The 114,190-nt window shown below is 65.7% G+C and carries 98 protein-coding genes (2 of these 98 only partly in view); 27 read left to right on the forward strand and 71 right to left on the reverse strand.

The features are described 5' to 3' along the window. From asnB to IAE24_RS05410, 14 genes are all read right to left on the reverse strand, one after another. Positions 1-1,207, reverse strand: partial view of an asparagine synthase (glutamine-hydrolyzing) gene (gene asnB, locus IAE24_RS05345; RefSeq protein WP_199959280.1) — the 5' portion only. It extends 716 nt beyond the left edge of the window; only the first 1,207 of its 1,923 coding nucleotides appear in the window; its start codon is at positions 1,205-1,207; its stop codon lies beyond the left edge, outside the window. 93 nt (positions 1,208-1,300) lie between these two features. Continuing rightward, complete coding sequence (locus tag IAE24_RS05350; RefSeq protein ID WP_199959279.1) at positions 1,301-2,467, reverse strand: transglutaminase-like domain-containing protein; 1,167 nt, start codon at positions 2,465-2,467, stop codon at positions 1,301-1,303. Then, on the reverse strand, positions 2,467-5,634 hold the full coding sequence (locus IAE24_RS05355; protein WP_199959277.1) for a D-glucuronyl C5-epimerase family protein: 3,168 nt from the start codon (positions 5,632-5,634) through the stop codon (positions 2,467-2,469). The genes IAE24_RS05350 and IAE24_RS05355 overlap by 1 nt, the downstream gene beginning before the upstream one ends. Further along, positions 5,634-6,992, reverse strand: a complete 1,359-nt coding sequence (locus IAE24_RS05360) for a glycosyltransferase (RefSeq protein ID WP_199959276.1) — start codon at positions 6,990-6,992, stop codon at positions 5,634-5,636. The genes IAE24_RS05355 and IAE24_RS05360 overlap by 1 nt, the downstream gene beginning before the upstream one ends. Before the next feature lie 55 nt (positions 6,993-7,047). Further along, positions 7,048-8,430 carry a class I SAM-dependent methyltransferase gene (locus IAE24_RS05365; protein ID WP_199959274.1) on the reverse strand — a complete coding sequence of 461 codons (1,383 nt, stop codon included), beginning with the start codon at positions 8,428-8,430 and terminating at the stop codon, positions 7,048-7,050. Further along, a complete protein-coding gene (locus IAE24_RS05370) occupies positions 8,430-10,187 on the reverse strand; it encodes an ABC transporter ATP-binding protein (protein ID WP_200016358.1) in 1,758 nt (585 codons plus the stop codon). The genes IAE24_RS05365 and IAE24_RS05370 overlap by 1 nt, the downstream gene beginning before the upstream one ends. 1 nt (position 10,188) lies before the next feature. Then, positions 10,189-10,971, reverse strand: a complete 783-nt coding sequence (locus IAE24_RS05375; protein ID WP_047217139.1) for an ABC transporter permease — start codon at positions 10,969-10,971, stop codon at positions 10,189-10,191. Continuing rightward, complete coding sequence (gene wecB, locus IAE24_RS05380) at positions 10,971-12,059, reverse strand: non-hydrolyzing UDP-N-acetylglucosamine 2-epimerase (RefSeq protein ID WP_047217140.1); 1,089 nt, start codon at positions 12,057-12,059, stop codon at positions 10,971-10,973. The genes IAE24_RS05375 and wecB overlap by 1 nt, the downstream gene beginning before the upstream one ends. Continuing rightward, the gene (locus IAE24_RS05385; protein ID WP_047217181.1) at positions 12,056-13,153 is read right to left on the reverse strand and encodes a DegT/DnrJ/EryC1/StrS family aminotransferase; all 1,098 of its coding nucleotides are present in this window, start codon (positions 13,151-13,153) and stop codon (positions 12,056-12,058) included. Before IAE24_RS05385 ends, wecB begins: the two co-directional genes overlap by 4 nt. Positions 13,154-13,169: 16 nt before the next feature. Continuing rightward, the gene (locus IAE24_RS05390; RefSeq protein WP_082138037.1) at positions 13,170-13,754 is read right to left on the reverse strand and encodes an acyltransferase; all 585 of its coding nucleotides are present in this window, start codon (positions 13,752-13,754) and stop codon (positions 13,170-13,172) included. A gap of 54 nt (positions 13,755-13,808) precedes the next feature. Further along, positions 13,809-14,765, reverse strand: coding sequence for a Gfo/Idh/MocA family oxidoreductase (locus IAE24_RS05395; RefSeq protein WP_199959270.1), 957 nt, complete (start codon positions 14,763-14,765; stop codon positions 13,809-13,811). Between the two features lie 8 nt (positions 14,766-14,773). Further along, positions 14,774-16,069: a nucleotide sugar dehydrogenase gene (locus tag IAE24_RS05400; RefSeq protein ID WP_199959268.1), complete on the reverse strand. Its 1,296-nt coding sequence runs from the start codon at positions 16,067-16,069 to the stop codon at positions 14,774-14,776. A 24-nt stretch (positions 16,070-16,093) separates the two neighbouring features. Next, positions 16,094-17,599, reverse strand: coding sequence for a mannose-1-phosphate guanylyltransferase/mannose-6-phosphate isomerase (locus IAE24_RS05405; protein ID WP_199959261.1), 1,506 nt, complete (start codon positions 17,597-17,599; stop codon positions 16,094-16,096). Further along, a complete protein-coding gene (locus tag IAE24_RS05410) occupies positions 17,583-17,975 on the reverse strand; it encodes a DUF2304 domain-containing protein (RefSeq protein ID WP_199959260.1) in 393 nt (130 codons plus the stop codon). Before IAE24_RS05410 ends, IAE24_RS05405 begins: the two co-directional genes overlap by 17 nt. Positions 17,976-18,273: 298 nt before the next feature. On the opposite strand from IAE24_RS05410, the gene IAE24_RS05415 reads away from it, so the two are divergent. The 5 genes from IAE24_RS05415 (at position 18,274) to IAE24_RS05435 (ending at position 23,819) form a co-directional block, all read left to right on the forward strand. Further along, the gene (locus IAE24_RS05415; protein ID WP_199959259.1) at positions 18,274-19,104 is read left to right on the forward strand and encodes a cysteine hydrolase; all 831 of its coding nucleotides are present in this window, start codon (positions 18,274-18,276) and stop codon (positions 19,102-19,104) included. A 56-nt stretch (positions 19,105-19,160) separates the two neighbouring features. Then, positions 19,161-20,360 carry a nicotinate phosphoribosyltransferase gene (pncB, locus tag IAE24_RS05420; RefSeq protein WP_017407514.1) on the forward strand — a complete coding sequence of 400 codons (1,200 nt, stop codon included), beginning with the start codon at positions 19,161-19,163 and terminating at the stop codon, positions 20,358-20,360. 29 nt (positions 20,361-20,389) lie between these two features. After that, entirely contained in the window at positions 20,390-22,090 is a 1,701-nt protein-coding gene (locus IAE24_RS05425; RefSeq protein WP_197944212.1) for an NAD+ synthase, read from the forward strand. Positions 22,091-22,136: 46 nt separating this feature from the next. After that, a complete protein-coding gene (locus IAE24_RS05430) occupies positions 22,137-23,255 on the forward strand; it encodes a bifunctional nicotinamide-nucleotide adenylyltransferase/Nudix hydroxylase (RefSeq protein ID WP_097204976.1) in 1,119 nt (372 codons plus the stop codon). A 72-nt stretch (positions 23,256-23,327) separates the two neighbouring features. Beyond that, on the forward strand, positions 23,328-23,819 hold the full coding sequence (locus IAE24_RS05435) for a GNAT family N-acetyltransferase (protein WP_183019493.1): 492 nt from the start codon (positions 23,328-23,330) through the stop codon (positions 23,817-23,819). A gap of 20 nt (positions 23,820-23,839) precedes the next feature. On the opposite strand, the gene IAE24_RS05440 is transcribed toward IAE24_RS05435, so the two are convergent. The 7 genes from IAE24_RS05440 to IAE24_RS05470 form a co-directional block, all read right to left on the reverse strand. Beyond that, positions 23,840-24,778, reverse strand: a complete 939-nt coding sequence (locus tag IAE24_RS05440; RefSeq protein WP_013800726.1) for a CysB family HTH-type transcriptional regulator — start codon at positions 24,776-24,778, stop codon at positions 23,840-23,842. Between the two features lie 87 nt (positions 24,779-24,865). Then, the gene (locus IAE24_RS05445) at positions 24,866-25,354 is read right to left on the reverse strand and encodes a VOC family protein (RefSeq protein WP_199959258.1); all 489 of its coding nucleotides are present in this window, start codon (positions 25,352-25,354) and stop codon (positions 24,866-24,868) included. Between the two features lie 111 nt (positions 25,355-25,465). Beyond that, positions 25,466-26,131 (reverse strand): methionine ABC transporter permease, encoded by a 666-nt coding sequence (locus tag IAE24_RS05450; RefSeq protein ID WP_013800725.1) that lies wholly within the window; start codon positions 26,129-26,131, stop codon positions 25,466-25,468. After that, positions 26,109-27,263: a methionine ABC transporter ATP-binding protein gene (locus IAE24_RS05455; RefSeq protein ID WP_199959251.1), complete on the reverse strand. Its 1,155-nt coding sequence runs from the start codon at positions 27,261-27,263 to the stop codon at positions 26,109-26,111. Before IAE24_RS05455 ends, IAE24_RS05450 begins: the two co-directional genes overlap by 23 nt. Before the next feature lie 13 nt (positions 27,264-27,276). Further along, positions 27,277-28,089: a MetQ/NlpA family ABC transporter substrate-binding protein gene (locus IAE24_RS05460; RefSeq protein WP_199959240.1), complete on the reverse strand. Its 813-nt coding sequence runs from the start codon at positions 28,087-28,089 to the stop codon at positions 27,277-27,279. A 61-nt stretch (positions 28,090-28,150) separates the two neighbouring features. Beyond that, the gene (locus IAE24_RS05465; RefSeq protein WP_047326487.1) at positions 28,151-29,254 is read right to left on the reverse strand and encodes an isopenicillin N synthase family dioxygenase; all 1,104 of its coding nucleotides are present in this window, start codon (positions 29,252-29,254) and stop codon (positions 28,151-28,153) included. Positions 29,255-29,289: 35 nt separating this feature from the next. Next, positions 29,290-30,705: an O-acetylhomoserine aminocarboxypropyltransferase/cysteine synthase family protein gene (locus IAE24_RS05470; protein ID WP_199959238.1), complete on the reverse strand. Its 1,416-nt coding sequence runs from the start codon at positions 30,703-30,705 to the stop codon at positions 29,290-29,292. Between the two features lie 218 nt (positions 30,706-30,923). Between IAE24_RS05470 and IAE24_RS05475 the strand changes: the two genes are divergently transcribed. The 4 genes from IAE24_RS05475 to IAE24_RS05490 are packed head-to-tail and all read left to right on the forward strand — an operon-like array spanning position 30,924 to position 35,145. Beyond that, positions 30,924-32,030 carry an ABC transporter substrate-binding protein gene (locus IAE24_RS05475; protein ID WP_013800720.1) on the forward strand — a complete coding sequence of 369 codons (1,107 nt, stop codon included), beginning with the start codon at positions 30,924-30,926 and terminating at the stop codon, positions 32,028-32,030. Beyond that, positions 32,027-33,082, forward strand: coding sequence for an ABC transporter permease (locus IAE24_RS05480; RefSeq protein ID WP_074921504.1), 1,056 nt, complete (start codon positions 32,027-32,029; stop codon positions 33,080-33,082). The genes IAE24_RS05475 and IAE24_RS05480 overlap by 4 nt, the downstream gene beginning before the upstream one ends. Continuing rightward, the gene (locus IAE24_RS05485; protein WP_016450923.1) at positions 33,076-33,897 is read left to right on the forward strand and encodes an ABC transporter ATP-binding protein; all 822 of its coding nucleotides are present in this window, start codon (positions 33,076-33,078) and stop codon (positions 33,895-33,897) included. Before IAE24_RS05480 ends, IAE24_RS05485 begins: the two co-directional genes overlap by 7 nt. Positions 33,898-33,909: 12 nt before the next feature. Then, on the forward strand, positions 33,910-35,145 hold the full coding sequence (locus tag IAE24_RS05490; RefSeq protein WP_199959236.1) for a c-type cytochrome: 1,236 nt from the start codon (positions 33,910-33,912) through the stop codon (positions 35,143-35,145). A gap of 4 nt (positions 35,146-35,149) precedes the next feature. On the opposite strand, the gene IAE24_RS05495 is transcribed toward IAE24_RS05490, so the two are convergent. The 9 genes from IAE24_RS05495 to IAE24_RS05535 all read right to left on the reverse strand — a co-directional run bounded on the left by IAE24_RS05495 (position 35,150) and on the right by IAE24_RS05535 (position 45,606). Next, complete coding sequence (locus IAE24_RS05495; protein ID WP_043822155.1) at positions 35,150-36,871, reverse strand: ABC transporter ATP-binding protein; 1,722 nt, start codon at positions 36,869-36,871, stop codon at positions 35,150-35,152. Then, positions 36,868-38,610 (reverse strand): ABC transporter ATP-binding protein, encoded by a 1,743-nt coding sequence (locus tag IAE24_RS05500; protein WP_043822153.1) that lies wholly within the window; start codon positions 38,608-38,610, stop codon positions 36,868-36,870. Before IAE24_RS05500 ends, IAE24_RS05495 begins: the two co-directional genes overlap by 4 nt. Next, positions 38,607-39,434, reverse strand: a complete 828-nt coding sequence (locus tag IAE24_RS05505) for an ABC transporter ATP-binding protein (protein WP_043822151.1) — start codon at positions 39,432-39,434, stop codon at positions 38,607-38,609. Before IAE24_RS05505 ends, IAE24_RS05500 begins: the two co-directional genes overlap by 4 nt. A 2-nt stretch (positions 39,435-39,436) precedes the next feature. Then, positions 39,437-40,528, reverse strand: coding sequence for a FecCD family ABC transporter permease (locus tag IAE24_RS05510; RefSeq protein WP_081816194.1), 1,092 nt, complete (start codon positions 40,526-40,528; stop codon positions 39,437-39,439). Further along, positions 40,525-41,667 carry an ABC transporter substrate-binding protein gene (locus IAE24_RS05515; protein ID WP_199959234.1) on the reverse strand — a complete coding sequence of 381 codons (1,143 nt, stop codon included), beginning with the start codon at positions 41,665-41,667 and terminating at the stop codon, positions 40,525-40,527. Before IAE24_RS05515 ends, IAE24_RS05510 begins: the two co-directional genes overlap by 4 nt. Positions 41,668-41,817: 150 nt before the next feature. Next, complete coding sequence (locus IAE24_RS05520; protein ID WP_043822147.1) at positions 41,818-44,019, reverse strand: TonB-dependent siderophore receptor; 2,202 nt, start codon at positions 44,017-44,019, stop codon at positions 41,818-41,820. Positions 44,020-44,125: 106 nt separating this feature from the next. Further along, positions 44,126-44,974, reverse strand: coding sequence for a helix-turn-helix transcriptional regulator (locus IAE24_RS30665; protein WP_052155328.1), 849 nt, complete (start codon positions 44,972-44,974; stop codon positions 44,126-44,128). A 69-nt stretch (positions 44,975-45,043) separates the two neighbouring features. Beyond that, on the reverse strand, positions 45,044-45,328 hold the full coding sequence (locus IAE24_RS05530) for a type II toxin-antitoxin system RelE/ParE family toxin (protein WP_043822145.1): 285 nt from the start codon (positions 45,326-45,328) through the stop codon (positions 45,044-45,046). Further along, the gene (locus tag IAE24_RS05535; RefSeq protein WP_043822143.1) at positions 45,325-45,606 is read right to left on the reverse strand and encodes a CopG family ribbon-helix-helix protein; all 282 of its coding nucleotides are present in this window, start codon (positions 45,604-45,606) and stop codon (positions 45,325-45,327) included. The genes IAE24_RS05530 and IAE24_RS05535 overlap by 4 nt, the downstream gene beginning before the upstream one ends. A gap of 252 nt (positions 45,607-45,858) precedes the next feature. On the opposite strand from IAE24_RS05535, the gene IAE24_RS05540 reads away from it, so the two are divergent. Together IAE24_RS05540 and IAE24_RS05545 are read left to right on the forward strand one after the other, a co-directional pair. Further along, positions 45,859-46,332, forward strand: coding sequence for a (2Fe-2S)-binding protein (locus IAE24_RS05540; RefSeq protein WP_043822142.1), 474 nt, complete (start codon positions 45,859-45,861; stop codon positions 46,330-46,332). A 14-nt stretch (positions 46,333-46,346) separates the two neighbouring features. Next, positions 46,347-48,614, forward strand: a complete 2,268-nt coding sequence (locus IAE24_RS05545; RefSeq protein WP_043822140.1) for a xanthine dehydrogenase family protein molybdopterin-binding subunit — start codon at positions 46,347-46,349, stop codon at positions 48,612-48,614. A 62-nt stretch (positions 48,615-48,676) separates the two neighbouring features. On the opposite strand, the gene IAE24_RS05550 is transcribed toward IAE24_RS05545, so the two are convergent. From IAE24_RS05550 to IAE24_RS05600, 11 genes are all read right to left on the reverse strand, one after another. Beyond that, positions 48,677-49,648, reverse strand: coding sequence for a LysR family transcriptional regulator (locus IAE24_RS05550; RefSeq protein WP_012207421.1), 972 nt, complete (start codon positions 49,646-49,648; stop codon positions 48,677-48,679). An 84-nt stretch (positions 49,649-49,732) separates the two neighbouring features. After that, complete coding sequence (locus tag IAE24_RS05555; protein ID WP_199959232.1) at positions 49,733-50,623, reverse strand: DMT family transporter; 891 nt, start codon at positions 50,621-50,623, stop codon at positions 49,733-49,735. Then, positions 50,620-51,615 (reverse strand): LysR family transcriptional regulator, encoded by a 996-nt coding sequence (locus IAE24_RS05560; RefSeq protein WP_199959230.1) that lies wholly within the window; start codon positions 51,613-51,615, stop codon positions 50,620-50,622. The genes IAE24_RS05555 and IAE24_RS05560 overlap by 4 nt, the downstream gene beginning before the upstream one ends. After that, on the reverse strand, positions 51,612-52,592 hold the full coding sequence (locus IAE24_RS05565; protein ID WP_199959228.1) for a quinone oxidoreductase family protein: 981 nt from the start codon (positions 52,590-52,592) through the stop codon (positions 51,612-51,614). Before IAE24_RS05565 ends, IAE24_RS05560 begins: the two co-directional genes overlap by 4 nt. Before the next feature lie 131 nt (positions 52,593-52,723). Then, the gene (locus tag IAE24_RS05570) at positions 52,724-53,842 is read right to left on the reverse strand and encodes a porin (protein ID WP_199959227.1); all 1,119 of its coding nucleotides are present in this window, start codon (positions 53,840-53,842) and stop codon (positions 52,724-52,726) included. Positions 53,843-53,925: 83 nt separating this feature from the next. Beyond that, on the reverse strand, positions 53,926-54,924 hold the full coding sequence (locus IAE24_RS05575) for a Bug family tripartite tricarboxylate transporter substrate binding protein (RefSeq protein WP_199959225.1): 999 nt from the start codon (positions 54,922-54,924) through the stop codon (positions 53,926-53,928). Positions 54,925-54,970: 46 nt separating this feature from the next. Beyond that, on the reverse strand, positions 54,971-56,044 hold the full coding sequence (locus tag IAE24_RS05580; RefSeq protein ID WP_199959223.1) for a CobW family GTP-binding protein: 1,074 nt from the start codon (positions 56,042-56,044) through the stop codon (positions 54,971-54,973). Further along, entirely contained in the window at positions 56,041-56,406 is a 366-nt protein-coding gene (locus tag IAE24_RS05585) for a hypothetical protein (RefSeq protein WP_199959221.1), read from the reverse strand. Before IAE24_RS05585 ends, IAE24_RS05580 begins: the two co-directional genes overlap by 4 nt. An 8-nt stretch (positions 56,407-56,414) precedes the next feature. Next, a complete protein-coding gene (locus tag IAE24_RS05590; protein WP_199959219.1) occupies positions 56,415-58,211 on the reverse strand; it encodes a hydantoinase B/oxoprolinase family protein in 1,797 nt (598 codons plus the stop codon). Next, complete coding sequence (locus IAE24_RS05595; protein WP_016450909.1) at positions 58,208-60,304, reverse strand: hydantoinase/oxoprolinase family protein; 2,097 nt, start codon at positions 60,302-60,304, stop codon at positions 58,208-58,210. Before IAE24_RS05595 ends, IAE24_RS05590 begins: the two co-directional genes overlap by 4 nt. Before the next feature lie 14 nt (positions 60,305-60,318). Next, positions 60,319-61,179: a fumarylacetoacetate hydrolase family protein gene (locus IAE24_RS05600; RefSeq protein WP_199959217.1), complete on the reverse strand. Its 861-nt coding sequence runs from the start codon at positions 61,177-61,179 to the stop codon at positions 60,319-60,321. A gap of 154 nt (positions 61,180-61,333) precedes the next feature. On the opposite strand from IAE24_RS05600, the gene IAE24_RS05605 reads away from it, so the two are divergent. Further along, a complete protein-coding gene (locus tag IAE24_RS05605; protein ID WP_013800697.1) occupies positions 61,334-62,278 on the forward strand; it encodes a LysR family transcriptional regulator in 945 nt (314 codons plus the stop codon). Between the two features lie 86 nt (positions 62,279-62,364). Here IAE24_RS05605 and IAE24_RS05610 read toward each other — a convergent pair whose 3' ends face one another. Continuing rightward, positions 62,365-62,760, reverse strand: a complete 396-nt coding sequence (locus IAE24_RS05610; RefSeq protein ID WP_016445482.1) for a RidA family protein — start codon at positions 62,758-62,760, stop codon at positions 62,365-62,367. A gap of 156 nt (positions 62,761-62,916) precedes the next feature. On the opposite strand from IAE24_RS05610, the gene IAE24_RS05615 reads away from it, so the two are divergent. Further along, positions 62,917-63,807, forward strand: a complete 891-nt coding sequence (locus tag IAE24_RS05615; protein WP_199959215.1) for a LysR substrate-binding domain-containing protein — start codon at positions 62,917-62,919, stop codon at positions 63,805-63,807. A gap of 17 nt (positions 63,808-63,824) precedes the next feature. Here the strand turns inward: IAE24_RS05615 and IAE24_RS05620 are convergent, their stop codons facing one another. Together IAE24_RS05620 and IAE24_RS05625 are read right to left on the reverse strand one after the other, a co-directional pair. After that, complete coding sequence (locus IAE24_RS05620; protein WP_199959206.1) at positions 63,825-64,787, reverse strand: 2-hydroxyacid dehydrogenase; 963 nt, start codon at positions 64,785-64,787, stop codon at positions 63,825-63,827. Next, complete coding sequence (locus IAE24_RS05625) at positions 64,784-65,197, reverse strand: VOC family protein (protein ID WP_012207434.1); 414 nt, start codon at positions 65,195-65,197, stop codon at positions 64,784-64,786. The genes IAE24_RS05620 and IAE24_RS05625 overlap by 4 nt, the downstream gene beginning before the upstream one ends. Positions 65,198-65,328: 131 nt before the next feature. Here IAE24_RS05625 and IAE24_RS05630 point away from each other — a divergent pair, with 131 nt between their 5' ends. Continuing rightward, a complete protein-coding gene (locus IAE24_RS05630) occupies positions 65,329-66,183 on the forward strand; it encodes a LysR substrate-binding domain-containing protein (RefSeq protein WP_199959204.1) in 855 nt (284 codons plus the stop codon). A gap of 16 nt (positions 66,184-66,199) precedes the next feature. Here IAE24_RS05630 and IAE24_RS05635 read toward each other — a convergent pair whose 3' ends face one another. Both IAE24_RS05635 and IAE24_RS05640 read right to left on the reverse strand, forming a co-directional pair. After that, on the reverse strand, positions 66,200-67,204 hold the full coding sequence (locus IAE24_RS05635; protein WP_043822121.1) for a tripartite tricarboxylate transporter substrate binding protein: 1,005 nt from the start codon (positions 67,202-67,204) through the stop codon (positions 66,200-66,202). A gap of 51 nt (positions 67,205-67,255) precedes the next feature. Continuing rightward, the gene (locus tag IAE24_RS05640; protein WP_199959202.1) at positions 67,256-68,443 is read right to left on the reverse strand and encodes a M20 family metallopeptidase; all 1,188 of its coding nucleotides are present in this window, start codon (positions 68,441-68,443) and stop codon (positions 67,256-67,258) included. A gap of 70 nt (positions 68,444-68,513) precedes the next feature. On the opposite strand from IAE24_RS05640, the gene IAE24_RS05645 reads away from it, so the two are divergent. Together IAE24_RS05645 and IAE24_RS05650 are read left to right on the forward strand one after the other, a co-directional pair. After that, positions 68,514-69,278 (forward strand): IclR family transcriptional regulator, encoded by a 765-nt coding sequence (locus IAE24_RS05645; protein ID WP_043822117.1) that lies wholly within the window; start codon positions 68,514-68,516, stop codon positions 69,276-69,278. Between the two features lie 163 nt (positions 69,279-69,441). Then, positions 69,442-70,860 carry an RtcB family protein gene (locus IAE24_RS05650; RefSeq protein ID WP_199959200.1) on the forward strand — a complete coding sequence of 473 codons (1,419 nt, stop codon included), beginning with the start codon at positions 69,442-69,444 and terminating at the stop codon, positions 70,858-70,860. Positions 70,861-70,875: 15 nt separating this feature from the next. Here the strand turns inward: IAE24_RS05650 and IAE24_RS05655 are convergent, their stop codons facing one another. Then, positions 70,876-72,837: a sigma-54-dependent Fis family transcriptional regulator gene (locus IAE24_RS05655; RefSeq protein ID WP_199959198.1), complete on the reverse strand. Its 1,962-nt coding sequence runs from the start codon at positions 72,835-72,837 to the stop codon at positions 70,876-70,878. 322 nt (positions 72,838-73,159) lie between these two features. Between IAE24_RS05655 and exaC the strand changes: the two genes are divergently transcribed. Together exaC and IAE24_RS05665 are read left to right on the forward strand one after the other, a co-directional pair. Next, positions 73,160-74,683 (forward strand): acetaldehyde dehydrogenase ExaC, encoded by a 1,524-nt coding sequence (gene exaC, locus IAE24_RS05660; protein WP_012207447.1) that lies wholly within the window; start codon positions 73,160-73,162, stop codon positions 74,681-74,683. Positions 74,684-74,750: 67 nt separating this feature from the next. After that, positions 74,751-75,125 (forward strand): DUF779 domain-containing protein, encoded by a 375-nt coding sequence (locus IAE24_RS05665; RefSeq protein WP_034398973.1) that lies wholly within the window; start codon positions 74,751-74,753, stop codon positions 75,123-75,125. 18 nt (positions 75,126-75,143) lie between these two features. Here IAE24_RS05665 and IAE24_RS05670 read toward each other — a convergent pair whose 3' ends face one another. Beyond that, complete coding sequence (locus tag IAE24_RS05670) at positions 75,144-75,731, reverse strand: peroxiredoxin (RefSeq protein ID WP_199959196.1); 588 nt, start codon at positions 75,729-75,731, stop codon at positions 75,144-75,146. A gap of 123 nt (positions 75,732-75,854) precedes the next feature. Further along, positions 75,855-76,322: a nuclear transport factor 2 family protein gene (locus IAE24_RS05675; RefSeq protein WP_012207455.1), complete on the reverse strand. Its 468-nt coding sequence runs from the start codon at positions 76,320-76,322 to the stop codon at positions 75,855-75,857. An 85-nt stretch (positions 76,323-76,407) separates the two neighbouring features. Here IAE24_RS05675 and IAE24_RS05680 point away from each other — a divergent pair, with 85 nt between their 5' ends. Continuing rightward, complete coding sequence (locus tag IAE24_RS05680) at positions 76,408-76,986, forward strand: TetR/AcrR family transcriptional regulator (protein ID WP_199959194.1); 579 nt, start codon at positions 76,408-76,410, stop codon at positions 76,984-76,986. Positions 76,987-77,029: 43 nt separating this feature from the next. Here IAE24_RS05680 and IAE24_RS05685 read toward each other — a convergent pair whose 3' ends face one another. The 5 genes from IAE24_RS05685 to IAE24_RS05705 all read right to left on the reverse strand — a co-directional run bounded on the left by IAE24_RS05685 (position 77,030) and on the right by IAE24_RS05705 (position 84,877). After that, the gene (locus IAE24_RS05685; protein ID WP_325100509.1) at positions 77,030-79,069 is read right to left on the reverse strand and encodes an ABC transporter permease; all 2,040 of its coding nucleotides are present in this window, start codon (positions 79,067-79,069) and stop codon (positions 77,030-77,032) included. Beyond that, on the reverse strand, positions 79,066-80,283 hold the full coding sequence (locus IAE24_RS05690) for an efflux RND transporter periplasmic adaptor subunit (protein WP_199959193.1): 1,218 nt from the start codon (positions 80,281-80,283) through the stop codon (positions 79,066-79,068). Before IAE24_RS05690 ends, IAE24_RS05685 begins: the two co-directional genes overlap by 4 nt. A 66-nt stretch (positions 80,284-80,349) precedes the next feature. Continuing rightward, entirely contained in the window at positions 80,350-82,755 is a 2,406-nt protein-coding gene (locus IAE24_RS05695; protein ID WP_325100510.1) for a TonB-dependent siderophore receptor, read from the reverse strand. 374 nt (positions 82,756-83,129) lie between these two features. Continuing rightward, positions 83,130-84,236 (reverse strand): FecR family protein, encoded by a 1,107-nt coding sequence (locus IAE24_RS05700; RefSeq protein WP_233630761.1) that lies wholly within the window; start codon positions 84,234-84,236, stop codon positions 83,130-83,132. Beyond that, a complete protein-coding gene (locus IAE24_RS05705; protein ID WP_199959188.1) occupies positions 84,200-84,877 on the reverse strand; it encodes an RNA polymerase sigma factor in 678 nt (225 codons plus the stop codon). Before IAE24_RS05705 ends, IAE24_RS05700 begins: the two co-directional genes overlap by 37 nt. A gap of 552 nt (positions 84,878-85,429) precedes the next feature. Here IAE24_RS05705 and IAE24_RS05710 point away from each other — a divergent pair. Then, positions 85,430-85,720 (forward strand): co-chaperone GroES, encoded by a 291-nt coding sequence (locus IAE24_RS05710; protein ID WP_012207457.1) that lies wholly within the window; start codon positions 85,430-85,432, stop codon positions 85,718-85,720. 46 nt (positions 85,721-85,766) lie between these two features. After that, positions 85,767-87,410, forward strand: coding sequence for a chaperonin GroEL (gene groL, locus IAE24_RS05715; protein ID WP_013800679.1), 1,644 nt, complete (start codon positions 85,767-85,769; stop codon positions 87,408-87,410). 109 nt (positions 87,411-87,519) lie between these two features. On the opposite strand, the gene IAE24_RS05720 is transcribed toward groL, so the two are convergent. Then, complete coding sequence (locus IAE24_RS05720; RefSeq protein ID WP_199959186.1) at positions 87,520-88,797, reverse strand: aminotransferase-like domain-containing protein; 1,278 nt, start codon at positions 88,795-88,797, stop codon at positions 87,520-87,522. Between the two features lie 111 nt (positions 88,798-88,908). Further along, a complete protein-coding gene (gene hglS, locus IAE24_RS05725; protein ID WP_097201377.1) occupies positions 88,909-90,324 on the reverse strand; it encodes a 2-oxoadipate dioxygenase/decarboxylase HglS in 1,416 nt (471 codons plus the stop codon). Positions 90,325-90,490: 166 nt separating this feature from the next. On the opposite strand from hglS, the gene IAE24_RS05730 reads away from it, so the two are divergent. Next, a complete protein-coding gene (locus IAE24_RS05730; protein ID WP_012207461.1) occupies positions 90,491-91,411 on the forward strand; it encodes a LysR family transcriptional regulator in 921 nt (306 codons plus the stop codon). On the opposite strand, the gene IAE24_RS05735 is transcribed toward IAE24_RS05730, so the two are convergent. The 7 genes from IAE24_RS05735 to IAE24_RS05765 are packed head-to-tail and all read right to left on the reverse strand — an operon-like array spanning position 91,386 to position 99,584. Then, on the reverse strand, positions 91,386-92,348 hold the full coding sequence (locus IAE24_RS05735) for a CobW family GTP-binding protein (protein ID WP_199959185.1): 963 nt from the start codon (positions 92,346-92,348) through the stop codon (positions 91,386-91,388). The genes IAE24_RS05730 and IAE24_RS05735 overlap by 26 nt on opposite strands. Before the next feature lies 1 nt (position 92,349). Continuing rightward, positions 92,350-94,014, reverse strand: a complete 1,665-nt coding sequence (locus IAE24_RS05740; RefSeq protein WP_199959183.1) for an amidohydrolase — start codon at positions 94,012-94,014, stop codon at positions 92,350-92,352. 19 nt (positions 94,015-94,033) lie between these two features. Beyond that, positions 94,034-95,056, reverse strand: coding sequence for an ABC transporter ATP-binding protein (locus tag IAE24_RS05745; protein ID WP_063328338.1), 1,023 nt, complete (start codon positions 95,054-95,056; stop codon positions 94,034-94,036). Beyond that, positions 95,053-96,081, reverse strand: coding sequence for an ABC transporter ATP-binding protein (locus tag IAE24_RS05750; protein ID WP_199959181.1), 1,029 nt, complete (start codon positions 96,079-96,081; stop codon positions 95,053-95,055). The genes IAE24_RS05745 and IAE24_RS05750 overlap by 4 nt, the downstream gene beginning before the upstream one ends. Continuing rightward, positions 96,081-96,989 carry an ABC transporter permease gene (locus tag IAE24_RS05755; protein WP_043790046.1) on the reverse strand — a complete coding sequence of 303 codons (909 nt, stop codon included), beginning with the start codon at positions 96,987-96,989 and terminating at the stop codon, positions 96,081-96,083. Before IAE24_RS05755 ends, IAE24_RS05750 begins: the two co-directional genes overlap by 1 nt. A 4-nt stretch (positions 96,990-96,993) precedes the next feature. Beyond that, a complete protein-coding gene (locus IAE24_RS05760) occupies positions 96,994-97,971 on the reverse strand; it encodes an ABC transporter permease (RefSeq protein ID WP_199959180.1) in 978 nt (325 codons plus the stop codon). Positions 97,972-97,988: 17 nt separating this feature from the next. After that, positions 97,989-99,584 carry an ABC transporter substrate-binding protein gene (locus IAE24_RS05765; protein ID WP_199959178.1) on the reverse strand — a complete coding sequence of 532 codons (1,596 nt, stop codon included), beginning with the start codon at positions 99,582-99,584 and terminating at the stop codon, positions 97,989-97,991. Positions 99,585-99,826: 242 nt separating this feature from the next. Between IAE24_RS05765 and pdxR the strand changes: the two genes are divergently transcribed. Continuing rightward, positions 99,827-101,353 (forward strand): MocR-like pyridoxine biosynthesis transcription factor PdxR, encoded by a 1,527-nt coding sequence (gene pdxR, locus IAE24_RS05770; RefSeq protein ID WP_199959176.1) that lies wholly within the window; start codon positions 99,827-99,829, stop codon positions 101,351-101,353. Here pdxR and IAE24_RS05775 read toward each other — a convergent pair. The 3 genes from IAE24_RS05775 to tal all read right to left on the reverse strand — a co-directional run bounded on the left by IAE24_RS05775 (position 101,338) and on the right by tal (position 105,049). Continuing rightward, positions 101,338-102,237, reverse strand: a complete 900-nt coding sequence (locus IAE24_RS05775) for a transporter substrate-binding domain-containing protein (RefSeq protein WP_199959174.1) — start codon at positions 102,235-102,237, stop codon at positions 101,338-101,340. The two genes, pdxR and IAE24_RS05775, sit on opposite strands and share 16 nt — an antisense overlap. A 231-nt stretch (positions 102,238-102,468) precedes the next feature. After that, the gene (gene pgi / locus IAE24_RS05780) at positions 102,469-104,091 is read right to left on the reverse strand and encodes a glucose-6-phosphate isomerase (RefSeq protein WP_199959173.1); all 1,623 of its coding nucleotides are present in this window, start codon (positions 104,089-104,091) and stop codon (positions 102,469-102,471) included. A 4-nt stretch (positions 104,092-104,095) separates the two neighbouring features. Further along, positions 104,096-105,049: a transaldolase gene (gene tal, locus IAE24_RS05785; protein WP_012207472.1), complete on the reverse strand. Its 954-nt coding sequence runs from the start codon at positions 105,047-105,049 to the stop codon at positions 104,096-104,098. Between the two features lie 208 nt (positions 105,050-105,257). On the opposite strand from tal, the gene IAE24_RS05790 reads away from it, so the two are divergent. After that, positions 105,258-106,103: a MurR/RpiR family transcriptional regulator gene (locus IAE24_RS05790; RefSeq protein WP_016448717.1), complete on the forward strand. Its 846-nt coding sequence runs from the start codon at positions 105,258-105,260 to the stop codon at positions 106,101-106,103. Positions 106,104-106,131: 28 nt separating this feature from the next. Here IAE24_RS05790 and fabF read toward each other — a convergent pair whose 3' ends face one another. Next, positions 106,132-107,457: a beta-ketoacyl-ACP synthase II gene (gene fabF / locus IAE24_RS05795; protein ID WP_199959170.1), complete on the reverse strand. Its 1,326-nt coding sequence runs from the start codon at positions 107,455-107,457 to the stop codon at positions 106,132-106,134. Between the two features lie 206 nt (positions 107,458-107,663). On the opposite strand from fabF, the gene IAE24_RS05800 reads away from it, so the two are divergent. After that, positions 107,664-108,266: a TetR/AcrR family transcriptional regulator gene (locus tag IAE24_RS05800; RefSeq protein ID WP_088163682.1), complete on the forward strand. Its 603-nt coding sequence runs from the start codon at positions 107,664-107,666 to the stop codon at positions 108,264-108,266. Between the two features lie 15 nt (positions 108,267-108,281). Here IAE24_RS05800 and IAE24_RS05805 read toward each other — a convergent pair whose 3' ends face one another. The 3 genes from IAE24_RS05805 to IAE24_RS05815 all read right to left on the reverse strand — a co-directional run bounded on the left by IAE24_RS05805 (position 108,282) and on the right by IAE24_RS05815 (position 112,044). Then, positions 108,282-109,508, reverse strand: coding sequence for a M20 aminoacylase family protein (locus tag IAE24_RS05805; protein WP_012207476.1), 1,227 nt, complete (start codon positions 109,506-109,508; stop codon positions 108,282-108,284). A gap of 134 nt (positions 109,509-109,642) precedes the next feature. Then, on the reverse strand, positions 109,643-110,791 hold the full coding sequence (locus IAE24_RS05810) for a porin (RefSeq protein ID WP_013800664.1): 1,149 nt from the start codon (positions 110,789-110,791) through the stop codon (positions 109,643-109,645). 182 nt (positions 110,792-110,973) lie between these two features. Further along, positions 110,974-112,044 carry a porin gene (locus IAE24_RS05815; RefSeq protein ID WP_199959163.1) on the reverse strand — a complete coding sequence of 357 codons (1,071 nt, stop codon included), beginning with the start codon at positions 112,042-112,044 and terminating at the stop codon, positions 110,974-110,976. Between the two features lie 331 nt (positions 112,045-112,375). Here IAE24_RS05815 and coq7 point away from each other — a divergent pair, with 331 nt between their 5' ends. Further along, positions 112,376-112,993, forward strand: a complete 618-nt coding sequence (gene coq7 / locus IAE24_RS05820) for a 2-polyprenyl-3-methyl-6-methoxy-1,4-benzoquinone monooxygenase (protein ID WP_012207480.1) — start codon at positions 112,376-112,378, stop codon at positions 112,991-112,993. A 106-nt stretch (positions 112,994-113,099) separates the two neighbouring features. Here the strand turns inward: coq7 and IAE24_RS05825 are convergent, their stop codons facing one another. Beyond that, positions 113,100-113,552 carry an OsmC family protein gene (locus IAE24_RS05825; protein ID WP_012207481.1) on the reverse strand — a complete coding sequence of 151 codons (453 nt, stop codon included), beginning with the start codon at positions 113,550-113,552 and terminating at the stop codon, positions 113,100-113,102. A 366-nt stretch (positions 113,553-113,918) separates the two neighbouring features. Between IAE24_RS05825 and ilvA the strand changes: the two genes are divergently transcribed. Then, positions 113,919-114,190: the 5' end (the start) of a threonine ammonia-lyase, biosynthetic gene (ilvA, locus tag IAE24_RS05830; RefSeq protein ID WP_013800662.1), read on the forward strand. 1,282 nt of this gene lie beyond the right edge of the window; 272 of the gene's 1,554 nt are visible here — the first part of the coding sequence; it begins with the start codon at positions 113,919-113,921; its stop codon lies beyond the right edge, outside the window.

Consider the following 114,190-nt stretch of genomic DNA (forward strand, 5'->3'; position numbering starts at 1 on the left):
GATTTTCATTGGCGGTCTGATAAATCGCACCGGACAGACATTTCTCCAAATACGCGGCCATGTATCTAGCATAGCCAATAAATAGTTCGTCGCCTCCCTGCCCTCCCATGACAACCTTGACATGTTCACTTGCCAGTCGAGATACGTAGTACTGCGGAATCACGCCCGGCCCTGCCAGAGGCTCATCCATGTAGTACATGAGACGCGGCAATACATCCTCCAACTCGCGTCCTGCGGGGATATAGATTTCGTTATATCTTGCACCAGAGAAGGCAGCGACCTCCTTGGCGTACTTCGTCTCATCAAACTGAGGCCCTTCGCTGAACGCACCGGTAAAAGTGTTCATCGACTCTCCACCAATCATTCTGGAAGCCAGGCATACAACTGCGCTGGAATCGAGTCCACCGGACAGATGTGCACCCAAGGGCACATCGGAACGCATGTGAAGACGGATTGAATCATCAATCAATCCAGCCAATGTATCAACGAAATAACGCTCGTCATGCGTCTCATCAATATGATAATTAAGATCCCAATATTGTCGGGTCTGCACTTTGAGAGATTTGCCATCGTACCAAGCGGATAGACAATGCCCAGGCTCCAGCTTGTCAATGCCTTTAAACATCGTCTTCTGATCCAGACAGAACTGGAAAGTCAGATAGTCTTGCAGACCTTGGGGATTTGCTTCCGCGCGTACGGAATCATCCGCGAGTATGGCTTTTATCTCAGAAGCAAAAAGCAGGCGATTTCTATCAAATTTATAGTAAAAGGGCTTGATACCTATCCTGTCTCTGGCGCAGAACATCCTCTGCTCCTGCCGATCCCAGATGGCAAAGGCAAACATGCCTACCAAACGGTCAACCAGCGCCTCACCCCAGTGGCAGTATGCATAGAGCAGCACCTCGGTGTCAGAGTAGCTATGGATAGGATAGCCTTTGCCAAGCAGCTCACGCCTCAACTCAAGATAGTTGTATATAGCACCGTTGAAAGATATGATGAAGCGACCGCTCTCCGTGACCATGGGTTGTTTCCCATGCTCAGGATCAATGATCGCCAAGCGGACGTGCCCCAACCCGACGGGCAGTCGATCATCCAACCATAGCCCATCACCGTCAGGTCCTCGATGCCGCATGGCATGCATCATGTTTTTCAGGCCGACAGCTATATCAGTATTAGCAAAAGATACTATTCCAGCTATTCCACACATAGACTCTGCTTAACTATATTAAATATATAACCACAACAAGGTATTGGCGTATAAACACACGACACTCAAAATCAAAAAATTCAAAATTCTCTCTCAAGAATCTCCGGCGAGCAACTTGTATTCCGAAACAATCAAGTAGCGAAACTGAGGACCACGATAAGGATGTTTTATATTTAGTACGACATTCTCCTGTTGGGCCATAAACTTCAGCTCAAATGGAGACACATCGTCATTCTTAAAGTCGAAATAAGATTTCGGACTATTCAAATCAATTGCCGATTTTAATTCATAAGAGAAATCGAATAAATAATCATCAGCATTAATATAGCCACCAAGCCAGTCAGCGATGATACAGAATTTATATTCTCGACCGATCTCCAAGCCGGACAGATCCCAGGATTGCTCGATATTGACACCTGCTGCGCCCAAATATTCGGCCCCCTGGTTGAAGAGCGGGAAATCGCTAGAGCCTATGATAGGCTTGTCCTGGGCATGCAGTCTCAGAGGGAAGGCCAGGGGATGATCCGGACCGATTACGCCCTGAGGACTCGCATTGGTGTATAGATTCACGCCGGAAAATTCATTCAACCCATCTCTGGTGTTTTGTCCAACTCTGACGACGGGTAGATTGGTTCTATATCGATGCAGGATTTCTTCATAGGACAGAGGATAGTCACCCGCACGCCCCGCCTCTGAGTAATAAAGATGATAAGTAGGGTCGAAAAGCATCCAACGACCGTTAATAAACAACTCAGCAACTGTATGTCCGTTATTCACAGGCCAATTATAAAAATTGACATATCTCCCGGGAATACCAATGCACCGTGTCAACGCCAATAAAACGCCCGTATAGGTGCCACATGCCCCGATTCTCTCCAAAACGGTAGCATCAGGATCTGGAGATGACGCGTTTCCAACGTCAAATCCATCTATATAGGAAATGAAACGATCTATCTTCTCAAAAACAGAAACTGCACCTTTACCCAGATCTTCCGCCAAGACTTGAATTCTCCTAGTGATGGGGGTCAAGAAAATATGGAGAGGATTGCTGGGATCATCCCCCGTCAGAAAAATGGCATCGCCCTCTGGAGAAGGCACTAGTTCTGGGAGATTACCCGAGGATCCTGGGGGCTCATCTTGACTATTGCCACCGCCACCGCAACCTACGAGAAAACCAGCAGTACTCCAGCCCAAGGAAAGCAGGAATTTCCGGCGCTTAGCTTGCACGAGGTTTGCCGCCAGATAAAAAGCGTCTTTCATCAGTGAAATTCCATTTCTCTCAACAAAACTCTAGATTGACCGTAGAAACCGGAAAACTCCACGCGGATATAATCAATCTTATCCTGAGGCTCCAGCTTAATTATTGAAACTATTCCCGATGCATTATTCGTCTCACCAATTATTTTTGGTTCTTCTCCAGCATCACGCCATGCATACACCTTTACGTGGCGCGAATAATTACTCCCACTTTCCCACAAAATCCTGAGCTCTCGGGGTTGGGCACTTTCCTCCAGCTTCAGGTCCACATAGGCCAACCTCTCATTCTCTAGTCCCGCAACATAATTATTGTCAGGATTTCCGTCAATTGAATTATCGAAGCCAAATCCGGGATAAGTCTTGGAGGAATTAACCACAGAGAGCTTAATTTCTTTGACCTGATCCAAAGAGACAGGTTCAAAAATTACCGTTTTCCCATTCTCCTTCATGTTCAGAAAATACTTCTGACGTTGGGCATACTGACTGAAAAACCAATCTCCAGTGAGCTTGGCGATCAGTTCCAGCTGAGTCGTCTCATAAGACTGGTAGTCTTTCCCTTTAAACCACCCCATATCCTGAGGCCGAACCTCGACAACCGCGCTCTTCCATTTCTGATCACCAATTGTTGTAAGCAAGGCATTCCGCAAAGGAACAAAATCAAGAAAATTTCCTTCATTCACAGCTTGCAGTTTGATCAAGAACTGGCCAGGCGCCACATCTTTATATCGTATGACCAATCGATGTGACTTTACTTCAAAATAATCAACAAAATCCGCAATTGGCAATTGCATGAACGCATAAACGTTATGCCTGGTACCCCCTTTGACTGCATCGCGTCGCAATGCATATCCATTGCTGAATGAACGACCCAGATTTCCATCCACGGATTGGACCGGAGACCATTCAAGCCCGGCAATTCTCGATTCACCATCAAAAGCCTTGTCACCCCCCATTAATAACTTGACCTTTTTGGAGAACTGGGGAGCCTCCAGACTGATGGATTCGACAAGAGGGGATTTTTCCCCATTTACCCAGTCAATCTGAAATAGCAAATTCTTTCTAGGATTCAGATCATAACGCAACCAGTATCCACTATCAAATAGATAAAGTTCATTTCTTATTGCATCTACACCTTGATTAGCAAGCTCCCTGACAGTAGCGTCATTCAAATGATTAGCAGTATCAGATAGCGCATTGATACTCGCGATGTGCGCGTTCAACACATGCGTTGAATTTGGTACTTCTTCAAAAAATCGAAAGCCATTTTTGTTGAGTGCCGAAATTCCACCTTTATCTACTGACACGAAATACGCCAAAGCGGCAGATTTGCTTATTTTCCTCAATTGCTCAGAATCACCCAAATTTCTGCGGGCATAATCAAAAGCCTTGAGAATATACGCCTGACTGAAAGCGGATGGCCAGGGCGCTTTCGTTTCCACATCATTATAGACATTGACAAATGGAAACGCGTATAGAACAGCATCTCCATTCCATTGCTGATTTTTTTTGTTGGTCAGCCAATTCAGCGCCGGCAACCGCCTTATCTTCACATTCTTCTGAATCAACGCGCTCGCCCAAGCCGGATTGTTACCATCAACCACTTGCGTCGCAATGATATAAGGAGAATAGACAGGAGATCCTTTGTCTGAAGAAAAATCGTAAATACCTGTCTGATCAAACTTTGATTCAGTAGATGGCAAATGCTGCATCAAAACACCATCCTTATCAAAGGATAATAATGGCAGCATAGGTGTTTGCCTTGGCAACACCTTCTTTTTCGGGTTTACAGTGTTGTAGTCAGCTCCATCGCGAATATTTTCCAGATAAAATTTCGCAGAATTCTCCCACGGTAAAAAACGGCGATCCATCTTGGACAGAGTGGAAAGATAGTCGAAATGCTTTTTCGCGTAGAGCTCTCCTACCCAGTACCCGAGATCCCTGGGATTTATTTCCACATTCCATTTTCGCCACTCTTTCCCCCCTGATATCAGCAAATCACCATCTCGTAGCGGCTTGAAGTTATCTCCACCCGATGAAATCGCGCGAGTTTGCACCTCTAGATTGGCAGGAGCTTCATCAAAGTATTCAATAGAAAGCTCAAAGCGCTTTGATCGAAGATTGTCTTTCCACTCTCCTGGCAAGGACAAATAAAAATACGAATGAGGAGCAAGCATTCCCCCACCCCTGCCAGTCATATCACGTGCAACCTGAACAGGCTTTAATCGTCGCACAGAGCGACCGTCAATGGACTCCCGTGCCCCCCAATCGTTTCCAGCTATACGCAAAGGACCTTCCGCGTCGTTTTCAGACCCTACATCCAATACAGACTCCATACCCGAAAGTGGATCACGCAAAACAATACGATCAATCGCCAAAGCAGGATTGGCAAAACCGTACGGATTTGCGAATCTGTACAAGAGCTCGTTCTTTCTAGGGTTCAGATCGTAGCGAAACCAATATCCAGTATCAAACAAGGGAAGCCATTTCAGCAAAGATTCGGCCCCTTTTTCAAACCAGCGCTTGTATTTTTCCTCACCAGTTACTGCACCCAACTCTCCCAGCGCAAGGAGCGCCCGCATATGCCCATTAAGAATATGCGAGGGATTATCCGAGGGCGATGGTATTTCTTCGAACCATACATCTTTTCCACTGGAAAACAGAAAACCACCTTTTTCTGGAGGAACAAAAAGAGATTCTGCAGCTTTTTCTGCCAAAGCGAGACTCTGCTTGTCTCCATCCTGCTTCCAGCTCGCCAGCAAAGCCTGAATGCCTACGGCCTGAGCAAATGCACTACTCCAAGGAGCCTTTATGTTGACATCGTTGTAGGTGTTGTCAAAATGATAGATCCAGACCCATTGTCCTTGCTTGTTGATTACGAGGTTATTCTTCAACCACTCGATGGAAGCCGTAAATTTTGCCTCATCCTTTTTAAGACCAAGCATGGGCTCATAAAATTCCACACCAGCATAAGCCAATGCGTAGAGTGCAGTCCACGCCGGATGATTCACTACCCCAACTCCACCGATATTCAACAAAGGAATACCTTTTACATCAACCTGATGCTTTGCCTGGGCAACATTTGTTTGTAATTCATTTATTTTTTCAACGACATCGGATTGCGCGACACCGAGAACAAAAAATAAATAAAGAGCAACGCATTTTTTCAACATTAAAAATCTTTTCCCAAATCTGAAATATTCGAAAATTTAAGGGTATCGAATATTTTTGCCATCTCGAAGGAGTAGATATTATCCTGCAACTTCCAGGCGAGATCGTTTCTTTTTCTTTTGATATTCTCACGCCATTCAACGCCGTTATTCATTCTGAATGCCATGTCAATGGCTTTAGCGATATCCAACGCACTATCCATTTTTGCAGAATACCCAAATCCATTCAATTTAACGAAACGATTCAACTCAGGAGAGTCGTTGGCAAGTATGGGAAGTCCAGCTTGAATAAACTCGAAAAGCTTATTAGGAGTGCAATAGTAGGAGTTCAGATCGATATGAGGATAAGGAATAATTCCTATATCAGCGGAAGCACTGTGCTGCAATAACTCCCCCTGGGAAACTGCAGGAAGAAAATAAATTCGGCTACCGAGCAAGCGCAGCTTTATTGCTTTTTTCTTCAAAAATTCCCCAAAATCACCAAAGCCCATCATCACCAGAACGACATCGGGATGGCTTACATAAGTCATCGCCTTTATCAACACCTCCAGATTGCGATGTGGTGCAAATCCCCCTTGGAACAGCAATATCTTTTTTTCTGCAGGAATTCCCAGCTTCTCTCTAAAAAAGTCGTAGCGTATGGCAGGATCAAACTCAACAGGAGGATCAATAGCATTCAACAGCGTAATCGGCTTTGAAATGCTGTATCTTTTGGCCATCTCCTCGCCAATGGATTCATTCACCGCAAATACCAGGCTGGCCTTCTTGATATACAGTGCCTCCGCCTCGGAACATATGCGGCGCTGAACGGTAGAGAAAGACTTCTGCTCAGGATACAACTCATGAGCATCATAGACTAGGGGCACCTTCCAGCGCTCAGCCAGTTCCGAGCCCGCGGCCAGCGCCGGAAGATCATGAACCTGTACCAGGTCGGCCTGGTATTTCTCAGCATGGGAGACAAAGGCTGACCTGAAAGGCAAAGGATCATGCATCGCCCTATTTCGATAGCGGAGATTCATTGTCCATCGGTATACCTGCCAATGAAGTTTTGAACCGATGCTGAAAGCTCTTCTATGGAACCAGACCCCGCGAGGAAATTCATTGCATTGCCTGTTCAACCATTGATTCAATGCCTGCTGCCTGGAAATATACTTCTTATACGTTATGTTTTCAGGAACAATATACACTAGTCCAATTCTTACGAGATCAATACCATTGCCAATTTTCTCCTCCACGGTTTCGCTCTCCAATGCAAGTGCCAGCAGCCTCACGCTATGCCCTTTGGCGATTAGGCTCTCAGCCTGAGCCAGCACGCGCCTGTCTAAAATCTGATCATGACAAAGCATCAGTATATTAGCCATTACCTCTCCCTAAATTCTAATAAGTAATTACTTCAAATTTGACTTAATGGTTAATCTATCCTGTTCTATATTTTCTTGCTTGCATATCAGCCAGCACAATACCAGGAGACTCCACTGGTCTAGCCTCTTCCTTGATTGCACTGATGTCAACAGAGATATTATTTATAACTTGCACATAAACAGTGCAATCACTTCTTTCAAGCTTGAAGTATGTGCATGGAGAATTTTTCTTAAGCGAGTACAATCGTGTCATTTCAGGAGCCCATCCCAGGCTCACTATCTGGAACGGTTCCTCGGCGGAGCATGTCGCCAGCACGCCATAGTATCCAGGCTGAACTTTTCTGGGAAGAGCCAGTTCGACCTCATCCTCAGATCCGGAAAGCACTTCTCCATTCAGTAGAATCCCATCGACGTCTTCCAAACGCAGATGCAAAGGTTCTTTTGATCCTGGAATTCTTCTGATATACAGCTTTGGCTGCTCCTCATACACAGGGAATTGGAGACGCAGGCCACCTTCAACAGCTTTCACGGCCCTCGCCGTCTGTGGATAGGGATTCAATGAAGACTCTATGAAGTTCCCACTAAAAATCAACGAACTTGCCGGCGCAGAACTGGAGTTTGCAAATCGAATTCTCTCTACTGGTCGGTCATCTTTCGCCTTGGCGAAAAGTACCAGAATCTCACTATGGCTTCGAAAGAACCGCTGCTTTCTCAGCGACTTGTATATATACGATCCGAGGCCAGATTCCGTTTCCTTATCCAATACTGAAGCAGGCGTCATGCGGTTTTCGCCCTTGGCTCCGCAGGAGGGGCAGAATGACGCATCCCAGCCAGACCACTCATCAAGCATCAATCTCCGAAAATGAGTTTCGAAGGGGATCATGGGGCTCCAGCTCTCACCCGACAAAACTACAGATTTAACTCTCCAGTCAGGCGGAGCTCTTTTGCATAGATCATGTATATCGTAGGCACGATGGTGCCAATTGACATGATAGTGATTTCCACACTGCTGGCACCTGGCCATAGCATCCAGAAGCTCCTCTCTGAATGGAACAGCAACCATAAGATATTTCCCCGCAACCCGAAAGAGCTCGCGCCAAGCCGAGTCTTCCTCAGATTCGGACATATGTTCTAATGCATCCGTACTGAGAACCAAGTCAAACGAAGAATTGGGAAATGGCATGGCGGCGGCGTTTCCACGAACCCCGGGTACAGAAAGACGGGAAAGTGCCTCCTGACTTCCATCCAAGCCAACGACCTGCCGGCCTCCACTGCGCAGATGTCTGGTTATCTTCCCATCGCCGCAGCCAACGTCGAGCAAGCTGCAAACAGATTCTGGGAGAAAATCATATATGGCTTGCAGCAGATTGCGTTGCCCTTCTTGCAGCGGCTGATCCCAAACCTGGGATAGATCATACAAGGTCTCATTTTGGATCATTACAGCAGTTCCCATTGACTAGGCTGATTAACCGTACCAATTTCAACATGTATGCCTGGTGGTGGCAATATCTTTATGGCATAACATCGATCATGCAGATCATAGGCAGCAGGCTCAATAGCAGATGCAAGATTAATTTCTTTGAACAGCGCAACGGATACCAAATACTCGCCCGGTCCAAGCAACAGCGGAGAGAAATTTACACGAATACCGCCTTTGCCTTCAAGCCTATGGAATCTTTTACCCGCCAAGCTTGATATTACCTGCATTGCACAGGTTCCATCGGGTCGATAGATTGCAATTACGGCCACCGCTTCGGCAACGATATTATCCGCTTGGTATGCCATGACAGCATATGCATTTTCTCCGGAAATTAATGTATGACGACGCTCTCCGCCTTCGTCGAAGAAACCAAAGCCTATAATACTGATTTCGCCGTCGCCATAGCGATCATCAGCTCCAAGCTCTTGAAGATCACCAAGTACCTCGAGTTCCGGACTCTTCTCGCCCTTCAGCGGGCCCGCCAAAAGAGGAATTCTTAGGCTAGACCAACCATCATTTTCCGTAGATACCAAATTTGCCAACGTCCGATAACTTTCGCTTTCCGCATCATATTGCTCCAAAACTAATGGCGTACTGGTTTGCAAACAATATTCGATCTGAACCCAAGCTAGAGATGGCTGCTTTCTCGGCCAAACTACTTGAAAAGGTGCATGTTTATACTTGGCACCGAAGCTTCCGAAGGCCCATGTACTTTGATCAGAGCGATCGAGCTTCCTCCAATTCATAAACTGGGGATCCACAATCAGACAAGAGCCTTCGGTGGCTTTGCCGGAAGAGTCAATTATTCCCATACCACGGTTCTCAGCACCATATTCCACGGAACGAAGCAGCATCTGTCCCTGGGCCGGAGGCTCACCATCACACCCCAGAAAACGCAAAAGCGTCGTGTGACGCTCCTCGTTGAGAAGCGCAGCAACCTGTCCTTTCGTCAAGGACATGCTCTTCGATCTGAGCCTGTACTCCTCTTCCTGCCGGATGCTTGCAAGATAGGCCTTGCTGACGGGAAGCAAAGGACCATCCTGACGGACATGTCCTTTATCCAACCAGACACCACGGTCGCACAGCATCTGAACCGAGCTTATGTCATGCGAGACAAAGAGAATTGTCGCCCCTTGCCCGGTCAATGCTTTCATTCGCTGAATGCACTTCCCCAGAAAATATGCATCCCCTGCTCCCAGAATTTCATCAATGATCAACACTTCCGGGGTGATGGATGTTGCAACTGCAAACGCCAATCGCGCATACATACCGGCGGAATACTCTTTCACGGGGCGCTGCAGGAAAGAGTCTAGTTCTGTAAAGTCCGATATTTCCTCAATACACTCATCCAGTCGGGATGATGAAACCCCCTGGAATGCAAGTGCAGAACGTATGTTCTCCAAGCCGGTAAACTCAGGATGAAACCCCGTTCCTAGGGTCATCAACGCCTGAACCCTGCCATGGACACGGATTTCACCCGTGTCAGGCCGCATCTGCCCGGATATCAACCGCAATAGCGTACTTTTTCCAGCACCGTTGCGACCAATCAACGCAACGCGCTCACCTTTCTCTATCCTCAGATCCACGTCCGAGACCGCCCGAAAAACGTCGTAGCGACCGGTGGAGATGGGAAATCCCAGAGCATCGAGCGCCCGCCAGCCAGGATGGCTGAATCTCCTGAAACTCTTGCTTACCCCTTGAATCGATATTGCCATTTCAGACATAATCAGAGAACAGCGGTTTCAGGCGCCTGATAAATGCACCTCCCAGGGTGAAGGAAGCTATGGAAGATACGGCCACTATTGCCAAATCCTTGAAAGGAAAAACACCATCCAGTAAACAAGCGCGATACAGCTCAATGAACCAAGCCAAAGGATTAGCCCACAAGAAGCCTTTCAGATTTTCCGGAACCATTTCAGCACTATAGCCAATAGGCGAAACCATCATCAAAAAAAGCACGACGATTGGAACGGCTTGCTGAATATCTCGAAAAAACACCGTCAATGTAGCGACCAGCCACACGACACCCAGGATCATGATGATTTGAAGAATATAAATCAACGGAATCAACAGGAATGCCCAGTGAATTCCGTGAAAATATGCCGCGCCTGCAAGAAGAAGAAGCATTCCCACACCCATTGTTATGTGACCAACCAACACATCACGGGCTACGACAAGTTCGATGGGGAAGAGAGTGTTCATGACCAGATCGCGGTTGGCTACAATGCTGGTAGCTCCTGCGCCAAAAGCTTCCGCGAAGGCCAGAAAAGGGACTAACCCCGAAAATATCATCAACACATAGCTGACTGGGCTACTCCCCGGCACTTTTACTTGGAGAATATGAACAAATACGATACTATACATTCCAAGAAAAAGCACTGGATACAAAACCAGCCAGAATAAACCCAGTGCGTTACCACTGGTTTTCTTTAATACTCCCTGCACAACGGAGGAGTATAGAATGCTCCGGTGGCTGAAGAGATCGGCTAATATCTGCATTAATAACCCTTTGCCAACATGGAGGCAATCGTCATGCCAGCTTCACCATTGCCAAAAGGTTCATACTCCTCGCCAGGCTCCATAATTTCCAAAGATTCGAAGGCGGACAGAATCTTTTCCCTGGACGCACCCACAAGCTGATTCCATCCAGAATCCAGGGTTTCAATCCATTCTGTCTCGTCGCGCATGGTGATACATGGCACCTTGTAGAAGAAGGCTTCTTTTTGAACCCCGCCAGAGTCCGTAAGGATTATTTTCGCAGCCTGCTCCAGAGCAACCATGTCCAAGAATGGAAGTGGCTCCTCAATCATCATGCGTGACAACATGTGCTCATATCCATAGTCGGCGATGAGCTTGCGTGTCCGGGGATGCAATGGCAAGACGATCTTGAGCTTCTTGGATATCTCGCTCAGAGCCTCCAATATTTGTTTCAATCTCGCAGGATCATCTGTATTTTCCGCGCGATGGCAAGTTACAAGAGCATACCTACGCTCAGACAAGCCCAGCTTCCGCAGCGCCTGGCTTTCCTTTTTTGCCCGATCTTTATAGTAAAGAGCAACGTCATACATTACATCCCCCACGTTATGGACGCCTTGCACAATCCCCTCATTGGCAAGATTCCTTACGGCAGTTCCCGTAGGACACAGAAGCAGCTTAGAGACCCTGTCAGAGAGAACGCGATTGATCTCTTCAGGCATTCGCATATTAAAAGAGCGCAGCCCAGCTTCTACGTGCGCAATAGGAATATGCATTTTCGCAGCAGCCAATGCACCAGCCAGCGTGGAATTTGTATCGCCGTATATCATTACCCAATCTGGCTTCTGATCCTGCAATATCCTCTCGATCCCCTCCATCATGCGCCCCGTCATGACTCCATGAGAACCTCCGGATATCTCAAGATTGAACTTCGGCACAGGAATTTGTAATTCATCGAAGAAAATCTGAGACATATTTGCATCGTAATGCTGGCCCGTGTGAACGATAGCCTCCGAGACGCAGTCCCCGTAGCTCGCCCTGATTGCCCGAGAGACAGCAGCAGCTTTGATGAATTGAGGACGTGCACCAACAATGGTGATGACTTTTTTCATTTCTGAAGCACTGATTGAAGAGCATCGACCACGGCTTGTTGATCTTCTGGAGCAAGATCGGCGCTCATGGGAAGGCTCATGATTCTGGTTGCCGCCTCACGGCTGATAGGGGTTTCTCCTCGACCAAGCTTCTGGTAGGCAGGCTGCTGGTTCAAAGGCACGGGATAGTGAATCGCTGTAGGAATCCCTTTTTCCTTCAGGGCTTGAGCAACATGATCCCTATCCGCCACCGATATGCTGTATTGAGCATAAACACTGGTGTTATGCGCCTCAATCCATGGCGTAACGACTTCAGGACAATTGCTTTTCAATAGCTCCGTGTACCTGGCCCCGATCTTCCTTCTTTGTTCCACTTCCCACTGAAAGCGTGGGAGTTTTGCCAACAAAATCGCGGCCTGCAATGTATCAAGCCGCCCATTGATGCCCAATCGGGGATGATGATAGCGCCTGTCTTGGCCATGGACACGGATTTCCCGCATTGCCGTAGCTAGCGCATCGTCATTAGTGAAGAGCGCTCCTCCATCGCCATAGCATCCCAGAGGTTTACTGGGAAAGAAACTTGTCGATCCAATAGTCGATAGACCACAGGACTTGCGCTCCTTGTAGATTGCACCAAAAGACTGCGCTGCATCTTCGATAACGGCCAGCCCGTGCTTGTCGGCAATTTCGTTGATCCTGCCCATGTCCGCGCATTGCCCGTACAGACTCACGGGCATAACCGCCTTTGTCCTTTTGGTGATGGCGGACTCGATGGTTTCCGGATCTATATTATAGGTGCGCGGATCGATATCCACGAAGACAGGCACCGCACCTAGCAAGGCGATCATTTCACCCGTAGCCACAAAGGTGAATGGTGTAGTGATCACCTCATCTCCAGGCTCGATACCCAGCGCCATCATCGCGATCATCAGAGTATCCGTCCCGTTACTGGCGGATATGCAGTGCTTCACACCAACGTATTCGGCAAGCCTCTCCTCCAACTCACCCACTTCCGGCCCCATGATGTATTTTCCATGCTCTAGCACATTTTGAATTCTCGCATTGATATCCTCTTTCAATGCTTGGTACTGCGCCTTGAGATTGATGAATTCCATAAATTGCCTCTTTAATTCATATACGATGAACTTGACCGGAACGTAATTCATAACGCACACCGGTTTCCGGGCATGTCGCGCTATCCTCTCCCGTCAAGGCCAGTTCCAGACGAGTCCCACTTTCACTCATCCACCCAATGTGGCGAGCCGGCACACCCGCCATCAATGCATAGGGCTTGACATCCTTGTTTATCACTGCACCTGCTGCAATGAAGGCATACGCACCTACAGTCACGCCGCAAATGATGGTGCAATTTGCGCCAAGTGTCGCCCCTCGCTTGACCAATGTCCTTCTATATTCGTTCTTGCGTACCACGGCGCTTCTAGGGTTATAGACATTGGTGAACACCGCGCTAGGGCCGCAGAAAACATCATCTTCGAGCATTACCGCATCATAAACGCTCACGTTATTCTGAACCTTGACATTGTTTCCAATAGTCACATCATTCCCAACGAATACATTCTGACCGAATGAACAGTTTTCACCAATACGTGCCTGCGCACAAATATGCACCCAATGCCATATTCTGGTGCCGGCACCAATTTCCGCACCCTCATCTACGATGGCTGTAGGATGAACCTGGTATTCTTTTCCATTCATAGCTAGCTGAACTTCATCAAGGTCAATGCAAATTATTGGAATCGGATAAAAATATCAGAAACTCAGCCGACTTTGGCGAACGAAAGGGTGCATGCGGCCATCGCTGTCTGAAACTATCGATGCATCTCGTATGAAATTAACTGCTTCAATGCAGTGTCTTGCATCTTCAATTCCATAGCCACGCCCTTCAACGATCTCTTGATAGCTGATCGTATGGAGATCCGTAAAACCTTCCGAGAACTCCAATTTCTCACCGCTGATATCGATGTTCCGAAATGTAGTCCTCTTTCCCTGGACCTCAGCAGGCAGATCATTGGAATCAATAGAAAGAAACCAGCGCACGCGCGCACGTTCGTATTCGAGATAACCAGCAGCCTTGGTCTGCTCGCTGAGATGAATTCGGTTTTCCTGCAGATTGCCGAAGATGAAGTGCAGCATGTCAAAGAAATGCACGCCGATGTTGGTTGCCACTCCGAAGGATTTGCGCGGATCACCCTTCCAGCTTTCTTGGTACCATTTCCCGCGCGACGTGATGTAGGTCAGCTCGACATCAAACTTGGTGTCCTTGGGCGCGTTTGCCACTTTTTCACGCAGACGCAAAATGGCATCATGGTGGCGCAACTGCAGGATATTGAAGACCCGCCGGCCTGTTTCCGCCTCTATACGCGCCAACTCGTCAAGTACCGCAGGCGTGGGCACCAGAGGTTTTTCGCAGATCACATCGCAGCCCAGGCGCAGGCCGGCCGCGATATGGGCATGGTGCAAGTGATTAGGAGAGCACACGGAGACGTAGTCCAGAGCGGATGCTGGATCACGCTTGAGGCGCTGGGCATGTTCAAGAAAGCGTTCGAACTCAGTGAAGAAGTCGCTTTGCGGTGAAATGCTGTCAATGATCCCCACTGAATCATTGATGTCATAGGCGGCGGACAGATTATTTCCAGTGTCCTTGATGGCGCGCATGTGCCGGGGCGCAATGTATCCGGCGGCACCGATCAGAGCAAAATTTTTCATGACGGAACTCAGAGACGAAATACGGTAAAGCCGGCCTCGGCGGCCTGCTGTCTGGAGAAAAGGCTTTTCACGTCGGCGAGGACAGGACGGTCGCCGCGGCACAGACTGCGCAGTTGCTGTAAAGAAGCCTGACGAAACTCGTTGTGCCCAACGGCAACGACCAAGGCGTCGACGGGATGCTTCGCGTCGATCTGGCTTAGATTCAGCTCGTACTCGTGAGCCACCTCCTCGGTGTTGGCCCAGGGATCTGCAATAACGACATTGGCGCCCCATGTCTCGAACTCACGAATCATGTCCACAACTTTGCTATTGCGGATATCCGGGCAATTTTCCTTAAAGGTGATGCCCAGCACGCCAATGCGGCAGCGGGGCACATCCATGCCGTTCCTGAGCATCAGCCGGATTGTGTTGCGTGCCACATAGCGCCCCATGTTGTCGTTGATGCGGCGACCGGCCAGAATGACCTGGGGGTGGTAGCCCACTTCCTCCGCCTTGTGCGTTAGGTAGTACGGATCAACGCCTATGCAATGACCGCCCACCAGACCCGGCCGGAAGGGCAGAAAGTTCCATTTGCTGCCGGCGGCCTCAAGGACGTCCAGGGTATCGATGCCGATGCGCTCGAAGATCACAGACAGTTCGTTGACCAGCGCGATGTTGAGATCTCGCTGAGTGTTCTCTATGACCTTGGCCGCCTCCGCAACTTTCAGGCTGGTGGCCTTGTGGGTGCCTGCAGTAATGATGCTGGCGTACAGGGCGTCCACCGCGTCAGCAGCTTCGGGTGTGCTACCGCTTGTGATCTTCTTGATTTTGGTGAGCGTGTTGACCTTGTCCCCCGGATTGATGCGCTCGGGACTGTAGCCGCAGAAGAAATCGCGGTTGAAAGTCTTGCCGCTGAAACGCTCCAGAACAGGCACGCATACTTCTTCGGTTGCTCCGGGATAGACGGTGGATTCATAAATCACAAGAGCGCCCGGCGGCATTGCACGCCCAACCGTTTCGCTGGCCTTGACCAGGGGTGTCATGTCAGGCCTGTTGGCCTTGTCCACGGGCGTGGGGACGGTCACGATGAAGACTTGGCAATCCGCCAATTCTCGCGGATCCGAGCTGAAGTGCAGCAGCGCGGCAGCCTTCAGCTCATCGGCACTGACCTCCAAGGTGCCATCCGTGCCCCCCTGTAGTTCGGCGATACGCGCCGCATTGATGTCAAAACCCAGAACCTCGCGGTGCTTGCCAAACTCCACGGCCAGTGGCAACCCCACATAGCCCAACCCCACCACGGCAATCTTTGCTTTATCTGTTTGCATGTTTCAAGCGAAGGAAAAAATGATTCAACCGTTATTGATATCTGATCCATTGGTCGGAGCACGCCGTCCGTAAACGTCCTCAAGGCGTACGATATCGTCTTCGCCCAGATAGGCCCCAGACTGGACTTCAATGATCTCAAGCGGGCATTCGCCAGGATTCGCCAGCCTGTGCACGCTCCCCACCGGTATGTAGGTCGACTGGTCCGGTCCCAGCAAGTAGGTTTTCTCGCCATTTGTTACCTCGGCGGTCCCTTTCACAACAACCCAATGCTCCGCACGGTGCCTGTGCATCTGCAGACTCAGGCTGGCGCCCGGCTTCACCACAATGCGCTTTACCTGAAAGCGTTCGCCGGCATCGAGGCAGTCATACCAACCCCAGGGCCTATAGACCTTTCTATGTGCCTGCGCCAAGGCATGGCCTGAGTTACGCAGCTTCCCCACCATCTGCTTCACGTCCTGCGTGCGCCGCTTGTCCGCGATCAGTACAGCGTCAGGTGTTTCCACGACCACGATCTGCTCCAATCCCACCCCTGCAACCAACCTGCTGCTGGAAACAAACAAGGAATCAGCACAATCCTGGAGCAGCACATCGCCCATCGACGCATTGCCTTGGGCATCGTGCTCCTGAAGATCCCACACTGCATTCCACGCGCCGAGATCCGACCAGCCAGTGCTCAGCGGCACGACGCAGCAGTCAACGCCTACTGCAGCATGGCCAGGAAGACGCTCCATCACGGCATAGTCAATGGAGTCACTTGGACATGCCTCAAAGCAGGCAACTCCAGGGCGTATGAAATCTAGATCGCGCCTAGCCTCGCGCATCGAAGCTTGGCAGGCCGCAAGAATATCTGCACGGAAATGTCCCAGTGCATGCAACCACACGCTGGCACGAACCATGAACAACCCGCTGTTCCATAAGTGGTCTCCGGTAGAGAGGTATTGAAGCGCGCGCTTCCTGTCCGGCTTCTCGGCAAATCCTTTGATATGAAATACCGCTGGATTCCCATGCCAGCATTCACCTTTTTGGATGTAGCCGTAGCCGGTCTCAGGCCGATCGGCCAATACACCGAAGGTGACCATGGCGCCCTGTTCGCCCATCGGAAAGGCCTGCTCCACGGCTGAGATGAAGGCGTTCACATCGGCTATCGCGTGGTCTGCCGGCATGGCAAGCATCACAGGGTCTTCCCCAGTACATATTGCCTGCAGCGCGGCCAGTGTCAGTGCTGGCGCAGTATTGCGGCCCTCAGGCTCCAACAGAATGCATGCGCTTTCAACCCCGATCTCCTGAAGCTGGCTGGCAGCAAGAAAGCGGTGCTCGGCATTGCAAACCAGCATGGGCGGCCTGATTATGGGCAACTGTGAGGGTGAGCCCCACAATCGAAGTACCGTTTCCTGCAGCATCGAGCGCTCGCCCAGCAATGCCAGGAACTGCTTAGGGGAGGTCTCACGAGACAGCGGCCACAGGCGCGAGCCAGCGCCCCCGCACAGAATCACGGGCAATAGTGCCGTCTCCTTACCTTTGGTCGTCATGTCGGCCCCCTGCTTCACTAGACGGCGATCCGACACTTCGCAGGTGCTCGGCATCGGCCTCCAACATGGCCAACCGCTGAGTCAGGCGGCGTACGTCCCTTTCGATTCGGGTGTTGACCATATCGGCATGCAAGGATTTGATCAAAAGCACCATGCTGGCAAACAACAACAGCATTGCAGGTGGATAACTGATACCCAGCAGCCCAGCCACCCGGTTGATCATCCCTGGCCAGACACCCAACACAACGGCAGCTGCAGCCACGACCACCCAGAACAGGCCGTGCATGAGATAAAGATGGCCACGCCGGATCAGGTACAGGATTAGCGTTGCCAACCCTACCCCCATGAAAGTCGTTGTTACCTGAAGGGATGCCATATGGATAATGAAAAACTACCGAATAACATCACTCGATTGATACAAGGCAGCAAAATTACTGGATAAAACGGCTGGATCTGTCCAAGGAATACGTAAAACCTCCCATTGTAGATTCCATATCACGGTGCGCAGGACTTTCTACCCTGGGGGTCCCCTGCTCTTGACAGAGTACCCGGATTCTTTTGCTTGCAGCGTCGCATCCTGGCCAAGCGGTGGGTGACAAGCCCGGTTGCTGCGGCACTACACTGAGGCACCCCTTGCCGCCCCAGTCCAAAGCGTTGCTTCTGCGCACTTACCTATGCCCCCCACCACCCAGCTCCTGGTCATAGACCCCCAGAACGACTTCTGCGATCTGCCTGACGACTGGTGCCCCGGCGGGCAACGTCCCAGCCTTCCCGTGGCGGGCGCACATGCCGACATGCAGCGGCTGGGCGGATGGATACGGCGCGAGGGGGCGAAGGTGGACGCCATCACGGTGACGCTGGACTCGCACCAGCGCTACGACATCGCCCATCCGGCTTTCTGGCAACAGGGCGATGGCGACGATGGCGGCGATGTGGCGCCGTTCACCGCGATCACGGCGGCACAGGTGCGGGCGGGGGTGTTTCGGCCGCGCAACGCCGAGGCGCTGCAGCGCAGCCTGGAATATCTGGATGCACTCGAAGCCAACAGCCGCTACACGCTGATGGTCTGGCCCGTGCACTGCGAGGTGGGCAGTTGGGGCCACGGTATCCATGCCGATGTGCTGGCGGCCTGCGGCGACTGGCAGCAGCAGCGCCAGCGCGCCGTGTACAACGTTTTCAAGGGGCTCAATCCCTGGACCGAGCATTACAGCGCGCTGCTGGCCGAGGTGCCAGACCCTGCCGATCCGGCGACCTTGCTGAATACGGCCTTGCTGGAGCGGCTGGGCCAGGCAGACATGCTGGTGGTCGCGGGCGAGGCGAGCAGCCACTGCGTTCGCTCCACGGTCGAGCATCTGGTCGAGCACCTTCCCCATCCTGAGCGCATCGTGCTGATGCACGACGCCATGAGCCCGGTGCCGGGCTTCGAGTCTGCGCACCATGATTTCCTGGCAGCCATGCAGGCCTGCGGATTGCGGCTGGCCTCCAGCCAAGAACTCCACCTGTAGGGGCCAGGCCTCCTTCCTGCGCGCAGCCCCCTTTCCTGTTTCCCCAGCATCGCACCATGGCTCCCATCATCACCAGCCTGCTCGACACCGATCTCTACAAATTCACGATGTGGCAGGCCATGCTGCACCGCAATCCCCAGACCGAGGCCGAGTACGAATTCGTCTGCCGCACGAAGACGGCCTTCCCGCTGGCCGAGCTGCTGCCCGAGGTGGAGCGCGAGCTGGACGCCCTGTGCGCGCTGCGCTTCACGCCCGAAGACCTGGCCTACCTGGGCGGGCTGCGCTTCATGAAGAGCGACTTCATCGACTTTCTGCGCATCTTCCAGTTCCAGCGCGCCTTCATCCGTGCCTGGGCCGATGGCGACACTCTGCACATTGAGGCCAAGGGCCCCCAGGTCCATGTGATGGGCTTCGAGATCTATGTGCTGGCCATCGTCAACGAGCTGTATTTCCGGCGTTTCGACGCCGAGGCGGCGCTGGCCGAAGGCCGCAGGCGCCTGGCCGGCAAGATCGAGCGCCTGCGCCACCTGGCCTGCGAGGCCAGGCTGCGCAATCCCTTCGAGCTGTTCGACTTCGGCGTGCGCCGGCGCTTCTCGGGCGCCTGGCAGCGCGAGGTGGTCCAGGCCTTTGCCACGCAGACGGCGCAGTGGTTCAAGGGAACGTCCAACGTGCTGCTGGCGCGCGACTTCGGCATCGTGCCCATCGGCACCATGGCCCATGAGTACCTGCAGAGCTACCAGGCCCAGGGCGTGCGCCTGCGCGACTTCCAGATCGCCGCGCTGGAGGACTGGGTGCAGGAGTACCGGGGCGACCTGGGCGTGGCCCTGACCGACACCGTGGGCATGGATGCCTTCCTGGCCGATTTCGACATGTACTTCGCCAAGCTCTTCGACGGGCTGCGCCACGACTCGGGCGACCCGTATGTCTGGGGCGAGAAGGCCATCGCCCACTACCAGAAGCTGCGCATAGACCCGCAGGCCAAGCGCCTGGTGTTCTCCGACGGGCTGGACCTGGACACGGCCCTGGCCCTGTACCAGCGCTTTGCCGACCGCATACAGCTGGGCTTCGGCATCGGCACGCGGCTGACCAACGACATGGGGCTGGAGACCATCAACATCGTGATGAAGCTCACCCACGCCAACGGCCAGCCCGTGGCCAAGATCTCGGACTCGCCGGGCAAGACGCTGTGCAACGACGAAACCTATCTGGCCTATCTGCGCCAGGTCTTCGGCCTGGCCCAGCCTGTCGCCGTCTGACACCGCCTGACACCGCCAAGGCTCCATTCATGCTGCGCATCACCATTGCCCAACTCAACCCCACCGTCGGCGACATCGCCGGTAACGTGGCCCGCATGGCCGAGGCCGCTGCCCGCGCCGCGCACGCGCAGGCCGACCTGCTGGTCTTTCCCGAGCTGTCGCTGTGCGGCTACTACCCTGGCGACCTGCTGGACGAGCCCGCCTTTCGCGAGCGCCTGGAGCAAGGCTTGCAGCAGCTGCTGCAGGCCACGCGCCAGTGGCCACAATTGCACTGGGTCATCGGCGCGCCCACGCGCGCCAGCGGGCCCGGCAAGCCGCTGCACAACAGCCTGCTGGTGCTCAAGGACGGCGCCGTGCGCCTGCGCTATGACAAGCAGCTGCTGCCCACCTACAACATCTTCGACGAGCGCCGCCACTTCGAGCCCGGCCCCGACGCGGCCAAGGTGCTGCGCATAGGCCAGGCCCAGGTGGGCTTTCTGGTGTGCGAGGACGGCTGGAACGACGCCGGTGCCGACTACGCCACCAACCCCTTCGCGCGCATGGCCGACGCCGCGCCCGACCTGGTGGTCAGCATCAACGCCAGCCCCAGCCACCTGGGCAAGCGCGAGCAGCGCCACGAGATCTTCGGCCAGGCGGCCACGCGCCACGGCCTGCCCATCCTCTACGTGAACCAGATCGGCGGCCAGGACCAGATCGTGTTCGACGGCGCCTCGTTCGCGGTGGAGCCCGGGCGCGGCGTGGTCTTCGAGGCCGAGCGCTTTGTCGAAGACCTGCGCACGCTGCAGTTCGACGACGGACGCTTCCTCGACGCAGCCGGCCAGCCCTGCATGAGCGTGCCGGCCGAAGGCCTGCCCACCATGGAGTTCTACCGCCGCCAGATCGTGCTGGGCCTGCGCGACTATGCGCGCCGCTGCGGCTTCACGCGCGCCGTCGTCGGCAGCTCGGGCGGCATCGACAGCGCGCTGACCCTGGCCCTGGCGGCCGAGGCCCTGGGCGCGGACAACGTGGTGGCCGTCACCATGCCCTCGCGCTTTTCGTCGAGCGGCTCGGTCGATGACTCGGTGATCCTGTGCCGCAACCTGGGCATCACGCTGCACGAGCACCCGATCCGCGAGCTGGTCGACGGCTATGCGCGCCAGTTCGAGGCCAGCTTCGGCCAGCCGCTGCAGGGTCTGCCGCTGGAGAACCTGCAGGCACGCATCCGCGGCACCACGCTGATGGAGTACTCCAACGCCTTCGGCCACCTGCTGCTGACCACGGGCAACAAGTCCGAGATCTCGGTGGGCTACTGCACGCTGTATGGCGACACCAACGGCGGCCTGGGCCTGCTGGGCGATCTGTACAAGACCGAGGTTTTCGAGCTGTCGCGCCACATCAACCGCAGTGCCGGCCGCGAGCTGATTCCCCAGGCCATCATCGACAAGCCGCCCTCGGCCGAGCTGGCGCCCGACCAGAAGGACGAGGACAGCCTGCCGCCCTATGCGGTGCTGGACGAAATCCTCAAATACGCCATCGAGGGCCGGCACCTGTCCACCGCCGAATACGGCACGGCCGAGCGTTTTGTGACCCAGTTGCTGGGCCAGCCCGGCGGTGCCGAGCTGGTTGACCGCGTCAAGCGCATGATCTTCCGCAGCGAGTACAAGCGCCGCCAGGCCCCGCCCATACTGCGCGTGCGCCCGCGCGCCTTCGGCACGGGCCGCCAGATGCCCATTGCCGCCCACTACGAATGAAGCCAGAGTGAAGCCACCGAGCCTGTTTATGCAAGAGACTGCCGCCATGGACGCCCCCACCGAAACCCCGGCCACCAGCGAGCGCGTGCACACCGCCGTGCTGATCGGGCGCTTCCAGCCGCTGCACAACGGCCACATGGCACTGCTGCGTGCGGCGCTGGAGCGTGCCGAGCAGATCGTCGTCGTGCTGGGCAGCGCCTGGCAGGCGCCCAATCCCAAGAACCCCTTCAGCTGGCAGGAACGCGCGCAGATGCTGCGCGAGGCGCTGCCGCCGGCCGACGCGGCCCGCCTGCACTGCGTGCCCGTGCGCGACTACTACAACGAGCCGCTGTGGGTACAGGCCGTGCAGCAGGCCGTGCAGTCCTGCGTGCCCGAAGGCGCCAGCGTGGCCCTGGTCGGCCATTTCAAGGATGCGACCAGCGGCTACCTGGCGCGCTTTCCGCGCTGGCAGCTGATCAGCCTGCCACGCCTGGGCCAATTTGACGCCACGCCGCTGCGCGACATCTACTTCGGCGAATCCGGCGTGGACTTCGAAGCCCTGGCCGCCCAGGTGCCGCCCGCCACCCTGCAGTTCCTGCGCCAATGGGCCACCACGCCCGTCCATGCGCAGATGTGCGAGGAATGGCGCATGCTGGCCCGGTACCGCCAGGCCTGGGCCGCGGCGCCCTACCCGCCCGTCTTCGTGACCGTGGACGCACTGCTGCGCTGCCGTGTGCCGCACGAAGACGCGCAACAGGACCACATCCTGCTGATACGCCGCGGCCATGCCCCGGGCCTGGGCCTGTGGGCGCTGCCGGGCGGCTTTCTGGAGCCGCGCGACACGCTGTGGCAGTCCTGCCTGCGCGAGCTGCGCGAGGAGACCTGCTCCACGCTCAGCGAGGCCGACCTGCAGGCGGCCCTGCAGTCCGTGCAGGTCTTCGACCATCCCGACCGCAGCCTGCGCGGGCGCACCATCACCCATGTGCATTACCTGGACCTGGGCGTGCTGCCCTCGCTGCCGCCCGTGCAGGGCGGCGACGATGCGGCACTGGCGCGCTGGGTGGCCGTCTGCGACCTGCCCGCCATGGAAAGCGCGTTCTTCGAGGACCATTTCCAGATCCTGCGCCAGTTCCTGCCCCTTCCGGTGCAACAGCCCCTGGCGGACACGGGCGCGAAAATCGGCTAAAACCGGAGATTGCGGCGCCATCTTGCGCCGCAATACCGTTTTTCCGGGCTCCCCGTGTCCCCCCGCGTTTGAATGACTACCACCCTACAGATCCGACCCGCCACCCCCGATGACGCCGAGCTTATCGTCCGCTTCGTGCGCGAACTCGCCGTCTATGAAAAAGCCGAGCATGAAGTCCTGGCCACGCCAGAGCATGTGAAGCGCACCCTGTTCAGCGACAACCCCGCCGTCTTCGGCCTGATCTGCCTGCATGGCGACCAGCCCGTGGGCTTTGCGGTCTACTTCTTCAATTACTCGACCTGGCAGGGCCGCCACGGCCTGTACCTCGAAGACCTCTACGTCACGCCCGAGGCGCGCGGCCTGGGCGCGGGCACGGCGCTGCTGCGCCGCCTGGCGCAGATCGCCGTCGAGAAGGACTGCGGCCGCTTCGAGTGGAGCGTGCTCGACTGGAACCTGCCCTCCATCGAGTTCTACGACCGCCTGGGCGCCCTGCCCCAGACCGAGTGGATCCGCTATCGCGTGACCGGCGACACCCTGCTGGAGATGGCTCGCGAGCCGGCCTGAGGCCGGCCCCCTTCGTCTGCCTACTCGGGCTCCACGCCCTGGCGCACGGCCTGCTCGACCACCTCGCGCGTCAGCGTGGGCACGAAGGTCTCGATGAAGGCATAGGCATAGCCGCGCAGCCAGGCGCCCTTGCGCAGGCCCAGCCGCGTGGTGTTGACCTCGAACAGGTGGCCGGCGTCCAGCGTGCGCAGGCCCTGGTCGCGCTCGGCATCCAGCGCCACCGAGGCGACGATGCCCACGCCCATGTCCAGCTCCACATAGGTCTTGATCACATCGGCGTCCATGGCCGTGAGCACCACGTCGGGCTCCAGGCCCTCGCGCGCAAAGGCCTCGTCGATGTGGGCGCGGCCCGTATAGCCCTGCTCGTAGGTGATGATGGGAAAGCGCGACAGCGCCTCCAGCGTCAGCGCCTGCTGCGACTGCAGCAGCGGGTGGCCCGGCGGCACGACCACGCCGTGCGTCCAGCGGTAGCAGGGCAGCGCGACCAGGCCTTCATAGCCGGCCAGCGCCTCGGTGGCCACGCCGATGTCGGCCTCGCCGCTGCGCAGCATCTGCGCCACCTGCTCGGGCGATCCCTGGTGCAGGTGCAGGCGCACCTGCGGATAGCGCTGGCGGAAGTCGCGCACCACATGGGGCAGCGCATAGCGAGCCTGGGAGTGGGTGGCGGCAATCGACAGCCGGCCCTGCTCGCTGGCGCTGAAGTCGGCGCCCACGCGGCGCAGGTTGTCGGCCTCCAGCATCAGGCGCTCGACGATGGGCAGCAGCGCCTCGCCGGGCGGCGTCAGCCCGGTCAGCCGCTTGCCTGCGCGGATGAAGATCTCCACGCCCAGCTCTTCCTCCAGTTCGCGGATCTGACGGCTCACGCCAGGCTGGGAGGTGTGCAGCGTGTGGGCCACCTCGGTCAGGCTGTAGCCGCGGCGCACGGTTTCGCGCACATAGCGCAGTTGCTGGAAGTTCATGGGCAAGGCTCCGCCCGGGGCCGGTGCGGCCCGGGCCTGTGGAAGGCAAAAGCAGAAAGGAAAGAGAGAGGGGAATGGCGAGAGGCTTCAGGCCGAACAGGCCACGGCCGGCTCGTCCGGGGCATCGGCCGCTGCCTCGCGGGGCAGCTCCAGCAGCTCGATCAGATTGCCTGCGGGGTCGCGCGCATAGCAGCGCCGGCCCTCGCTCACGGGCGCCACCTCCAGCGCCAGGCCTCCGTGCACCAGCAACTGCTGGCGCAGCGCATCCACGTCGCTGACCGTCAGCGCCAGGTGCACCAGGTTGCCCGCCGCGCGCTCGGTGCCGCCGGACTGCCCCTTGTAGGGCACCAGATCGATGCGCTGACCGCCGGCCAGAAAGCTCAGGCCCGGACGCCCGGCAACGGTCAGGGCAGACAGGCCCAGCACTTCGCCATAAAAGCGCTCCATGGCCGCCTGGGCGCGCGCCGGGAAGGACAGCTGGACATGGTGGACGCCACAGACGATGGCCACGCCCGGCTTCATGGCAGTGCGGCCGGCAAGAGGGTAAGGCCAGGCGGGGCGTGTGGTGTGGGTCATCGAAGCGTCTCGGAAAAGAATCAGCAGCCCGAATGCTGCTGCAGGCCATTGTCGAGACAAGTCGAAAAAACCAAAAATAATAAAAATTCAGTCTGTTATTTCCAAATCATCTCAAGAGATCGAACGCCGGTGGTCGGCACGGCGCGCCAGCCATTCGCCGCCGAACTGCAGCACCGACACCAGGGCCACCAGAATGACGATGACCTCGAACATCACGCGCGTCTCATAGCGCTCGTAGCCGTAGCGGATGGCCAGGTCGCCCAGGCCTCCCGCCCCCACGGCGCCCGCCATGGCCGAGGCATTGACCATGGCGATCACGCTCACGGTCATGCCGCCGATCAGGCCCGGCAGCGCCTCGGGCAGCAGCACCTGGCGCACGATCTGCGGGCGGCGCAGGCCCATGGCGCGCGCCGCCTCCACCAGACCGCCGTCCACTTCGCCCAAGCTCACCTGGGCGATGCGCGCAAAGAACGGGATCAGGTTGGCCGACAGCGGCACCACCGCCGCCCAGGTGCCCAGCGTGGTGCCCACGATGGCGCGCGTCACCGGCAGCAGGGCCACCAGCAGGATGATGAAGGGAATGGCCCGGCCGATGTTCACCGCCGCCGACAGCCCCCGGTACAGGCGCGGCCTGGCATAGAGCCCGCCTGGCGCCGTGGTGTGCAGCACGATGGCCAGCGCCAGCCCGGCAACGATGGCGATCAGCGAGGACGCGCCCGCCATCAGCAGGGTTTCCAGAAAGGCCTGCAGGTATTTATCGAGCGGGGGCAGGGACATGGCCAAGCAGTTGCAGTGAATCGGCGCCCAGCGCCTGTTGAAGGGAAGACAGCGCGGCCGGCGAGAGCGGGGAGAGCGACGACGGCAGATCCTGCACCGGCACGCCCACCAGCAGGCGGCCCTGCGAACGCCCGCGCATGCAGTCCAGCCCGCCCTGCAGCAAGCGGGCACGCGGGCCCAGCACCTGGAGCTGCGCCAGCGGCAGGCCCTGCTGGCTGCCGCCGTCGGCCCATCCGATGGCCAGCACGGCGACGGCATCCGGGCCATCGGCCTCTGCCACCAGTTCCAGGTCGGCCGCCAAGGCCTGCCGCAGCGGCCGCAGCAGCGCACGCGCCGCCTCCGAGCGCGGTGCCGCAAACAGCTTCCAGACCTCGCCGATCTCCTGCAGCCGGCCCTGGTCCAGCACCAGCACGCGGTCGCAGACCTCGCGGATCACGGCCATGTCGTGCGTGATGAGCACGATGGTCAGCCGCAGCTTGCGGTTGATCTCGCGCAGCAGCTCCAGGATGGACTGCGTGGTCTCGGGGTCCAGGGCCGAGGTGGCCTCGTCGCACAGCAGGATTTCGGGCTCGTGCACCAGCGCGCGCGCAATGCCCACGCGCTGCTTTTGCCCGCCCGAGAGCTGGGCCGGATAGGCGCCGCTCTTGTCCGCCAGCCCCACCAGGGCCAGCAGCTCGTCCACCCGTGCGCGCACGAGCGCGGGCCGCCAGCCTGCGGCCTGCAGCGGCAAGGCCACGTTCTCGTACACCGTGCGCGAGGACAGGAGGTTGAAGTGCTGGAAGATCATGCCGATGCGCCGGCGCAGCGCCACCAGCGCGTCCTCGTCCAGCGTGGCGACATCGGTGCCGTCCACCAGCACGCGGCCGCTGCTGGGCCGCTCCAGCGCATTGATGGTGCGCAGCAGCGTGGATTTGCCGGCGCCGCTGCGGCCGATGATGCCGAACACCTCGGCACGCGCCACCTCGAAGCTCAGCGCCTGCAGCGCATGCACGGGCTCGCCCGCGCCCCTTCCCGTGCCCGTGCCCGTGCCCGTTCCCGGGTAGTGCTTGCGCACGCCCTCGAAGACGATGTGCGGCCGCTGCAGCGCATCGATTGCATGGGGCTCGCCGGCCGCCGCCTGTTCCACCTTCATTGCCTTACACGCCTCAGAAGGCCGGCAGCACCGAGCCCTGGTACCTGCTCTCGATGAACTGGCGCACGGGCTCGGACTGGTAGGCGCGCAGCAGGGCCGCGACCCAGGGTGCAGCGCGGTCGCGCTCGTGCACGGCAATGATGTTCACGTAGGGATTGCGCTCGCGCCTTTCGACGGCAATGCCATCGCGCGTGGCGATCAGCCCGGCCTGGTAGGCAAAGCTGTTGACGATGGCCGAGGCATCGAGATCGTCCAGTGAGCGCGCCAGCACCACCGAGGCCGCCTCCACCAGCTGCACCTTCTTCTGGTAGCTGGCGATGTCGGCCAGGCCCGCCGTGCCCTTGAAGGGGTCGAAGCCCTCGCGCAGATTGAGGATGCCTTGGTCCTGCAGCACCACCAGCGCGCGCGTCTGGTTGCTGGGATCGTTGGGAATGCCCAGGCGCGCGCCAGCGGGCAGGTCGGCCAGGCGTTTGTGCTTTTTCGAATAGAAGGCGATGGGCGAGATGTAGGTGTCGCCCGCCGCCACCAGCCGGTAGCCGCGCTGCTGGTTCTGGTCGCGCAGGAACGGCACATGCTGGAAGGAGTTGGCCTCAATGTCGCCGTTGTTCAGCGCCTCGTTGGGGCTGGCCGCGCCGCTGATGACCACGGGCTTGACCTGCAGCCCCTGCTCGCGTGCCACGCGGGTCACCACCTCCCAGATTTCCTCGTCCACGCCGCCGCGCACGCCCACGCGCAGCGGGCCGGCCTGCGCGGCGCGGATGGCGCCTGACATCGCCGCCACCGAGGCCCCCGCCGCCAGTCCCCGCAGAAATACTCGCTTGTCCATCGCACAGTCCTTTCAAGAATCAACAGGCACCGATCAACAGGCACCGATCAACAGCAATCGATCAATAGGCACCGGGGTGCAACTCACGGCCGGCCGCGCGGGCCTGGGCCTGCAGGCGGGCGAAATGCTCGGGATAGAAGCGCTGGGCCACATCGAGGTGGGAGCGCACGCGGCCCTTGAGCGCGTTCTCGCCCACATGGCTGAACAGCGGGTTGTCCGGGTCGCTCTGCGGCCCCGTGGCCAGCACGGCCAGTTCGGGCGGCAGGGTCAGCAGCGGCACCTGGCCCAGGTCCAGGCGCGGCGCCAGGAAGTAGGCGATCGAGTAGCGCTGCACGCCCGCGCGCGGCACCAGCACGCGATGCACGTTGGCGCGCAGATAGCCGTTGGTGGCCAGCTCCAGCATCTCGCCGATGTTGATGACGAAGGCCCCGTCGCGCGGCGGCACATCGACCCAGCCGGCCGGCGTCTCCACCTGCAGCCCGCCCACCTCGTCCTGCAGCAGCAGGGTCAGCAGGCCGCCGTCCTTGTGCGCGCCCACGCCCTGGCCTGCTGCGCCCAGCTCGCTGCCCGGGTAGTGGATGATCTTGATGCGGTGCGCAGGCAGGCCGCTGACCAGGGCGTCCAGCGCGCCCTCGGGCAGCTGCAGCGCGGCCACGAAGTGGCGCAGCAGCTCCAGCGCCACGCCATGCGCTGCCGCCTGCCAGGCCAGCACTTCCTCGCGGAACCCGGGCAGGGCCTGCGGCCACTGGTTGGGGCCTTGCAGCCCCTTCCAGTCCGGCACGCCGGGGCCTGCGGGAATCTCGGGCGACTCCTCGCCCAGGTCGATCTGCTCGCGCTGGTCGGGCCGCTGGCGCGTGATCTCCATGCCCACGGCCGTATAGCCCCGGAAGTGCCGCGTGTTGGCGATGGCCAGCGCCTGCTTGTCCGCCAGCGGCTGCGCAAAGAATTCGCGCGCGCGCCGCTGTATGCCCTGCCATGCGTCCCGGCCTATGCCGTGCCCTTCCAGGTAGAAGAAGCCGGTGTCGCGTGCCGTGCGCGCCAGCTGGCGCAGCGCCTGGGCCTGCGTGGCCGGGTCGCGCAGGGCCTGCAGATCGATGACGGGCAGGGCCGGGGTTGCCGCTGTGGCGGCGGGCGCGTCGAGAGTGGATGCTGTCAAGGTGCTCATGCTGTGCTGCCAGGGAAGTGGGAAGGAAGGGACGCTCAGGCCGCCAGGCGCTGATCGCGGTCTTGCTCGCGGTCTTGTTCGCGGTCTTGTTCGCGTTCGGCAGCCAACACCGCCTGGCCCTGCGCCTGCTCCAGCGCCTGCGCCAGGTCGGCCAGCAGGTCCTGCGGATGCTCTATGCCGATGGACAGGCGCACCAGCCCGGACGCAATGCCCACGCGCGCCAGTTCCTCGTCGCTGAGCAGGCTGTGCGTGGTCTCGGCAGGAATGGCGGCCAGCGACTTGCTGTCGCCGATGTTGACCAGGCGCAGGAACAGGCGCAGCGCGTCATAGAAGGCGCGCGCCGCCGGCCGGCCGCCGCGCAGCTCGAAGCCCAGCAGCGCCGGCACATGCCCGCCGCGCAGCTGGCGCAGGGCCAGCGCGTGGTCGGCGTGGCCGCTCTGGCTGGCGTGGTGTATGCGCTCCACCAGCGGATGGCGCTGCAGGAAATCGATCACGGCCAGCGTGTTGCGGCTGGCGCGCTCCTGGCGCAGGCCCAGCGTCTCCAGGCCCTGCAGCAGAAGGAAGGCGCTGTGCGGCGCCAGCGCCGCGCCGCAGTTGCGCAGCAGCACGGCACGGGCCCGCGCGATGAAGGCGCGATCGGGAAATTTCTCGGTGAAGACAAAGCCCTGGTAGGCCGGCTCGGGCGCGCTGAACTGCGGGTAGCGCCCCGCGTGCGCCACCCAGTCGAAGCGGCCGCTGTCCACGATCAGCCCGCCCAGCACATTGCCGTGTCCGCCAATGGCCTTGGTGGCCGAATGCACGACGATGTCGGCGCCCCAGTCGAAGGGCCGCAGCAGCAGCGGCGAAGCCACGGTGTTGTCCACCACCAGGGCCACGCCCGCCGCATGGCTGATATCGGCCAGCTGGCGCAGGTCGGCAATGCCGCCTGATGGATTGCCCACGGACTCCACGAACACGGCCTTGGTGCGCGGCCCTATCGCCCGGCGCAACGCCTGGAAATCATCCTTGGCCACGGCCGTGCTCTGCACGCCGCGCGAGGCCAGCACATGGGCGATGAAGTTGTGCGTGCCGCCATACAGTTGCGAGGCCACGACCACATGGTCGCCCGCACTGGCCAGCGTGGCCAGCGCCACGTCGATGGCGGCCATGCCCGAGGCCAGGGCCAGCGCGGCCACGCCGCCTTCGAGAGCCGCAATGCGCTGCTCCAGCACCGCCAGCGTGGGGTTGGCCGTGCGCGAGTACACATCGCCCTCCTCCACCAGGCCGAACAGGTTGGCGCCGTGCTGGGCGCTGTCGAACACGAAGGAGGTGCTCTGGTAGATGGGCACGGCCGCGCTGCGCTGCTGCTCGCGCCCCCGGTAGCCGGCGTGCAGGGCCTGGGTGTCCTGCTGCCACAGCGCATCACTGGCTGCGTCGTGCGGGGCGGACTCGGTGCCGGTCGCTGAGGTCATGCATGGACTCCGTATGAGTGGTCGATGCAGCCCATTATTCGAAGCCCGCGCCCTGCGCACTACGAAGAAAAACGCGTTCGCTTATTCGGTTTGCGCATGTCGCCGGGCCGCGCCCTTCCTAGTTGCCACGCACATATGGATGCGCGTTTTGCGTCGTTGGAAACACGGCACTCAGCGGACAGCATCGGCAGTCCCGAAACTGCTTTGGAGGGAGTTCCATGACCCGCAAGACCCAGACCGAGATCGACAGGACCCAGGACAGCCGCTGCGCCCATGGCGCCGATTGCGGTGCATTCGGGGCGCTCGATGCTCCCGAGGCGACCGAGCCCTCGCTCTCGCGCCGCACCCTGATCCGCGCCGGCGCCGCAGCCGGCGCGCTGGGCTCGGCCGCCTGGTTCAGCGGCCGCGCCGGGGCGCAGCCGCGCCAGAAGATCACCTTTGCTTGGAGCCAGGCCAGCTTCTGCCATTCGCCCATTCCCGTGGCGCTGGAGCGCGGCTTCTTCGAGCGCAACGGCCTGGACGTGGAGCTGCTGAACTGGGGCGGCTCGGCCGACCAGTTGCTGGAGGCGCTGGCCACGGGCAAGGCCGATGCGGGCGCGGGCCTGATCCACCGCTGGATCAAGCCGCTGGAGGCGGGGCTGGATGTCAAGCTCATCGGCAGCGTGCACGGCGGCTGCCTGCGCCTGGTGGGCCTGAAGTCGGCCGGCGTCACGCTGGACCCCAGCACGCTCAAGGGCAAGACCATCGGCGTGGCCGACCTCAACAGCCCGGCCAAGCAGTTCTATTCCATCCACCTGGCCAAGCGCGGCCTGGATGTGGACAAGGACATCGAATGGCGCGTCTACCCGGCCGACCTGCTGGATGTGGCCGCCAAGAAGGGCGAGATCCAGGCCATTGCCGACGGCGACCCGAATCTCTACCTGATCGAAAAGCGCAACCCCGGCACCTTCCTCGAACTGGGCAACAGCGCCAAGAACGAGTACGCCGAAAGCATTTGCTGCGTGATCGGCGCAGGCGCAAAGTTCGCCCGGGCCAACAAGCCCGCAGCGGCCAGCGTGGTGCGCGCGCTGACCCAGGCCTCGGACTACATCGCCGAGAACCCCAATGAAACGGCGAAGATCTTTGCCAAGTACTCGCCCAAGGTGCCCGTCGAAGACCTGCAGCGCCTGCTGGCCGAGCTGACCTTCAAGCACCATCCGCACGGCAAGCCGCTGCGCGACGAGGTCCAGGCCTTTGCGGCCGACTTCCGCACGGCCGGCGTGCTCAAGAAGCAGACCGACCCTGGCCGCTTTGCCAGCCACATCACGCTGGACGTGCTGGCATGAGCACCGCAAGACCACGCTGGCGCCTGGGCGCCACGGATGCCGCACCCGGCCTGGAACGGGAACAGGTGCAGGACTCGCGCAAGGCAGGCCCCTGGCGCACCGGCCTGCTGGCCGCCGCCGCCTGGGCCGGCCTGGGCATGCTGACCCTGCTGTGGCCCAACAAGGAGATCGGCTTCAGCGAATGGGCATTCACGCAGGAATTCGGCATTGCCGCCCTGGCCGTGGCCCTTTTGCTGCTGGCATCGGCCGTGCTGCCTGTGCGACCCGTACGGGCAGCACGGCGCATCGACCGCTGGCTGCGCCCGGCCGGTGCCTGGCTGGTGGCCGCGCCGCTGCTGCTGGCGCTGTGGGAGACGCTGACGGCCAAGCTCGGCGCGCTGCCGCCGCCGTTCTTCGCGCCACCGCAAAGCCTGATCGACGTGGTCCATGAGGATTGGCAGCGCCTGGGCCTGTCCACGCTGTATTCGCTGCGGCTGCTGCTCAACGGCATCGTGTTCGGCGCGGTGATCGGGTTTCTGACGGGCGTGTGGATAGGCTGGTCGCGCATCGCGGGCTACTGGGTGCATCCGCTGCTGCGCTTCCTGGGGCCGGTGCCGGCCTCGGCCCTGCTGCCGCTGGCCTTTTTCTTCGCGCCGTCCAGCTACTCGGCAGCCGTGTTCCTGGTGGCGCTGGCCACGTTCTTTCCGGTGGCCGTGCTGACCTGGTCGGGCGTGGCATCGGTCAGCAAGAGCTACTACGACGTGGCGCGCACGCTGGGCGCATCGCCCTGGTTCCTGGTGCTGCGCGTGGCCATCCCGGCCGCCCTGCCCCAGGTCTTCGTGGGCCTGTTCATGGGGCTGGGCGCCTCGTTCTCGGTGCTGATCACGGCCGAGATGATGGGCGTGAAGGCCGGCCTGGGCTGGTATCTGCAGTGGGCCCAGGGCTGGGCAGCCTACGCCAACATGTACACGGCGCTGCTGGTCATGGCCGTGCTGTGCTCGGGCCTGATCACGCTGCTGTTCACCGTGCGCGACCGCACGCTGTCGTGGCAGAAGGGAACCGTCAAATGGTGATTGCCGCAGAACACGCCGCCAACGCCGCAGCCACGCCCGCCATCGCAGGGGCGGCCCTAGCCGGCGCGGCCATCGATGTGCAGGCCGTCAGCCACTGGTTCGGCCAGGGGCAGGGCGCGCTGCAGGTGCTCGACGAGGTCAGCCTGCAGGTGCGGCCCGGCGAGTTCGTCGCCCTGCTGGGCCCCAGCGGCTGCGGCAAGTCCACGCTGCTGCGCCTGGTGGCCGGGCTGGACGCGCCCACGGCCGGCGCCGTGGCGCAGGACGGCACGGCCATCACCGAGCCCGATCCCTCGCGCATCGTCGTCTTCCAGGACCCCACGCTGTTTCCCTGGCGCACGGTGCGCGGCAACGTGGCCCTGGGCCTGCAGGCACGCGGCCTGCTGGACAGCCAGGCCCACCGCATCGACGAGGCCCTGCGCCTGGTGGGGCTGGAGGATTTCGCGGACAGCCATCCCCACCAGCTGTCGGGCGGCATGGCACAACGCGCTGCCCTGGCGCGCGCCCTGGTCAACGACCCGCGCCTGCTGATCCTGGACGAGCCGCTGGGCAAGCTCGACTCGCTGACGCGGCTGGCCATGCAAAGCGAGATCCTCAAGATCTGGCAGCGCGCAGGCTTTTCCGTGCTGCTGGTCACGCACGATGTGGAAGAGGCCCTCTTCCTGGCCCACCGCGTGCTGGTCTTCAGCCAGCGGCCCGCCCGCATCGTGGCCGAGATCGATGTGGACCTGCCCTACCCGCGCCAGCGCGGCCACGCCCGCCTGTCCGAGCTGCGCCACGAGGCCCTGCGCCACCTGGGCCTGGACCAGACCTGGTAGCGCCCGCATCCGATGCAACGCAGCGACTCCCCCGACTGGCTCAACCCCTTGATCGGCGCCATGCAGCAGGCCCAGGTCGGCCTGCTGCAGCTGCTGCATGGCCTGGGCCTGGCCGGCACGGTGGATGGGCAGCCCGCCTGGCCCTGGGCCCTGCGCCTGTCCGGCGAAAACCTGCTGATCGACCTGGGCCAGGCCCGGGGCCTGATGTGGTCGCTGGCGGCCGTGGCCACCGCCATCGTTTTGCTGGTGCTGGCCCTGGCGCTGGCCCTGGTGCTGCGCCGCATCCGCATGCCGGCCCTGGTGCTGACCGCGCTGGCCGCGCTCGCCCTGCTGCTGGCCCCCTGGCCGCGTGCCGACCTGATCCTGGTGCCCGCGCATGCCACCAGCTTCCATGCCTCGCCCACGGGCTTCAGCGTGGAGAGCATTGCGCGCGGCAGCGCCGCCTATGCCCAGCACTGCACGGCCTGCCACGGTGCCGATGGCCGGGGCCACGGCCCGCTGGCCGCCAGCCAGCCGGTCTGGCCCCCCAACTTCACCAGCCCGCTGCTGTGGCGCCGCGCCGATGGGGAATTGCTCTGGGCCATTCTTCATGACCGCCGCCCCGTGGAGTCTGGCGACGGCGCACGGGCACACGGCCAGGCCGACCGGCTGTCCAGCGACGACGCCTGGGCCCTGATCGACTTCATGAAGGCCCGCGCCGCAGGCCAGATGCTGCAGATCGCCGGCAGCTGGCCCTATCCCGTGGGCCTTCCCGACATGGCCGTGCAGTGCGCAGGCCAGCCCGCACGCCGCCTGAGCACCTGGCAAAGCCGCCAACAGCGGCTGAGGGTGGTGGCAGGCAGCGGCCCGGTGCAGGAAGACCCGCGCCTGGTCAGCCTGCAGCTGTCACCCGATGGCGGCAACCGCGCCGCCAGCGCCCTCGACTGCACCGTCAACGACCCGCGCGCCTGGCAGGCCATGGCCCTGCTCAGCGGCTCGGAGCAGCTGCAGGGCATGCAATGGCTGGGCGACCGCAGCGGCTGGCTGCGCGCGCTATCGCGTCCGGGCGCCCAGGGCTGGTCGGAGGACGACCTGGTCTGCCGCACGGACACGCCCGCGAGGACGACGGTCGAGGCGACGACGGCCGCTGCGGCAACCGCCGGCCCGTCCGATGGCTCACCCGACGGCTCATCCGACGGCCTCGGGGCCCTGATCGCTCGCATGGATGCCGAACCCGTGCGGTTCATCAAGGGTGGGTTTGTGCACTGAGGGATCAGGCATCCGCTGCCATCAGGCTGGCATAGGCGCCCTGGCGCGCGAGCAACTCCCGGTGGGTGCCCTGCTCCACGATGCGGCCGCCCTCCAGCAGGACCACGCGGTCGGCGCGGGCCAGCATGGCGGGCCGGTGGGCGATGAGCAGCACGGTACGGTGCTCGCGCAAGGCGTCCAGCGCGCGCAGCAGGGCTTGCTCGCTTTCGCTGTCGAGATGGGAGGAAGCCTCGTCCAGCACCAGCACGGGAGCACCGGTCAGCAGCGCGCGCGCCAGGGCGATGCGCTGGCGCTGGCCACCCGACAGGCGCATGCCTTGTTCTCCACAGCGCGTGGCATGGCCTTGCGGCAGCCCGCTGATGAAGCCATGGGCCTGCGCCAGCATGGCGGCCTGCTGTACCTCGTCATCGCTGGCGTCAGGCCGGCCCAGGCGGATGTTGTCGGCGATGGAGATGTCGAACAAATGCACCTCCTGGCGGACCACGGCAAGTTGCTGCCGCAGCACGGCCAGCGGCAATTCACGGATGTCCATGCCGCCCATGCGCAGGCTGCCGGCGTCGGGCTCGCCCAGGCGTTGCAACAGCTGCACGCAGCTGCTTTTGCCGGCGCCGGACGCGCCGGCCAGGGCCACCATTTCGCCAGGCCGCAGGGACAGGTCCAGTCCGCGCAGCACGGGTACGCCGCCACGCTGCCAATGCACACCGCAGAAGTCCAGCGACGCCGTGGCCGGCGCCTCACGGGTTCCGCTGTCCGCAATGCGCCGGGGCTGGCGCAGCAGTTGCACGATGCGGTCGGCACCAGCCTTCACATCGCCCAGCCTGCGCGCGGCCTGCGCCACTTCGGCCAGCGGCGCCAGCGCCATGCCGGCCAGTACCACCACGGCCGGCAGCCAAGCGGCATCGATGTGTCCCTGGTCCAACAGCCAGGCGGCCACGGCAGCCATGGCCAGGGCCGACACGGCCGGCAACGGGTCCGCGGTGGCCAGTTGGCCCGCAGCAAGCGACGCATGCCTGCGCACCTGCGGGGACAGCGCCGCAGCTTTGGCACGCATGCGTGCCAGCCAGCGCGGGCCGGCCTCCAGCAGCGCCAGTTCACGCAGCCCGCGCAGGCCTTCCACCACATCGGCATTGAGTTCGCCCTGGGCCGCTGCCAGCGCCCTGGCCTGCCGCTGCGCCTTGCCGGCCAGCCACCAGGACAGCAGCACCGGCAAGGCAACAAAGGGCAGCCAGGCCAGGGCGAGCAGCGGATGCAGCCAGGCCAGCAGGCCCAGTGCCGCCAGCGGCACGCACAGGGCGCCGGACAGCTCGCCCAGCATGTGGGCGTAGAAGTGCTCCATCAGCTCGGCATCGGCCGTGGCCGTGGCGGCGATGTCGCCGCTGCGCTGCGGACCGGCCGCATTGCCTGCGCCCCGCTCCAGCCCGTCGTAGATGCCCAGCTGCAGTGTTTCTATCAACGCAAACGCCAGTGCATGGGAGGCATGGGCCTGCCACCATTGGCTGAGCGCGGCCACCAGCGCCGTCAAGGCCAATGCGCCCAGTGCCGGTTGCAGCGCAGTCCACGGCGCGCCCATGGCGGCCTGTCCGGCAATCCAGGCAGCCAGCACCCAGGAGCCGACCACGGTAGCCTGCGCCAGCGCGGCGGCCAGCAACGCCGCTGCCAGCAGGCGCTTGTGCGACGCCACCGGCGCCAGCAGGCCGGCCCAGCTGCGGGGCTCATCTCGGATCATGCGGCCTCCTCCGTCGTCCTCTTGGCCTGCGACGCCGCCCAGAGCCGTGCATAGCGGCCGCCGCGGCGCAGCAGATCATCGTGCGTGCCCTGTTCGGCCACCCGGCCGTTTTCCAATACCACGATGCGGTCCGCCTCGCGCGCCGTCTCCAGGCGGTGCGCGGCCATGACGAGAGTGCGGCGGCCCCGCAATGGCCGCAACACCTGCAGCAAGGCCTGCTCCGTGCGTGGATCTGCGCTGGATGTGGGCTCGTCCAGCAGCAGCACGGGCGCACGCCTGAGCAAGGCACGCGCCAGGGCCAGCCGCTGGGCCTGCCCGCCCGACAGGTGCGCGCCGAATTCGCCCACCTCGGTCTGCAGGCCCTGGGGCAGGCTGTCCACCAGATCGGCCAGTTGCACATCACGCAGGACAGCCTCGATGTCGCGGCGGCAGGCCTGGGGGCTGGCCATGCGCAGGTTGTCCTCCAGGCTGCCGCTGAACAGCAGCGTGTCCTGGGCGACCAGGGCGACCCTGGAGCGCAACTGCGCCAGGCTCAGCTCCCGCAGGTCCCGGCCGCCCAGGCAGACCATGCCGCGCCGGGGATCGGCGGCGCGCCACAGCAGCGACAGCAGCGTGGACTTGCCGACGCCCGAAGGCCCCACCAGCGCCACCCATTCACCATCGGCGATATCCAGGTCCAGCCCGCGCAGCACCTCGGGCCGCCCCGGCTCCTGCCCCTGGTCATGGGCAAAGCACACCCCACTCAGCGAGATGCGGCCGTCTGCAGGAGCAGGCCCGGGCCGCTGCGGCTCAGGCACGGGCAGCGGCGCGTGCAGCAGCGCGTCGATGGCATGCAGGCCGTCGCGCGCGGCCCAAGCCGCATGAAAGGCTTTCTCCAGCCGCTCCAGCGGCCTGAAGGCCTCACGCGACAGCAGCAGCACGGCCAGCAGCGATGCCGCATCCAGCCGGCCCTGGCCCAGTTGCCAGCTGCCCCACCCCAGGACACTGGCCATGCCGGCCAGGCCAACGAACCGCGTCAGGCCGGTGCGCAGCAAGGTGGCGCGCAGCGTGTGCATGGACTCGGCACGCAGGCGGGCGGCCTGTTCGGCCAGACGCATGCGCCAACGCGCCGAGGCGCCAAAGGCCCAAAGGGTCTCCATGCCGCGCAGGCTGTCCAGCAGCTGCGCCCCAAAGGCAGCCAGGGCCGCCATGACGCCGCTGGCCCCGGGCATGTGCCGGCGCAGCCACAGCCGGTCCAGCAGCGGCTGGCCCAGCACGAACACGGCCAGCAGCAGCGCGCAGCCTGCATCCACCCAGGCCAGGGCGCCCAGCGCCAGCGCGCAGCCGAGCACGGCTCCCAGCAGGCTGGGAACATGGCGGCTGGCATGGACCTGCACGGCATCGACAGCCGCAACCAGCGTGGCCTGCAGCTCGCCCGTGGGGCGGGCCGCAGCCCAGGCCGGCCCCAGGCGCATCAACCGGGCCAGCAGGCGCTCGCGCAGCACGGCGCGCGTGCGCATGCCCACCTGCTGCGCCCACCACTCTTCCAGCCACACCAGGACGCCGCGCAGCACCAGGGCCGCCAGACCGATCGCCAGCCAGGGATGCAGCGACGCCCCCTCCATGGCCTGGGCCAGCAGTCGAGCAAGGCACAGCGCGTGCACCACCAGCATGGCCTGGGCCAGCAGCCCGCAGGCCACCGTGGCCGCCAGCTGCGCGCGCGAGCGCGACACCATCCAACGTTCCAGCGAGGTGCTCATGACGGCTCCTGCCCACGGCCGCCCAGCGCGTGCCTCACGGCGACCAGACGCCGGCCGTTGACCGTTTCCACGACAGCCTGCACGCGGTAGACCTCGTGCAGCAGGGCGCTGTCCACCACCTCGACGGGGCTGCCGGCACGCACCACGCGGCCCTGGTCCAGCACCATGATCCGGTCTGCCCAGCCCATGGCCAGGTTGATGTCGTGCAGCACGGCCAGCACCACCAGTTGCCGCTCGTGTGCGATCTCGGTCACCACGTCCAGCACGCGGTGCTGGTGGTAGAGGTCCAGGGCGCTGGTCGGCTCGTCGAGCAGCAGCAGGCGCGGACGGCGCACCAGGGCCTGGGCCAGACCCACCATCTGGCGCTGGCCACCCGACAGCGCAGCCAGCGGCCGGTCGGCCAGGGCCGTCAGCTCCAGGCGCTGCAGCACCTGCTCCACGGCGGTCTCGGCCTCATGCGTGCCGACCAACGGCCAACCACGGGCCGCCTGTGCGGGCTCGCCGGCCATGGCCGCGCTGAGCACGGACTCGAACACCGCCAGTCGCGAGCGTTCGGGCAGGCTTTGGGGCACATAGACCACCTGGCGCGCGCGCTGCAACGGCGGCTGGGAAGACAGCAGCGCCGTGCCCAGGCGCACCTCGCCGCGCATGCGCTGCAAGCCTGCAATGCCGCGCAGCAGCGTGGATTTGCCTGCGCCATTGGGCCCCACCAGCGCGTTGACCGAACCCGCAGCCAAGGGCCCCAGAGTGGCACCGCGCAGCACGGGAGCTGCGCCATAGCCCATGTGCACATCGCTGACATGCAGCGCGTTGCGGAATGGCATGCTCAGCGCTCCTGCCGGCCCGTGCGGGCAACGATGGCCATGAAAAAGGGAATGCCCACCAGCGAGGTCACGATGCCCACGGGCACCAGCACGCCCTCGATCAGCGTCTTGCTGGCCACCGAGGCCATGGACAGGATCAGTGCCCCCGCCAGCGCCGAGGCCGGCAGCAGCACGCGGTGGTCGTCGCCCACCAGCATGCGCGCGATGTGCGGTGCGATCAGCCCCACGAATCCTATGGTGCCCACGAAGGAGACGGCCACGCCCGACAGCAGGCTGATGCGCAGCAGCGCCCAGCCTCTCAGCGCCGTGACCGGCACGCCCAGGCTGCGCGCGCGGTCCTCGCCCAGCGTGAGCGCGGTCAGCGACCAGCTCTGGCTCCAGGACCAGGGCAGGCACAGCGCCAGCACGGCGGCCATGACGGCAATCCGGTCCCAGGAGGCGCGTGCCAGGCTGCCCAGGGTCCAGAAGACCAGCTGCTGCAAGGTGTTCTGGTCGGCCACGAACTGCAGCAGTGCCACCAGGGCGTTGAAGCTGAACACCAGGGCGATGCCGAACAGCACCAGGCTTTGCACGCCAAATCCGCGCCACATGGCCAGCCCGTACAGCAGGCCCACCGACAGCAGCGCGAAGAGGAAGGCGTTGAGAGACACCACGTACTGCGCCGGCACGCCCGGCACGCCCAGTCCCAGCACGATGGCCAGGGCCGCGCCAAAGGCGGCGGCCGCCGACACGCCCAGCGTGAACGGGCTGGCCAGCGCATTGGCCAGCACGGTCTGCATCTCCGCGCCAGCCAGCGCCAGCGCCGCACCCACCAGCACGGCCATCAGCGCATAGGGCAGGCGCACGTTCCAGACGATGACGGCCTCCACGCGCGACACGCTGCCCGGATCGCCCAGCACCTGCCACAGCCGTGCCAGCCCCATGCCCGACGGGCCGGTGGCCACGTCCAGTGCCAGGCTGGCCAGCAGCGCCAGGGCCAGCAGCGCCAGCACCAGCCCGTGGCGGGCATGGCGGCGGCGGTAGCGCTGCGCGGCACCGGCCGCCGCAGCGCCCGTCTCTGCCGCCACGGCACTGGCCTCCATGGCCGCGCTCATCGGCCGGCCCCGGAAGGCAGGTCGGTCAGCAGCACGCCGGTCATCGGAATCGGCATGAAGCGCTCGTACAGCTCACGCCGCGTGCGCAGCGGGTCGATGTCGGCAAAGAGTTCGGGATGCAGCCACTTGGCCAGCGCCTCGACGGCAATCACATGCTCTGGCGAGTCGTAGAAGATGTGCCACAGGCCGTGCACGCGCCCCTTTCGGACGGCGGACAGCTCGCGCGTTTGGGCACGCTGCGCCACCGTCGCCAGGCTGGCCTGCGCCTGGGCAGGCGTGGCCTGGTAGCCCAGCGTCACGCCGCCCTGGCCACTGGCGAAGACGCCTGTGGCTACATAGACGGCAGGATCGCGCGACAGCACATATTCGAGGTTCAGCGTACCGATGGGACCGGGAATGCGGCCGGCGCCGATGTTGTCGCCACCGGCCAGCTCCACCATTTCCCCGAAATTGCCCTTGCCCGGCGAGCCGCAGCAGTCGCGCAGACCGGCCAGCATGTCGATGAAGATGGCGGGCCGCTGGAATCCGTCCTTCTGGCGCGCCGCCGCGACACGCTGGCGCACGCGCTCGATGCGCTGCTCGTAGAAGGCGATGAAGTCCTCGGCGCGCTGCTGGCGGCCCAGCACCTGGCCCATCAGGCGCAGGCTGGGCACGGTATGGGTCAGCGGATGCTGGCTGAAATCCACAAAGACCACGGGCACGCCCGCCGCCTGCAGCTGGCGCACGGCCTCGCTGTCGGGCGCGGGCCCGTGACCGCCCGAGACGGCCATGAAGGCCACGTCGGGACGCACGGCCAGGGCCTGTTCCACGTTGAAACTTTCGGGCGTGGCGCCGCCGACCAGCGGCAGTTTCTCCATGGCAGGAAAGGCCTTGGAGAAAGCCGCATAGCCCTGGGTATCGAGCAGGCGGAAATCCCCCTGCCAACCCGCCACGCGCTCCACCGCCTGCCGGCCTTCCAGCAGGGCCATGGTGTAGACCATGCGCCCCTCGCCCAACAGCACGCGCTGCACGCGGTCCGGCACCTGCACGCTGCGCCCCGCCATGTCCGTCACGGTCAAGGCCTGGGCCAGCCCACTCCAAAGCGCCAGCGCCGCCACCGCAGCGCGCAACCCGCGCCGCATTCCTGTCTGTATTTGCATCTGTTTTCTTCTCTCAGTCGTTGCCGGCATACCCAATGCAACCGGCGCGCCCCAAAGCCTGGGACAGCAAGCAAGGGCCTGAGCCGGCCGCAACGCCCCGCAGCAAGGCTGCCGCCCCCTCAGGGAGACGCCGCAAAGCGGCTCAGGGGGTCAAAACCGGCCGCGCAAGCTCACCTGCACATTGCGCGGCTCGCCATAGACATTGCCGAAGTTGGCCGGCCCGAATCCGCCGCTGCCCAGGCGCGTGTAGTAGCTGCGGTCGAACAGATTGCTGACGTTCAGCGCCGCACTCCACTGCGGGCTGATGCGGTAGCCCACGCGCAGGCTGGCCGTGGCGTAGCCGCCCTGGGTGGCTCGAACAAGGGGCTTGCCGCCCTCGCTGTAGGTGCCGCTTTGGACGTTGATGCCGCCGCCCACATCCCAGGCGTTGAGCGCGCCCGGCAGCCGGTATGTGGTCCACAGCCGCAGCAGATGCCGGGGACTGAAGGTCCTGAAGGACTGGCCCTGATAGCTGGGATCGCGCTTGTATTCGCTGGTGTTGTAGGTGTAGCCGGCCATGGCCTGCCAGCCCGGGGCGATCTGTCCCGCCAGCTCGGCGTCGAAGCCCTGGCTCTGCACCTTTCCCTGCGCGGCGTAGCAGCAGCTGTCCACGATGACGGGCGACACGGCCACGGCGCGGTTGCTCTCCACGATGCGGAAGGCCGCCAGCGCCACCTGCAGCCGGCCATCGTTGAGCGAGCCCTTGATGCCGGCCTCGTAGTTGGCGCCGACCACGGGCGGCAGTCCGCCGCCATCCTCGCCCCGGTAGTTGCTCTGCACGCGGAAGATGTCGGCATAGCTGGTGTAGAGCGACCAGCGGGAGTCCAGATCGAAGACCAGGCCCGCGTAGGGCGTGAAGCGGCCGTCCTGCCGGTAGTCCGCCGTCTGCGCGCCCGTGCGCTGGTTGACGGAGTCGGTGCGCCACCAGCTCCAGCGACCGCCCAGCAGCAGGGTCAGCGGATCGGCCAGCTTCAGCCGCGCGGCACCATAGATGCCGTACTGGCGCGTGCGCGATCGCGAGTCCGATGTCCACTGCACGGCACCCGGATCGGCGTAGGCGGCCGGGTCGAAGTCGAACACATTGACGGGAATGCCGCCAAAGCCCGGGAGGCTGCCGCCTTGCGAGCGCGCGTCGCGGTCGTACCAGTTGGCGCCCAGCACCACCTCGTGGCGCCGGCCCCAGGCCTGCCAGGCCCCGCTGAGCATGGCGTCCAGCGACAGCTGTTCGTTGTCGTAGTCATTGGCGCCACCCATCAGGCGGGGACCCAGGCCCGTGGCGCGGTCCACCGCGCCCGAGACATAGGCGTACTTGAGCGCGCTGGACTCGCGGTCGGAGACCGCCGCCAGCTTGAACTGCCAGTCTGCATTGATGGAATGGCTGAGGTCGGCGAAGACCTGGGTGGCCTCGAAGTCCCAGTGCGTCCAGGGCGTGCTCAGGAAGGTGCTGCGTGCCAGCCCCAGGTCGCCGCCGTCGGCGTAGCGCGGCACGCCCATCATGGGCGGCACCCAGTCGCGCGTCTGGTGGCCGGCGCCCAAGGAGACGGTGGTGGCCGATCCCAGGTCGGCCTCGACGATGCCGTACAGCGAATCGCGCCGGCTGCTGGCATAGCGCACATGGGAGTCGCGCTGGTCGTGCGCGGCCGCCAGGCGGGCACGCACCGACCCATCGGCGTTCAGCGGGGTGCTGTAGTCGATCTCGGCACGGGCCGCATTCCAGGAGCCCAGGCCCAGCGAGCCCGTGAAGCGCCGGTCGCCCGTGGGACGCTTGCGCACCAGATTGATCACGCCGCCGGGCTGGCCCGCGCCATTGAACAGGCCCGCAGCGCCGCGCAGCGTCTCCACATGGTCGAACATCACCATGTCAGGCTGGCTCCAGGAAGCGCCGCCTGTCTGCACGGGAAGGCCGTCGTACTGGAAGTACTCGATGGGATAGCCGCGCGCATAGAAGGCCGGAATGACACCCGTGCCCGACAGGTCCACGGTCACGCCGGGGGTCTGCGCCATGATCTCGTCCAGCGTGTGCAGGTTCTGGTCCTCGATCTGCTGTCGCGTGATGACGGAGACCGAATGCGGCGTCTCCCTGAGCGTGGCAGGCAGCTTGGTTCCCACCGAGACGCCCGGGGCCGCGTAGCCACCCGTCAGCTCGGTGGGCCGGTCCTTGACCGCCTGGCCCGTGACCTGCACCTCGGGCAGCCTTTCCTCGGCCGCCCGGGCCAGGGCGCACTGGCCCAGGACGCAGACGGCCAGCGCGATCGATGTGATGGAAAAACGGGGCGGGCCGGCATCCCGGTCCGCAGAATCTGGCAGCGACATTCAACCCTCTCGAAGCAAATGAAAATCAATTGCATTCGACTGTAGGCAAGAGGAAGGCTCGCCGCTTTCGCTGGCCGGAGTTTGGCTTTCGCTCGCCGGAGACGGCTCAGCGCAGCAACTCGCTGGGCGCGATGCCGAAGCGCTTGCGAAAGGCCGTCGAGAAATGCGCAATGCTGTAGCCCACCTCCAGCGCCACCTGCGTGACCGAGGAGCCGCCCGAAGTCAGCAGGCCGTAGGCCTGCTCCAGCCTGTGCTGCTGCAGGTGCTCGAACACGCTCATGCCGAACAGCTGGCGAAAGCCGGCCGTGAGCTTGCGCTCGTTGATGCCGGCCTCGCGCGCCAGCTCGGCCAGCGACAGGGGACTGCGAGCGTGCGCCGTGGCCACCTCGCGCGCATGCCAAAGCCGCTCCACATCGGCGCGTGACAGCTCGGCGCCAGCCCCCTGCGCGCCCGCCGCCGGCAGGCACTGCTGGAGCACGGCAGCCGACAGTTCCAGGCTCTTGGCATTGAGGAACAGATCACGCATGGGCCCCTGATAGGGGCAGACCAGAATCTGTGTGGCCAGCGCACGCGCCGTGGCCGACAGCCCCTGGCGCAATACCAGCAGATCGTTGTCGTTGAAGCAGTGGTGGCCGCTGCGCGCGATGAGATCGAGCCCGAAGCCCTGGCGCTCCGCCGCCTCGGCGTCAAAGCCTATGCGCACATAGCGCTGAAGGCTGTGGGATTCATAGCGGTCCAGTCCCTCATGCAGGCCCGTGGCCAGCACCAGGTAGACCCCGGCATCGGACACCTCCATCAGACGGCCGTTGACCCCGGCCTGCACCTTGCTGTTGAGGGCCACGATGATCTGCAGGCCCTGGAACACCGGCGCGCGGACCTCCACAGGCTCCTGCGTCATGCGGCAGCCGGCCGCAAGGCACAGCTGGTTGTCGAATCTGGAATTCCACTGGAACACGTTGCAAATCTATGAATGAGAATTATTCTCAAATCATACGTTCAACAGCCAAGACCTTGTACCGCCTCGTCAATCCTCCAACGGCGGCCACTGGCGCGCGGTGTGCACCAGGGCCAGCACCCAGACCGTCGTGCCATCGATCTCATAGACAAGGCGGTAGCTTTCATGGGGGATCAGCTCGCGCGTGCCGGCAATCCTGCCCGCTTTGCCCATCTTGGGATACGCGGCCAACCGGGCCGCTGCGTCGCTGAAAAGCAGGTCCATGCGCAAGGCTGCGCGAGGATTGTCAGCTGCGATGTAGTCCCAGATATCGGCGCGATCCTGCTGCGCCTGCGGCGTCCAGATGACTTTCACGCACGGTCTGCCGCAACCTGACGGCGCCGGGCAGCGAACTCGGCCTCGACTTCCTCATTCGAGCGGCCAAGTCCAGCGCGCATGGAGGCACGTCCCTCCTCGACCTTGCGCTGAAGATAGCCGTCATATTCACGGGCCTTGCGGCGCTGCTCAATGTAGTCGCGCATCAACTCCCGCATGACCTGGGATGCGGGCCGGTCCTCGCCTGCGGCTTCGGCCATGAAGTCTTCGCGCAGCTCGGCTTCCAGTTTCATGGTGAAAACGGCTTCCTTGGGCATGATTGACTCCTGTGAAGATACCAACAAAGTATATACATCGTCAGTACCAAACACTCCAGAGACTCAACCGCTTCATCCCATTCGCAACTTGCACTTGCCAATGCATCAAGCAAATCAGGACTAGTTGCAAGCAAGGCCTCTTTCTATATTCGCGCCTCGACGGCGCCCGGCTTCCATGGGCCGCAGCTGCGCACGACACTACTGCGGGGACCCCACCCCTGCCTGACTGACCCACAACAAGGAGAGACTGCGATGACCGATCTCACCATCAACGGCAAGACCGTTTCCATGGACCTGGACCCCGAGACGCCCATTCTGTGGGCCCTGCGCGACACGCTGGAGATGACCGGCACCAAGTTCGGCTGCGGCGCGGCGCTGTGCGGCGCCTGCACGGTGCACATGAATGGCCAGGCCATACGTTCCTGCGTGACGCCGATCTCGGCGGCCGCGGGCCAGCAGATCACCACCATCGAGGCCATGACCTCGGGCTCCGACCGCGTGGGCACCGCCGTGCGCGATGCCTGGGTGCGCCACGACGTGGCCCAGTGCGGCTACTGCCAGAGCGGGCAGATCATGAGCGCCACGGCCTTCCTCAAGTCGCTGCCCAAGGGCAAGAAGCCCAGCGGCGAGGAGATAGACGCGGCCATGGCCGGCAACATCTGCCGCTGTGGAACCTATGCACGCATCCGCACGGCCGTGGCCGATGCCGCGCGCACCCTGGGCTGAACGGAGAACGCCGCATGCTGACCACCTTCAACCCCGCCGAACTGCCGCGCGCCCTGCAGCACATCCTGAACCGTGGCGAGGCCGCTGCTGCCATCGCCGACGCGCCAGCCCTTGCACAGATCCCCCGCCGCAGCTTCCTCAAGATCGCCGGTGCCGGTTCGCTGGCCCTGGGCGTGTTTCCCGCCATGGCGCAGGCGCCGGGCAAGGGCGAGGCCGCCGGCCTCAAGCCCACCGAGCAGCCCGCCTCCTTCGTGGAGATCTCGCCCAGCGGCGAAGTCACCGTGGCCATCAACCGCCTGGAATTCGGCCAGGGCGTGCACACCGCCCTGCCCCTGGTGCTGGCCGAGGAGCTGGACGCCGACTGGAGCAAGGTCCGCGCCCGCCTGGGCGGCAACGATGCGGCCTATGCCGATCCGCGCTACGGCATCCAGATGACGGGCGGCTCCACCGCCCTCAAGCACAGCTACACCCAGTACCGCGAGCTGGGCGCCCGTGCGCGCGCCATGCTGGTGGCCGCCGCCGCCGCGCAGTGGAAGGTGGACGCCGCCACGCTGCGCACGCGCGAGGGCTTCGTGCTCGGCCCCAACGGCAAGAAGCTGTCGTATGGCGAGCTGGCCCAGGCCGCCATGGCCCAGCCCGTGCCGGCCACCGTCGTGCTGAAGAATCCCAAGGACTTCCGCCTGATCGGCAAGCCCACGGGCCGCATCGACGCCCGGGCCAAGAGCAGCGGCCAGCAGAGCTTCGGCATCGACATGCACCTGCCGGGCCAGCTGACGGCGGTGATTGCACACCCGCCCGTGTTCAAGGCACAGCTGGCCTCGCTGGACGACGCTGCGGCGCGTGCCGTGCCCGGCGTCAAGGCGGTGCTGCGCGTGCCCGTGGACGGTGGCGGCGAAGGCGTGGCCGTGATCGCCACCGGCTACTGGCCTGCGCGCAAGGGCCGCGAGGCGCTCAAGGCGCAATGGAACACCGACGCCGTGGAGAAGGTGGACAGCGAACGCCAGCTGGCCCAGTACCGCGAACTGGCCGCGCAGCCCGGCGCGCGCCACTTCGACGCCGATATCTCGGCGCTGGACAAGGCGCCGCGCCATATCGAGGCCGAGTTCAGCTTCCCCTACCTGGCCCATGCGCCCATGGAGCCGCTCAACTGCACGGTGCAGATGGGCGAGACCGGCGAGGCCGGGGCCGACCTCTACCTGGGCACGCAGTTCGCGGGCGTGGACGGCATGGCCGCCGCGCGCGTGCTGGGCCTCAAGCCCGAGCAGGTGCGCGTGCACGTGCAGATGGCCGGCGGCGGCTTTGGCCGCCGGGGCGTGGGCACCAGCGACTATGTGGTCGAGGCCTGCCAGGTGGCGCTGGCCGCGCGCCGCGCCGGCCTGAACGCCCCCGTGCGCATGGTCTGGAGCCGCGAGGACGACATCAAGGGCGGCTACTACCGCCCCATGCACCTGCACCGCGCGAAGATCGGCTTCGACGAACGCGGCAAGGTGCTGGCCTGGGACCACGCCATCGTGGGCCAGTCCATCACGGCGGGCACCATGTTCGAGGGCGGCATGATCAAGAACGGCATCGACGCCACGGCCGTGGAGGGCATGCGCGAGCCCTATCCGCTGCCCATGCGCCTGACCGTGCACCACCCCAAGGTCAACGTGCCCGTGCTGTGGTGGCGCAGCGTGGGATCGACCCACACGGCCTTCGTCATGGAAACGCTGATCGACGAGATCGCGCGCAGCAGCCGCCAGGACCCCGTGGCCTACCGCATGCAGATGTTCGGCGACAAGCACCCGCGCCATCGCCTGGCCCTGCAGCTGGCCGTGGACAAGAGCGGCTACGGCAAGCGCCAGCTGCGCGCGGGCCGTGCCTGGGGCGTGGCCGTGCACGAGTCCTTCGACACGGTGGTGGCCTATGTGGTGGAGGCCTCGGTCAAGGACGGCCGCCCGGTGCTGCACAAGGCCACGGCCGGCGTGCACTGCAACCTGGCCGTGAACCCGCGCACCATCGAGGCGCAGGTGCAGGGCGCGGCGCTGATGGGCCTGTCCATGTGCCTGCCCGGCGCGGCGATCACGCTCAAGGACGGTGTGGTGGAGCAGAGCAACTTCGGCGACTTCGCCGTGCCGCGCATCACCGACATGCCCGAGATCGCCGTCCACGTCGTGCCCAGCGCCGAGCCGCCCACGGGCATGGGCGAGCCCGGCCTGCCACCGCTGGCCCCGGCCTTCGCCAACGCCGTGGCGCAGCTCACGGGCAAGCCCGTGCGCAAGCTGCCGTTCGATCTGGCGTGATCGATCTGGCGTGATCGATCTGGCGTGATCGATCTGGCCTGAACGGCCGGACCTGATCCCGGTCAGCCCCCGGAAAGGGCGGCGGCACCTGCGGCCGCCGCCCTTTCCAGTTCTTCCATGGACAGCAGATAGTCCGGGCAGTCCTGCAGCCGCTGCACGGCCAGGTCGATGAAGGCACGCACGCGCCGGGGCAGCGCGTCGCGGCTGCCGTAGTAGACATGCAGGCCGATGTGCTCGCTGACATGCGCCAGCAGCACGGGCACCAGGCGCCCCGCGCGGATGTGCGCGGCCGCGCAGATGTTGGACAGCTGGCCTAGCACCTGGCCGGCCAGCACGGCATGCAGCTCCAGCTCGGCATCGTTGGTGGACAGGGCCGGCTGCAGGTAGCGGTGCGTGAGCTCGCCATCGACCGGCAGGTACCAGGGCATCACCGTGTCCGTGGCCGCATGGCGGAACATGCTGCAGCGGTGCGCGGCCAGCTCGTCCAGCGACCGGGGCACGCCATGGCGCTGCAGGTACTGCGGCGCCGCGCAGACGATGAGCTGCACGGGAAACAGCCGCCGCCCGATCACGCTTTCATCGGGCGAGGCGCCGATGCGAAACCCCGCATCGACCCGGTCCAGCACCCAGTTGCCTATGCCATCGTCCAGCCGCACATCGGGGACGATGCCCGGGTGCAGGCGGCAGAACTCATCGAGCAGCGGCATCAGCACGGGCGCAAAGCAGGACTTGGGGCCCACGATGCGCAACGGCCCCGCAATGCCCTCGCGGCTGTCGCGTGCCAGGTTCAGTGCGCGGTCCAGCGCGGCCAGCGCCGGCTGGGTGTCCTGCAGGAAACGCTGGCCCTCCTCGGTCAGCGCCAGGCTGCGCGTGGTCCGGTGCAGCAGGCGCACGCCCAGGTGCTGCTCCAGATGGGCCACCGCCTGGCTGGCGGCCTGGGGGCTCACGCCCTGGGACAGCGCCGCCTGGCGCAGGCTGCCCAGCTCGACCGCCTTGGCAAAGGTGGCGATGGCACGCAGTTCATTGATGGGCATGTTGCGGAAATCCGGTATTCGTGGGCTGACAGTGCCGCAGTATCCCGCCTTTGCGCATGCCCTGCCCGCGGCTTGCGGGGCAAGCTAGCGCCCCTGGCGCGCCAGCCACACGCCGGCTGCCGTCAAGGCCATGCCCGCCAGCGCCAGGCCGCCCAGCGTCTCGCCGAACATGGCCCAGGCGATCAGGGCCGTGGCCGGCGGCGTCAGGTAGAACAGGCTGGCCACGTGCACGGCGCCGCCGCGGCGTATCAGCAGGTTGAGCAGGCTGACCGCGCCCACGGACAGCACCAGCACCAGCCAGCCCAGCGCGAACAGGAACTCGCCGCTCCAGCGCACCTGCATGGTTTCCGTGGCCAGGGCCAGCGCCCCCGTCGCCACCAGGCAGGGCAGGTACTGGATGACCGAGCCCGTGCGCAGATCAAACGAGGGGCAGAACCGCTTCTGGTACAGCGTGCCGGCCGTGATGCCGGCCAGCGCCACCACGGCCGGCACCAGCATGGCCAGCAGGGCATGGAGCGGCACCGAGGCGATCTTGCCCGCCACCACCAGGGCCACGCCCGTGAAGCCCAGCGCCAGCCCGGCCCACTGCCGGGGCCGCACGGACTCGCCCAGCAAGGTGCCGGCCACCAGGGCCGTGATCAGCGGCTGCAGCCCCACCACCAGGGCCGTCACGCCCGAAGGCAGGCCGTGGGCGATGGCCGTGAACACGCCGGCCAGGTACACGCCATGCACGAACAGCCCTGACACGCCAATGTGCAGCCACTGGCGTGCCGAACGCGGCCTGGGCGCGCGCAGCACCAGGGCCACCGCCGCCATCAGCACCAGGACGATGGCATAGCGCAGCGTCAGAAAGGTCAGCGGCTCCACATAGGGCAGGCCGAACTTGGCGCCGATGAAGCCCGTGCTCCACAGCAGCACGAACAGCCAGGGAAGCAAGGCGGCCGCCATGGCGGGCGGCAAGGTTTTTTGGGTCATGGAGCGGATGCGCAAGACGATAGGGGCGGCGCCAGTGTGTCATGCCCCGTGCGCCAGGGGCTGCGCGTGGCAAACCACCGCACCAGGCAGTCGCGCAGCGCCGTCATGGCCGCGCTGCTGAACGCCGCCGAGGGCCGCACGAAGTAGATGCCCGAGGCGCCATCCAGGCGCCATTGCGGCAGCACCCGCACCAGCCGGCCTGCGGCCATGTGCTCGCTCATCAGCCAGTCGCCGCCGGCCAGAATGCCCACGCCCATGACGGCGGCCGTGAGCAGGGCCTCGCTGTCATTGCTGACCATGGGGCCGCGCACCAGCACGGTGTGCCGGGCCTGGCCCTGAGGCACATCGCCCGATGCGCCACCGTGCACCAGCTCCCATTGCGGAAACGATTGCAGCCCCGTGAAGCCCAGGCAGCGGTGCGCCGCCAGGTCCTCGGGGTGCGCCGGCGTGCCGTGGGCCTGCAGATAGGCGGGCGCGGCGCCCAGGATGCGCTGGTGCCCGCCCAGCCGCAGCGCCACGAGACGGCTGTCCGCCAGCCGGCCTATGCGCACCGCCGCGTCGAAGCGCTCGCCCACGATGTCCACGAAGCGGTCCGCATACTCCACCTCCAGCACGATCTGCGGATGGGCCAGCGCAAACTCGGCCAGCAGCGGGCTGAGCCAGCGCCGTCCCATGGCGGCCGGCAGCGACAGCCGCAGCCGGCCCCGCGCCTGCGAGGCGCCCTGGGCGGCCTCCTTCTGGGCATCGGCGATCAGGCCGGCCGCCTGGCGCACCTTGTCCACCAGGCGCAGGCCCTCGTCGGTCAGGTGCAGATGGCGTGTGCTGCGCTCCACCAGCCGCACGCCCAGCCGGGTCTCCAGCGCGTTCAGGCGTTTGGACAGCACGGACGGATGGCGCAGCAAGGCCCGCCCCGCCGCAGCGAAGGAGCCTTGTTCATGCAGCGCCACCAGGGCCGCCAGTTCATCGGCGTGCTGGCTGTCCAGAAGGTTCATGGGGTCAGGATGATCGCACCTTGGGAGCGTCCCTGCTCCAGATCGCCATGCGCCTGCGCCACCTCCGCCAGCGCATACCGGCGCCAGACGCCGGGCACGATGATGCCGGCCGCCACGGCGGCCAGCACATCCCGTGCGCGCTCCTGGTACTCGGCCGCCGTGGCCGTGTGCGCGGCCAGCGAGGGGCGCGTGAGGAACAGCGAGCCCTTGGCATTGAGCGTGGCCACCGAGATGGGATCGGGCAGGCCGGAGGTCGCGCCGAAGGACACCAGCAGGCCGCGCGGGCGCAGGCAGTCCAGCGAGGCGCCCAGCGTCGTGCGGCCGATGGGGTCGTAGACCACGTCGGCCTTCAGGCCCCCGGTGGCCTGCAGCACCTGGCCCGGCAGCGTGGCCGCATCGAACACGAAGACCTCGTCGCAGCCGGCCGCCCGCGCGCGCTCCACGCTGGCTGCCTTGGACACCACGCCGATCACCAGGGCGCCCAGGTGCCTGGCCCAGGCACACATCAACTGGCCCAGCGCACCGGCGGCGCCATAGATCACGATGCGGCTGCCGGGGCCCACGGCATAGGTGGTCTTGAGCAGGTACTGCGCCGTGATGCCCTTGAACAGCACGGCCGCCGCCGCGTCGTCCGCCAGCGCATCGGGCAGCTTCACCAGGCGCTCGGCCGGATACAGGCGGGCGCTGGCATAGGCGCCCAGCGGCCCCGTGGCGTAGCCCACGCGCTCGCCCACGGCCACATTCGTCACGCCCTCGCCCACGGCGGCCACCCGCCCCGCGCCCTCCAGCCCCAGGCCCGAGGGAAAGGCGATGGCGACAGCGCCCTTGCGCTGGCTCACGTCCAGCGGGTTCACGCCGATGGCCGTCTGCTCCAGCCAGACCTGGCCGGGGCCGGGCGCCTGCACCTCGACCGGCTCCAGGCGCATGGCGTCGGGGGTGCCTGCGGCGTCCATGCGGACCTTGATCAATGGATTCATCTCGCTGCTCCGTGAAATGAGTGCAGCGTAGAAGAAGCGATTGACGGCAGCAATAGGCCGGCGTGCAGTTCACTGCTGCATGGGGTGCAGCAATGACCACGAGCCAGCGCGCACGCAGCCCACGCTGCCCGTCAAAAGTCGTGCCGGAGGCCCAGCTCGAAGGCCGTGGAGGCGCGCCCGCCAAAGTAATTGGCCGCGGCCGGATTGCCGCTGACTGCCGCACCCCCGGCAATGGCGAAGGCCGCCCCATTGCGGTTGGACATGCGGGCCGCATGCGCGTACAGCGCCGTGCGCCGCGACAGCGAGTGCACATAGCCCAGCGCCCACAAGTCGGCATCGCTGGCGCTTTGCGCCGCCGTTGCGCCCGTCTGGTCGGCCTTGACGTAGCTGAGCTTGACCACGCCGCTGCCCACGGGAACGCTCATGCCCACCAGGGTGTTGACCGTGCGGTCCACGCCATGGACCCAGCGGCGCTGGGCCAGGCTGGCCTTGAGCCAGCCGAAGTCGTAGGAGACACCGTAGCTCTGGTCCTTGAAATGGATGCCGCTCAGGGTGTTGCGCGTGGTGAACTGCGCGCCCGCCACGTTCCAGCCCGCGCCCGCCCAGCCCAGCCGAAAGCCGTTGCCGCGCGTCTGGCCTGCCGCCGTGGCGCCCTTCTCGCCCAAGGTGGCGATCAGGCTGCCGAACACGCCCTGCAGCCCGCCCAGGCCGGCCGGCAGGAAATACTCCACCGCATTGCTCACGCGCAGCGTGGGATTGGCAGCCTGCGACTCCGGCGCCGTGCCGAAGGCCTGTCCCAGCGCGCGGGAAGCCGTGAACGAGCGAAAGCCATTGGCGCTGCCGATGCCCAGCGTGGCAAACGGATCGAAGCCGCTCCACACCAGGTGCGTGGGCACCCAGTCACGCCCCAGCCGCAGCTCGCCCCATTGCCGCGAGGCCAGGCTGACCGTGGAGCGCCGGTCCCAGAACGGGCCGCTGGCGCCCATGGCGCCGGTGTCGGCCAGCAGGCTGCCGTCCAGGTAGAAGCCCGCGCTCAGGCCGTCGCCCAGGTCCTCCTGCCCCCGCAACACCAGCTTGCTGGTGGAGTTGGCGCCGCTGGCCTGCGAGGTGACCGTTCCCAGGCCCTGGTTGCGCACCTGCCTGACGCTCACATCGACGGTGCCCGAGATCGATACCGAGGACTGCGCGCCCGCATGCGCGGCGGCCAGCCCCAGCGAGGCGGCCAGGGCATGGCGTATGAATACCTGCATGTTGTCTCCTTGTGGTTTTTTGCTTTGCTTTGCTTTGCTTTTGCTCTTTGCTCTTTCTCGGGCGTGTGCCGGTGTCTGCCCGGCTACTCGGGCTTGAAGCCCGCGCCCTTGAGCAGCGCGGCGCTCTGCGCCACATCGGCGGCGATGAAGCGCTTGAACTGCTCGGTGCTCTCCGAAACCGTGTCGATGCCCAGGCTCGCGAAGGCGCCGGACCTGGCCAGCTCAGCCACCGCCGCGTTGGAGGCCTGGTTCAGCCGCTGCACCCGGTCGGCAGGCGTGTCCTTGGGCGCCCACAGTCCGTACCAGGACGTGTAGGCGAACCGCGGCAGGCCGCTTTCCTGCATGGTGGGAACCTCGGGCGCCAGCGGGCTGCGCTTGCCGGAGGTGATGGCAATCGGCCGCACCTTGCCGGCCTTGGCCAGCGGCAGCACGGAGACCATGGAGTCGAGCAGCAGGTCCACATGGCCGCCGCCCACATCCACCAGCGCGGGTTGCGTGCCCTTGTAGGGCACGTACTCGAGGCGCATGCGGCCCTGCTGGGCCAGCAGCAGCGTGGCCAGGTGGCTGGGTGCGCCCACGGCGGGAATGGCCGCCGTCCATGTGTTCTTGGCGCCTGCGGACAGCACCTCGCCCAGCTTGCTGTGGGGCAGCTGTGGCGAGATCACCAGCATCAGCGGCGCCTCGCCCACGCGCGCCACGGGGACAAAGTCGGTCTGCGGGTCATAGGGCGGATGGGCCAATACCTGCTTGGCCAGCACATGCGTGGCGGCCGAGAACAGCAGGGTGTAGCCATCGGGGGCAGCCGCCAGCACCGCACGGCCCCCCACCACACCGCTGCCGCCCACGCGGTTCTCGACGATGACCGTCGTGCCCAGCTGCTTGCGCAACTGCTCGGCGAACAGGCGCGCCGCGCTGTCCACGCCGCCGCCCGCCACGAAGGGGACGATGACCTTGACCATCTTGCCCGGCTCGGGAAAGGCGGCGGGCCCACTGGACGAGGCCATGCTGGCGATGGGCAAGGCAGCCAGCGCACCCAGTAAGGCGCCCAGCACCGGCCCCTTCAGCCGTGTCAGAGTTTTCATGCTTTGTCTCCTGTTTCTTTTGAAAATGGGCCGGCCGTTGCGTGGCTCAGCCCGGGTCCTGATTCGGCGCGCGCCGCCTGTGCCTGCGCACCAGCACGCTCAGCGTGTCGTCCAGGGCCTGGGCATCCAGCCCCCGCGTGATGAAGACGATGCGCGTGCGCCGGTCGGCACCCGGCCAGCGGTGCAGCGTCTGCGGCGGGGCGAACAGGTGCTGCACGCCATGGATGACCAGGGGCTGGTCCGGGTGCTCCTGCAGGTGCACGATGCCTTTGACGCGCAGCAGGTCATCGCCGCGCATGGCCGTGACCCAGTCCATCCATTCGCCGAACGCCTGCGCGGGCAGGGGCTCGTCGCGCTGCAGCACAAAGGACGAGATGCCGTCGCGGTGCGTGCCTGCCGGCGCAGTCACCGGAGCCATGGCCCGGTAGCCGGGCGCCTGGAGCATGCCCGCAGCGGCGTCCTCCTGCCCCGTCGCGCCTTCCGACATCAGCCGCTGCAGCAGCGCCACATGGTGGGCGGGGTCCATGCCTTGCGGCGCCTCGCCGTTGATGGCCTGCACCTGGGCCAGCAGTTGCGCAGCGGGCTGTGCGCCGCCCAGCAAGTCTGTCTTGGTCAGCAGCACCAGGTCAGCCACAGCCAGTTGCCGCACGGCTTCGGGATAGCCTGCCAGCGTGGCGCTGCCCAGCACGGCATCGACCGTGCAGGCCACGCCGGCCAGCGCATAGCGCGCCCGCACGGCGGGCTCGCCCAGGAAGGAGCGCAGTATCGGCCCCGGGTCCGCCAGGCCGCTGGTTTCGATCAGCACGCGGCGCGGCGCGCCCTGTTCGCGCAGGGCCAGGCGCTCCAGCGCCTCCACCAGATCGCCGCGCACGCTGCAGCACAGGCAGCCATTGGCCAGCAGCACCGTGTCCTCGCAGGCCAGGCTGGTCAGGTCCTGATCGATGCCGACCGCACCGAACTCGTTGACGATGACGGCCGTCCCGTGCAGGTCCGGCAGTGCCAGCAGCCGGTTGAGCAGCGTGGTCTTGCCGCTGCCCAGAAAGCCTGTGAGCACGGTGACCGGAATGCGCTGGCCCGCAGCTTCGGGCAGGGCCAGCAGGCTGGAGAAATGCCCGCTCATGACGCCACCCCACCATGCACCTCGGCGAACGAGCGCAGCGTGCGCTCCAGCCGCGCCAGCGCCCACTGCGCCACGGCCTGCGGCACCTCGTCCGAGCCCAGCGCATCGAGCAGGCCGCGCAGCGGCTGCTCGCCCTGCCCGGGTGCGGGCCGGGCACGGAACCAGGCCGCCACCTCGGGCTGCTCGCAGCGCTCGCCCCCGTCCTGCAGGTAGTCCACGATGTCCAGCTCGAAGTCCTCCAGCCGCAGGCTGATGCCGCCCGCCCCGCAGGCGCAGGCACCGCCCAGCGCGACATGGCGCAGCGCCAGGGCGCACCACAGGTCCCAGAGCCGGCCGGCCTGCAGGGCGTGGTCGGAGGCCATGGCCGTGCTCACTGCCCGTCCCAGGCCACGGCGGCAGCCGCTGCACCGGATGCACCGGGCACTCTGGGCGCACTGCGCAGCGCCTGCGTGCCCTCGTGGTCCACCTGTCCCTGGCCATCCAGCGCCACGCGGTAGACCTCGCGGGCCACCTGGGCGCTCACATAGCCTTCGCGCACGTCCTCGGCCACCTTGTTCAGTTCGCGCGCCAGCGGGTCGCCAAAGCCCCCGCCGCCGCCCGACAGCATGCGGTAGGCATCGCCGCGCTCCAGGCGCACGTTGAAGATCTTGGCGTTGGCATGGTCGGTCTTCCACTCGCCCTTGTGGCGCACGGCCAGGCCGTTGCCCATGGCGTCGCCGCCGCCCTCCAGGCCCCAGGGCTTGCAGTGCACGCGGTCGATGCGCGTGGTGACGGTGAAGGGCGACAGCGCCTGCACCACCATCTCCGCGCCCAGGCCGCCCCGGTACTGGCCCGCGCCGGCCGAGTCCTGGCGGATCTCGTACTTCTCCACCAGCACCGGGTACTTGGCCTCGAGCTGCTCGGTGGGGCTGTTGTGGGTGTCGCCGTCATTGATGCAGACGGTGACGGACACACCGTCCTCGCGGCTCTTGGCGCCCCAGCCGCCGCCCAGCGGGCCGATGCCGACGATGAACAACCGCCCGTCCTCGGGCGAGATGCCATGGATGTTGGGAAACACCAGGTCCGCATGGTGGCCTGCGATGGAGCGGTCGGGAATCGCCGGCGCCAGGGCCTTGAAGATGGTGTCGATCACCGTCATGGGGAAGGTCATCCACACGCGCATGGGATACGGCCTCTCGGCGCTGATCACCGTGCCCATGGGCATGATCACCTTGAGCGGCCGAAAGCTCCCGTCGTTGACCGGGTAGTCGGTCGGCGTGGTGAGGCATTTGTAGGCCACCTGCGCGCAGGCGATGCCCGTGGTGAAGCCGGAGTTGTAGAAGCCGCGCACCTGCTTGGAGACGTCCGACAGGTCCACCGTCATCTCATCGCCCTGCACCGTGACCTTGACGCGGATGGGAATGCGCTTGCCGATGTCCAGCCCGTCGTCGTCCATGAAGGACTCGGCCTCGTACACGCCATCGGGAATCGACAGCGTGTTCTTGCGCGCCACGGCCTCGCTGGAATCCATGATCTGCGCGATGGCGCCGTTGACCGCATCCACGCCATAGCGCTGCAGCAGTTCCACATAGCGGCGCTCGCCCGTGGTGATGGCCGTGATCTGCGCGCGCAGATCGCCCAGGGCCCGCTCGGCCAGGCGCACGTTCATCGCGATGATGTCGATCAGGTCCTGGTTGACCTCGCCCTGGCGCTGGTACTTCATGATGGGGATCTGTATCCCCTCGCTGAAGATGTCCGTGGTGACGTTGCCCAGCGTGCCGCCCACGTCCAGCCAGTGGGCCATGCAGCAGGTGAAGCCTTCGAGCCGGCCCTCATGGAACACAGGCATGGTGAACGTGAAGTGGTTCAGGTGGCTGCCGGTGGTGTAGGCATCGTTGGTGACCAGGATGTCGCCGGGCAGGATGTTCTCGTAGCCGAAGTGGCGGATCTTGGCCTTGACCGTCTCCGACATGCCGCGGATGAACATGGGCAGGCCCAGGCCGATGGACACCGTGTCGCCCTCGCGCGTGAACAGGCCGACCGTGAAGTCCAGCGCCTCGTAGATGATGAGGTTGTAGGCCGTGCGCGTCAGGTTGGTCTTCATCTCCTCCGTGACGGCGTACAGGCCGTTGCGGATGATCTCGACGGTGACCGGATCGACGGGCCTGGAGTCAGTGGGGTGGTTCATGTGCGGTCGCTCCCGATGTCGATTTGCAGGTTGCCCAGTTCGTCCACGCGCAGCCGGTCGCCGGGCTGCACGACGGTGGTGGATGCGTGTTCCTCGATCAGCGCGGGCCCCGCGATCTCGTTGCCCGCCAGCAGGCGCTCGCGCAGATGCACCGGCGTGTCCACCCAGCCGCTGGAGCGGAAATAGACGGGCTTGACCGTGCGCACGGAGGCACGGCTGGGCTCGGCACTGCCGCGCTCCACGCTGTGCCTGGGCGGCTTTTTCATCGTGCCCAGCACCGTGACGCGCAGGCTCACGAGGTCGGCCGGCTCCTGCGGGGCCGAGGTGCCGTAGCGCACCTTGTGCAGCTCGTCGAACTGGCGCTTGATGGCCGAGCGGTCGCGTCCCTCGAAGAAGGCCATGGGCAAGTCCACGGTCACCGCATGCTCCTGGCCCACGTAGCGCATGTCGGCGGCGCGCTCGATCACGATGCCGTCCGGCGCGATGCCGGACTGCGCCAGCGCGGCGCGGCCTTCGTCCTCCATGCTCTGGTAGGCGGCCTCGATCTCCTCGAAGGACACCTCGCCCAGCTTGCGGAACACCGAGCGCACGTAGTCGTAGCGCAGGTCGGAGAACAGCATTCCGTAGGCCGAGAAATAGCCGGGCGCATAGGGAATCAGCACCTTGCGGATGCCGATCTCGCGCGCAATGGCCGAGGCGTGCAGCGGCCCCGCGCCGCCGTAGACGACCATGGTGAAGCTGCCCGCATCCAGGCCGCGCTCGGTGGTCACGGCCTTGACGGCATGCGACATCTGCGTCACGGCGATGCGCAGGATGCCGTCGGCCGCCTCGGTGGGCTCCAGTCCCAGCGGGGTCGCCACGCGCTCGGCCATCTGGCGCTGGCAGGCGTCCATGTCCAGCTGCAGCTCGCCGCCCAGGAAATGCTCCGCGTCCAGCCGGCCCAGCACCAGGTTGGCGTCGGTCACCGTGGGCTCCAGCCCGCCACGGCCATAGGCCACGGGGCCGGGGATGGAGCCGGCGCTCTGCGGGCCCACGCGCAGCGCGTTGCCCGTCTCCACGCGGGCGATGGAGCCGCCGCCCGTGCCCACTTCGTGGATGTCCATCATCGGGATCTGTATCGGCAGGGCCTGCTCGTAGCCGCCGATCAGCGCCGAGCCCGTGGTCAGCGGCCGGCCCTCGCTGATCACGCCGGCCTTGGCCGTGGTGCCGCCCATGTCGAAGGCGATGGCGTCGCCCATGCCCAGTTGCGCACAGATGGCCTGGGCGCCGATCACGCCGGCCGCCGGACCCGATTCGAGCATGCGCACGCAGCCCACCTTGGCATGCTCGACCGGGAACAATCCGCCCGTGGACTGCACGATGTAGAAATCGCCCTCGAAGCCCTTGCCGCCCAGGTGGTTCTCCAGCTGGCCCAGGTACTGCGACACGCGCGGCCCCACATAGGCATTGGCCACGGCGGTGGACACGCGCTCGAACTCGCGGTACTCCTGCGACAGCTCGTGCGAGGCGCAGACAAAGGCGCCCGGCATCTCTTCCTGCAGGATCTGCTTGACGCGCTGCTCGTGCGCCGGATTGCGGTAGGAGTGCAGCAGCAGCACGGCCACGGCCTCCACGCCCTGCCCTGCCAGCTCGCGGGCCAGCTCGCGCACGGCCGCCTCGTCCAGCGGCTTGTGCAGGCTGCCGTCAGCGCGCAGGCGCTCGGACACCTCATGGCGCAGCGAGCGCCGCACCAGCGGCTGGTGCTTGTTGAAGAACAGGTTGTAGGCATCGGGCCGGTTCACGCGGCCGATCTCGTAGATGTCGCGAAAGCCCTCGGTGATCAGCAGCGCGGTGTGGGCGCCGTTGCGCTCCAGCAGCGTGTTGATGGCAATGGTGGAGCCGTGCAGGAACAGATGGCCGTCGCGCCAGTCGATGCCCGCGCTGTCTATCGTGGCCTGGATGCCGTTGACCAGCTCGCCATGCGTGGACAGGGCCTTGCCGAACAGCAGCCGGCCGCTGGCCTCGTCGAACGCCGCCATGTCGGTGAAGGTGCCGCCGATATCGACGGCAATGCGCAGCCGGGGCCGCTGCGAAATCGCTTGTTGGTTATCCATGAAATTCTCCGGAGTCAGACGGCAGCGCTATCAGTGCCGACGCGATTGCGCAGCACGCCCAGGCCCGTGATCTCGACCTCGACCACATCGCCATGCTTCATGTACAGGGGCGGCTCGCGGCGGTCGCCCACGCCGCCCGGCGTGCCCGTGGCGATCACATCGCCGGGCGACAGCGGCGTGAAGCGCGACACATAGGCCACGATGGTGGGGATGTCGAAGATCAGATCGCCCAGGCTGGCCTGCTGCATCACGCTGCCGTTCAGGCGGGTCTGCAGCGCCAGGCTGCGCACGTCGGCCACCTCGTCGCGCGTGACCAGCCAGGGACCGAAGGGTGCCGTGCCGGGAAAGTTCTTGCCGGGCGTGAACTGGTGCGTATGGCGCTGCCAGTCGCGCACGCTCACATCGTTGAAGCAGGCATAGCCGGCGATGTGGTCGAAGGCATCTTCCTTTGCAATGTGGCGCCCGCCCCGGCCGATGACGAAGGCCAGCTCGCCCTCCCAGTCGAAACGCTCCGAGAAGGCCGGGCGCAGCAGCTCGTCGCCATCGGCGGCCAGGCTGTCGTTGAAGCGCAGGAACAGCGACGGGTGCTCGCTGTCGGCGCGCCGCGTCTCGGCCACATGGGTCTTGTAGTTCAGGCCCACGCAGATGAGCTTGCCGGGGTTGGGGATGACGGGCAGCGCCTGGGTCTGCGCCGCATCGACGGACACGGCGCCGGCCTGCAGGGCCTGCTCCAGCTCGCCCAGCGCCTGTGCGCGCAGCACGGACAGCAGGTCGGGATGGCGGGCGAGAAATTCGGCGGGCGGCAGCAGGAAGCGCTCGGCCAGAACCTGCCCGTAGCGGGGCTGTCCGGCATGGATGAAGCTGGCGAGTTTCAACGGATTTCCTTAGGTTCGGTGTCTGGAAAACCTGCCAAGGCAAGGCCGCTGGCAAGGCATGACTGCACTGTAGAAATCCCGTTGATATCTGGATAGATAGAATTTCAGGCTTTCAGAATTGCCTCATCAGGCATACCTCAACCGGGTAACCACCATGCACCTGCCCAGCGTCAAGCTCTTCCTCGAGGTCTCCGAAGCCGGCAGCATCAGCAAGGTCGCGGCACGGCGGCACACCGTGCAGTCGCACATCAGCCGGCAGATCAGCGAGTTCGAAGCGTCTCTGGGCGGCCCCTTGCTGCGGCGCACGGGCCGGGGCGTCACGCTGACGCCGCTGGGCGCGCGGGCCGCGCTGCGGCTGCGCAGCTGGCTGCAGGAAACCGAGCAATTGCAGGAAACACTGCGTGCGGACGCAGGCCAGCTATGGGGCGAGGTGCGGCTGGGCATCGTGCCTTCGGCCGCGCACCCGCTGATGACGCATGTGTTCGACTGGCTGCAGCGCGAGCACCCCGGCATACGCCTGAACATCACCGAGGCCCAGGGCACGGAGCTCGACGCGCTGCTGGACAGCGGCGCCGTGGACCTGGCCATCCTCTTTCGCTTCGCGCGCCCGGCCGGCGGCGACGAGCGGCTGCTGAGCACCGCGCACAGCTATCTGGTGTCGCGCCCTGGCGACCCCTTGACCCTGGCGCCCACCACGGAGTTCGCCGCGCTCGACGGCCTGCAGCTGGTGCTGCCGCGACGCCCCAGCCATTGGCGCGATGCGCTCGATGAGGCCGCGCACAGCCACGGCTTTCGGCTCGCGGCGGCCGCCGAGGCCGACTCGCTGACCGTGCAAAAGGAGCTCGTGGCCCACGCGCCCGGCCTCTACTCGGTGATCGGCCCGTATTCCATCGATGCCGAACTGCGCCAGGGCCGGCTGCAGGCCAGCCGCCTGGTCAACCCCGGCCTGGTGCGCCATGTGACGCTGGCCCTGCCCCGGCACGGCAAGCTCACCCAGGCCTGCCGCGTGGTGGGCGATGCCATCGAGGCCTTGACGCAGGCCTGGGGGCAGCAGCTGTCGCCGGGGCCGCTGAGCACTTCGGGACTGCTCGGCGGTTGAAGGGATCAGATATCGGCCCCATCGGCTCCAGTCGTCGGCCATGCACGCCGTGGCCAGGCCATCGGAACACAACGGCCGCAACCATGTCAGCGCGCCTGGCCATCACGCACGGCTGCAATGGCTTCGATCTCGATCATGGCCGCCGGGTCGTACAGCGCCTGGATCTGGGCAATCGTGTCGGCCGGATAGGGGGCGCCGAAGAACTCGCGGCGCAGGGCAACCACCTCGTCGAAGTGGCCCATGTCGGTGACGAAGATGGTGACCTTGATCACGTCCTTCAGGCTGGAGCCGCCCGCCTCCAGCGCGCGGCGCAGATTGGCAAACGCCTGCCGGCCCTGGGCCAGGAAGCCGCCCGGCACGATGCGGCCATCGTCTCCGGCGCCGGCCTGGCCGGAGATGAACAGCAGCTCGCCAAAGCGAATGCCTTGCGACAGCAAAAACGGCTCGTAGGGGTCGGGTTGCGTGGTGACACGGTGCAGCATGGTTTCATTTCCTTCATCCATCCCCGGCAGGATCGCGCTTGGGGCATGGGTGGACGATAGGGAAGCCGGATGATTGCGACAAAGGTTCATTTGTCAGGCATAAGATGAGTTTTCCTCACCCCATTCCTCACCCGACCCTTGCGTCCTCCAGCCCTCATGCAACGCAACCAGCTGCCGCTTTCCGCACTGCGCGCCTTCGAGGCCGCCGCACGCCTGGGCAGCTTCAAGCAGGCCGCCGACGACCTGGCAGTGACCCCCACGGCCATCAGCCACCAGATCCGCGCGCTGGAGGAACAGCTGGGCCTGGCGCTGTTCGATCGCCAGGTACGCAAGGTGGTGCTGACCGAGGCCGGCGCCCAGCTCTATCCGGTGCTGCGCGATGGTTTCGACGCCTTTGCCGCCACGCTGGAGCGCCTGCTGCAAAAGCGCCTGCGCGCCCAGGTCAGCATCTCGGCCACCAATGCGTTCACCGTGAAATGGCTGGTGCCGCGCATGGCCAGCTTCCGCGCGATGCACCCCGAGGTGGACCTGCAACTGCAGGCCTCGGACGATGTGGTGGACCTGCGCTCTCATGCCGTCGATATCGCCGTGCGCTACGGGCGCGGCCCTTATCCGGGCCTGGTGGCCGAGCCCCTGTTCAGCGACCGCTTTGCGCCCGTGGCCAATCCCCGGCTGGGCGTGCTGGGTCCGGCCGACCTGGCCCGCCTGCCGCTGATCCGCTTTGACTGGAAGACGGCGCACGCCAGCAATCCCACCTGGGAGCGCTGGTTTGACGAGGCAGGCCTGGCCTGGAATTCACCGGCGGGGCAACTGCGCTTTTCCGATGAGGGCCATGCCATCCAGGCGGCCATTGCCGGCCATGGCATTGCCCTGGTGAGCCTGGCCCTGGTGGCCGAGGACATTGCGGCCGGCCACCTGCTGCAGCCCTTCGGCCCCTCGATCACCGGCCATACCTACCATCTGGCCGTGGGCGAGCAACGGAAGCCGAGCCCCCATGTGCGCGCCGTCATGGACTGGCTCAGAAGCCAGTCCATGGCCGTGCCGTAGCCGAACCGTAGCCGCCCTCAATAGCCCCGTGCCGCGTCCACCGTCTGCGGCAGCTCGCCGCTGGCGCGCCAGCGCCGGATGTTGCCCGCCACGATGGCCGATGCCGTCGCGCGGTCCGTGGGTGCCGAGATGTGGGGCAGCACGGTCACGGCGGGGTGCGCCCACTGCCAGGACGATTCGGGCAGGGGTTCCTGGTCAAACACGTCCAGCACGGCATGGGCCAGGCGGCCGCTGTCCAGGGCGGCGCGCAGCGCGGCATCGTCCACGATGGGGCCGCGCGCAAAGTTGATCAGCGAGGCATGGGCGGGCAGCGCGGCCAGCGCCTGCGCGCCGACGATGCCGCGCGTCTGCGGCGTGAGCGGCAGCAGGCATACGAGGATGTCGGTCTGCGCCAGCATGGCGGGCAGCTCGGCATCACCCGCATGGCATTGCACGCCTTCCATCTGCCTGGGCGTGCGGCTCCAGCCGCGCACCTGGAAGCCTGCCGCCAGCAGCCGCCGCGCGCTGGCTTCGCCCAGTGCGCCCAGGCCCAGCAGCGATACCGTCCTGTCCTGCGCGCGCACTCCGTCATGCACCAGCCATTGGCGCGCGGCCTGCTGCCGGGCATAGCGCGGCATGTCGCGGTGCAGGTACAGGGTCCAGGCCAGCACGGCCTCGGCCATGGTGTCGGCCAGTTGCGGGTCCACCAGGCGGACGATACGCAGGTCGGTATCGCCCAGGTCGGCCACCAGGCGCTCCACGCCGGCCCAGACGCTGTGCACCCATTGCAGGCGCGGCAGCGTGCGCAGGTCGGCAGGCTGGGGGTTTGCGACGATGGCGACCTCGCAGGCCGCGCGCTGGTCGGCATCCAGCGTATCGAGCGCCACCACGCGCTCCTCTGGCAGGGCGGCCTGCAGGGCCTGCAGCCAGGCCTGGGCGGCCGGGTAGCCGGGTGCGCAGAGGAAAGGGAGCGGGGGGAGCGGGGGCAGCGAACCGCTCATTTGGCGAAGACCTTGTCCAGGTCGGCAAAGCCCTTGACCTCGATGGGATTGCCGCTGGGGTCGCGGAAGAACATGGTGGCCTGCTCGCCAGGCTCGCCCTCGAAGCGGATGCCGGGTTGAAGCACGAAATCCACCACGCCGCCGGACAGCCGCGCGGCCAGGGCCTTCCAGTCGTCCATGGCCATCACCAGGCCCAGGTGGGGCATGGGCACCATGTGGTCGCCCACGCGGCCCGTGTTCGTGACCGGGAAGGGCTCGCCCAGGTGCAGCGAGATCTGGTGGCCGAAGAAGTCGAAGTCCACCCAGGTCTCGGTGCTGCGGCCTTCCTGGCAGCCGAGCAGCGTGCCGTAGAAGGCGCGCGCTTCGTCCAGATCGCGGACATGGTAGGCAAGGTGGAAGCTGGTGCGCATGGCTGATCCTTTGGTTGTGCTTGTGGTGCAGGCAGGTTCGCAGGCCGTGGCCTGCCGTGGGTGGCGCGAGCCTAGCAGAGGCTTTTCGAAAGTGATAGCGTTGATTTCTTTGCAATCCTCAAGGAAATCTTTTGGAGACCCGCTATCTCAAGAGCCTGATCGCCGTGGTGGACAGCGGCTCCATCGCCGATGCGGCGCGCGCCGAGCACCTGACCGCCGCCGCCGTGGGCCAGCGCGTGCAGGCGCTGGAGCGCGAGCTGGGCTTTGCCCTGCTTTCGCGCAGCGGCCATGCGGCCCGCCCCACCCAGGCCTGCCTGGCGCTGCTGCCGCGCGCGCGGCGCCTGGTGCGCGAGGCCGCGCTGCTGGGCAGCGATGCCAGCGCCGATGGGCTGGCCGGCATGCTGCGCATCGGCGCCATCTCGACCGCGCTCACGGGCATGCTGCCGGCCGCGCTGCGCAAGCTCACGCAGGCGGCGCCGCAGTGCCGGCCCGTCATCGTGCCGGGTACCTCGCGCGCACTGTTTCAGATGCTGCAGGCCGGCGAGCTCGATGCCGCCGTCATCGTGGCCCCCCCTTTTGAACTGCCCAAGGCGCTGCGCAGCGTGCAGCTGCGCCGCGAGCCGCTGGTGCTGCTGGCACCGCCCCAGGCACGCGGCCGGCCTGCCGCGCTGCTGCGCAGCCTGCCCTACATACGCTACGACCCCGATGCCTGGGGTGGCCGCCATGCGGCCGACTGGCTGGCCGACCAGGGGCTGGAGCCTGCGGTGCTGTGCGACCTGGACGCGCTGGAGGCCATTGCCATGCTGGCCGCCGACGGCATGGGCGTGGGCCTGGTGCCGCACTGGACAGGCCTGGAACGCTTCATGGGCGACTGCCGAATGCTGCCCATTGCGGGCGCCGCCTATGAGCGCGCCATCTGGCTGGTGACCAGCGCCGAGCCCGACCTGCCGCGCATGGCCGAGCTGCTGGAGGGCGCACTCGCGTAGGTTGCGGCCTTTGTTCTCAATCCGCCTGCACGTAGCCCGTGACGCGGATCATCTCCCGGTACTTGGCGATCTCGCGCGCATAGGCGGCCGCTGCATCGTCCAGGCCCATGGGCTTGGCGACGTCACGGCCGTCAGCCTCCAGTTTGGCGATGACCTGCGGGTCCAGCAGGGCCTGGCCGATGGCCTGGTTCAGGCGCTGCTTGACGTCCTGCGGCGTGCCCCGCTTGACGAAGTAGCCCGCCAGGCTGGCGTACTCGAAATCGCGCAGCGCCGGCACTTCGGTGATGCTGGGCACGGCCGACAGCACGGCAGGCCGGTTGCGCGACAGCACGGCCAGCGCCCGGAAGCGGCCGGTGCGGATCATCTCCAGCATGGACGCCTGGAACGGCATGATGCTGAAGTCGATCTGGCCGCCGGCCAGGTCCTGGATCACGGGCGCCGTGCCCGCATAGGGCGCGTGGGTGAACGGCACCTTCACCACCTTGCCCATGTACTCGGTGATCAGGTGGTAGAGCGAGCCCACGCCCACCGAGCCGTAGGTCAGCGAATTGCTTTCGTTGCGCGAGCGCGCCAGCGCCAGGAACTCTTCCATGTTCCGGGCCGGCAGGCCAGAACGCACCAGCAGCACCAGGTGGGTGACGGTGATGTACTGCAGGTTCTCGAACGCATCGGGCTGGTAGCGCACGGCCTTGTTGGTGAGCGGCGGCAGGATGAGTTCGTTCTGCGTGCCCTGGAAGAACATGCTGCCGTCGGCCCTGGCGCCCAGCACTTTGGATGCGGCAATCGTGCCCGTGGCGCCGCCCAGGTTCTCCACGATCACCTTGGCCGCCAGTCCCTCGCCTATGGGCTTGCTCAGAATGCGGGCGCTGACGTCGCTGGGCCCGCCTGCCGGGTAGGGCACCATCAGGCTGACCGGGCCGGGCGCCGAGGCCGCGGCAGGCTGCAGCAGCAGGGGCGCCAGCGGCAGGCCGGCGGCGATTTTCAGGAGCGAGCGGCGTGTGGGCAAGGCAAGTGGATTCATGAAAGTGCACCAGGCAGTGGCTTGAGGGGGAAGGCGGGAATCAGGCGCGCCCTACCACCGGGCGTGGGGCAGGCGCGCAATGGTGTGGAGCACCGCCAGGCCGCGCGGGACGATGGTGTCCACCTCGCAATACTCGTCGGTGGTGTGGAACTTGCCGCCCACGGGGCCGGTGCCGCACAGCGTGATGGCGCCCAGGCTGGAGGTCACGCCCGAGTCCGCGCAGCCGCCGCTGAACTCGCCCTCGGCCTTGTGGCCCAGCGCGCCCAGCTCGGCCTGGTACAGCTCGAACAATTGCTGCGACTGCGGCGTGGGAACGAAGGGGCGGAACTCGCCGGTGATGTTCAGCGTGGAGCGCGTGCCCTGGATGAAGGACTTGTCGCAGATGCAGCGGATGCGGCCCACCAGGGACTCGCGCTGGTCCAGGTCGAAGATGCGCAGGTCGATGGCCGCCTTGGCCGACGGCGCAGACGTGTTCACCGACAGGCCGCCCGACACCAGGCCCACGTTGACGGTGACGCCCTTGTCCAGGTCGGTGAGCGCGTCCAGCGCCACCACCTTGTGCGCCAGCTCCGAGATGGCGCTGATGCCCTCGGCGAAGTTGGCGCCCGAGTGCGCCGCCTTGCCCTCGATCTCCACGCCGAAGAACACGCCGCCCTTGCGGCCCGTGACCACGTTGCCCGAAGGCCGCCCCGGCTCCGCATTGAAGACAAAGCCCGCCTTGCGCGCAAAGGGCTCGATGACGGACTTGCTCAGGGGCGAGCCGATCTCCTCGTCGCAGGTGAACAGGCCCGTGACCTCGGGCGCAGTCTCCGCGCTGTGGGCCAGCGCAGCCAGCAGAAAGGCGTTCATGACGATGCCCGACTTCATATCGGCCACGCCCGGGCCGTAGGCCCTGCCGCCTTCGATGCGGAACGGCCTGCGCGCGGCCTCGCCTTCAGGGAAGACCGTGTCGCAGTGCCCCATCAGCAGCACGGGCCTGCCCACGGTGCTGCCCGCGTTCACGGTGACCGAGATCGCGGCCTCCACGCCATCGACGAAATGCGGACTGACCTGCAGCCCCTGGCCCAGGAAGAAGGCCTCCAGGCGCCGGAACACGCGCGCCACGCCAGGCTTGTCGAAGCTGCCCGAGTCGATGTTGACGATGTCCGCCAGCAGCGAAAGCATGTTCTCCCGCTGGCCCTTGATCCACTCCGACGCGCCGACCGCCCGGTCCGCACTGACAATGGCTTGCTGTGGCATGCGCTGCCTCCGTATTTTTCAATACTTGGTATTGTTATTTAATACTTCAGATTCACAATCAGGTAAAACGATGATCGAAAACGCGTTGTATGTGGGCTCCGTGGGCAAGGCATTCCGCGTGCTGGACTGCTTCAAGGGCGCGGCGGGAGACCTGAGCCTCACGGAAATCATGGAGCGCAGCGGCCTGGACAAGAGCGCCGCCCAGCGCTACGCCTACACCCTCAGCGCCGAGGGCTACCTGCAGCAAAACAGCCAGACCCGCCGCTACCGGCTGGGCCCGGGCGTGCTGGACCTGACCTTCCATTTCCTGCGCACCCATGCGCTGGCCGAGGCGCTCAACCCCCTGCTGCTGCAGCTGTCCAAGGACACGGAGCAGAAGATCAGCCTGTCGCTGCGCGACGGCGACTGGCTGGTGCACGTGCTGCGCCACCAGACCAGTACCGAGCACTACCACGCCTCGCTCGTGGGCCGGCGCGTGCCCCTGCAATGCACGGCAGGCGGGCGCGCCGTGATGGCACGGCTGGACGAGGCGCAGGTGGAGCAACTGCTGGCCCCCGGCCGCCTGCTGGCCAGCACGCCCCGGACGCTGACCACGGCCAAGGCCGTCCAGGCGGAACTGAAGAAGGTGCGCGAGCGCGGCTACGCCATGGTGGTCGATGAATTCATCATGGGCGAGGTCGCGCTGGCCGCCGCCGTGGTCGATGCCGACGGCGTGCCGCTGGGCGCCCTGCACCTGAGCGGATCGTCAAGCCAGTGGAGCGGTGCCGACTACGCGAAGAAGTTCTCGCCTCTGCTGCTCAACGCCATCGCCCAGTACGAGCGGCGCAACGCGTAGCGCCTGCCGTTCAGCGCGGATCCCGCTATACTGCGCCCCTTCTTTCTTGAACGAGCTGCTGCAGGAAAGACGTTTTCCGGGCCTTTGCCGCCCGGGTGTCTTTCATCGTCCGTACACCCATCGGACGCGGCGAGCGCCAACCAGGCCTCGCGGATCTGCAGCCATGAGCACTCCTCAACGACTCCAGCGTGCCTTTGCACGCACGGGCATCTCTCTCGACTATCGCGACGGCATCTACCACGTGCGCGATGGCCAGGCCGAGGCCCACATTCTTCTTCCCGACAGCCTTCCCCTGGAGGACAAGGCCGTGCGCCAGCTGCTGGCCTTTGCGGCCGTGCGCCGGCATGACGGCCAGGGCAGCCACGGCGCCGTCTGCCGCGCCTGCGCCACGCCCGACTTCCATCCGGGCACGGTGGCGCCCGTGGGCAGCGTGGTGGCCACGCCATCGGACTTCGTCATTCCGGCCTCCATCGGCACGGACATCAACTGCAGCGTGCGCCTGCTGACCACGGGCGCCCGGCTGGACCAGCTGGCACCGCACAAGGGCAGGCTGGTGGACTTGCTGACCGCCAGCCTGCTGGGCAGCGGGCGCGACGTGCCCGTGACCACGGCCGCCTTCCGCGCGCTGTTCGACCACGGGCCGGCCGCCTTTGTGGACCGGCTGAACGGCCAGGGCCTGTGGGGCCATGTCGACAGGGACCGCCTGCACCGCGAGCTGGCCGCCTGCATCGGCCTGGACAGCTTCGCTGGCAGCGCCCGCCACGCGCCCCATGCCTATCTGCAGGAGCGCCATGCCGTGTTCCGCGACCCGTGCCTGGGCACGGTGGGATCGGGCAACCATTTCGTGGAACTGCAGGTGGTCGACGAGGTGCTGGACCGCCACGCGGCCTACCGCGCCGGCCTGCGCGCGGGCGACGTGGTGGTGATGATCCACAGCGGCTCGCGCGACCTGGGCTTTTACGTGGGCCAGGCCTGGATGGACCGCGCCCGGGCCGAGTGGCCGCAAGGCGTGAAACACCCGGCCAGCGGCCTGTACGGCCTGTCGGGTGCGCTGGCCGGCGAGTACCTGCAGGCCATGGGCGTGGCGGCGCGCTATGCCTGGGCCAACCGCGTGGTGCTGGCCGAGCTGGTGCGCAAGGACCTGGAGCAGATCGTGGGCGCAGCGGATTCGCGCCTGGTGGTCGATGTGCCGCACAACGTGGTCCTGCAGCAAGGCGGCATGAACATCCACCGCAAGGGCGCCACGCCGGCCAACGAGGGCGACTTCGCGCTGATCCCGGGGTCCATGGGCGATGCCTCCTACCTGGTCACGGGCCTGGGCGCGGCCGACTGGCTCTGGTCCTGCAGCCATGGCGCGGGGCGGCGCATGCGCCGCCAGGCCGTGCGCGCGCTGCGGCCCGAAGCCCGCGCAGGCCATGCGGGCGAGCAGAGCTGGCAATGCGTGACGCTGCGCGAGGAGCGCCGCATCGAGGAGGCGCCAGAAGCCTACAAGCCCATCGGCCCGGTCATCGAGTCGCAGGAGGCCGCCGGCCTGATCCACGCCGCCGTGAAGCTCAGGCCCTGGATCACCTTCAAGGCCTGAGCACCGGCAGGCGCCTCACTGCAGCCGCAAGCCGTCCGCCGCACGGTCCTGGGCCAGCTTGCGGTACAGCGTCTGGCGGCTGATGCCCAGCATGCGCGCGGCCTGGGTGACATTGCCCCGGCAGTTCTCCAGCGCCTGCCGCACGGCCGAGCGCGAGAGTTCATCCAGGCTCTGCGGCGCAGCGTCGAGCCGGGGGCCGCTGCGGGCGGTCTGCGCCAGCTCGGCCTGGAAGTCGTCGGGCAGGTGCTGCCATTGCAGGCAGTCCTCATGGGGGTCGAGCATGGCGCAGGCCGTTCTCAGCACGCTGGCGCACTGGCGCAGATTGCCGGGCCAGCCATGGCCGGCCAGCTGCGCCAGCAGGGCCGGTGCCATGCGCAGCGGGCGCGCGGGTTCGATGTCGGCCAGCATGCGCGCGGCCAGCGCCTCGAAGTCGCCGCGCTCGCGCAGCGGAGGCAGCTCCACGGCCAGGCCGTTGATGCGGTAGTACAGGTCGGCACGAAAACGCCCCTGGTCGGCATCCTCGCGCAGCCTGCGGTTGGAGGCGCTGACCAGCGCGAAATCGACCGCAACGGGCGAGCCACCGCCCAGCGGCACCACCTGCCGCTCCTGCAGCACGCGCAGCAGCCGGGTCTGCAGCGACAGCGGCATGTCGCCGATCTCGTCCAGGAACAGGGTGCCGCCGTGCGCCTGGCGCAGCAGGCCCGCCTGTCCTTCGCGCCGCCCGCCCGTGAAGGCGCCCTGGCGGTAGCCGAACAGCTCGGCCTCGATCAGCGACTCGGGCATGGCCGCGCAGTTGATGGCCACGAAGGGGCCGTCGCGGCGCGGCCCGCTGTCGTGGGCCGCGCGCGCAAACCATTCCTTGCCCACGCCGGACTCGCCCTGGATGAGCAGCGCAATCGGCTTGCCCAGCACGCGCCGGGCCTTGTCGGCCGCCGTGCGCCAGCGCGCATCGCCCGTGTCCAGCCGCGCCAGCGCATCGCGCGCCGGCTGCTGCGGCGCCTGTTGCTGTTGCTGTTGTTCTGCAACCCGCTCCACGACCGAGGACCGGACCGTGCGCCGGTCCGGCACCAGCTGGCCGAACAGCGCCGTGCCGTCATGGCGCCGCAGCGGCTGGGCCGCATCGGGCTGGCGGTGCTGGCGTGACAGCAGCTCCTCCAGGCCTGCGTCCAGCACCTGCTCCAGCGACACGCTGCCCAGTTGCCCCCGCGACAGGCGCAGCAGGGCCAGCGCGGCGCGGTTGGCGCCCACCAGCCATCCGTCCGCGGAGATCAGCGCAATGCCTTCGGCCACCGTGCCAATGCCTTCGGGCCGCGCGTGCAGGTGCAGGCGGATGTGGCGCTGGCCGTCGCAGGCCATGAGGCGGTTTTCGATCATGCGGGCCGCCGTGCCGACCAGGCCCAGCGTGTGCGGGCTGCCCCGGCCATGTTCGCTGGAGATGTCAAGGATGCCCAGCAGCTGTCCCGTGCCCGACAGGATGGGCGCCGCCGCGCAGGTGAGAAAGCCGTTGCGCTCCAGGAAATGCTCGCCGCCCTGGATTTCGATGGAGTCCATCTCGGCCAGTGCCGTGCCGATGGCATTGGTGCCGCGCTGTGCCTCATGCCAGGACGCACCGCTGGCCAGGGCCACGCGCTCGGCCTTGCCCAGAAAGAAGGGGTCGCCGCAGGTATCCACCAGGGTGCCGCAGGGGCCGGCCAGCACCACCACGCTCTGGCTGCCGCGCACCTGCTCGGACAGGTATTCCATGACGGGCCGTGAATGCGCCAGCAGCGCATGGTGGCGGCTGCGCAGCACACCCAGCGCGTGCTGCTCCAGGTTGTCGGCGGCGCCCAGCCGTCCTGTGGGACGCAGTCCCTGCTCGATGCAGCGCTGCCACGAGCGCGCCAGGCGCTCGTCCACCAGGCCGCTGGGGCACAGGCCTGACTCCATCAGGCTGTGACGGGCCTGGCGCAAGGCCACAAGGGAGGCTCTCGATTGCATGCTGTCTCCTGCTCGGGCGTCATTGCGCCACGTTGCAGATCAGTATGCGGGGCCGGCGGGCACCGGGCAAGCCAAGTGGCAGGCCAGGCGCCCGACTGTTCCATTTCTGGACAGTTGTCCTGTTGCGCAACGTCACGGCACAGGGCGAACGCGCACGGGAATACCCGCAGCAGCCACGTCCCGCGGGCCTTTGCGGGCACCTGGCCTGCGGCCTGCGGGCTGGCACGGCTTTTGAATCATGTCTGCCGTCCGGCCATGGCCGGATATCCCGATCCACACCCGATCACAACAGACCCATAAGCATCCTCAGGAGACAAGCAGCATGACCGTCTACGCAGCACCCGGCGCCGCTGGCGCCAAGATCGCCTACAAGGCCCGCTACGACAACTTCATCGGCGGCAGGTTCGTACCTCCGGTCAAGGAGCAGTACTTCGACGTGGTCACCCCCATCAGCGGCAAGGTCTACACCCGCGCCGCGCGCTCCACGGCCGAGGACATCGAACTGGCGCTGGACGCCGCCCATGCCGCCAGCGACGCCTGGGGCCGCACCAGCGCGGCCGAGCGTGCCAATGTCCTGCTGAAGATCGCCGACCGCATCGAGGCCAACCTGGAGCTGCTCGCCTATGCCGAGACCGTGGACAACGGCAAGGCCATCCGCGAGACGCTGAATGCCGACATCCCGCTGACCGTGGACCATTTCCGCTATTTCGCGGGCTGCGTGCGCGCCCAGGAAGGCGCGCTCAGCCATATCGACGAGACCACGGTGGCCTATCACATCCAAGAGCCGCTGGGCGTGGTGGGCCAGATCATTCCCTGGAACTTCCCCATCCTCATGGCGGCCTGGAAGCTGGCGCCCGCGCTGGGCGCGGGCAACTGCGTGGTGCTCAAGCCGGCCGAGTCCACGCCCATCAGCATCCTGATCCTGGCCGAGCTCATTGCCGACCTGCTGCCGCCCGGCGTGCTCAACATCGTCAACGGCTTCGGCCGCGAGGCCGGCATGCCGCTGGCCACCAGCAAGCGCATCGCCAAGATCGCCTTCACGGGCTCCACCTCCACGGGCCGCGTGATCGCCCAGGCCGCGGCCAACAACCTGATCCCGGCCACGCTGGAGCTGGGCGGCAAGTCGCCCAACATCTTCTTCGCCGACGTGATGGACAAGGACGATGCCTTCCTCGACAAGGCCGTCGAAGGGCTGGTGCTGTTCGCCTTCAACCAGGGCGAGGTCTGCACCTGCCCCAGCCGCGCGCTGATCCACGAAAGCATCTACGACCGCTTCATGGAGCGCGTGCTCCAGCGCGTGGCCGCCATCCGGCATGCCAACCCGCTGGACACCGACAGCATGATGGGCGCGCAGGCGTCCAAGGAGCAGCTCACCAAGATCCTGTCGTACCTGGACCTGGGCAAGCAGGAGGGCGCCGAGGTGCTGGCCGGCGGCGGCCAGGCCCATCTGGGCGGCGACCTGGAAGGCGGCTACTACGTGCAGCCCACGCTGTTCAAGGGCCACAACAAGATGCGCATCTTCCAGGAGGAAATCTTCGGCCCCGTGCTGGCCGTGACCACCTTCAAGGACGAGGCCGAGGCCCTGGCCATTGCCAACGACACGCTCTACGGCCTGGGCGCGGGCGTGTGGAGCCGCAACGGCAACGTGGCCTACCGCATGGGCCGCGCCATCAAGGCCGGGCGCGTGTGGACCAACTGCTACCACGCCTATCCGGCGCACGCGGCCTTTGGCGGCTACAAGGAATCGGGCATCGGCCGCGAGACCCACAAGATGATGCTGGACCACTACCAGCAGACCAAGAACCTGCTGGTCAGCTACAGCGAGAACAAGCTGGGCTTCTTCTGAAGTTCTTCCCAGGTGAATGCGGCCGGCGGCGCACAGCGCTGCCGGCCGCCCAGGAAAGGGCCAACCCATGGTTGACAAAGTGACTGCCACCGACGCCGCGCTGGCGCTGATCGCCGACCTGCAGGCCCAGCACGGGCCGGTGTTCTTCCACCAGTCCGGCGGCTGCTGCGACAACAGCGCCGCCAACTGCTACCTGCCCGGCGAGCTGACGATAGGCGCCCAGGACGTGCTGCTGGGCCAGGTGGGCGGCGCGCCCTTCTACATCGGCAAGTCGCAGTACGAATACTGGAAGCACACCCAGCTCATCCTGGACGTGATCGAGGGCCAGGGCGGCACCTTCTCACTGGAGGGCAGCACGGGCAAGGCCTTCCACACACGCTCCAGGCTGTTCACGGACGAGGAATACGCCGAGATCCTGGCCAGCGAGGGCAACGGCCCCTGACAGGGGCCGCGCGACGGGCTACTTTCCGGTCAGCCGCTTGACCGCGGCCTCGGTCTGGCGCACATGCTCGTCCGGGTCCGAGCCCATATGCACGAAGCGGACCTTGCCGTCCTGCCCGATCACGTAGGAGATGCGGTCGGCGCGCTGGGGGTCGGCGGCGGCCGAGGCGTCGTAGGCGCGGATGGTCTGCGCCTGCGGGTCCGATGCCACGGCGAACTGGTCGCGGCAGGCCTCGGTGGAAAAGCGCTTGAGCGTATCGATGTCGTCATGCGACATGCCCACCACCGTGGCGCCCATGGCCGCGAAACGCGGCGTGGCCTCGGCAAAGGCGTGGGCTTCCATGGTGCAGCCCTGCGTGAAGGCCTTGGGGAAGAAATACAGCACCACCGGCCCCTTCTTGAGCGTGGCGGCCATGTCGAAATCGAAGGCCTTGCCCGCCACCGCTGCCGGCGTGGTGAAACGCGGCGCGTTGTCGCCCACCTTGAGCGCGGCCTGGGCCAGCGGCGACAGCAGCAGCGCCGCCAGCAGGGGAGCGGCGGCACGCGCGCAGCGGCGGCCCAGGGATGCGCGTGGGTGGATGGAATCGCCGCAGCGGATATCGGACATGCATGGCCTCCTGAGCCTGGAACGGGATGCCCCATTGTGGCCAATCGGCCCGGGCCGCTGGCGCATTTGCCGTGGATCAGCGCGGGGATTCGACACCTGGGGCGTGGCCCGAGGCCTTGCTGCCTACAGGCCCAGGTCGGACAGACCGGGGTGGTCATCGGGGCGGCGGCCCAGCGGCCAGTGGAACTTGCGCTCCGACTCCTGGATGGGCATGTCGTTGATGCATGCGAAGCGCCGGCGCATGAGACCGTCGGCCTCGAATTCCCAGTTCTCGTTGCCGTACGACCGGAACCAGTTCCCGGCGTCGTCGTGCCACTCATAGGCATAGCGGACCGCGATCCGGTTTTCTCCGTACAGCCAAAGCTCCTTGATCAGCCGGTAGTCCAGCTCCTTCTTCCACTTCCTCTCAAGAAGGGCCTGGGCCTCGGCGCGGCTGTTGGCGAACTCGGCCCGGTTGCGCCATTTTGTGTCGGGGGTATAGGCCATCGCGACCTTGGCCGCATCGCGTGTGTTCCATCCATCCTCGGCCAGACGGACCTTTTGAACGGCGCTTGCGAGAGAGAACGGGGGCAGAGGTGGGCGGGTTTCCATGATGTGACCTTTTGAAGAGATGTAGAACGATCTGTCTACATGCGCCACTCTAACGGAGGTGGAACGATCTGTCTACAATGTCTTCATGAAAACTCCCGAGCCATCCTTCGAGTCATTGCCCCCCCGTGAGCGCATCCTGGTGGCCGCCCACGGCCTCTTCTACGCAGAGGGCATCCGGGCCACGGGTGTGGACCGGATCATCGAGCGGTCGTCGGTTAGCAAAGTCACCTTCTACCGCCAGTACGCCAGCAAGGACGACCTGATCCGGGCGTACCTCGACTACCGCCATGAACGGTGGATTTCCTGGTTCCAGGCCAGCCTGGCGCAGGCGACCGCGACGGGCTCGTCCGCGTTGGATGCCCTGTCCACCACCCTCAGGAGCTGGTTCGGCCAGCCCGACTTTCGGGGCTGCGCCTTTCTCAATGCCGCTGCCGAACTGGGCTCGTCCGACCATGAGATCCTGGCAACGGTCCGGCGGCACAAGCAGGAAATGTCGTCCGTGCTGGATCGCCTGTTCGGTGGCCATCCCGTGTCCGTGGGCGCTGCGCTCACCCTGGTGGCGGATGGCGCCATCGTCCATGTGCAGATGGGTCAGCCGATCGATGAAGTCATGGAGAACTTCAAGGCAGCGGCAGCGGGGGTTGTGAGCCGCCCCGGGTCTTGAGGAGGCTCAGGCATCCGTTGCGCAAGTTCCGCACCGGGCCCCGTTACTCCCCTGCCAGCGCAACGACAGGATCGAGCCTTGCCGCCTGTCGGGCCGGCATGAAGCCGAACACCAGGCCCGTCGCCACCGCACAGCCGAAGGCCAGCAGCATGGCTCTCGCCGAGAAGACCAGTTCGCTGCCCCAGACGATGAGACCCGCCCCGATGGCCACCCCCGCCACGACGCCGGCGGTTGCGCCGACCATGGTCACCAGCACGGCCTCGGTGAGGAACTGTCGCTGGATGTCCCTTTGGCGCGCCCCGGTGGCCATGCGGATGCCAATCTCGCGCGTGCGCTCCTTCACCGCCATGAGCATGACGTTCATCACGCCGATGCCGCCCACCAGCAGGGACACGGCGGCGATCAGACTGAGCATGGTCGTCATCGAATCCTGGGCCTGGGCCTGCGCCTGCAAGCGCGCGGCCGCGTTGGCGACGAAGAAATCCTCGCGCCCGTGGCGCAAGCGCAGCAACGCCTCGATGGCCGCCTGCGCCGGCAGCACGCTCGGCGAATCCCGCGCCTGGACCACCGTGTAGTGCGGATCGAAGCTGCGACCGTTCGGAAAAACGCGCTGGATGCCCGAGCGGTAGGGCACCACCACCAGGTCGTCTTGCGAACTGCCGCCATCGCCGGCGCCCTTGGCCGCCATGACGCCGACCACCTGGAACGGCGTATTGCCGATGAGAAGTTGCCTGCCCAGCGGCGATTCATCTTCGAAGAACCGCTCGCGCACCTTCTGCCCGATCACGACCACCGGCGCCAGCTGTTCGTCCTCCGCCTCGGTAAAGAACCGGCCTTCTGCCACCGGCCAGTGATGGATGGACGGCCATGCATGGGTGGCCGCGATGGTGTCCGCCTGCCAGGCCAAGTTGCCATGTCGCAGCATGGCCGGGTCGCGCGCCACGGGCATGGCGTGCGCCACTTCCGGCAGCTTCTCCATCTCTTCGAGGTCGGCCAGGGTCGTCACGCCCTGCGGACCACCCTGCGGTGGCGGGCGGTTGTTGATGTACATGACGGTCGAGCCCATCGCGCCCAATCGCGCGACCACATCCTCGCGCGCTCCCATGCCCACGGCCAGCATCACGATGACCGAGGCCACGCCGATGACGATGCCCAGCAAGGTCAGTGCGGTGCGCGAGCGGTGGATGCGCATGGAGCGCCAGGCCGATCGCAGCGCCTCGCGCAGGTCGGACAGCAGCGGCGTGCCCGGCTCCAGCCGCGCCCGTGCCGCGCCGGGTGTGGGGATGGCGGCGAGCGCGAGGTCTGACGCGGCCTGGCCTGACGCGGCTCGGCCTGTCGCGGCTCGGCCTGTCGCGGCGCGGCCTGTCGCGGCGCGGCCTGTCGCGGCGCGGCCTTCCCGGACATCGCCGACGATGCGCCCGTCGCGGATCTCCACGACGCGCCGGGCCTGTGCCGCCACCTCGCGGTCGTGGGTGATCAGGATGATGGTGTGGCCGGCATCCGCCAGCTCGTGCAGCAGCGCCATGACCTCGGCGCCGCTTTGGCTGTCCAGCGCGCCCGTGGGCTCGTCGGCCAGGATGATGCGCCCGCCATTCATCAGCGCCCGGGCGATGGAGACGCGCTGCTGCTGTCCTCCGGACAGCTGGTTGGGTCGCAGGTGCAGCTTGCCGGCAAGCCCCAGGCGCCCCAGCAGCGCGCCTGCACATTCTGCGCGCTCGGCCCCGGTCTTGCCGGCGTAGATCGCCGGCATCTCAACGTTCTCCTGCGCGGAGTCGGTGGCGATCAGGTGGTAGCCCTGGAACACGAAGCCGAAGGCCTCGCGTCTAAGCCAGGCCAGCTCGTCGGCGACCAGGTCGGCCACGTCACGGCCGTTGAAGCGGTACGTGCCTTGACTCGGCCGGTCCAGGCAGCCCAGCAGGTTCATCAGCGTGGACTTGCCCGAGCCGGACTGGCCGACGATGGCGACGAATTCCCCGGCATGGATGGCCAGGTCGATGCCATGCAGCACCTCCACCACGGGGCGCCCCGTGGTGGCGCCGCCATAGCGCTTGCGGATGCCCCGCAGTTCGATCAGCGGGGTCACCACCGCAATCTCCTGGGGCCTGCGGCCGGGGCCGTCTCACCGGTGATGATCCGGTCCCCTTCGGCCAGCCCCTCCAGCACCTCCGCCTGAAGGCGGTCCCTCACGCCCAGACGCACACGGCGGACTTCCACGACCTGGTCGGGTGACCGCTCGGCAAGCAGGCGGACCTCGTGCGTCTTGTCGGTGTGGAGGTCGCTGGCGGTCTTGAAGGCGGCCAGCGGAGCGACAAGCACCCCCTGGGCCGCCGCAGCCACCACGGTAGCTTGGGCCGTCATCTGCGGCATCAGGGCGCCGTCGGGATTGTCCACGTCGAACAGCACGGTGTACTGCACGGCCTTCATGGCGGGCGCCGCAGCAGCGCCGCTGCCACCGGCGGCACCGGCACCGGATTGCACGGGCGGGGCCGGCAGCACCTGCCGCACCTTGCCGCTCCATCGGCGCCTGTCCCCTCCGAGCGTGGTGAAGTAGGCAGCCTGGCCCACCTTGACATGGCGGATATCGGCCTCGGACACCTCAGTCCACACCGTCATCCGCGAGAGGTCGGCAATGCGCAGCACCGCGGGCGTCTGGTAGGTGGCGTTCAGCGTCTGGCCTTCCTTGACGTCGATGCCTGTCACCACGCCTTCAATGGGTGCGTAGATGCGCGTGTAGCCCAGCCGCGCCTCGTCGGCGCGCAGACTGGCAGCCGTCTGGCGAATCGTGGCCTCGTACTGCGCCACCTTGGCCCGCGCCGAGCGCCGCATGGCGGCGGCCGTCTGCACGTCCTCCAGCCGGGTGGCTCCATCACGCGCCATCTGCTGCTGGCGGCTGTACTGCTGGCCGGCCAGCTCCGCCTGGGCCTGTGCATCGTCCAGCTGGGCACGCAGGCTGGCAATCCGGGCCTGTCCGGCCTCCACGGTGGCCGCCAGCACGCTGGCGTCGATCTCGGCCAGCAACTGGCCCTTGCGGACCGTATCGCCCGGCTGCACGTGGATATGGGTGATCTGGCCTGATACCTGGGCGCCCACGTCCACCGAACGCACGGGTTGCAAGGTGCCGATGGCCGCAACGCTCGATTCGATGTCGCCGCGGCCGACCGTGGCCGTCTGCCATCGCGGCGATGAATCCGGCCGCAGCAGGAGCCAACCCGCGGCAGCGGCCACCGGAATCAGGATCGCCAGGGCGAGCCTGCCCGCGCCGGGCCGCCACCGGCGCTGCGTGGAGTGCGGCGGCATCACCGGGCAGCCTCGCAACTCGATGTGGCGTTACGGCGCATGTCGTCGTGCTTTCCGTCCCGCCGGTCAGTAGTCATAGCGCAGGGTCACCGCGAAGCTGCGCGGCGTGCCGGCGAAGACGCCACCGTAGTTGTTGTTGGTCGGGATGGTCTGGTAGTAGTGCTTGTCCAGTGCGTTGCGAACGTTGACCTGCAGCCGCAGGCGGCTGGTGAACTGGTAACCCGCATGCAGGTTCAGCAGCGTGTAGCCGCCCTGCTGGATGCGAAACCCGGCACCGTCGTGCGACATGGCGCTCTGTGCCTGCACGCTGCCGCCCACACGCCAACGTCCACCGGGCAGGCGGTAGTCGGTGGACAGCTTGAAGACCTTGCGCGGCAAGGTGGTGTTGTAGTGCTTGCCCGCATTGGGGCCGGCCACGTACTTCGGGTCGCTGAAGGTGAAGCCGGCGGCAACGTTCCAGCCTGGTGCGGGCGAGCCCGTGACCTCCAGGTCGATGCCACGGTTGCGTACCTTGGCGCCCTCTGTGTAGCAGCGGGCGCCGCCACTGAGCCCGCAGGTCGAGGCCATGCTCAGGGCCACCGGCAGGTTCAACTGGTCGGTCTGGAACACGGCCAGCGCAGTCTGCAGGCGGCCGTCGAAGAACTGGCTCTTCACTCCGGCTTCGTAGTTCTTGCCCTTCACCGGGTCGAGCAGGCCGCTCGGGCTGTAGTACTGCTGGATCGAATAGATGTCGGTGTAGCTGGCGTAGAGCGCATGCGCAGAGCTCAGGTCATGGACCACGCCCGCATACGGAATGAACTGCCGGCCGGAGTCGAACGATGCGGTGGTGTACGGGCTGCGGGAGGAATAGTCCGACCAGCTCAACCGGCTGCCGACAATGAAGCTCAGCGCCTCTGTGGCGCGCAGGCGGGTGGCGATGGAAGCGCCCTTCTCGTTGCGCTCCAGCGCATAGACGGAGGGCGTGCTGCCGAAGCCCGGCACCCGGATCGAGGAGAAGTCGAAGCCGGTGACGTCTATCGTCTGCGAGCCCCGGGGCGCGTAGATGTCGTAGTCGAAGTTGTCCCTGCGGGTGCTCAGGCCCAGCATGAGCTGATGCTGGCGGCCGAACAGGGTGTAGGGGCCTGTGGCATGCAGGTCGAAGGCGAACTGCTTGTCGGTGTACTCCGCGTCCACCCAGGTCAGGGCATGGCTGCCGCCCGAGATCCGTGCGGGGTAATTGGCAACGAAGCTGGCCTTGGAACGCACCGCGTTGAAGGCGGCGGCCAGGTTCCAGCCGTTGCCCAGGCGGTGCTTCACGTCGCCGAAGACGGTGTAGTTGTCCCGGTTCAGGTGCGCGTCGGGACCTGCTTGCGAGGCCGAGCGGTCCAGGGGGTAGAACGAGCCATCTTCCCGCGTGTTGAAGCCGCCCCAGTCATAGCCCTGGTGGTTGTCGCGCTGCGCGCTGAAGCCGAGGCTGGCCGTCGTGGCGGCGCCCAGGTCGGTCTCCACGATGGCGTAAAGCATCCGGTTGTCGGCCTCGGCGCCCTGCCTGAAGCTGTTGGACTGGTTGTTGAGCAGGACGGCGCGGCCGCGCACGGTGCCTTGGGCATTGAGCGGGCCGGATACGTCGAACTGCGCCCGGTAGTCCGCCCAGGAGCCGGCGCCGACCTCGGCACTCATCTGGAACTCGCGCGTCGGCCGCTTGCGCACCAGGTTGATGACGGCCGACGGGTTGCCCGAGCCCTGGAGCAGGCCGTTGGCGCCGCGCACCACCTCCACCCGGTCGTAGATCGCCATGTTGTTGAGCGACATGGCGTCGGCCGAAAAGCTCTCGGCCATGCTGGTGGACAGGCCATCGATCTGCAGGTCCGTGACCTGGAAGCCCCTGGAATAGAAGTACGAGCGCTCGGTGCCCAGCTGGCTGTAGGTGACACCCACAAGGGCATCGGTCACGTCGTCGAGTGACTGCATGTTGGCATCGCGCATCTGCTGCTGCGTCACCACGCTGACCGATTGCGGCGTCTCGCGGATGGACAGGTCCAGTTTGGTGGCAGTGCGCACCCGGTCCGCGGTGTAGGAGCCGGTGCCTTCGGTCGCTCCATTGGCATCGGCTTGCGCCGTCACCGTCACTTCCGCCAAAGTCACCTTGGAAGCCGCAGCCGCTGCTGTCTGGATGGTGAAGGTACCGGGCTGCGTGCTGACGGCGGCCAAGCCCGTTCCAGCCAGCAGTCTTGCCAAGGCTTCGCGTGCACTGAGATTGCCGCTGACTGCTGCGCCTTGGCGTCCTTCGACCAGCCCGTCATCAAAGAGCACCTGCGCTTGCGTCTGGCGGCCAAATGCCTTGAGGGCTTCAAGCAGGGGCTGGGCCGCGATGTGAAAGGGCTGGCGGGTTTCCATGGCGGCGGCGGGCTGGGCCAGCGCCTCGCCGGGGCTGACGGCCATCACGGCTACCGCTGCCGACACGAGCACCGCCACCAGGCTGGGCCGCAGCACAGGGCCGCACTCCTGTGTGCGGACAGACCGCGCACGGTGCGCGGCCAGCTTCCCATTGTTGTTCTCGAAACGTTCCCTCGTCTGACCTTGGTACATGACCTGTAGCTCCTGGATTCCTTGTGCGTACGACGACGGCAGGCCCAGGGCAGGAAGGCGGGTACGCCCGCTTGCCAGATCAGGCGGGGGCGTAGAGGACAGCCAACTGCGCGGGGATGCCGCTTGCTTGCGGCCGTTGGCTGGGAATCAATCAGAAAGCGGTGATTGCTCATTTCCGTGGCTGGCAGCCCCGGGGCGCAGAAATTCCTCACCCCTACCCATGAAGAAGCAGGAAAAGGCAAAACCAGAGAACCCGGCAAAATGAAACAATTTGTATCTCAACGAAAACCGATCAGCCAGCCACCCTCGGCGCGCCGCTGCACGCGCACGCTGGCTACGCTGGGCAGGGCCAGGAGGAAGCGTTCCGGCTCCTCCAGCGCAAGCAGGCCCGAAACAGTCACGGCCTGGAGCGCAGGGCTCTCTATCTCCACCGGCTGGCCGAGGTAGCGCGACAGTTCATCCGCCACATGCCGAAGCGTGGCGCGCTTGAAGTAGATCTGCCCGGTCCGCCATTGCGCAACGTCTTGCGTTGCCACTGAAAGGCTGCGGCGGCGCCCGCTGGCGGGATCGATGGCCACACCCGCACCCGGGCCCATGGCGAGCACGGGGGCTTCGGGATGGGTCTTTGAGCGCACCTCGACGCGCCCTTCCTGCACCTGCACCACGAATTCCGGCGGGGCTGCCCGCACATTGAATGCGGTGCCGACGACGCGCACCTGGCTGCCGCTGCTGTCCACGGTGAAGGGCTTGCCGGCATCCGCCGCGACCTTGAAGAAGGCCTCGCCCTGGTCGAGTACGGTTTCGCGCCGGCGGGGGTAGTAGCGCACCTGAAGGCGGCTGTTGGCATTGAGCGCCACCTGCGATCCATCGGGCAGGTCGATGCGGCGAAGTTCGCCGGGAGCGGTGGCGATATCGACCGCATAGCTGGCGGTGTTGTCCCAGCGGTGCCAGCCGTACCCGGCAACGACCACGGCGAACAGTGCTGCGGCGAAGGCCGATGCCATGGCGGGTCTGCGCGGCCGGTCCGCGGCCCCTGCAGCACTGCGTGGCTGCGGCGCCGGCCTGCCGGCGCGCGGCGCTTCGCGGGCGGCGGCCGCTGGCGGGTTGCGTCCGTAGACGGCCGGGAACATGGCCTTGAGCTGCTCCGCTTCACGCCAGGCGCGGCCGACACCGTCCATGGCCTCGCGATGGGCCGGGTCCTGCGCCAGCCACTCGTCGAGAGCGCGCTCGTCCGCGCCCGACCAGCCGGGCTGCTGACGACGCACATACCACTCGCCCGCGCGATGGTTGAGCCCAAGCACCTGCTCGGGCGGGAGGTCCTGCAACCGGGAATGGCCTGGCTCTGCGCTCATGCTCTTTTGCCCTGCGCCGGTGGGGCGGCGCATTCGTCGTCGTTGTCTTCTTCGGCGTCCAGTGTGCTCTGCAGGGCCTGCAGGCGCCTCATCTGAGTGGCACTTGCGAACAAGATGCGCGTCTCGCAATAGCCGACGGCCCGGCCCAGGTGCTTCACCACCATCCGTGTACTGATCCCCATGCAATCGGCGGTTTCCTCAACGGTGCGCCCCTCGATCCGTTGAAGAATGAAGGCTTCGCGCTGCCGCGGCGGCAGTTCCTGGATCGCCTCGTGCAGCCGCGTCAGTCGCTGGCGGCTCTCGGCTTGACGCTCGGTGTCTCCGAAGCCCTCGGCAGAGATGGCAAGCAGCTCTTGCTGGCAGTCGTCATACGGAACACTCTGGAGCCCGTGCGCCTCCGGGCCCTTTTCCCAGTCTCGCGCCGCCACGCTGCGCACGGTCTGCCGCAGATAGGGCTGCTCCTGCCCGGGCTCGAGATTCCTGCCCGTGGCGGCCACCCGCGCGAACACTTCCTGCGCCGCGTCCTCGACCGCTGCGGTGGTTCGAAAGTGTCGGCGCAACATGCGCATCACAGGCGTGCGCCAACGCGTATAGAGCGCAACCAGGGGAGCCTCTGGAGTCTGGCGCCCAGGTATCGGCTCACCCCGCGCTGCGGAGACCGGATTGCGTTTCATCCCCTAGCCTTTGCGCCCGGGAGGAATGCAGCAGCCGAGCGTGAACCGGCAAGGGCACTGCATTCGTCAGTGATGAAAGTGTGGAGGTGAGGCACAACGCGCAGATGGGCAAACGATCCGTGGCGCCGGGGGCTCCGCGCATCGGATGGACAACGACGGGGAGGGGCGCCCTGGCCATGTGCGCAGATCGCATGGATGAATGAGATTCATTCCCATTCTAGCGCCTGGACATCCTGCAACCAGGACTCTGGCCGCCAGCAGCGCGCCGCAGGAACTCCATCGGCGCGGGCTCCGCAGATGCCACGTCTTGCCATGGTGCTGGCCGAGCGATGAGCCAACACCCACCGGGAATCCGTGGCGCAAAAGCATGTGAGGCGTCGTTACACACTGCGGCACATCCGACCCTACCCCTTGAATCCTGGCCGAATTGCCTTATTATTAGCACTCGTTGGGTATGAGTGCTAACAGTCCTCTGTCCCACATTGCTTCGAATGCCGGCCCGCCGGGCCGGCAAGTCTTTGTTTCAACTTTGTTGATGATTTAGGAGTTGGTATGAACCTGCGTCCCCTGCACGATCGCGTGATCGTGAAGCGCCTCGAGAACGAAACCAAGACGGCTTCGGGCATCGTGATCCCCGAGAATGCCGCCGAGAAGCCCGACCAGGGCGAAGTGCTGGCAGTGGGCCCCGGCAAGAAGAACGACAAGGGCGAAGTGATCGCTCTGAACGTGAAGGTCGGCGACCGCGTTCTGTTCGGCAAGTACAGCGGCCAGACCGTCAAGGTCCATGGCGACGAACTGCTGGTGATGAAGGAAGACGACCTGTTCGCAGTCGTCGAAAAGTAATCCGCGCTTCGAAACCGCACTTTCCAACTGAATCCGGAGAATTGAAATGGCAGCAAAAGACGTAGTTTTCGGCGGCGAAGCACGCGCCCGCATGGTTGAAGGCGTGAACATCCTGGCCAATGCGGTCAAGGTCACCCTGGGTCCCAAGGGCCGCAACGTGGTGCTGGAGCGCTCCTTCGGCGCCCCCACCGTGACCAAGGACGGTGTCTCGGTCGCCAAGGAAATCGAACTCAAGGACAAGCTGCAGAACATGGGCGCCCAGCTCGTGAAGGAAGTGGCCTCCAAGACCAACGACATCGCCGGTGACGGCACGACCACCGCCACCGTGCTGGCACAGGCCATCGTCCGCGAAGGCACCAAGTACGTGGCCGCCGGCCTGAACCCCATGGACCTCAAGCGCGGCATCGACAAGGCTGTCGCCGCCCTGGTGGAAGAGCTGAAGAAGCAATCCAAGGCCACCACCACCTCCAAGGAAATCGCCCAAGTCGGCTCGATCTCCGCCAACTCCGACGAATCCGTGGGCAGCATCATTGCCGAAGCCATGGACAAGGTCGGCAAGGAAGGCGTGATCACCGTTGAAGAAGGCAAGTCGCTGGCCAACGAACTCGACGTCGTCGAGGGCATGCAGTTCGACCGCGGCTACCTGTCGCCCTACTTCATCAACAACCCTGAAAAGCAGGTTGCCCTGCTGGACAACCCCTTCGTGCTGCTGTTCGACAAGAAGATCAGCAACATCCGTGACCTGCTGCCCACGCTGGAAGCCGTGGCAAAGGCCGGCCGTCCCCTGCTGATCATTGCAGAAGACGTCGAAGGCGAAGCCCTGGCAACGCTGGTGGTCAACACCATCCGCGGCATCCTGAAGGTTGTGGCTGTCAAGGCTCCTGGCTTCGGCGACCGCCGCAAGGCCATGCTGGAAGACATCGCCATCCTGACGGGCGGCAAGGTCATCGCTGAAGAAGTGGGCCTGGCGCTGGACAAGGTGACCCTGGAAGACCTGGGCCAGGCAGTGCGCATCGAAATCGGCAAGGAAAACACCACCATCATCGACGGTGCTGGCCAAGCTGCTGAAATCGAAGCCCGCGTCAAGCAGATCCGCATCCAGATCGAAGAAGCCACCAGCGACTACGACCGCGAAAAGCTGCAAGAGCGCGTGGCCAAGCTGGCTGGCGGCGTTGCCGTGATCAAGGTTGGCGCTGCCACCGAAGTCGAAATGAAGGAAAAGAAGGCCCGCGTTGAAGACGCCCTGCACGCTACCCGCGCTGCTGTGGAAGAAGGCATCGTGGCCGGCGGCGGCGTGGCTCTGCTGCGTGCCAAGCAAGCCGTGGGCGACCTGAAGACCGGCGATGCCGAGCAGGACGCCGGCATCAAGCTGATCATGAAGGCCATCGAAGCGCCCCTGCGCGAAATCGTGGCCAACGCCGGTGGCGAGCCCTCGGTGGTGGTCAACGCCGTGCTGAACGGCTCGGGCAACTACGGCTTCAACGCTGCCAACGACACCTACGGCGACATGCTGGAAATGGGTATCCTGGACCCGACCAAGGTGACGCGTACGGCCCTGCAGAACGCCGCTTCCGTGGCATCGCTGCTGCTGACGACCGAAGCCATGATCGCCGAGTCTCCCAAGGCTGAAGGCGGCCCTGCCATGCCCGACATGGGCGGCATGGGTGGCATGGGCGGCATGGGCATGTAATTGCCCGCCGCAACCGGGCAGGCCTTGCGCCATGCCCGGTTTGCCCAGCAAGACAAAGGCCGCCCTCGGGCGGCCTTTGTCATTGCATGAACGCTTTTGCCGATGTCTTTCAGGACACGGCCTGGCCCCAGGCCCGGCCCAGGCGTGCCACGGCCTCGGTGATCTGGGGCACGGTGGGCGCCGCATACGACAGGCGCATGCACAGGCCGGCCTTGTCTGCCGCATCGGCCGGGAAGAAGGCCTTGCCCGGCACATAGAGCACGCCCTGCTCCACCGCTGCCGTGAACAGCGCACGGGCCAGGGCCTGGGAGTCGCCCGCAAGCCGCTGCGGCGGCAGCAGCTGGGCCCAGACGAACATGCCGCCCGCAGGCCGCACGAAGCGGATCTGATCGCCCAGCGCCGACCGCATGCCAGAGCACAGCGCATCCATGCGCGCCGCGTACTCGGCGCAGGCCTGGGCCAGCTGGGGCGCATAGCGGCCCGAGCGCAGATAGTGCGCGGCGATCATCTGCGCCAGCGGCGAGGTGCACAGATCGGCCGTCTGCTTGGCGATGGTGCAGCGGCGCAGCAATTGGGCGTCGGCCAGCATCCAGCCGATGCGCAGCGCAGGCGCCACGGTCTTGGACAGGCTGGACAGGTAGACCACGGGATTGGCCTGGGCGCCGCACAGCGCCAGGCCCGTTTCGTAGATCGACGGTTCGCGCTGGCCGGTAAAGCGCAGCTCGCCATAGGGGTCGTCCTCGACGATGACAAAGCCATGCTGGCGCGCCAGCTCCACCAGGGCCGTGCGCCGCGCTGCGGGCAGCAGGGTGCCGCCCGGGTTGGAGAAGTTGGGCACGGTATAGAGCAGCTTGGGGGCACGCGCATGGGGCCACTGCGCCAGCAGGCGGGCCAGGGCCTCGGTGTCCAGGCCCTGCTCGTCCGTGGGCACGGCAACGACCTGTGCCTGGGCCAGCTTCAGGGTCTGCAGCGTGGCCGGGTAGGCGGGCACTTCGACCAGCACCGGGTCGCCGGGCTCCACCAGCACCTTGACCAGCAGGTCGAAGGCCTGCTGCGAGCCCGTGGTCACGATCATGTCGGCCGGCGTGCAGGCAATGCCGCGCGTGGCGCACAGCGCGGCCAGGGCTTCGCGCAGCGCAAGCTGGCCTTCGCTGGCGCCGTACTGCAGGCTGGTGGCGGCATCCTGCTGCAGCGCGGCCATGGCGGCCTGCTGCAAACCTTCGGCATCGAACAGGCTGGGCGATGGATAGCCTCCGGCCAGCGAGAGCATGCCGGGACGGCTCAGGTAGGGAAACAGCTCGCGGATCGGCGAGCCTTCGGGCTGTGCGAACAGCGGGTTGAACAGATGGGCGGTGGGCGACGACGCGCCCTGGTCTGCGGTGCTCATGAAGGCCTCCGGCAAATGGCAAAAACAAAGGGGCGCACGCGCAGGCCTGGCGCCTGTGCATGCGCCCCGGGGAAGGGGATCAACGGTGGCGGGCTCAGCCCGGGTCGGCGCTTATGCGGCGACCTTGGTGGCCTGGCCGCGCAGCGCGCTGCGCAGCTGGTCGATGGAGCGCTGCTGGGCCTGCTCGTACAGCGCGATCTCGTCATGCACGCGGGCACCCAGGTCGGCCTCGAAGGCCTGCTGGGCCGCATGGGCCGCGTACTGCTTTTGCTCTTCGCCGCCCAGGTTGGACTGGAAGATGCCGGCCGCGCTCACGGGCAGGAAGTCCTCGTAGACGATGGGCTCGGCCTGGGCCAGGCCGCGGGCGATCAGGGCGTCCAGGTCAGACGCGGCGGCCGCTGCGGCCTCGCCTGCGGCCAGGGCGGCTCCCTCGTCGCTCAGCGTGAAGCGGTAGAAGGCCAGGTCTTGACGGCGCAGCTGCTCATGGGTGTCAGGGAAAGCCTCGAAGACCTGGGCCAGGCGGCTGCCGTAGTCGGGTGCGGCACTGCCTGCGCTGCCCATGTCGCGCACCTGGGCCAGCAGCTGGTCGTAGAGCGCGCGGCCCTTGCGGGTCAGCGCCACGCCGCGCTGCTCGATCTCGCCGAAGCGCGCCGTGTGCGAGCCCGCGCCCGTGGCATCGCCCGCAAAACGCACGGTCTCCTTGAGCGCCTTGAAACTGGTCTGGCGCAGCAGGATGGGGCAGGCGCGGCGCGGCGGACCTTCGACCACGTCCTTGGCGTCCATGCCGCGCTCGGGCATGGCGGCCTGGGCCGCGTCGATGTCCAGCGTGCGCGGCGTCAGGTGGTTGATGTGCGGGCCCTTGAAGCAGACCACGTCGGCGATCAGGCGGTGGGCCTTGTGCAGCGCGTCGTAGGTAGTGCCGTCCACGGTGGACTCGCTGTGCCAGCGGAAGGTCTCCAGCGCCTCGCGCACGAATGCGTCGGCATCGGCGTCGGCCAGGCCGCCATGGGCTTCGGCCTGGGCGATCAGCGCCAGCGCGCGTTCGGTGAAGATGCTGCGTTGCGCCAGGATGGCGCCCGCCTGGGCCCGCAGCGCCTCGTCGGCAATCAGGTCCAGGCGCAGCAGCGAGGTGAAGACGCGGAAAGGGTTGGCCAGCAGCGCCGCATCGCCCACGGGGCGGAAGGCCGTGGAGTGCACGGGCACGCCGGCCACCGACAGGTCGTAGTAGCCCACGGGCTCCATGCCCATGATGGCGAACAGGCGGCGCAGCATGGACAGCTCGGCCGCCGTGCCCACGCGGATGGCGCCGTGGCGCTCCACGCCCAGGCGGGCCAGCTCGCCGCTGCGCTGCATCCGGGCCAGCAGCGCGGGCTCGGCCTGCAGGGTACGCTGGTTGATGTCGGCCACGAGTTCGATCAGCGTGCCGTACTGGGGCACTTCATCGCGGTACATCTCGGACATGGCGCTGGAAAACCGTGCGCGGATCTCGTCGGAGGGCACGAAGGTGTGGGCAGGCGTAGAGGACATGGTGCTCGTGGGGACTGAAGTTGGAGCCACAGGGCAGCCCTGCGGCAGAGTGGATTCCTGGCACGCATGCTAGGTCTGCGCCTTGAGCCTGGTCAAACGATAATCAGGCCCATAGGTCATTCCCAAACAGAATGCCCCTCCCACGATTGCCCCACCGCCCTCTGCCATGCTGCTGTCCCGCCGTTTCCTGCCCCCCATGTCCCTGCTGTGCGCCTTCGAGGCGGCGGCCCGGCACCAGAGCTTCACGGCAGCTGCGGCCGAGCTGCACCTGACGCAAAGCGCCGTCAGCCGCCAGATCCGCGCGCTGGAGGAGCGGCTGGAGGCGGAGCTCTTTGTGCGCGAGCGCCAGACCGTGCGCCTGAGCCCGGCCGGCCAGGCCTATGCGCAGGAAATCCGGGGCGCGCTGATGCGCATCTCCACGGCCACGCTGGGCTTTCGGGCCAACCCGCGCGGCGGCAGCCTGAACCTGGCCATCCTGCCCACCTTCGGCACGCGCTGGCTGGCGCCGCGCCTGCCGCAGTTCTTCAGCGCCCACCCGGGCATCACCATCAACCTGACGACGCGGCTGTCCCAGTTCGACTTCCAGCTCGAAGCCGTGGACGCCGCCATCCATTTCGGCCTGCCGCACTGGCCGGGCGCCGAGCTGGCCTTTCTGATGAGCGAGACCGTGGTGCCTGCCTGCAGCCCCGCCCTGCTGGCCCAGCATGGCTTTGCCCAGCCCCAGGACCTGCTGCAGGCGCCGCTGCTGCACCTGGCATCGCGCCCCGATGCCTGGCAGCGCTGGCTGTCCGTGCACCATGCGCCCATGGCCGAGGGCCAGGGCATGCTGTTCGACCAGTTCGCCACCGCAGCCCAGGCCGCCATCGCCGGCGTGGGCGTGGCCTTGCTGCCACGCTTTCTGATCGAGCGGGAACTGGCCCAGGGCGATCTGGTGCGTGCCCTGCCCCATCTGCCCGAGATGGAAAGCGCCGAGCGCTACTACCTGGCCTGGCCCACGAGCCGCGGCAACTACCCGCCGCTGCAAAGCCTGCGCGAGTGGCTGCAGCAGGCAGCCCAGGATTTCATGCGGGACGGCCCGCAGCCCTGACGCCCGCAGCGCCTGCCACCAGCGCCTGCAGCGCGGCCACCGGCAACTGCCCGGCCAGGCCGATGGCCACGATGGCGGGCACCTGCTGCTGCACGGGCGCGGGCGCTGATGCGGCACGCAGCCGGCCGCTGCGCCCGGCAAATTGAAGCTCGCTCCAATGGTCCGCCCCGGTCTGCACCACGCCCTTGAGCCGCAGCACGCCAGCCGGCATGGCCTGCAGCCACGCCTGCAGGGCCGTCTCGGACAGCACCCCGGGCGGCTGGCAGGACCAGGTCTCGAACTGCCGGCCATGCATGGGGCGCGCAGTGCTGGCACCCCATGAGACCTCCCGCACGCCACGCATCAGGGCTGCGCCACTGAGCAGTTCCACGGGCACCCGGGCTTCGTGCACATCGCAGCGTTGCGCGGCTGGCGCGTGGCTGGCTATCCAGCCGTGCACGCGCTCCAGGGTCCGGGCATCGGCCAGATCGGTCTTGTTGACGATGACCAGGTCGGCCCGGGCCACCTGGCGCTGCAGCGTGTCGGCCAGCAGCGGATCGGCCGTCTGCCCGGGCAGGGCAGCGGCATCGACGACCACGATGACGCCGTCCAGCGCCAGTGCGGGATCGGCCAGGCCCAATTGGGCAATGCGCCAGGGGTCGGAGACGCCGCTGGCCTCGACCACCACGGCGTCGAAGCGCTCGCGCTGCTGCAGCACGCCGATCAGGGCCATGGAGAGGTCATCGCCGATCTGGCAGCACACGCAGCCATTGGTCAGCGCGATGGTGTCGCCGCTGTGGGCCTTGATCAGGCCTGCATCGATGTTGAGCGCACCGAAGTCGTTGACCAGCACGGCCAGCCGCTGGCCATCCGCATGGCGCAGCCAGTGGTTGAGCAGCGTGGTCTTGCCGGCGCCCAGGAAACCGCCGATGACCGTGAACGGCAGCCGCTGTCCCATGTCATGCCGCCTTGAAGACGCGCCCCGACAGCACCGTGCCCCAGACCCGGAGGTCCTTGAGCACCATGGGGTCCAGGGACAGCGGATCGTCCTCCAGCACGCAGAAGTCGGCGCGCTTGCCGCATTCGATGCTGCCGATCTCGTGGTCCATCTTCAGTGTCCAGGCCGCGCCCAGCGTGACGGCATGCAGGGCCTGGGCCACGGTCAGGCGCTCGGCCGCGCCCAGCACGCGGCCCTTGGGCGTGATCCGGTGGACCGCGCACCAGGCGGTGAACAGCGGCCCCAGCGGCGTGACGGGCGCATCCGAATGGATGGCCAGCGGCACGCCGGCGGCCAGCGCGCTGGCGCAGGCATCGAGCCGCATGGCCCGGTCCGGCCCCATGGTCATCTCGTAGTGCTGGTCGCCCCAGTACCAGAGGTGGTTGGCGAACAGGTTGGCGCACAAGCCCAGCGCCGCCATGCGGCGAAACAGCGGCGCATCGATCATCTGGCCATGCTGCAGCGTGTGGCGGTGATCGGGCCGGGGGGCGCGGGCCAGCACGCGGCCTATGGCGTCGATGGCGGCTTCGCTGGCCTCGTCGCCATTGGTGTGCGTATGGATGAGCAGGCCTGCGCGGTGGTAGGTCTCGAAATCGGCCTCGTACTGCGCGGGCGCCGTGACCCAGATGCCGTTGGGCCCGCCGTTGTAGTGACCGGGCCAGCGCAGGCGGGCCGAAAAGCCCTGGATGGAGCCGTCCAGCATCATCTTGACCAGGCCGTAGCGCAGGCGGTCGGTGTTGCGCGCCATGAGCGTGCGCACATGCCCGGCACCGGCCTCGGCGCCATGCGTGCCGTGAAACGCCTGGAAGGCGGGCAGGATGCGGATGGGCACCTGGTCGTCGGCCAGCGCGGCCTCCAGCACGCGGCAGTCCTGCTCGCCCAGCCTGTTGACCAGGTCGGTGGCCGTGGTCACGCCCTGGCGGCAGGCCAAGCGGGCGAAGGAGCGCACACCGGCCTCGGTCATGGGCGCCAGCAGCCCGGCGTTGCCGATCTTGCGCAGCACCAGGAACATGGCGGCCGGCTCCTGCAGCTCGCCCGTGGGCTCGCCGGCCAGGGCGTGGCCGGGCGCAAAGCGCACCACGCCCTCGACCTCGTTGTCGCGCGTGATCTCGGCCAGGCGCAGCATGGCGCTGTTGACGTTCATCAAATGGCCGTTGGCGTGCGAGAGCACGATGGGACGGCCTCCTGCGGCCCGGTCCAGGTGCTCCACCGTCATGCGCTCGCCGCCAAAGTAGATGGGATCGAACCCCCAGGCGATCAGCGGCTGGCCGGGCGGCAGGCCCTGCGCATCCATGCGCGCCGCCACCTCGGCCAGGCGGTCCACCACGGCATCCATGGAGCGCAGGCCGGGCCAGGTCTTTCCATCGGGGTCGCGCCGGTCGAACCAGCCCGTGTATGTCCAATCCCACATGCTGCCTTCCTTGAGGTGGCAGTGGCCCTCCACCAGGCCGGGCAGCAGCACCTGGTCGGCAAAGCGCTCGTCGATGCGGCACTCGCCCCAGGCCGTGCAGCGCGCCAGGTCCCCGACAGCGAGGATGCGCCCGTCGCGCACGGCCACATGCGTGGCCTCGGGCTGCATGGGGTTCATGGTGATGATCTTGCGGGCGGCGTAGACGGTGATGCTCATGGTGGCGGGTGCTCCGGGTTCAAAGGGCCAGCGGCGCGCGCGGCACGCCATCGATGTGGTCCACGCGGATGCAGCGCACCCAGTGGCCGGGGGCGGCTTCGCGCAGCGGTGGCGTCTCGGCCGAGCACGCAGGCACGGCCACGGGGCAGCGCCCGGCGAAGCGGCAGCCCGCAGGCGGGTCGATGGGGCTGGGCGGGTCGCCGGCCAGCCGGATGCGCCGCGCCGCGCGCTCGCGCCCGCCGCGCACCGTGGGCACGGCCGACATCAGGGCCACGCTGTAGGGATGCAGCGGCCGCGCAAAGAAGGCCTGGCGCGGTGCGCGCTCCACGATCTGGCCCAGGTACATGACGGCGATGTCGTCGCAGATGTGCTCGACCACGGCCATGTCGTGCGAGATGAACAGGTAGCTCAGGCCCAGCTCGCGCTGCAGCCGCGCCAGCAGGTTGAGGATCTGGGCGCGGATGGCGATGTCCAGCGCCGACACGGGTTCGTCGCAGACCACGAGTTCGGGCCGCGTGGCCAGGGCGCGCGCAATGTTGATGCGCTGGCGCTGGCCGCCCGAGAACTGGTGCGGGAACAGCTGGCGCTGTTCGGGCCGCAGGCCCACCTGGGTGAACAGCTCGGCCACGCGCGCCTCGCGCTCGGCCGGCGTGCCCACGTCCATCAGGTCCAGCGGAGCGCGCACCGCATCGCCCGCGCGCTGGCGCGGATTCAGCGAGGAGAACGGGTCCTGGAACACGATCTGCATGCGCCGCCTCGCCTGGCGCAGGGCCTCGCCCGACAGGCCGCCCAGGTCGGTATCGCCCAGCTGCATGCGGCCCGCCGTCACGGGCGCCAGGCGCATCACGGCCAGCGCCGTGGTCGTCTTGCCCGATCCCGACTCGCCCACCACGGCCAGCGTGCTGCCGCGCCGCAGGCTGAAGGACACGCCGTCCACGGCCTTGACCACCTCGGGCCTGCCGAACAGGCCCTTGCCCGGGCGCGGAAAGTGGACCTGGAGATCGTCCACCTGCAAGAGGGTATCGTCCATGCGTGCGTTCATGCCAGGGCCTCCGTGTGGGCGCGGATGCGGGAAGCGGGAGCGTGCAGCCAGCAGGCCACGCCGTGGGATGGATCATCCAGCGCGACCAGCGGCGGCGCCTCGCTGGCGCAGCGCGGCTGGGCCTCGCGGCAGCGCGCACGAAAGGCGCAGCCGCTGCCCAACTCCCAGATCGAGGGCACGACGCCGGGGATCTCGGGCAGCTCGGTGCGCCCGCCTGCCTGGCTGCTGCCCAGCTCGGGCAGGCAGGCGATCAGGCCGCGCGTGTACGGATGGGCGGGCGCCGACAGCACCTGCTCGCAGCGGCCCTGCTCGATCACGCGGCCCGCATACATGACCATGACGCGGTCCGCCATCTCGGCCACGGCCCCCATGTCGTGCGTGATCAGCACGATGGCCGTGCCCTTTTCGCGCTGCAGCTCGCGCAGCAGGTCGAAGATCTGCGCCTGCACGGTCACGTCCAGCGCCGTGGTGGGCTCGTCGGCGATCAGAATGTCGGGCCGGCAGGCCAGGGCCATGGCGATCATCACGCGCTGGCGCATGCCGCCCGACAGTTGGTGCGGGTACTCGTGCACGCGCCGCTCGGGCGCGGGGATGCCGACCTGCCGGAGCATTTCCACGGCGCGTTGGCGCGCGGCGCCCGCGTCCAGGCCGGCGTGCAGGCGCAGCGGCTCGGCGATCTGCTCGCCCACGGTGAGCACCGGGTTCAGCGAGGTCATCGGCTCCTGGAAGATCATGGAGATGCGGTTGCCGCGCACCTGGCGCATATGGGCCTCGCCGGCGGCCACCAGGTCCTCGCCCTGGAAGCGCACCTGCCCGCCCGTGATGCGGCCCGGAGGCGAGGGAATGAGGCGCAGCAGCGCCAGCGCCGTCATGCTCTTGCCGCAGCCGGATTCGCCGACCACGCACAGGGTCTCGCCCGCGCGCAGATCGAAATCCACGCCGTTGAGCACCGTGGCCTGGCCGCGCCGGCCCTGGAAGGCCACGCGCAGGCCGCTGACTTGCAACAGGGGGGTGTCGGTGTCCATCAGCGCTCCCTCAGCTTGGGGTTGAGTGCATCGTTGAGGCCGTCGCCGATCAGGCTGACGGCCAGCACGGTGACGAAGATGGCGGCACCGGGAAAGGCCACGGCCCACCAGCACGACAGCAGGTACTGGCGGGCCGACCCGATCATCAGGCCCCAGCTCATCTGGTTGGGGTCCCCCAGGCCCAGGAAGGACAGGCCGGCCTCGAACAGGATGGCGGCGCCCACGGCCAGCGTGGCCGACACCACCAGCGGCGGCAGCGCATTGGGCAGGATCACCTTCCAGATGATGCGGCCGTGGCGCGCGCCGATGGCGCTCTCCGCGCGCACGAATTCAAGCTGGCGGATGCGCATGAACTCGGCCCGCGTCAACCGCGCCGTGGCCGGCCAGCTCACGCTGCCGATGGCCAGCGTGACCGTCACCAGCGAGGGCGAGAACAGCGTGACCACCACCATGGCGAACAGCAGCGCAGGCAGCACCTGGAAGAACTCGGTCACGCGCATCAGCAGCGCATCGACGCGGCCGCCGTAGTAGCCGGCCATCGCCCCCAGCGTCACGCCGATGCACACCGACAGCAAAGCCGCGAAGGCGCCCACCATCAGCGTGGCGCGGCCGCCGTGGATGATGCCCGTGAGCACGTCGCGCCCCAGCTGGTCGCTGCCCAGCCAGGCCTCCTCGCTGAACGGCGGGCTCAGCGGCATGGTGCGGATCTCGAACGGGTCCGCAGGCCAGATCCAGGGGCCGGCGATGGCCACCAGCAGCACGATGAGCAGCATGGCCATGCCGGCAATGGCCGAGGGGTTGCGCAGGAACATGCGCAGCGCTTCGCGCGCCGGGTGCTCGGCATGGGCTGCAGCCTGCGGCGCGGCGACGCTCGGCACGGACACGGATGGTGGTGTGATGGCGTTCATGGTCTCAGGCCGCCTTGATGCGGGGATCGATCAGCCGGTAGCACAGGTCGGTGACGAGGTTCATCACGACCACGACGACGGAAGAGAACAGCAGCACGCCCAGGATGGTCGGGTAGTCGCGCCGCAGCACCGAGTCGAAGGCCAGCCGACCCAGGCCCGGCCAGTTGAAGACCGTCTCGACGATGATGGCGCCGGCCATGACGTTGCCGAACTGCAGGCCCAGCATGGTCACCACGGGCAGCAGCGCGTTGCGCAGCGCATGGCGGTAGAGCACCACATGCTCGGCCAGTCCCTTGGCGCGCGCCGTGCGGATGTAGTCGGCGCCCAGCACGTCCAGCATGGACGAGCGCGACAGCCGGCTGTACTGCGCCAGGTAGACCAGGGCCAGTGTCAGCGCAGGCAGCACCAGGTGCCGGGCCACGTCCAGCAGGTCGGCAAGGCCTGCGCCGCCTGCGGCATCGGCCGAGCGCATGCCCGACACCGGCAGCACGGGCCACCAGGAGGCAAAGGCCAGCACCAGCAGCATGCCGGTCCAGAACACGGGCGCCGCAAAGCCCACCAGGGACAGCACGGTGATGCACTGCGACAACAGGCCGTTGGGCCGGCGCGAGGACAGCACGCCCAGCAGCGTGCCCACCACGAAGGCCGTGAGCACGGCGGCCAGCACCAGCAGCAAGGTGGCGGGCACGCGCTCGGCAATCATCTGCGCCACCGGCAGGTTGAAGAAGTAGGAGTAGCCCAGATCACCACTGGCCACGCGCGCCAGGTAGATGCCCAGCTGCACGGGCAGCGGCCGGTCCAGCCCGTAGCGTGTGCGCAGCTCGGCCATGAGCTCGGGCTCCATGCCGCCGCTGGCGCCGGCAATGGTCTCCACGGGATCGCCGGGCGCCGCATGCACCAGCATGAAGTTCAGCACCACCACGGCCAGCACCAGCGCCAGGCCCTGCAGCAGCCGCTTGAGGAGTGTGCGAAGAAAAGCCATGGACTGCACCTCCCCGACTACTTCAGAAAGATCTCGTCATAGGGCGAGGCTGGCCCCCAGACCGTGGTCGGCAGGTTGCCCACGTTCTTGCGCGCAGCCGTGTGGTAGGGCGAGTTGTTGATGAAGATCACCGGCAGCTCGTCCGTCACGGTCTTCTGGAAGGCCGCATAGAGCTTCTTGCGCTCGGCCGTGTCCAGCGTGCTGCTGGCCGTGTTCAGCAGCTCGTCCACCTTGGGGTTTCGGTAGGACTGGGTGTTGGTCCAGACCACGGGCTTGATGTTGGTGGACAGGTAGCTGCGGTGCACGCCGATGACCGGGTCGCCCCAGTTGAAGACGATGTCCATGGACAGGTCGAAGTCGTGCGTGGCCAGGCGCCGGGCCCAGGCCGGGAAGTCGGCCGAGGCTCTTACATCGACGGCGATGCCGACCTTCTTGAGCTGGGCGCGCACGTACTCGGCCACGTTCTTTTGCTGCTCGTCCGAGCCGGGCAGGTAGTCGATGGTGATCTTGAAGCGCTCTCCGTTGGCCCCGGGCTTGAGGCCGGCCTCGTCCAGCAGGGCCGCCGACTTCTTGAGGTCCAGCGGATAGCGCACCAGGTCGGCCGAGGCAAAGGGGCTGGCCGCCACGATGGGGCCGTCGGCCACGGTGGCAAAGCCGCCCATCAGCGCCTTGGTGATGAAGTTCTTGTCGATGGCATGCGCAATGGCCTTGCGCACGCGCACGTCGTCCAGCGGCTTCCTGTCGGTGTTGATGGCCAGCCAGTTGATCGAGCCTATGCCCTCGAAGCCCTTGCCGGTCAGCGTGATCTGGGGATTGGTGGACAGGCGCTTCAGGTCGATGGAGGCCTGCAGGTAGGGCACCATCTGCACGTCGCCGCGCTCCAGGCTCAGCAGCAGGCTGGAGGAGTCGGGCACGATGTTGAAGACCAGCTTGTCCAGGTAGGGGCGGCCGGGCAGGAAGAACTTGTCGAAGCGCTCCATCACGATGCGCTGGCCCGCGCGGAACTCGGTCAGCTTGAACGGCCCCGAGCCCACCACGTCGGCGCTGTTGCGCGCATGGGTCTTGAGGTCGGCACCGTCGCCATAGATGTGCTTGGGCAGTATGGGCGCCAGCGCCGGGCTCATGGCCAGCAGGATGGCCGGATGCGGCGCGTTCATGCGGATGATGGCCGTGTAAGGGTCGGGCGTGTCCACCTTCTCCACGGGCCCCAGCATGGTCTGGAACGGGTGGTTGGCCTTGATGGCCATGATGGAGAAGGCCACGTCGGCCGAGGTGATGGGCTTGCCGTCGTGGAACACGGCATTCCTTCGCAGGTTCAGGGTCAGCGACTTGCCGTCCTCGGCCAGCTTCCAGGACTCGGCCAGGTAGGGCTGGGGCTTCCACTGATCATCGAAGCGCAGCGGGCTGGCGAACAGCTGGGTGGAAGGCATGGCCGTGGCAATGCCCGATTGCACGGCGCCGTTCAGGTGCCGTGGCACCTGGGTGCTGCCCACGATCAGGGTGCCGCCGCGCTGCGGCTCCTGGGCCTGCAGCGGCGTGGCCGCCAGGCCCGCCAGCGCGCCGGCCAGGGCCAGGGCCGCCAGGGCGCGGCGTCGGAAAGTGATGGTGTGCATGGACTGTCTCCCTCGTTGGATCGCCAGGCCGCGCGGCTCGCTGCCTTCAATCCAGAATACGCAACAAGGGCGCGGGCCGCGGGGGCCACAGCCGTCCAAACGTAGGAGCCAGAGGCCCGGTGTTTACCCGCGTCGGCCGGCCCAAACCTTTACTTGCCCGCACCCGCACCGCAACATGGCGCCGACCGCGCGCCCTCTGCCCGGCCGCGCCAAGAACGCCCCCCGATTGCCTCCGTTGCGCCATGAGCACCCCTTCCGCCACAGACCCACGCCACCAGTGGGCCCGCCTGTTCGCGCTGCCCGAGCAGCCCGGCCTTCCCCTGAAGGACCGCCTGCGCCTGGCCCTGGTCCAGCCCATCCTCGAAGGCCGCCTGCCGCCCGGCGCGGCCATGCCGCCCTCACGCGAGCTGTCGCGCCTGCTGGAGGTGTCGCGCAATACCGTGACCACGGTCTACGAGCAGCTCGTGGATGAAGGCTTTCTCGAGGCCCGCCCGCGCAGCGGCGTGTTCGTGGCCCGGGATTCGCGCCTGGCTGGTGTGGACGGCGCCGTGGCCCTGCCTGCGACAAGTCCCGGGGAGCCCGCACCGGACTGGTCTGCACGCGTGCTGCGCTCGCTGACGGACAGGCACACGCTGTCCAAGCCGCTGCAGTGGCGCGAGTACCCCTACCCCTTCGTCTACGGCATGCACGATCCCGCGCTGTTTCCCACCGAAGGCTTCCGGGAATGCTGCACGCGCAGCCTGGCGCGCGCCCAGCTGCCGCACTGGACGCCGGACTTCGAGACAGACGACGTGCCCGACCTGATCGAGCAGATCCGCCTGCGCCTGCTGCCCCGGCGCGGCGTGTTCGCGCTCAAGGAAGAGATCCTGGTCACCGTGGGCGCGCAGCAGGCCTTCTACCTGCTGGCCGACGCGCTGCTGGACCCCTCGCAGCGCCTGGGCTTCGAGGAGCCCGGCCACCCGCATGCGCGCAACACCTTTTCGCTGCGCCGCCCCCACTGGGTGCCCGTGGCCGTGGATGGAGAAGGCGTGGTGGTCGATGGCCTGCCGCCGCTGGACTACCTGTTCGTCACGCCCTCGCACCAGAGCCCCACCACCGTGACGCTGAGCCTGCAGCGGCGCGAGCAACTGCTGCGCCGCGCCGAGCAGGGCGATTTCGTGATCATCGAGGACGACTACGAGGCCGAGAACCTCTACCAGGGCACGCCCATGCCCGCGCTCAAGAGCCTGGACAAGGGCGGGCGTGTGATCTATGTGGGTTCGCTGTCCAAGAGCCTGTCGCCCGCGCTGCGGCTGGGCTACATCGTCGCGCCGCGCGCGCTGATCGATGAATTGCGCGTGCTGCGCCATGCCATGGTGCGCCACCCCAGCGCCTTTCTGCAGCATGCCTATGCGCTGTTCCTGTCGCTGGGCCACCATGAGGCCCATGCGCGCCGCGTGAACCAGGCCATGCTGGAACGCGTGGCTCAGGTGGACCGCTCGCTGCGCGCGCACCTGCCGGATTTCATCTTTCGCCAGCCCCAGGGCGGCGCATCGCTGTGGGTGCAGGCACCGGCGTGGCTGGACGCCGATGCGCTGGCCGCCGTGGCGCGCCGCCACGGCGTGCTGATCGAGGCAGGCAGCGCGTTCTTTGCGACGCCGCGCCAGCCCTGCCCCTTTTTCCGGCTGCGCCTGTCCTCCATTGCCATCGATCAGATCGATGCCGGCATCCAGGCGCTGGCGCGGGCGGTGATGGAGCTGGACTCAGCCCGCAATCACTGCTGCGCGTAGGATTCCAGCGGCTTGTCGTTGGGCTTTTGCAGCAGCTGCTTGAGCAGGTCGCTCATGGGCAGGTTCAGCGGGGCATTCTTGGGCGGAATGGGCTGCACGAACCACTTGTCGTAGATCTTCGCCACTTCGCCCGAGGCCATCATGCCCACCAGCACGTCGTCCACGGCCTTCTTGAAGGTGGGATCATCGCGGCGGAACAGGATGGCGATGGGCTCGGAGCCCAGCACCTCGCCCACGATCTTGAAGCCTGCAGGGTTCTTGGAGTTGGCGATGACGCCGGCCAGCAGGTTGTCGTCCAGCACGAAGGCATCGGCACGGCCCGATTCGAGCATCAGAAAGCTCTCGAAATGGTCCTTGCCCAGCGAGGTGGGCAGGTTCACGCCATTGTCCCGCCCGTACTTGCGCAGCAGCTGCACGGCGGTCGTGCCGGCCGAGGCCGCCACGGGCTTGCCGTCGAGCTGCTTGAAGGAGGTGATGCCCGAGTCGGCACGCACGGCCATGCGCACCTGGCTCACGTAGGTGGTCACGGCAAAGGCCACCTGCTTTTGGCGAGCGAGGTTGTTCGTGGTCGGGCCGCAGCCGATGTCCACGGTGCCGTTCTGCACCAGGGGCATGGTGTTCTGCGAGGTCAGGGCCATGTACTCGATCTTGGCCTTGGGCACGATCTGGGCCAGCACCTTCTCGCACAGCTCCACGTGGTAGCCCACGTACTTCTGCGTGGTGCCGAAGGCATAGGCCATGGGCGCCGAGCTTTCGCGCACGCCCATCACCACCTTGCCTGTGCTCTGGATCTTGTCCAGCGTGCCGGCCGCCTCCTGTGCATGGGCAGCGCCAGTTGCCGCCACCACACATGCCATCGCCACATGGGCCAGTACGAATCGCATCGAGGGTCTCCTTGGATAGTTGTTGCAGGTCCGAAGGCGCGCTGCGCCTCCACCCTGCCGTGCCGCCGTCGCCGGCTGCCTCCAGGCAGGGCCGCCGTCAAGGCGATTGCATCAACTATCGAGCAATCAGGCGCCTGTGCATAACGATGAAATGGAAGAAGGTCATGCTCCACCCACATGACCCGGCACCCTGCTGGTGCGCCGCGGTGGCCCCAGGCCCGCCGCGCCCGGTCAGCCGGCCGACCCTGCCGCAAGCCGGTGCATGAGGCCCTGCGTCGAGGCATCGACGCCCTGCCAGTCGCCGCTGTCCTGGCGCGCATGCAGCTGGCGCGCCAGGTGCTTGCCCAGCTCCACGCCCCACTGGTCGAAGCTGTTGATGCCCCAGACCGCACCGGCCGAGAAGACACGGTGCTCGTACAGCGCGATCAGGGCGCCCAGCGATGCCGGGTCCAGCTGCTGCAGCAGCAGGAAGCTGCTGGGCCGGTTGCCCGCGCAATGGCGCTCTGCCCCTTCTTCGCCGTGGCGCCCCTCCATCAGGGCCTGGGCCTGGGCAATGGCGTTGACGACCAGGCTCTGGTGGTGGGCGCCCAGGTATTTGCCGCCGTCGCGCAGCGCGATGAACTCCACGGGAATCACGTCCTGGCCTTGGTGCAGCATCTGGAAGAAGGCATGCTGGCCATTGGTGCCGGGCTCGCCCCAGATCACGGGCGCCGTGCGCACGGGCAGTGTCCGCCCGTCGCGCGTCACGCCCTTGCCGTTGCTCTCCATCTCCAGCTGCTGCAGGTAGGCGGTCATTCGCCGCAGGCCATGGCTGTACGGCGCGATGCAGCGGCTGGAGAAGCTGCAGAAATCGCGGTACCAGACGTCCAGCAGGCCCAGGCGCAGCGGTAGGTTGCCCTCCACGCCGGAGGAAAAGAAATGCGCATCCATGGCATGGGCGCCACCCAGCAGCGCACGGAACTGCGCCGCTCCGATGGCGATGGCCACGGGCAGGCCGATGGCCGACCACAGCGAAAAACGGCCGCCCACCCAGTCCCAGAATCCCAGCGTGCGGCGGATGCCGAAGTCGGCTGCGGCCTGCACATTGGTGGTGAGCGCCACGAAGTGCCGGTCGATGGAGCACGCGGCCTGCGGGTCCTCGCTGCCGCCCTGCTCCAGAAACCACCGGCGCGCCGAGTGCGCGTTGAGCATGGTCTCGGCCGTGGTGAAGGATTTGGAGGCGATCAGGAACAGCGTGCTGTGCGGGCGCACGCGGCGCAGCACATGGCCGAGCTCATGGCCATCGACGTTGGAGACAAAATGGAAGTTCTTGCCCGCATCGACCCAGTCCTCCAGCGCATTGACCACCACTTCGGGGCCCAGGTGCGAGCCGCCGATGCCGATGTTCACGATGTCGGTGATGCCCTCGTCGCCACGCACCTGCTCGGCCAGGGCCAGCATGGCGTCCAGCGTCTCGTGCACCTGGCCCAGCGCCTCGTGCATGGCCGGCTGCCACTGCTGTACGGTGGCGCAGTGGCGCAGCTGGCCGCCGTCGCGCGGCATGCGCAGCAGCCAGTGCATGACGGCACGGCCCTCGGTGCAGTTGACGGGCTCGCCGGCCAGCATGGCGTCGCGCTGGGCCAGCACGCCGGCCTGCTGCGCCAGTTCGCGCAGCAGCTCTTCGGTGCGCTCGGTCCAGAGGTTCTTGGACAGGTCGGCAAAGACATGGGGCGCCTGCTGGCTCAGCGCCTCCAGCCGGCCCGCGTCCGCGGCAAAGGCCTGGCGCAGATCCAGGGTCTGGATGTCTTCGTGGAAATGGCTTTCAAGTGCCGGCCATGCCGGCAAGGTATTGCACAGAACGGGCAAGGTCTTCATCCAATCAGTCTGCGGCCTGCTGCATCAATGCTTCGAGCTTGCGCGTGTCGGCAGCAAAGGCGCGAATGCCTTCTGCCAGCTTTTCGGTGCCCATGGCGTCTTCGTTGAGGGCCAGGCGGAACCCGGCCTCGTCGTAGTGCACGGGATCGAGCTCCAGGGTCCGCGCCGCCTCGGGGTCCAGGGCGCGCGACAGCGGCGCATCGCTGGCGCCCAGCTGGGCCAGCAGTTCGGGGGCGATGGTCAACAGGTCACAGCCGGCCAGTGCCACGATCTGGCCCGTGTTGCGAAAGCTCGCGCCCATGACCTCGGTGGCGATGCCGAAGTGCTTGTAGTGCTCGTAGATGGCGCGCACGGAACGCACGCCGGGGTCGTTGGCGCCGGCCATGGCGGCCTCGTCCCACTGGGCGCCGGCCTGCTTCTTGTACCAGTCGTAGATGCGGCCCACGAAGGGAGAGATCAGCTGCACCTTGGCCTGGCCGCAGGCCACGGCCTGGCAGAAAGAGAACAGCAGCGTGAGGTTGGTGTGGATGCCGCGCAGCTCCAGCTGGCGCGCCGCCTCGATGCCTTCCCAGGTGGAGGCGATCTTGATGAGCACGCGGTCGATGTGCACGCCTTCGGCCTGGTACAGCTCGATCAGGCGCTCGGCACGCGCCACGGTGGCCGAGGTATTGAAGGACAGGCGCGCATCGACTTCAGTGGAGACACGGCCCGGAATGGTGTTCAGGATCTCGCAGCCGAAGCGCACCAGCATGCGGTCCATGACCTCGTCGAGGCTGCGGCCCTTGTACTGGGCCACGGTGGCACGCATCAGCGGTGCGTACTCGGGCTTTTGCACCGCCTTGAGGATGAGCGAGGGATTGGTGGTCGCATCCCGTGGCTGGAACTGGGCCAGTTGGTGGAAGTCGCCGGTATCGGCCACCACGGTCGTGTACTGTCGAAGCGCATCAAGCTGGTTCATGGAACATCCTTTGGGCGGGAGCCTGGCGAGGGGCGGCATCGCACCAGGGCGGTGCGGTTGTACCGGCAAATCCTCCGAGTGTATGCGCCCGCATGGTTTGCATCGGCGTCAGGAAAGTAAGCGAAGGCTGCCGCTCATGCAAAATGCGCGCTGGACCTGCCTTGCGGCAACCGCTTCCCTTCACCCACAGAACAACGCCCACCGCCTAATGCTGGACCGCATCACCGCCTCGCTGCCCTCGCTTGCTCCCGCCGAACAACGCGTGGCCCGCCTGGTGCTGGCCGATCCACGGGCCTTCGCGCGGCAGCCGGTGCGCGAACTGGCCGAGCGTGCCCACGTCAGCAAGCCGACGGTGGTGCGCTTTTGCCGCAGCATGGGCTACGACGGCCTGGCCGACTTCAAACTCAAGCTGGCCGGCAGCGTCAGCGAGGGCGTGCCCTTCATCCACCGCAGCGTGGACACCGACGACAAGACCAGCGACGTGATGGTCAAGGTGGTGGACAACGCCGTGGCCGCCTTCCTGCAATACCGCAATGCCGCCAGCACCACGGCCATAGAGCAGGCGGCGCAGGCCATCGCCTCGACCTGGCAGACGGGGCGGCGCATCGAGTTCTACGGCGCAGGCAATTCGGGCATCGTGGCGCAGGACGCGCAGCACAAGTTCTTTCGCCTGGGCGTGACCAGCCTGGCCACCAGCGACGGCCACATGCAGGTGATGAGCGCCACCCTGCTGGGACCCGGCGACTGCGCGGTGATCATCTCCAACTCGGGCCGCACGCGCGACCTGATGGACGCCGCCGACATCGCGCGCAAGAACGGCGCCACCACGATTGCCATCACCGCCAGTGGCTCGCCCCTGGCCTCGGCCTGCCACATCCATCTGGCAGCCGACCATCCCGAGGGCTACGACCGCTACAGCCCCATGGTGTCGCGCCTGCTGCACCTGCTGGTCATCGACGTGCTGGCCACCTGCGTGGCGCTGCGCATCGGCCCGGCCCTGCAGCCTGCGCTGGAGCAGATGAAGAACAACCTGCGGGCCAAGCGCTACACGTAGCACCGGCCCCCAGGCCCACCCGCCTCGTTCAGCCCTGCCAGCGCCTGAGCACCAGCGAGGCGTTGACGCCACCAAAGCCGAAACCGTTGACCAGGGCATGCTCCATGGCCCAGGGCCTTGCCGCGCCGGCGATCAGGTCCAGCCCCTGGGCCAGGGGATCGGGCTCCACGAGATTGCGCGTGGCCGGCGCCATCTGGTCGCGCAGCGCCAGCACCGTGAAGATGGCCGCCACCGCGCCCGCCGCGCCCAGCAAATGGCCCGTGGCCGACTTGGTGGAGCTGATCGCCACGCCGCTGCCCTCGCCAAACAGGGAGCGCATGGCCGCCAGCTCGCCCCGGTCGCCCACGGGCGTGGAGGTGGCGTGGGCATTGAGGTACTGCAGCTGATCCGGCGATAGTCCGGCCATGGCCAGCGCTTGCGCCATGCTGCGGCGCGCGCCGTCGCCATCTTCCGGCCCCGAGGTGATGTGATAGGCATCGGCGCTGGTGCCGTAGCCAACGACTTCCGCCAGCGGCACGGCGCCGCGCGCCAGGGCGTGGTCCAGCCCCTCCAGCACCAGGGCGCCCGCGCCCTCGCCCATGACAAAGCCGTCGCGGCCTGTGTCGAAGGGGCGCGAGGCCTCCTCGGGCCTGTCGTTGTATCCCGTGGAAAGGGCCTTGGCCGCCGCGAACGCGCCCAGGCTCACGCGGTCGATGGCTGCCTCGGCGCCGCCGCACAGCGCCACATCGGCCTCGCCCGAACGGATCATGCGCAGGCCGTCGCCCACCGCCTGAACGCTGGCCGCGCAGGCAGTGACGGGGGCGCCCAGCGGGCCCTTGAGTCCATGGCGTATCGACACATGCCCGGCCGCGAGATTGACCAGGAAAGACGGCACGGTGAAGGGCGACAGGCGCGACACCCCCCGGCTGTCCGTGGTGCGCACGGCCTGGGCAATGGCGCCAAAGCCGCCAATGCCCGAGGCAATGATGCAGGCCGTGCGCGTGCGCTCCTGCTCGCTGGCCGGCTGCCAGCCGGCCTGGGCCAGGGCCTGGTCCGAAGCGTCCAGCGCCAGCGGAATGAAGCGGTCCATCTTGCGCTGGTCCTTGGGCGAGACCACGGCATCGATGTCCCAGCCGCCTTCCGGGTCCCGGGCCAGGTCGGGCACCTGGCCTGCCACCTGGCCCGGCACATCGGGCGCCAGATCCTCGGGCAGCCTGCTCAGGCCCGATGTGCCGGACAGCAGCCGGCGCCAGGCCAATTCAGTGCCCCGCCCCAGCGGCGAGACCATGCCCATGCCCGTGATGACCACGCGGCGAGGCAGGTGGGCCGCCGTATGAGACGTCTGGGACGCCTGGGACGTATGCGCCGTATTCATGAGCCGCTCCCGGCACACCGTGCGGAGGTCGGAGCGGGCCCAGGCAACAGGCTGCGCAGAAGTGAACAGGCATTCATCGGTTCTTCCCTGTAGAGTGCACAGCCCCTGCAGAACATGGCGCACAGGCCATGGCGGGGGCTGATTTATGATGATGGCCGTCATCATAAACGTGTTTTGATAACGACCACAATCATTGGACAGCGCACATGAAAGTCACGAAAGCCCAGGCCGCGCAGAACCGGCAGGACATCCTCGAAGCCGCCGCGCGGCTGTACCGCGAACACGGGCTGGACGGCGTCGGCGTGGCCGAGGTGACGCGCGGCGCGGGGCTCACGCACGGCGGGCTCTATCGCCACTTCGAATCCAAGGATGCGCTGGTGCGCGAGGCCTGCGCACGCGCCTTCGACTGGTCCATCGCGCCGCTGGACGGCCTGCAGGGTGAACAGGCCGGCAGCCTTGCCGCGCGCGTGCAGTCCTATCTGTCGCCACAGCACCGCGACAGCCCCGGCGAGGGCTGCCCCGCTGCGGCGCTGGCCGTGGACGTGGCCCGGGCAGGCGGCGATCTTTCAGCGGTGTTCGCCGAAGGGGTGGAACGCAACATCGGCAGATTTGCGCGCGTGATAGGCACACTTGGCGACGATCAGGCACCCGATGCCACACAGCGCGCCCAGGCCATGGCCATGCTCAGCAGCATGGTGGGCGCCCTGGTCCTGGCACGCGCCACGGTCGCAGCCAATCCAGCCTTGTCCGACGAGATTCTGAAAACGGTGCAGGCCCACCTTCTTGCGCCCGAGGGCCAGGCCCGTTGACCCGCTCCGCCTGCGCTATACGTCCTGCGAATGCAGCGGCATGGCCTGCTCGATCAGGCTGGCGTGCAGGGCAGCGCCCAGCGGCAGTACTTCGTCGTTGAAGTCATACCGGCTGCTGTGCAGCGGCACCCCGGGCTGGGCGCCCGTGGATTGCCCCAGGCGAAGGTAGGCACCGGGCTTGTGCTGCAGCATGAACGAAAAGTCCTCGGCCCCCATGCTGGGTTCCAGCTGCCGGTCCAGGTTCTCCACCCCCACCAGCGACTGGGCCACATCGGCAGCAAAGGCAGCCTCCGTGGGGGAGTTGATGGTGGCGGGATAGATGCGCTCGTAGTTGACCTTGGCCGTGGCACCCAGCCCCAGCGCCACCGCGCTGCACAACTCCTGCAGGCGCTGCTCGACACGGTCCTGCACGGCGGGGTCGAAGGTCCGCACGGTTCCCACCAGCGTTGCCGTGCCCGGCATCACGCTGAAGGCGCCCAGGTCCCCGGCCTGCACGGCGCACAGGCTGATGACGGCACTGTCGATGGCGCGCACATTGCGCGAGACGATGCTCTGCACCGCCGTGGTGATGTGCGCGGCCGCCAGCACCACGTCCACCGTCTGGTAGGGATGCGCACCATGGCCGCCGCGCCCCGTGATCTCGATGGTGATGCGGTCGGCAGCCGCCATCATCGCGCCCATGTTGATGCCCACCGTGCCCGCACGCATGGCGGGCCAGTTGTGCATGGCGTACACGGCCTGCATCGGAAAGCGGTCGAAAAGACCATCGGCAATCATGGCCCGCGCGCCGCCGCGCCCTTCCTCGGCAGGCTGAAAGACCAGCACGGCCGAGCCGTCGAAGCGCCGCGTCGCTGCCAGGTAGCGGGCGGCGCCCACCAGCATGGTCGTATGGCCGTCATGCCCGCAGCCGTGCATCAGCCCCTGCTTGCCGGACTTCCAGGGAAATTCGTTGTGCTCGACCATGGGCAGTGCGTCCATGTCGGCACGCAGGCCCACCATGGCGCCCGAACTGTGGCCCTGCCCGCGGATCACGGCCACCAGGCCCGTGGTGCCCAGGCCTTCATGGATCTCGTCCACACCGCACTGGCGCAAGGCCTCCTTGACGCGCGCCGCCGTGAAGCGCTCCTCGAATCCCAGCTCCGGATGCGCATGCAGCTCGCGGCGCAGCGCCGTCAGCTCCGGGTGGTACTGGGCGATCTGGGCAAAGGCCCGACCGCCTGCCTTGTATCGAGTGGCTTCCATAGCCTTGGTTCTTTCGCTTCGTTGGCCTGCGCATTACCTTAACGCAGGAAATCACGCCCGCCCACCGTCAGCCCATCGACAGGAAACAAAAAGGCCTCCCGAAGGAGGCCTTTCGTTGCGCAGACGCCGCGTGCTCAGAAGCGATGGCGCAGGCCGACGGTGAAGCCCGTGCGCTTGGTGGCGCCATTGGCGTCCAGCATCACGCCCGAGCCACCGCTGGTCTTGGTGTGGTCCAGGGCCACATAGGCATCGGTACGCTTGGAGAAGGCGTAGTCGACCACCGCCACCAGGAAGTCTGCCTTGCCATTGAAATTACCCGTGCCCGAGCCCGACTGCTTGGCATGGTAGTAATGCGCGCCCACATTGATCTGGGGCGTGATCTGGTAGCCGAAGCCCATCTTGTACATCTGGCGCTTGTTGGCGTCGCCGGCCACGAAGCCGCCGTTGGACGAGCCCGTCCAGAAGGAATTGAGGATGGCCTGGTCGAATCCACCGCCTGCGGTTGCCGCCGGGAATGCGTCCTTGCGCTTGTTCAGGCCGTAGCCCAGGTTGACGTACCAGGGACCCACACGGTACGAGCCGCCCAGGGTATAGGCATCAACCTTGGTGCCGGCCGGCAGCGTGGTGCCCAGGTAGCCGGCGCCTGCGGAGATGCCGCTTTGCGAATAACGCAGATAGCCGCCGGCCGTCTTGATGGCGCCACCAGGGGCCACGCCGGTGCCGACCTTGTCGAAGGTGTTGTTCTCGTCGAACGAATACTGCAGGGCACCGCGCACGGGGCCGAACTCGGCCAGGTACTTGACCATGTTGCTGGCGCGCGCGCCCATGGACATGCCGATTTCAGGCTTGTAGGCCTCCATGTACGGCGAGTACGGGAAGGAGGCATAGGTGGAGGTCACCAGGTCGAACAGCATGTTGTACTGGCGGCCCAGGGTGACCTGGCCAAAGCTCTTGCTGCGCAGGCCCACCCAGGATTGCTGGAAGTAGCTGGCTGCAGCCTGCTCGCCGGTGTCGGTGAGGAAACGGGCTTCCAGGTTGGCAATGGCTGCCAGACCGCCGCCCAGGTCCTCGGTGATGTTGATGCCCCAGCGGCTTTGCGACATGCCGCCGCCGATCATCTGGGTCTTGCCGCTCTTGGTCGGGCCTTCATTGGTGGTGTGGCGCACGCCGGCATCGACGATGCCGTACAGCTGCACGCTGCTTTGCTGGGCGAATGCTGCCAAGGGTGCCGTTGCTGCCAACACCGCCAGTGCCACGCTCTTTTTCACGAATGAAGAATTCATTGTGTTGTCTCTCTCTTGTTAACGATTGGTTGGTGGAAATTTCATTCTAGAAACGCTTTTCCCGCCTCGTCACCGTTGGCACAAGCACAACACAGGTCTTTCCCTAGCACAAAACAAAAGAGCCAGTCCGAAGACTGGCTCTTTTTTGCTTCAAATGGCAACTGGCTTACGCCAGCCGTTCATTAGAAAGCGTGGCGAATGCCGACTTGCACGCCAGTCTGGCTTTCGCCAGCGGCAACTGCGCCGTTGTACACGCCCTTGGCTTGCAGGCCCAGAGTAGAACGATCCTTGTTCTTCAGGAAAGCCAAGTTGCCGTACAGCGAGGTACGCTTGGACAGGTTGTGCACATAACCCAGGGTGATCTGGTGAGCCTTGGAGTCGATGTTCTTCTGGTCGTACAGAGCGTACTGCAGCTTGACTTCGCCCACACCGCCCACGGGAGCGGAAGCACCCAGCATGTAGGAGTTGGTCTTGATGTCGCCCCCAGCGTCGCGCTTGAACTTGGTCTGCTGCAGCAGGCCGCTCAGCTTGGCAACGCCGAAGTTGTACGAAGCACCCAGGGTCATTTCGTCGCGGTCAGCAGCAACAGCGGACAAGCCCGTGCCAGTGACAGTCTTTTGCTGGGCCAGGCCCAGGCTCACGCTCAGAGGACCGTTGTCATATGCAACGTAGCCACCGATGTAACGACCCACATTGTTGGCCACTGTAGTGCCAGCAGTGTTCTTTTCGTCGAAAGCGTAGCCGATACCGGCGTTGAAACCGCCGAAATTGGGGGTGTAGTACGAAACCAAGTTGTTGGCGCGGATGCCGTTGTCGTCACCGCTCGCACCGCCTGCCCAGTTACGGAAGCCCATGAACTGGCCGATACCGGTTGCGCTGAACAGGTCGTAGGAGGTCAGCTTTTGGAAGGTCGGCACTTGGTCGCGGCCCAGGCGCACTTCACCGAAGTTGCCAGACAGGCTCACGGTCGAACGACGCTTGAAGTCGAAGCCGCTGCCACCGGTGTCACCGAAGATTTCGCCTTCCAGCCAGAAGCCGGCCTTCAGGCCGCCACCCAGGTCTTCCGTGCCACGCAGGCCCAGACGGCTCGTGGAAGCGCCGCTGGTGCCCAGGCCGTACACGCTGTCGCCCGTTTGGTTCTTGTTCACGTAAGCAACGCCAGTGTCGACGATACCGAACAGGGTCACGGAGGATTGAGCCATTGCGGCGCCGGAAGCAGCCAGCACTGCCAGGGCAATCAGAGATTTTTTCATTACGAGTTACTCCAAGGTTTAGAAGGGCGCCGGTCGTGAGGAAGAGAGGCTTGGCCTGATGCTCCACCGGTTTCCCGCGCCAACCTCCTGGTGGGGAAGTTAGGGCCTATTGCACCAGACCACCGCTGCCCATGCAAAGAAATTCACCCACAAACGGGCATTACCCCCCGTTTTTCGTTGCACTGCCGCAACAAACCTGCAAGCCAACACAATCAGGCCCAACCCGAACATCGCGCCGGCCTTGTTGCGCTTGCACAAAGAGAGGGCATGGCGTCCTGGTGTACCGTTCAGACCCTGAATTTGCCAAGATTTTCCGCTCTAGGGACCGCCCATGGACAAGATACTGACTGCCGCCGATGCGGCGCTTCGCACCCTGTTTGCACAGCCTTCCGCCGCCGAACGCTCCCCGGCCGCCGGTATCGCGGAGGGAGAGCTGACCGAAGCACAGCGTCGGCTGTCGGGCGCCTTGATGCGCGTCAATCATGTCGGAGAGGTCTGCGCCCAGGCGCTGTACAACGCCCAGGCCATGGTGACGCGCGACATGGTGCTGCGCGAGCACCTGCTGGAGGCGGCGCGCGAGGAGACCGACCACCTGGCATGGACCCGCGACCGGCTCAACGCCCTGGGCGACCGGCCCAGCCTGCTGAACCCGCTGTGGTTTGCCGGCGCCTTCGCCATCGGTGTGGTGGCCGCCAAGATCAGCGACGCGGCCAGCCTGGGGTTTGTGGTGGAGACGGAGGAGCAGGTGTCCGCCCATCTGGAAAGCCATCTGGGCCTGCTGCCCGAGGAAGACCGCGCCTCGCTGGCCGTGGTGGCCCGCATGAAGGATGACGAGGAACGCCATGCCGCCGCTGCGCGCGAAGCCGGCGCCCTGCAATTGCCGCCCCCCGCCCGCGCCTTGATGCGCCTGGCAGCCAAGGTGATGACGACAACAGCCCACCGCATCTGAACCTTCAGAAACATCTGAAACAGCATTCCATCCAAAAAAAGCGGGCCTTGCGCGCTTTCTTCATTTCAGGAGGGGCGCCGAGGCGCAAGCCCAGCCATCGGCGGCATCAGGCCTCGACGATGTCGAATCCCGTGGTGATCTCGGCCGTCTTGCCCAGCATAATGGTGGCCGAGCAGTATTTGTCATGGCTCATGGCGATGGCACGTTCCACCGCACCCGTGGGCAGACCCGTACCGCTGACGGTGAACTGCATGTGGATCTTGGTGAACACCTTGGGGTCCGCATCGGCGCGCTCCGAGGTGAGCTTGACGCTGCAGCCTTTGACGGCATGCCTGCCGCGCTTGAGGATCAGCACCACGTCATAGGCCGTGCAGCCACCGGCGCCGGCCAGCAGCATCTCCATGGGGCGGGGTGCCTGGTTCTGCCCTCCATTGGCGGGGTTGGCCGCATCCGGCGCCCCATCCATATTGACCACGTGGCCGCTGCCCGTTTCCGCCACGAAGCCCATGCCCGAGCGCATGCCGGTCGTGCCACCTGTCCAACTCACTGTGCATTCCATTGTTGCGTCCTCAAAAAACTGTTGCTATTTTGCATCAACTACACAAAAACCCTGATTTTGTTGCAACGCAGCACCTGTCGTGCATACAATGCACCCAAGCGTTATCTGAAGGGTTAACCCGGACACCCCTCCAGATGGACTGCAGATTGTGAACCAACTTCGCTCTGCATCGCACCAGTTGTCTCCTCCACCTCCTCTATTGGTGGATTCAGCCCCCGGCTTTACAGCCTGGGGCTTTTTTTTGGTTTCGTCGCTCCCGGCCTGTGCAGGACGCTGCACTGCAGCATGATTCACAAGCGCCTATGATGGCCGCCTGACACCGACGGGCCGCCTCCCGGCCTGCTGCTCTCCAGCCTTTCGCCGACGATGAACCACCCCCTGACCCCTGCCGACTACCTGACCAAGATCCTTACCGCGCGCGTCTATGACGTGGCCGTGGAGTCGGACCTGGAGCCCGCCAAGGCGCTGAGCCGCCGCCTGCACAACAAGGTGCTGCTCAAGCGCGAGGACCAGCAGCCGGTGTTCAGCTTCAAACTGCGCGGCGCCTATAACAAGATGGCGCACCTGTCGGCCGAGCAGCTGGAAAAGGGCGTGATCTGCGCCTCGGCCGGCAACCATGCGCAAGGCGTGGCCCTGGG

It is taken from the genome of Delftia sp. S65 (genome assembly GCF_016516495.1).
GTDB lineage: Bacteria > Pseudomonadota > Gammaproteobacteria > Burkholderiales > Burkholderiaceae_C > Comamonas > Comamonas acidovorans.

Excerpts from the sequence above, each read along its gene's own strand:
- IAE24_RS05350 (WP_199959279.1), bottom strand. The coding sequence starts at position 2,467 with ATGAAAGACGCTTTTTATCTGGCGGCAAACCTCGTGCAAGCTAAGCGC.
- IAE24_RS05355 (WP_199959277.1), bottom strand. The coding sequence starts at position 5,634 with ATGTTGAAAAAATGCGTTGCTCTTTATTTATTTTTTGTTCTCGGTGTC.
- IAE24_RS05360 (WP_199959276.1), bottom strand. The coding sequence starts at position 6,992 with ATGGCTAATATACTGATGCTTTGTCATGATCAGATTTTAGACAGGCGC.
- IAE24_RS05365 (WP_199959274.1), bottom strand. The coding sequence starts at position 8,430 with ATGATCCAAAATGAGACCTTGTATGATCTATCCCAGGTTTGGGATCAG.
- IAE24_RS05370 (WP_200016358.1), bottom strand. The coding sequence starts at position 10,187 with ATGGCAATATCGATTCAAGGGGTAAGCAAGAGTTTCAGGAGATTCAGC.
- IAE24_RS05375 (WP_047217139.1), bottom strand. The coding sequence starts at position 10,971 with ATGCAGATATTAGCCGATCTCTTCAGCCACCGGAGCATTCTATACTCC.
- wecB (WP_047217140.1), bottom strand. The coding sequence starts at position 12,059 with ATGAAAAAAGTCATCACCATTGTTGGTGCACGTCCTCAATTCATCAAA.
- IAE24_RS05385 (WP_047217181.1), bottom strand. The coding sequence starts at position 13,153 with ATGGAATTCATCAATCTCAAGGCGCAGTACCAAGCATTGAAAGAGGAT.
- IAE24_RS05390 (WP_082138037.1), bottom strand. The coding sequence starts at position 13,754 with ATGAATGGAAAAGAATACCAGGTTCATCCTACAGCCATCGTAGATGAG.
- IAE24_RS05395 (WP_199959270.1), bottom strand. The coding sequence starts at position 14,765 with ATGAAAAATTTTGCTCTGATCGGTGCCGCCGGATACATTGCGCCCCGG.
- IAE24_RS05400 (WP_199959268.1), bottom strand. The coding sequence starts at position 16,069 with ATGCAAACAGATAAAGCAAAGATTGCCGTGGTGGGGTTGGGCTATGTG.
- IAE24_RS05405 (WP_199959261.1), bottom strand. The coding sequence starts at position 17,599 with ATGACGACCAAAGGTAAGGAGACGGCACTATTGCCCGTGATTCTGTGC.
- IAE24_RS05410 (WP_199959260.1), bottom strand. The coding sequence starts at position 17,975 with ATGGCATCCCTTCAGGTAACAACGACTTTCATGGGGGTAGGGTTGGCA.
- IAE24_RS05415 (WP_199959259.1), top strand. The coding sequence starts at position 18,274 with ATGCCCCCCACCACCCAGCTCCTGGTCATAGACCCCCAGAACGACTTC.
- pncB (WP_017407514.1), top strand. The coding sequence starts at position 19,161 with ATGGCTCCCATCATCACCAGCCTGCTCGACACCGATCTCTACAAATTC.
- IAE24_RS05425 (WP_197944212.1), top strand. The coding sequence starts at position 20,390 with ATGCTGCGCATCACCATTGCCCAACTCAACCCCACCGTCGGCGACATC.
- IAE24_RS05430 (WP_097204976.1), top strand. The coding sequence starts at position 22,137 with ATGGACGCCCCCACCGAAACCCCGGCCACCAGCGAGCGCGTGCACACC.
- IAE24_RS05435 (WP_183019493.1), top strand. The coding sequence starts at position 23,328 with ATGACTACCACCCTACAGATCCGACCCGCCACCCCCGATGACGCCGAG.
- IAE24_RS05440 (WP_013800726.1), bottom strand. The coding sequence starts at position 24,778 with ATGAACTTCCAGCAACTGCGCTATGTGCGCGAAACCGTGCGCCGCGGC.
- IAE24_RS05445 (WP_199959258.1), bottom strand. The coding sequence starts at position 25,354 with ATGACCCACACCACACGCCCCGCCTGGCCTTACCCTCTTGCCGGCCGC.
- IAE24_RS05450 (WP_013800725.1), bottom strand. The coding sequence starts at position 26,131 with ATGTCCCTGCCCCCGCTCGATAAATACCTGCAGGCCTTTCTGGAAACC.
- IAE24_RS05455 (WP_199959251.1), bottom strand. The coding sequence starts at position 27,263 with ATGAAGGTGGAACAGGCGGCGGCCGGCGAGCCCCATGCAATCGATGCG.
- IAE24_RS05460 (WP_199959240.1), bottom strand. The coding sequence starts at position 28,089 with ATGGACAAGCGAGTATTTCTGCGGGGACTGGCGGCGGGGGCCTCGGTG.
- IAE24_RS05465 (WP_047326487.1), bottom strand. The coding sequence starts at position 29,254 with ATGAGCACCTTGACAGCATCCACTCTCGACGCGCCCGCCGCCACAGCG.
- IAE24_RS05470 (WP_199959238.1), bottom strand. The coding sequence starts at position 30,705 with ATGACCTCAGCGACCGGCACCGAGTCCGCCCCGCACGACGCAGCCAGT.
- IAE24_RS05475 (WP_013800720.1), top strand. The coding sequence starts at position 30,924 with ATGACCCGCAAGACCCAGACCGAGATCGACAGGACCCAGGACAGCCGC.
- IAE24_RS05480 (WP_074921504.1), top strand. The coding sequence starts at position 32,027 with ATGAGCACCGCAAGACCACGCTGGCGCCTGGGCGCCACGGATGCCGCA.
- IAE24_RS05485 (WP_016450923.1), top strand. The coding sequence starts at position 33,076 with ATGGTGATTGCCGCAGAACACGCCGCCAACGCCGCAGCCACGCCCGCC.
- IAE24_RS05490 (WP_199959236.1), top strand. The coding sequence starts at position 33,910 with ATGCAACGCAGCGACTCCCCCGACTGGCTCAACCCCTTGATCGGCGCC.
- IAE24_RS05495 (WP_043822155.1), bottom strand. The coding sequence starts at position 36,871 with ATGATCCGAGATGAGCCCCGCAGCTGGGCCGGCCTGCTGGCGCCGGTG.
- IAE24_RS05500 (WP_043822153.1), bottom strand. The coding sequence starts at position 38,610 with ATGAGCACCTCGCTGGAACGTTGGATGGTGTCGCGCTCGCGCGCGCAG.
- IAE24_RS05505 (WP_043822151.1), bottom strand. The coding sequence starts at position 39,434 with ATGCCATTCCGCAACGCGCTGCATGTCAGCGATGTGCACATGGGCTAT.
- IAE24_RS05510 (WP_081816194.1), bottom strand. The coding sequence starts at position 40,528 with ATGAGCGCGGCCATGGAGGCCAGTGCCGTGGCGGCAGAGACGGGCGCT.
- IAE24_RS05515 (WP_199959234.1), bottom strand. The coding sequence starts at position 41,667 with ATGCAAATACAGACAGGAATGCGGCGCGGGTTGCGCGCTGCGGTGGCG.
- IAE24_RS05520 (WP_043822147.1), bottom strand. The coding sequence starts at position 44,019 with ATGTCGCTGCCAGATTCTGCGGACCGGGATGCCGGCCCGCCCCGTTTT.
- IAE24_RS05535 (WP_043822143.1), bottom strand. The coding sequence starts at position 45,606 with ATGCCCAAGGAAGCCGTTTTCACCATGAAACTGGAAGCCGAGCTGCGC.
- IAE24_RS05540 (WP_043822142.1), top strand. The coding sequence starts at position 45,859 with ATGACCGATCTCACCATCAACGGCAAGACCGTTTCCATGGACCTGGAC.
- IAE24_RS05545 (WP_043822140.1), top strand. The coding sequence starts at position 46,347 with ATGCTGACCACCTTCAACCCCGCCGAACTGCCGCGCGCCCTGCAGCAC.
- IAE24_RS05550 (WP_012207421.1), bottom strand. The coding sequence starts at position 49,648 with ATGCCCATCAATGAACTGCGTGCCATCGCCACCTTTGCCAAGGCGGTC.
- IAE24_RS05555 (WP_199959232.1), bottom strand. The coding sequence starts at position 50,623 with ATGACCCAAAAAACCTTGCCGCCCGCCATGGCGGCCGCCTTGCTTCCC.
- IAE24_RS05560 (WP_199959230.1), bottom strand. The coding sequence starts at position 51,615 with ATGAACCTTCTGGACAGCCAGCACGCCGATGAACTGGCGGCCCTGGTG.
- IAE24_RS05565 (WP_199959228.1), bottom strand. The coding sequence starts at position 52,592 with ATGAATCCATTGATCAAGGTCCGCATGGACGCCGCAGGCACCCCCGAC.
- IAE24_RS05570 (WP_199959227.1), bottom strand. The coding sequence starts at position 53,842 with ATGCAGGTATTCATACGCCATGCCCTGGCCGCCTCGCTGGGGCTGGCC.
- IAE24_RS05575 (WP_199959225.1), bottom strand. The coding sequence starts at position 54,924 with ATGAAAACTCTGACACGGCTGAAGGGGCCGGTGCTGGGCGCCTTACTG.
- IAE24_RS05580 (WP_199959223.1), bottom strand. The coding sequence starts at position 56,044 with ATGAGCGGGCATTTCTCCAGCCTGCTGGCCCTGCCCGAAGCTGCGGGC.
- IAE24_RS05585 (WP_199959221.1), bottom strand. The coding sequence starts at position 56,406 with ATGGCCTCCGACCACGCCCTGCAGGCCGGCCGGCTCTGGGACCTGTGG.
- IAE24_RS05590 (WP_199959219.1), bottom strand. The coding sequence starts at position 58,211 with ATGAACCACCCCACTGACTCCAGGCCCGTCGATCCGGTCACCGTCGAG.
- IAE24_RS05595 (WP_016450909.1), bottom strand. The coding sequence starts at position 60,304 with ATGGATAACCAACAAGCGATTTCGCAGCGGCCCCGGCTGCGCATTGCC.
- IAE24_RS05605 (WP_013800697.1), top strand. The coding sequence starts at position 61,334 with ATGCACCTGCCCAGCGTCAAGCTCTTCCTCGAGGTCTCCGAAGCCGGC.
- IAE24_RS05610 (WP_016445482.1), bottom strand. The coding sequence starts at position 62,760 with ATGCTGCACCGTGTCACCACGCAACCCGACCCCTACGAGCCGTTTTTG.
- IAE24_RS05615 (WP_199959215.1), top strand. The coding sequence starts at position 62,917 with ATGCAACGCAACCAGCTGCCGCTTTCCGCACTGCGCGCCTTCGAGGCC.
- IAE24_RS05620 (WP_199959206.1), bottom strand. The coding sequence starts at position 64,787 with ATGAGCGGTTCGCTGCCCCCGCTCCCCCCGCTCCCTTTCCTCTGCGCA.
- IAE24_RS05625 (WP_012207434.1), bottom strand. The coding sequence starts at position 65,197 with ATGCGCACCAGCTTCCACCTTGCCTACCATGTCCGCGATCTGGACGAA.
- IAE24_RS05635 (WP_043822121.1), bottom strand. The coding sequence starts at position 67,204 with ATGAATCCACTTGCCTTGCCCACACGCCGCTCGCTCCTGAAAATCGCC.
- IAE24_RS05640 (WP_199959202.1), bottom strand. The coding sequence starts at position 68,443 with ATGCCACAGCAAGCCATTGTCAGTGCGGACCGGGCGGTCGGCGCGTCG.
- IAE24_RS05645 (WP_043822117.1), top strand. The coding sequence starts at position 68,514 with ATGATCGAAAACGCGTTGTATGTGGGCTCCGTGGGCAAGGCATTCCGC.
- IAE24_RS05650 (WP_199959200.1), top strand. The coding sequence starts at position 69,442 with ATGAGCACTCCTCAACGACTCCAGCGTGCCTTTGCACGCACGGGCATC.
- IAE24_RS05655 (WP_199959198.1), bottom strand. The coding sequence starts at position 72,837 with ATGCAATCGAGAGCCTCCCTTGTGGCCTTGCGCCAGGCCCGTCACAGC.
- exaC (WP_012207447.1), top strand. The coding sequence starts at position 73,160 with ATGACCGTCTACGCAGCACCCGGCGCCGCTGGCGCCAAGATCGCCTAC.
- IAE24_RS05665 (WP_034398973.1), top strand. The coding sequence starts at position 74,751 with ATGGTTGACAAAGTGACTGCCACCGACGCCGCGCTGGCGCTGATCGCC.
- IAE24_RS05670 (WP_199959196.1), bottom strand. The coding sequence starts at position 75,731 with ATGTCCGATATCCGCTGCGGCGATTCCATCCACCCACGCGCATCCCTG.
- IAE24_RS05675 (WP_012207455.1), bottom strand. The coding sequence starts at position 76,322 with ATGGAAACCCGCCCACCTCTGCCCCCGTTCTCTCTCGCAAGCGCCGTT.
- IAE24_RS05680 (WP_199959194.1), top strand. The coding sequence starts at position 76,408 with ATGAAAACTCCCGAGCCATCCTTCGAGTCATTGCCCCCCCGTGAGCGC.
- IAE24_RS05690 (WP_199959193.1), bottom strand. The coding sequence starts at position 80,283 with ATGCCGCCGCACTCCACGCAGCGCCGGTGGCGGCCCGGCGCGGGCAGG.
- IAE24_RS05700 (WP_233630761.1), bottom strand. The coding sequence starts at position 84,236 with ATGCGCCGCCCCACCGGCGCAGGGCAAAAGAGCATGAGCGCAGAGCCA.
- IAE24_RS05705 (WP_199959188.1), bottom strand. The coding sequence starts at position 84,877 with ATGAAACGCAATCCGGTCTCCGCAGCGCGGGGTGAGCCGATACCTGGG.
- IAE24_RS05710 (WP_012207457.1), top strand. The coding sequence starts at position 85,430 with ATGAACCTGCGTCCCCTGCACGATCGCGTGATCGTGAAGCGCCTCGAG.
- groL (WP_013800679.1), top strand. The coding sequence starts at position 85,767 with ATGGCAGCAAAAGACGTAGTTTTCGGCGGCGAAGCACGCGCCCGCATG.
- IAE24_RS05720 (WP_199959186.1), bottom strand. The coding sequence starts at position 88,797 with ATGAGCACCGCAGACCAGGGCGCGTCGTCGCCCACCGCCCATCTGTTC.
- hglS (WP_097201377.1), bottom strand. The coding sequence starts at position 90,324 with ATGTCCTCTACGCCTGCCCACACCTTCGTGCCCTCCGACGAGATCCGC.
- IAE24_RS05730 (WP_012207461.1), top strand. The coding sequence starts at position 90,491 with ATGCTGCTGTCCCGCCGTTTCCTGCCCCCCATGTCCCTGCTGTGCGCC.
- IAE24_RS05735 (WP_199959185.1), bottom strand. The coding sequence starts at position 92,348 with ATGGGACAGCGGCTGCCGTTCACGGTCATCGGCGGTTTCCTGGGCGCC.
- IAE24_RS05740 (WP_199959183.1), bottom strand. The coding sequence starts at position 94,014 with ATGAGCATCACCGTCTACGCCGCCCGCAAGATCATCACCATGAACCCC.
- IAE24_RS05745 (WP_063328338.1), bottom strand. The coding sequence starts at position 95,056 with ATGAACGCACGCATGGACGATACCCTCTTGCAGGTGGACGATCTCCAG.
- IAE24_RS05750 (WP_199959181.1), bottom strand. The coding sequence starts at position 96,081 with ATGGACACCGACACCCCCCTGTTGCAAGTCAGCGGCCTGCGCGTGGCC.
- IAE24_RS05755 (WP_043790046.1), bottom strand. The coding sequence starts at position 96,989 with ATGAACGCCATCACACCACCATCCGTGTCCGTGCCGAGCGTCGCCGCG.
- IAE24_RS05760 (WP_199959180.1), bottom strand. The coding sequence starts at position 97,971 with ATGGCTTTTCTTCGCACACTCCTCAAGCGGCTGCTGCAGGGCCTGGCG.
- IAE24_RS05765 (WP_199959178.1), bottom strand. The coding sequence starts at position 99,584 with ATGCACACCATCACTTTCCGACGCCGCGCCCTGGCGGCCCTGGCCCTG.
- pdxR (WP_199959176.1), top strand. The coding sequence starts at position 99,827 with ATGAGCACCCCTTCCGCCACAGACCCACGCCACCAGTGGGCCCGCCTG.
- IAE24_RS05775 (WP_199959174.1), bottom strand. The coding sequence starts at position 102,237 with ATGCGATTCGTACTGGCCCATGTGGCGATGGCATGTGTGGTGGCGGCA.
- pgi (WP_199959173.1), bottom strand. The coding sequence starts at position 104,091 with ATGAAGACCTTGCCCGTTCTGTGCAATACCTTGCCGGCATGGCCGGCA.
- tal (WP_012207472.1), bottom strand. The coding sequence starts at position 105,049 with ATGAACCAGCTTGATGCGCTTCGACAGTACACGACCGTGGTGGCCGAT.
- IAE24_RS05790 (WP_016448717.1), top strand. The coding sequence starts at position 105,258 with ATGCTGGACCGCATCACCGCCTCGCTGCCCTCGCTTGCTCCCGCCGAA.
- fabF (WP_199959170.1), bottom strand. The coding sequence starts at position 107,457 with ATGAATACGGCGCATACGTCCCAGGCGTCCCAGACGTCTCATACGGCG.
- IAE24_RS05800 (WP_088163682.1), top strand. The coding sequence starts at position 107,664 with ATGAAAGTCACGAAAGCCCAGGCCGCGCAGAACCGGCAGGACATCCTC.
- IAE24_RS05805 (WP_012207476.1), bottom strand. The coding sequence starts at position 109,508 with ATGGAAGCCACTCGATACAAGGCAGGCGGTCGGGCCTTTGCCCAGATC.
- IAE24_RS05810 (WP_013800664.1), bottom strand. The coding sequence starts at position 110,791 with ATGAATTCTTCATTCGTGAAAAAGAGCGTGGCACTGGCGGTGTTGGCA.
- IAE24_RS05815 (WP_199959163.1), bottom strand. The coding sequence starts at position 112,044 with ATGAAAAAATCTCTGATTGCCCTGGCAGTGCTGGCTGCTTCCGGCGCC.
- coq7 (WP_012207480.1), top strand. The coding sequence starts at position 112,376 with ATGGACAAGATACTGACTGCCGCCGATGCGGCGCTTCGCACCCTGTTT.
- IAE24_RS05825 (WP_012207481.1), bottom strand. The coding sequence starts at position 113,552 with ATGGAATGCACAGTGAGTTGGACAGGTGGCACGACCGGCATGCGCTCG.